The sequence below is a fragment of the Streptomyces sp. NPDC050997 genome (genome assembly GCF_040660135.1).
Lineage (GTDB): Bacteria > Actinomycetota > Actinomycetes > Streptomycetales > Streptomycetaceae > Streptomyces.
Genome location: NZ_JBFAGK010000009.1, coordinates 111,987 through 225,988, shown reverse-complemented (window position 1 = coordinate 225,988; position 114,002 = coordinate 111,987). Strand labels below are relative to the sequence as shown.

103 protein-coding genes and 2 pseudogenes (2 of these 105 cut by a window edge) are annotated in these 114,002 nt (G+C 71.6%); 53 read left to right on the top strand and 52 right to left on the bottom strand.

All coding sequences use genetic code 11. The annotated features are described in order from the left end of the window. The 9 genes in view from AB0H86_RS22295 to AB0H86_RS22255 are tightly spaced (at most 23 nt apart) and all read right to left on the bottom strand, a layout consistent with a single transcriptional unit that may run on beyond the window. On the bottom strand, positions 1–467 hold the beginning of the coding sequence (locus AB0H86_RS22295) for an FAD-linked oxidase C-terminal domain-containing protein (RefSeq protein WP_362441240.1). 910 nt of this gene lie to the left of the window's left edge; only the first 467 of its 1,377 coding nucleotides appear in the window; its start codon is at positions 465–467; the stop codon falls past the left edge of the window. Beyond that, a complete protein-coding gene (locus tag AB0H86_RS22290) occupies positions 464–1,570 on the bottom strand; it encodes an acyl-CoA dehydrogenase family protein (RefSeq protein ID WP_362441237.1) in 1,107 nt (368 codons plus the stop codon). The genes AB0H86_RS22295 and AB0H86_RS22290 overlap by 4 nt, the downstream gene beginning before the upstream one ends. Beyond that, on the bottom strand, positions 1,567–2,565 hold the full coding sequence (locus tag AB0H86_RS22285) for an ABC transporter substrate-binding protein (protein ID WP_362441234.1): 999 nt from the start codon (positions 2,563–2,565) through the stop codon (positions 1,567–1,569). The genes AB0H86_RS22290 and AB0H86_RS22285 overlap by 4 nt, the downstream gene beginning before the upstream one ends. Positions 2,566–2,575: 10 nt before the next feature. After that, positions 2,576–3,673, bottom strand: a complete 1,098-nt coding sequence (locus AB0H86_RS22280) for an LLM class flavin-dependent oxidoreductase (RefSeq protein ID WP_362441231.1) — start codon at positions 3,671–3,673, stop codon at positions 2,576–2,578. 23 nt (positions 3,674–3,696) lie between these two features. Next, entirely contained in the window at positions 3,697–4,665 is a 969-nt protein-coding gene (locus AB0H86_RS22275) for an ABC transporter substrate-binding protein (RefSeq protein ID WP_362441228.1), read from the bottom strand. Beyond that, the gene (locus AB0H86_RS22270; RefSeq protein WP_362441225.1) at positions 4,662–5,378 is read right to left on the bottom strand and encodes an ABC transporter ATP-binding protein; all 717 of its coding nucleotides are present in this window, start codon (positions 5,376–5,378) and stop codon (positions 4,662–4,664) included. Before AB0H86_RS22270 ends, AB0H86_RS22275 begins: the two co-directional genes overlap by 4 nt. A 20-nt stretch (positions 5,379–5,398) precedes the next feature. After that, on the bottom strand, positions 5,399–6,280 hold the full coding sequence (locus tag AB0H86_RS22265) for an ABC transporter permease (RefSeq protein WP_362441222.1): 882 nt from the start codon (positions 6,278–6,280) through the stop codon (positions 5,399–5,401). After that, a complete protein-coding gene (locus AB0H86_RS22260) occupies positions 6,277–7,116 on the bottom strand; it encodes a sulfurtransferase (protein ID WP_362441219.1) in 840 nt (279 codons plus the stop codon). Before AB0H86_RS22260 ends, AB0H86_RS22265 begins: the two co-directional genes overlap by 4 nt. Further along, entirely contained in the window at positions 7,113–7,817 is a 705-nt protein-coding gene (locus AB0H86_RS22255) for a lysophospholipase (protein WP_362441216.1), read from the bottom strand. The genes AB0H86_RS22260 and AB0H86_RS22255 overlap by 4 nt, the downstream gene beginning before the upstream one ends. A 325-nt stretch (positions 7,818–8,142) precedes the next feature. Between AB0H86_RS22255 and AB0H86_RS22250 the strand changes: the two genes are divergently transcribed. Then, positions 8,143–8,991, top strand: a complete 849-nt coding sequence (locus AB0H86_RS22250) for a LysR family transcriptional regulator (protein WP_362441213.1) — start codon at positions 8,143–8,145, stop codon at positions 8,989–8,991. A gap of 269 nt (positions 8,992–9,260) precedes the next feature. On the opposite strand, the gene AB0H86_RS22245 is transcribed toward AB0H86_RS22250, so the two are convergent. The 3 genes from AB0H86_RS22245 to AB0H86_RS22235 all read right to left on the bottom strand — a co-directional run bounded on the left by AB0H86_RS22245 (position 9,261) and on the right by AB0H86_RS22235 (position 11,349). Next, positions 9,261–9,647, bottom strand: a complete 387-nt coding sequence (locus AB0H86_RS22245; protein WP_362441210.1) for a MarR family transcriptional regulator — start codon at positions 9,645–9,647, stop codon at positions 9,261–9,263. Positions 9,648–9,717: 70 nt separating this feature from the next. Further along, positions 9,718–10,068: a glyoxalase gene (locus AB0H86_RS22240; protein WP_362441207.1), complete on the bottom strand. Its 351-nt coding sequence runs from the start codon at positions 10,066–10,068 to the stop codon at positions 9,718–9,720. A 249-nt stretch (positions 10,069–10,317) separates the two neighbouring features. Next, positions 10,318–11,349: a LacI family DNA-binding transcriptional regulator gene (locus AB0H86_RS22235; protein ID WP_362441204.1), complete on the bottom strand. Its 1,032-nt coding sequence runs from the start codon at positions 11,347–11,349 to the stop codon at positions 10,318–10,320. 199 nt (positions 11,350–11,548) lie between these two features. Between AB0H86_RS22235 and AB0H86_RS22230 the strand changes: the two genes are divergently transcribed. The 12 genes from AB0H86_RS22230 (at position 11,549) to AB0H86_RS22175 (ending at position 23,290) form a co-directional block, all read left to right on the top strand. Further along, a complete protein-coding gene (locus AB0H86_RS22230; protein WP_362441201.1) occupies positions 11,549–13,570 on the top strand; it encodes a beta-galactosidase in 2,022 nt (673 codons plus the stop codon). A 221-nt stretch (positions 13,571–13,791) separates the two neighbouring features. After that, positions 13,792–14,079 (top strand): helix-turn-helix domain-containing protein, encoded by a 288-nt coding sequence (locus tag AB0H86_RS22225; RefSeq protein ID WP_362441198.1) that lies wholly within the window; start codon positions 13,792–13,794, stop codon positions 14,077–14,079. Positions 14,080–14,140: 61 nt separating this feature from the next. Next, the gene (locus AB0H86_RS22220) at positions 14,141–15,103 is read left to right on the top strand and encodes an SMP-30/gluconolactonase/LRE family protein (protein ID WP_362441196.1); all 963 of its coding nucleotides are present in this window, start codon (positions 14,141–14,143) and stop codon (positions 15,101–15,103) included. Between the two features lie 165 nt (positions 15,104–15,268). Further along, positions 15,269–15,730 carry a fluoride efflux transporter CrcB gene (gene crcB / locus AB0H86_RS22215; RefSeq protein WP_362441193.1) on the top strand — a complete coding sequence of 154 codons (462 nt, stop codon included), beginning with the start codon at positions 15,269–15,271 and terminating at the stop codon, positions 15,728–15,730. Further along, entirely contained in the window at positions 15,727–16,107 is a 381-nt protein-coding gene (locus tag AB0H86_RS22210; protein WP_362441190.1) for a DUF190 domain-containing protein, read from the top strand. The genes crcB (AB0H86_RS22215) and AB0H86_RS22210 overlap by 4 nt, the downstream gene beginning before the upstream one ends. After that, positions 16,104–16,478: a fluoride efflux transporter CrcB gene (gene crcB, locus AB0H86_RS22205; RefSeq protein ID WP_362441187.1), complete on the top strand. Its 375-nt coding sequence runs from the start codon at positions 16,104–16,106 to the stop codon at positions 16,476–16,478. The genes AB0H86_RS22210 and crcB (AB0H86_RS22205) overlap by 4 nt, the downstream gene beginning before the upstream one ends. A 93-nt stretch (positions 16,479–16,571) precedes the next feature. Then, complete coding sequence (locus tag AB0H86_RS22200; RefSeq protein WP_362441184.1) at positions 16,572–17,408, top strand: undecaprenyl-diphosphate phosphatase; 837 nt, start codon at positions 16,572–16,574, stop codon at positions 17,406–17,408. A gap of 165 nt (positions 17,409–17,573) precedes the next feature. Further along, positions 17,574–18,251 (top strand): FadR/GntR family transcriptional regulator, encoded by a 678-nt coding sequence (locus tag AB0H86_RS22195; RefSeq protein WP_362441592.1) that lies wholly within the window; start codon positions 17,574–17,576, stop codon positions 18,249–18,251. Further along, positions 18,248–19,690, top strand: a complete 1,443-nt coding sequence (locus AB0H86_RS22190) for an amino acid permease (protein WP_362441181.1) — start codon at positions 18,248–18,250, stop codon at positions 19,688–19,690. The genes AB0H86_RS22195 and AB0H86_RS22190 overlap by 4 nt, the downstream gene beginning before the upstream one ends. Positions 19,691–19,722: 32 nt before the next feature. Further along, complete coding sequence (locus AB0H86_RS22185) at positions 19,723–20,739, top strand: asparaginase (RefSeq protein ID WP_362441178.1); 1,017 nt, start codon at positions 19,723–19,725, stop codon at positions 20,737–20,739. 157 nt (positions 20,740–20,896) lie between these two features. Beyond that, a complete protein-coding gene (aspA, locus tag AB0H86_RS22180) occupies positions 20,897–22,309 on the top strand; it encodes an aspartate ammonia-lyase (RefSeq protein WP_362441176.1) in 1,413 nt (470 codons plus the stop codon). 48 nt (positions 22,310–22,357) lie between these two features. After that, entirely contained in the window at positions 22,358–23,290 is a 933-nt protein-coding gene (locus tag AB0H86_RS22175; RefSeq protein ID WP_362441173.1) for a glutaminase, read from the top strand. A 48-nt stretch (positions 23,291–23,338) separates the two neighbouring features. Here AB0H86_RS22175 and AB0H86_RS22170 read toward each other — a convergent pair whose 3' ends face one another. Then, on the bottom strand, positions 23,339–24,103 hold the full coding sequence (locus AB0H86_RS22170; RefSeq protein WP_362441171.1) for an alpha/beta fold hydrolase: 765 nt from the start codon (positions 24,101–24,103) through the stop codon (positions 23,339–23,341). Positions 24,104–24,297: 194 nt separating this feature from the next. On the opposite strand from AB0H86_RS22170, the gene mptB reads away from it, so the two are divergent. Beyond that, positions 24,298–25,692, top strand: coding sequence for a polyprenol phosphomannose-dependent alpha 1,6 mannosyltransferase MptB (gene mptB / locus AB0H86_RS22165; protein WP_362441168.1), 1,395 nt, complete (start codon positions 24,298–24,300; stop codon positions 25,690–25,692). Then, complete coding sequence (locus AB0H86_RS22160; RefSeq protein WP_362441165.1) at positions 25,689–27,065, top strand: glycosyltransferase 87 family protein; 1,377 nt, start codon at positions 25,689–25,691, stop codon at positions 27,063–27,065. The genes mptB and AB0H86_RS22160 overlap by 4 nt, the downstream gene beginning before the upstream one ends. 11 nt (positions 27,066–27,076) lie before the next feature. On the opposite strand, the pseudogene AB0H86_RS22155 reads toward AB0H86_RS22160, so the two are convergent. The 4 genes and pseudogenes from AB0H86_RS22155 to AB0H86_RS22140 form a co-directional block, all read right to left on the bottom strand. Continuing rightward, positions 27,077–27,961: pseudogene (locus AB0H86_RS22155) on the bottom strand (serine hydrolase); the annotation flags it as partial. A gap of 91 nt (positions 27,962–28,052) precedes the next feature. Beyond that, positions 28,053–29,192: a transcription termination factor Rho gene (gene rho / locus AB0H86_RS22150; protein WP_362441162.1), complete on the bottom strand. Its 1,140-nt coding sequence runs from the start codon at positions 29,190–29,192 to the stop codon at positions 28,053–28,055. Positions 29,193–29,463: 271 nt separating this feature from the next. Further along, the gene (locus AB0H86_RS22145) at positions 29,464–30,291 is read right to left on the bottom strand and encodes a class I SAM-dependent methyltransferase (protein WP_362441159.1); all 828 of its coding nucleotides are present in this window, start codon (positions 30,289–30,291) and stop codon (positions 29,464–29,466) included. 114 nt (positions 30,292–30,405) lie between these two features. Next, positions 30,406–30,804, bottom strand: a complete 399-nt coding sequence (locus AB0H86_RS22140; protein WP_362441156.1) for a nuclear transport factor 2 family protein — start codon at positions 30,802–30,804, stop codon at positions 30,406–30,408. Positions 30,805–30,874: 70 nt separating this feature from the next. Between AB0H86_RS22140 and AB0H86_RS22135 the strand changes: the two genes are divergently transcribed. Together AB0H86_RS22135 and AB0H86_RS22130 are read left to right on the top strand one after the other, a co-directional pair. Next, a complete protein-coding gene (locus AB0H86_RS22135) occupies positions 30,875–31,438 on the top strand; it encodes a PadR family transcriptional regulator (RefSeq protein ID WP_362441153.1) in 564 nt (187 codons plus the stop codon). 5 nt (positions 31,439–31,443) lie between these two features. Further along, positions 31,444–32,169 carry a class I SAM-dependent methyltransferase gene (locus AB0H86_RS22130; RefSeq protein ID WP_362441150.1) on the top strand — a complete coding sequence of 242 codons (726 nt, stop codon included), beginning with the start codon at positions 31,444–31,446 and terminating at the stop codon, positions 32,167–32,169. Positions 32,170–32,253: 84 nt separating this feature from the next. Here AB0H86_RS22130 and AB0H86_RS22125 read toward each other — a convergent pair whose 3' ends face one another. Beyond that, the gene (locus AB0H86_RS22125) at positions 32,254–33,420 is read right to left on the bottom strand and encodes a serine hydrolase domain-containing protein (protein WP_362441147.1); all 1,167 of its coding nucleotides are present in this window, start codon (positions 33,418–33,420) and stop codon (positions 32,254–32,256) included. A gap of 89 nt (positions 33,421–33,509) precedes the next feature. After that, entirely contained in the window at positions 33,510–34,478 is a 969-nt protein-coding gene (locus AB0H86_RS22120; protein WP_362441144.1) for an acetylxylan esterase, read from the bottom strand. 105 nt (positions 34,479–34,583) lie between these two features. Here AB0H86_RS22120 and AB0H86_RS22115 point away from each other — a divergent pair, with 105 nt between their 5' ends. Further along, on the top strand, positions 34,584–35,963 hold the full coding sequence (locus AB0H86_RS22115) for an 8-oxoguanine deaminase (RefSeq protein ID WP_362441141.1): 1,380 nt from the start codon (positions 34,584–34,586) through the stop codon (positions 35,961–35,963). 38 nt (positions 35,964–36,001) lie between these two features. On the opposite strand, the gene AB0H86_RS22110 is transcribed toward AB0H86_RS22115, so the two are convergent. From AB0H86_RS22110 to AB0H86_RS22100, 3 genes are all read right to left on the bottom strand, one after another. Beyond that, a complete protein-coding gene (locus tag AB0H86_RS22110; RefSeq protein WP_362441138.1) occupies positions 36,002–36,583 on the bottom strand; it encodes a hypothetical protein in 582 nt (193 codons plus the stop codon). Positions 36,584–36,790: 207 nt separating this feature from the next. Then, positions 36,791–37,570, bottom strand: a complete 780-nt coding sequence (locus AB0H86_RS22105; RefSeq protein WP_362441135.1) for a ferredoxin reductase — start codon at positions 37,568–37,570, stop codon at positions 36,791–36,793. Beyond that, the gene (locus AB0H86_RS22100; protein ID WP_362441132.1) at positions 37,563–38,168 is read right to left on the bottom strand and encodes a sulfite oxidase-like oxidoreductase; all 606 of its coding nucleotides are present in this window, start codon (positions 38,166–38,168) and stop codon (positions 37,563–37,565) included. The genes AB0H86_RS22105 and AB0H86_RS22100 overlap by 8 nt, the downstream gene beginning before the upstream one ends. 252 nt (positions 38,169–38,420) lie before the next feature. Between AB0H86_RS22100 and AB0H86_RS22095 the strand changes: the two genes are divergently transcribed. Together AB0H86_RS22095 and AB0H86_RS22090 are read left to right on the top strand one after the other, a co-directional pair. Then, the gene (locus AB0H86_RS22095) at positions 38,421–39,347 is read left to right on the top strand and encodes an NADP-dependent oxidoreductase (RefSeq protein ID WP_362441129.1); all 927 of its coding nucleotides are present in this window, start codon (positions 38,421–38,423) and stop codon (positions 39,345–39,347) included. After that, a complete protein-coding gene (locus AB0H86_RS22090) occupies positions 39,344–40,072 on the top strand; it encodes a GNAT family N-acetyltransferase (RefSeq protein ID WP_362441126.1) in 729 nt (242 codons plus the stop codon). The genes AB0H86_RS22095 and AB0H86_RS22090 overlap by 4 nt, the downstream gene beginning before the upstream one ends. A gap of 33 nt (positions 40,073–40,105) precedes the next feature. Here AB0H86_RS22090 and AB0H86_RS22085 read toward each other — a convergent pair whose 3' ends face one another. Then, positions 40,106–40,579, bottom strand: coding sequence for a MarR family winged helix-turn-helix transcriptional regulator (locus AB0H86_RS22085; protein WP_362441124.1), 474 nt, complete (start codon positions 40,577–40,579; stop codon positions 40,106–40,108). Between the two features lie 210 nt (positions 40,580–40,789). On the opposite strand from AB0H86_RS22085, the gene AB0H86_RS22080 reads away from it, so the two are divergent. After that, complete coding sequence (locus AB0H86_RS22080; protein WP_362441122.1) at positions 40,790–41,599, top strand: putative protein N(5)-glutamine methyltransferase; 810 nt, start codon at positions 40,790–40,792, stop codon at positions 41,597–41,599. A 7-nt stretch (positions 41,600–41,606) separates the two neighbouring features. Continuing rightward, entirely contained in the window at positions 41,607–41,825 is a 219-nt protein-coding gene (locus tag AB0H86_RS22075; protein ID WP_362441120.1) for a hypothetical protein, read from the top strand. A 209-nt stretch (positions 41,826–42,034) separates the two neighbouring features. On the opposite strand, the gene AB0H86_RS22070 is transcribed toward AB0H86_RS22075, so the two are convergent. Both AB0H86_RS22070 and AB0H86_RS22065 read right to left on the bottom strand, forming a co-directional pair. Next, positions 42,035–42,775, bottom strand: coding sequence for a hypothetical protein (locus AB0H86_RS22070; RefSeq protein WP_362441589.1), 741 nt, complete (start codon positions 42,773–42,775; stop codon positions 42,035–42,037). A gap of 81 nt (positions 42,776–42,856) precedes the next feature. Beyond that, a complete protein-coding gene (locus AB0H86_RS22065) occupies positions 42,857–44,908 on the bottom strand; it encodes a SpoIIE family protein phosphatase (protein WP_362441586.1) in 2,052 nt (683 codons plus the stop codon). Positions 44,909–45,275: 367 nt separating this feature from the next. Between AB0H86_RS22065 and AB0H86_RS22060 the strand changes: the two genes are divergently transcribed. Next, a complete protein-coding gene (locus tag AB0H86_RS22060) occupies positions 45,276–46,151 on the top strand; it encodes a hypothetical protein (protein ID WP_362441117.1) in 876 nt (291 codons plus the stop codon). A 161-nt stretch (positions 46,152–46,312) separates the two neighbouring features. On the opposite strand, the gene AB0H86_RS22055 is transcribed toward AB0H86_RS22060, so the two are convergent. Continuing rightward, positions 46,313–46,537 carry a hypothetical protein gene (locus AB0H86_RS22055; RefSeq protein WP_362441115.1) on the bottom strand — a complete coding sequence of 75 codons (225 nt, stop codon included), beginning with the start codon at positions 46,535–46,537 and terminating at the stop codon, positions 46,313–46,315. 252 nt (positions 46,538–46,789) lie between these two features. Between AB0H86_RS22055 and AB0H86_RS22050 the strand changes: the two genes are divergently transcribed. The 3 genes from AB0H86_RS22050 (at position 46,790) to AB0H86_RS22040 (ending at position 49,905) form a co-directional block, all read left to right on the top strand. Next, positions 46,790–47,158: a hypothetical protein gene (locus AB0H86_RS22050; protein ID WP_362441112.1), complete on the top strand. Its 369-nt coding sequence runs from the start codon at positions 46,790–46,792 to the stop codon at positions 47,156–47,158. Between the two features lie 136 nt (positions 47,159–47,294). Beyond that, positions 47,295–49,310, top strand: coding sequence for an NADPH-dependent 2,4-dienoyl-CoA reductase (locus tag AB0H86_RS22045; RefSeq protein ID WP_362441109.1), 2,016 nt, complete (start codon positions 47,295–47,297; stop codon positions 49,308–49,310). A 31-nt stretch (positions 49,311–49,341) separates the two neighbouring features. Beyond that, entirely contained in the window at positions 49,342–49,905 is a 564-nt protein-coding gene (locus AB0H86_RS22040) for a PadR family transcriptional regulator (protein ID WP_362441106.1), read from the top strand. On the opposite strand, the gene AB0H86_RS22035 is transcribed toward AB0H86_RS22040, so the two are convergent. The 3 genes from AB0H86_RS22035 to AB0H86_RS22025 all read right to left on the bottom strand — a co-directional run bounded on the left by AB0H86_RS22035 (position 49,893) and on the right by AB0H86_RS22025 (position 52,776). Beyond that, a complete protein-coding gene (locus AB0H86_RS22035; RefSeq protein WP_362441103.1) occupies positions 49,893–50,432 on the bottom strand; it encodes a hypothetical protein in 540 nt (179 codons plus the stop codon). The two genes, AB0H86_RS22040 and AB0H86_RS22035, sit on opposite strands and share 13 nt — an antisense overlap. A 96-nt stretch (positions 50,433–50,528) precedes the next feature. Next, complete coding sequence (locus tag AB0H86_RS22030; RefSeq protein ID WP_362441100.1) at positions 50,529–51,527, bottom strand: fibronectin type III domain-containing protein; 999 nt, start codon at positions 51,525–51,527, stop codon at positions 50,529–50,531. Positions 51,528–52,014: 487 nt separating this feature from the next. After that, positions 52,015–52,776 carry a glucose 1-dehydrogenase gene (locus AB0H86_RS22025; RefSeq protein WP_362441097.1) on the bottom strand — a complete coding sequence of 254 codons (762 nt, stop codon included), beginning with the start codon at positions 52,774–52,776 and terminating at the stop codon, positions 52,015–52,017. Between the two features lie 145 nt (positions 52,777–52,921). Here AB0H86_RS22025 and AB0H86_RS22020 point away from each other — a divergent pair, with 145 nt between their 5' ends. Continuing rightward, a complete protein-coding gene (locus AB0H86_RS22020) occupies positions 52,922–53,650 on the top strand; it encodes a TetR/AcrR family transcriptional regulator (RefSeq protein ID WP_362441094.1) in 729 nt (242 codons plus the stop codon). Between the two features lie 15 nt (positions 53,651–53,665). Here the strand turns inward: AB0H86_RS22020 and AB0H86_RS22015 are convergent, their stop codons facing one another. From AB0H86_RS22015 to dhaK, 3 genes are read right to left on the bottom strand one after another with little or no spacing between them, the layout of a single operon-like run. Beyond that, a complete protein-coding gene (locus AB0H86_RS22015) occupies positions 53,666–54,076 on the bottom strand; it encodes a PTS fructose transporter subunit IIA (RefSeq protein ID WP_362441092.1) in 411 nt (136 codons plus the stop codon). Beyond that, the gene (dhaL, locus tag AB0H86_RS22010; protein WP_362441089.1) at positions 54,069–54,677 is read right to left on the bottom strand and encodes a dihydroxyacetone kinase subunit DhaL; all 609 of its coding nucleotides are present in this window, start codon (positions 54,675–54,677) and stop codon (positions 54,069–54,071) included. Before dhaL ends, AB0H86_RS22015 begins: the two co-directional genes overlap by 8 nt. A gap of 48 nt (positions 54,678–54,725) precedes the next feature. Beyond that, entirely contained in the window at positions 54,726–55,718 is a 993-nt protein-coding gene (gene dhaK, locus AB0H86_RS22005) for a dihydroxyacetone kinase subunit DhaK (protein ID WP_362441086.1), read from the bottom strand. 346 nt (positions 55,719–56,064) lie between these two features. Here dhaK and AB0H86_RS22000 point away from each other — a divergent pair, with 346 nt between their 5' ends. Both AB0H86_RS22000 and AB0H86_RS21995 read left to right on the top strand, forming a co-directional pair. Continuing rightward, positions 56,065–57,273, top strand: coding sequence for a serine hydrolase domain-containing protein (locus AB0H86_RS22000; RefSeq protein WP_362441083.1), 1,209 nt, complete (start codon positions 56,065–56,067; stop codon positions 57,271–57,273). A 125-nt stretch (positions 57,274–57,398) separates the two neighbouring features. Then, positions 57,399–58,934, top strand: coding sequence for an alpha/beta fold hydrolase (locus AB0H86_RS21995; RefSeq protein WP_362441583.1), 1,536 nt, complete (start codon positions 57,399–57,401; stop codon positions 58,932–58,934). A gap of 112 nt (positions 58,935–59,046) precedes the next feature. Here the strand turns inward: AB0H86_RS21995 and AB0H86_RS21990 are convergent, their stop codons facing one another. Further along, positions 59,047–60,246 carry a pyridoxal phosphate-dependent aminotransferase gene (locus AB0H86_RS21990; RefSeq protein WP_362441080.1) on the bottom strand — a complete coding sequence of 400 codons (1,200 nt, stop codon included), beginning with the start codon at positions 60,244–60,246 and terminating at the stop codon, positions 59,047–59,049. 11 nt (positions 60,247–60,257) lie between these two features. Further along, entirely contained in the window at positions 60,258–60,425 is a 168-nt protein-coding gene (locus tag AB0H86_RS21985) for a hypothetical protein (RefSeq protein WP_362441078.1), read from the bottom strand. Positions 60,426–60,696: 271 nt separating this feature from the next. Between AB0H86_RS21985 and AB0H86_RS21980 the strand changes: the two genes are divergently transcribed. The 3 genes and pseudogenes from AB0H86_RS21980 (at position 60,697) to AB0H86_RS21970 (ending at position 65,054) form a co-directional block, all read left to right on the top strand. After that, entirely contained in the window at positions 60,697–62,253 is a 1,557-nt protein-coding gene (locus AB0H86_RS21980; protein WP_362441076.1) for a PH domain-containing protein, read from the top strand. Between the two features lie 137 nt (positions 62,254–62,390). Continuing rightward, a pseudogene (locus AB0H86_RS21975) lies at positions 62,391–62,498 on the top strand (VOC family protein); the annotation flags it as partial. 159 nt (positions 62,499–62,657) lie between these two features. Then, a complete protein-coding gene (locus AB0H86_RS21970) occupies positions 62,658–65,054 on the top strand; it encodes an excinuclease ABC subunit UvrA (protein ID WP_362441074.1) in 2,397 nt (798 codons plus the stop codon). Positions 65,055–65,593: 539 nt separating this feature from the next. Here AB0H86_RS21970 and AB0H86_RS21965 read toward each other — a convergent pair. Beyond that, positions 65,594–65,950: a DUF6479 family protein gene (locus AB0H86_RS21965; protein ID WP_362441072.1), complete on the bottom strand. Its 357-nt coding sequence runs from the start codon at positions 65,948–65,950 to the stop codon at positions 65,594–65,596. Positions 65,951–66,081: 131 nt separating this feature from the next. On the opposite strand from AB0H86_RS21965, the gene AB0H86_RS21960 reads away from it, so the two are divergent. Then, entirely contained in the window at positions 66,082–66,456 is a 375-nt protein-coding gene (locus tag AB0H86_RS21960) for a ferredoxin (RefSeq protein WP_362441070.1), read from the top strand. 121 nt (positions 66,457–66,577) lie between these two features. Further along, positions 66,578–67,756 (top strand): acyl-CoA dehydrogenase family protein, encoded by a 1,179-nt coding sequence (locus AB0H86_RS21955; protein ID WP_362441068.1) that lies wholly within the window; start codon positions 66,578–66,580, stop codon positions 67,754–67,756. Positions 67,757–67,806: 50 nt separating this feature from the next. On the opposite strand, the gene AB0H86_RS21950 is transcribed toward AB0H86_RS21955, so the two are convergent. Then, positions 67,807–68,772: a D-2-hydroxyacid dehydrogenase family protein gene (locus tag AB0H86_RS21950; protein WP_362441065.1), complete on the bottom strand. Its 966-nt coding sequence runs from the start codon at positions 68,770–68,772 to the stop codon at positions 67,807–67,809. A 323-nt stretch (positions 68,773–69,095) separates the two neighbouring features. After that, a protein-coding gene (locus AB0H86_RS21945; protein ID WP_362441580.1) for an IS5 family transposase occupies positions 69,096–69,928 on the bottom strand; the annotation gives its coding sequence in 2 pieces (ribosomal slippage) (positions 69,096–69,518 and positions 69,521–69,928; 831 coding nt in all). A gap of 150 nt (positions 69,929–70,078) precedes the next feature. Between AB0H86_RS21945 and AB0H86_RS21940 the strand changes: the two genes are divergently transcribed. The 6 genes from AB0H86_RS21940 to sigJ all read left to right on the top strand — a co-directional run bounded on the left by AB0H86_RS21940 (position 70,079) and on the right by sigJ (position 79,600). Further along, complete coding sequence (locus AB0H86_RS21940) at positions 70,079–70,927, top strand: oxygenase MpaB family protein (protein ID WP_362441062.1); 849 nt, start codon at positions 70,079–70,081, stop codon at positions 70,925–70,927. Positions 70,928–70,989: 62 nt separating this feature from the next. Continuing rightward, positions 70,990–73,230 (top strand): tetratricopeptide repeat protein, encoded by a 2,241-nt coding sequence (locus AB0H86_RS21935; RefSeq protein WP_362441059.1) that lies wholly within the window; start codon positions 70,990–70,992, stop codon positions 73,228–73,230. A 54-nt stretch (positions 73,231–73,284) separates the two neighbouring features. Further along, complete coding sequence (locus AB0H86_RS21930; RefSeq protein ID WP_362441056.1) at positions 73,285–74,853, top strand: NAD(P)/FAD-dependent oxidoreductase; 1,569 nt, start codon at positions 73,285–73,287, stop codon at positions 74,851–74,853. A 205-nt stretch (positions 74,854–75,058) separates the two neighbouring features. Continuing rightward, positions 75,059–76,186, top strand: coding sequence for a nitronate monooxygenase (locus tag AB0H86_RS21925; RefSeq protein ID WP_362441053.1), 1,128 nt, complete (start codon positions 75,059–75,061; stop codon positions 76,184–76,186). Next, positions 76,183–77,757, top strand: a complete 1,575-nt coding sequence (locus AB0H86_RS21920) for an acyl-CoA synthetase (RefSeq protein ID WP_362441050.1) — start codon at positions 76,183–76,185, stop codon at positions 77,755–77,757. The genes AB0H86_RS21925 and AB0H86_RS21920 overlap by 4 nt, the downstream gene beginning before the upstream one ends. Positions 77,758–78,733: 976 nt before the next feature. Then, positions 78,734–79,600 carry an RNA polymerase sigma factor SigJ gene (sigJ, locus tag AB0H86_RS21915; RefSeq protein ID WP_362441047.1) on the top strand — a complete coding sequence of 289 codons (867 nt, stop codon included), beginning with the start codon at positions 78,734–78,736 and terminating at the stop codon, positions 79,598–79,600. Positions 79,601–79,667: 67 nt separating this feature from the next. Here the strand turns inward: sigJ and AB0H86_RS21910 are convergent, their stop codons facing one another. Beyond that, a complete protein-coding gene (locus AB0H86_RS21910) occupies positions 79,668–82,079 on the bottom strand; it encodes a penicillin acylase family protein (protein ID WP_362441044.1) in 2,412 nt (803 codons plus the stop codon). Between the two features lie 120 nt (positions 82,080–82,199). Between AB0H86_RS21910 and AB0H86_RS21905 the strand changes: the two genes are divergently transcribed. Next, positions 82,200–83,699 (top strand): acyl-CoA synthetase, encoded by a 1,500-nt coding sequence (locus AB0H86_RS21905; protein ID WP_362441041.1) that lies wholly within the window; start codon positions 82,200–82,202, stop codon positions 83,697–83,699. 16 nt (positions 83,700–83,715) lie between these two features. Here AB0H86_RS21905 and paaK read toward each other — a convergent pair whose 3' ends face one another. Then, positions 83,716–85,023: a phenylacetate--CoA ligase PaaK gene (gene paaK / locus AB0H86_RS21900; protein WP_362441038.1), complete on the bottom strand. Its 1,308-nt coding sequence runs from the start codon at positions 85,021–85,023 to the stop codon at positions 83,716–83,718. A 211-nt stretch (positions 85,024–85,234) separates the two neighbouring features. Between paaK and AB0H86_RS21895 the strand changes: the two genes are divergently transcribed. After that, on the top strand, positions 85,235–85,960 hold the full coding sequence (locus tag AB0H86_RS21895; protein ID WP_362441035.1) for an alpha/beta hydrolase: 726 nt from the start codon (positions 85,235–85,237) through the stop codon (positions 85,958–85,960). A gap of 4 nt (positions 85,961–85,964) precedes the next feature. Here AB0H86_RS21895 and AB0H86_RS21890 read toward each other — a convergent pair whose 3' ends face one another. Together AB0H86_RS21890 and AB0H86_RS21885 are read right to left on the bottom strand one after the other, a co-directional pair. Beyond that, positions 85,965–87,977 carry a sulfatase gene (locus AB0H86_RS21890; RefSeq protein WP_362441032.1) on the bottom strand — a complete coding sequence of 671 codons (2,013 nt, stop codon included), beginning with the start codon at positions 87,975–87,977 and terminating at the stop codon, positions 85,965–85,967. Positions 87,978–88,092: 115 nt separating this feature from the next. After that, on the bottom strand, positions 88,093–89,712 hold the full coding sequence (locus AB0H86_RS21885; protein ID WP_362441030.1) for an acyl-CoA synthetase: 1,620 nt from the start codon (positions 89,710–89,712) through the stop codon (positions 88,093–88,095). A 176-nt stretch (positions 89,713–89,888) separates the two neighbouring features. On the opposite strand from AB0H86_RS21885, the gene AB0H86_RS21880 reads away from it, so the two are divergent. The 7 genes from AB0H86_RS21880 (at position 89,889) to AB0H86_RS21850 (ending at position 95,531) form a co-directional block, all read left to right on the top strand. Then, positions 89,889–90,689: a crotonase/enoyl-CoA hydratase family protein gene (locus AB0H86_RS21880; RefSeq protein WP_362441027.1), complete on the top strand. Its 801-nt coding sequence runs from the start codon at positions 89,889–89,891 to the stop codon at positions 90,687–90,689. A gap of 48 nt (positions 90,690–90,737) precedes the next feature. After that, positions 90,738–91,700: an OB-fold domain-containing protein gene (locus AB0H86_RS21875; RefSeq protein ID WP_362441024.1), complete on the top strand. Its 963-nt coding sequence runs from the start codon at positions 90,738–90,740 to the stop codon at positions 91,698–91,700. Beyond that, complete coding sequence (locus tag AB0H86_RS21870) at positions 91,697–92,746, top strand: thiolase domain-containing protein (protein WP_362441021.1); 1,050 nt, start codon at positions 91,697–91,699, stop codon at positions 92,744–92,746. The genes AB0H86_RS21875 and AB0H86_RS21870 overlap by 4 nt, the downstream gene beginning before the upstream one ends. Then, entirely contained in the window at positions 92,743–93,909 is a 1,167-nt protein-coding gene (locus AB0H86_RS21865) for a thiolase domain-containing protein (RefSeq protein ID WP_362441018.1), read from the top strand. Before AB0H86_RS21870 ends, AB0H86_RS21865 begins: the two co-directional genes overlap by 4 nt. 83 nt (positions 93,910–93,992) lie before the next feature. Further along, positions 93,993–94,235 (top strand): DUF397 domain-containing protein, encoded by a 243-nt coding sequence (locus AB0H86_RS21860; RefSeq protein ID WP_362441015.1) that lies wholly within the window; start codon positions 93,993–93,995, stop codon positions 94,233–94,235. Between the two features lie 151 nt (positions 94,236–94,386). After that, complete coding sequence (locus AB0H86_RS21855) at positions 94,387–94,986, top strand: ABATE domain-containing protein (protein WP_362441012.1); 600 nt, start codon at positions 94,387–94,389, stop codon at positions 94,984–94,986. Positions 94,987–95,033: 47 nt separating this feature from the next. Continuing rightward, on the top strand, positions 95,034–95,531 hold the full coding sequence (locus AB0H86_RS21850; protein WP_362441009.1) for a hypothetical protein: 498 nt from the start codon (positions 95,034–95,036) through the stop codon (positions 95,529–95,531). 5 nt (positions 95,532–95,536) lie between these two features. Here the strand turns inward: AB0H86_RS21850 and AB0H86_RS21845 are convergent, their stop codons facing one another. Continuing rightward, positions 95,537–97,504 (bottom strand): N-acetylmuramoyl-L-alanine amidase, encoded by a 1,968-nt coding sequence (locus AB0H86_RS21845; protein ID WP_362441006.1) that lies wholly within the window; start codon positions 97,502–97,504, stop codon positions 95,537–95,539. A gap of 298 nt (positions 97,505–97,802) precedes the next feature. Beyond that, entirely contained in the window at positions 97,803–98,942 is a 1,140-nt protein-coding gene (locus AB0H86_RS21840) for an aminoglycoside phosphotransferase family protein (RefSeq protein ID WP_362441003.1), read from the bottom strand. A 245-nt stretch (positions 98,943–99,187) separates the two neighbouring features. Here AB0H86_RS21840 and AB0H86_RS21835 point away from each other — a divergent pair, with 245 nt between their 5' ends. Continuing rightward, on the top strand, positions 99,188–100,678 hold the full coding sequence (locus tag AB0H86_RS21835) for a hypothetical protein (RefSeq protein WP_362441000.1): 1,491 nt from the start codon (positions 99,188–99,190) through the stop codon (positions 100,676–100,678). A 104-nt stretch (positions 100,679–100,782) separates the two neighbouring features. Here AB0H86_RS21835 and AB0H86_RS21830 read toward each other — a convergent pair whose 3' ends face one another. The 4 genes from AB0H86_RS21830 to AB0H86_RS21815 form a co-directional block, all read right to left on the bottom strand. Then, positions 100,783–102,258: a SpoIIE family protein phosphatase gene (locus tag AB0H86_RS21830; RefSeq protein ID WP_362440997.1), complete on the bottom strand. Its 1,476-nt coding sequence runs from the start codon at positions 102,256–102,258 to the stop codon at positions 100,783–100,785. 429 nt (positions 102,259–102,687) lie between these two features. After that, positions 102,688–104,232, bottom strand: a complete 1,545-nt coding sequence (gene rox / locus AB0H86_RS21825) for a rifampin monooxygenase (protein WP_362440993.1) — start codon at positions 104,230–104,232, stop codon at positions 102,688–102,690. Positions 104,233–104,464: 232 nt separating this feature from the next. Further along, positions 104,465–105,562 (bottom strand): chemotaxis protein, encoded by a 1,098-nt coding sequence (locus AB0H86_RS21820; protein ID WP_362440989.1) that lies wholly within the window; start codon positions 105,560–105,562, stop codon positions 104,465–104,467. A 141-nt stretch (positions 105,563–105,703) separates the two neighbouring features. Then, positions 105,704–107,305: an alpha/beta hydrolase gene (locus AB0H86_RS21815; RefSeq protein WP_362440986.1), complete on the bottom strand. Its 1,602-nt coding sequence runs from the start codon at positions 107,303–107,305 to the stop codon at positions 105,704–105,706. Between the two features lie 296 nt (positions 107,306–107,601). Between AB0H86_RS21815 and AB0H86_RS21810 the strand changes: the two genes are divergently transcribed. Continuing rightward, positions 107,602–108,423, top strand: coding sequence for a chaplin (locus AB0H86_RS21810; protein WP_362440983.1), 822 nt, complete (start codon positions 107,602–107,604; stop codon positions 108,421–108,423). A 167-nt stretch (positions 108,424–108,590) separates the two neighbouring features. Continuing rightward, the gene (locus tag AB0H86_RS21805; RefSeq protein ID WP_362440980.1) at positions 108,591–109,367 is read left to right on the top strand and encodes a GNAT family N-acetyltransferase; all 777 of its coding nucleotides are present in this window, start codon (positions 108,591–108,593) and stop codon (positions 109,365–109,367) included. 94 nt (positions 109,368–109,461) lie between these two features. Here the strand turns inward: AB0H86_RS21805 and AB0H86_RS21800 are convergent, their stop codons facing one another. After that, positions 109,462–109,725: a GlsB/YeaQ/YmgE family stress response membrane protein gene (locus AB0H86_RS21800; RefSeq protein WP_362440977.1), complete on the bottom strand. Its 264-nt coding sequence runs from the start codon at positions 109,723–109,725 to the stop codon at positions 109,462–109,464. 130 nt (positions 109,726–109,855) lie between these two features. On the opposite strand from AB0H86_RS21800, the gene AB0H86_RS21795 reads away from it, so the two are divergent. Beyond that, positions 109,856–110,593, top strand: a complete 738-nt coding sequence (locus tag AB0H86_RS21795; RefSeq protein WP_362440974.1) for a phosphotransferase — start codon at positions 109,856–109,858, stop codon at positions 110,591–110,593. A 124-nt stretch (positions 110,594–110,717) separates the two neighbouring features. On the opposite strand, the gene AB0H86_RS21790 is transcribed toward AB0H86_RS21795, so the two are convergent. The 4 genes from AB0H86_RS21790 to AB0H86_RS21775 form a co-directional block, all read right to left on the bottom strand. After that, positions 110,718–111,158, bottom strand: coding sequence for an SPW repeat protein (locus AB0H86_RS21790; RefSeq protein ID WP_362440971.1), 441 nt, complete (start codon positions 111,156–111,158; stop codon positions 110,718–110,720). A 135-nt stretch (positions 111,159–111,293) separates the two neighbouring features. Further along, the gene (locus AB0H86_RS21785) at positions 111,294–112,094 is read right to left on the bottom strand and encodes an anti-sigma factor (RefSeq protein WP_362440968.1); all 801 of its coding nucleotides are present in this window, start codon (positions 112,092–112,094) and stop codon (positions 111,294–111,296) included. Between the two features lie 187 nt (positions 112,095–112,281). Beyond that, complete coding sequence (locus AB0H86_RS21780; protein WP_362440965.1) at positions 112,282–113,655, bottom strand: deoxyribodipyrimidine photo-lyase; 1,374 nt, start codon at positions 113,653–113,655, stop codon at positions 112,282–112,284. 72 nt (positions 113,656–113,727) lie between these two features. After that, positions 113,728–114,002: the end of an SDR family oxidoreductase gene (locus AB0H86_RS21775; RefSeq protein ID WP_362440962.1), read on the bottom strand. It continues 1,291 nt past the right edge of the window; 275 of the gene's 1,566 nt are visible here — the last part of the coding sequence; the start codon falls outside the window, past its right edge — the gene reads right to left on this strand; the stop codon is at positions 113,728–113,730.

Here is a 114,002-nt window from a genome sequence, read left to right as displayed (position 1 = left end):
TTCGTCGCGATGTTCCCGCCGATGGTGGACAGGGCGGCGCTCGCCGGGTCCGGCGCGTACCGCAGCCCCTGCACGCCCGCCGCCCGGTCCAGCTCGGCGGTGATCACCCCGGGTTCGACGACGGCGAGCTGGTCGTCGGCCGACAGTTCGAGGATGCGGTTCATCCCGGACAGGTCCAGGACCAGGCAGCCGTCGTGTGCGGTGGCCCCGCCCGACAGACCGGTGCCCGCACCGCGCGGCACCACCGGCACGCGCAGCGCGTTCGCGTGCCGCAGGGTGACCGTCACGTCCTCGGTCCGCCGGGCGCGCACCAGGGCCAGCGGTTCCCCGGCCGGCCGGGTGCCGGACCGGTCGGTGGCGTGGGCGGCGAGCACGGCCGGGTCGGTGGTCAGCCGGTCGGGCGGCAGATCCCGGGCGAGCAGCCCGAGGAGCCGGGCGGACGTGGTCGTTTCGGGTGCCGCGGTCACGGGTTCAGCGCCTTCGTTCCGATGGCGAGCAGGGAGACGTCCTCCTGGGGCGCGTGCACGGGCGCACACTGGATGTCCCGGAAGTGCCGCTCCAACGGTTTGCCCCGGGCCAGCCCCGGATTGCCCAGCAGCCGCACGGCCAGCTCCACGGCCCGCACACCGTGCCGGTCGGCCAGCACCCGTGCGCCCAGGGCCTGTTCGGGGGTGTACGACGAATCCCCGCCATCCAGCTTCGCGGCACCGTCGAACACCAGCTGCTCGGCGGCACCGAGCAGCACCTCGATCTCCCCGGCCGTGCGGCGGAAGCGCTCCGTACGGGCCACCGGGTGCCCCAGGTTGGCGGGCACCCGTGTGTGGGCGAAGGTGTGGAAGTACGTCTGCGCGGCGCGGGCGACGCCCAAGTAGAGCGCGGCGAGCGGGAGATGGAGGGCGGCGCCGGCCCGGTTGTCCTGCTCGGCTGCGGGCCCGTGCGGACCGATGCCGATGACGTGCCCGTACGGCACCCGCACGTCCCGGAACGTCACGTCATGGCTGCCGCTGGCCCGCAGCCCCAACTGGTCCCAGCGATCCGTGACCTCGATGCCGGGGGAGTCACCGGCCACCAGGAAGGTGCCCACGCGTGGTTCGGGTTCGTCGGTGCTCGCCCACACCAGGAACCAGTCCAGCCCCTCGGCGCCCGTCACGAAACGCTTGGTGCCGCTGACGGCCCAGCCGTCGGCCGTGCGCACTGCCCGGGTGGCGGGCAGTCCACCCCGCGCGGGCGAGCCCAGTTCGGGCTCCACCCGCGCGTGGTTGATCAGTACCGGGCGTTCGAAGGACTCCTTCGCCAGACGTGCGTACAGCTCCTCCGGCCAGTGCGGATCTGCCGCCTGCCGGGCATGGGTGTTCAGTGTCATGGCCGCGATCAGGGCGACGGACGGATCGGCCTGCCCCAGGGTGTGCAGGATGCGGGCGATCTCCCGTACACCCGCACCGCGGCCTCCGTACCGTTCGCCGATCGTCGCCGTGAGCAGGCCCGCCTCGTGCGCGATCCGGAGGGATTCGGCGGGGAAGGCGGCCGACCGGTCGTAATCGGCGGCCAGTTCGGCGATGCGCTCGGTCACAGGGCCTTCTTCAGGTCGGCGTTCAGTGCGGTGGTCCAGAACGACTTCACGTCCAAGTGCTCCTTCAGCGCCCCGAGTTCGGTGAAGGCGTCGGCGACCTTCTGCTGCGAGGCGATCGTGTCGTCGCCGACGGTCCTGGCCCGGGTCGGGCGCTGCGCCTGGGCGTCGACGAGGTCCTTCCTGGCCTGGGCCAGTGGCTGGTGGGTGGCGTCGGCGGTGACCTGGGCGAAGCCGTCCTCGTGGCCGTCGCGGACGTAGGCGTAGGCCTTGGTGATCCGGGCGATCAGATCGGCCGCGGCGGCCTTCTGCGCCGGGCTCTTCAGCACGCTGTCCCGCGCCGACCAGAGGAAGTTGCCGGACAGGATGTCCTTGCCCGAGCCGATCGTCGTGGCGCCCTGCTGGTGGGCGGTGATGACCGACGTGCCGTACGAGGCGAACGCGTCGATGCTGCCGCCGTTCAGGGCCGCCAGGCCGTCGTTGGGCAGCAGCGGCTTGGCATCGATGTCGGACCACTTCAGTCCGGCCCGCTTCAGCAGCTCGTTCAGGAAGTAGTGGGCGGTGGTGTTCTGGACGTAGCCGACCTTCCTGCCCTTGAGGCCGGCGATGTCGGTCACCGCGGAGCCCTCGGGGACGACGACCTCCTGGTTGAGGGTCGCCCCGCGCTGCACGGCGACGACCTCGAAGTTGGGTTCGCCGTCGGCGGCGGCGAAGATCGGCGGGATCTCGCTGGAGGTCGCGAGGTCGAGGGCTCCGGCACGGATCGCCTGGAGTTGCTGGTCACCGCCCTGGAACTGGTTCCACTTCACGGTGTACGGGGTGTCGTCGAGGCCGGCGTACTTCAGGAGGGCCTCCTCGGTCTTCCAGCCGGTGGCGCCGACGCGGAGGGTGACGGAGGAGGGGGATTCGGCCTGTGCCTCGTTCCCGCACGCCGCCGCGAACGGCAGGAGCAGGGCCAGGGCGGCGGCGGACGTGCGCAGGGTGCGTCGGAACAACACGGGAGCTCCATCAGGCGGCTTGGGTGGTGGCGCGGTGGGCGAGTTCCTGGCGCACCAGCGGCAGAACGTGACGGGCGTAGTCGATCGCGTCGTTGAGCGGGTCGTAGCCGCGGATCGACAGCAGGTCGCAGCCGATGTCGACGTAGTCGAGCAGTGCCTTCGCCACCGTCTCGGGGGAGCCGACCAGGGCGGTGGACGCACCGGCGGCGTTGGTGGCGACCGCCGGGGCGGTCCACAGGCAGCGGTCGTGCACCTCGCCGCGGTCGGCGATGTCGAGCAGCCGCTGCGAACCCACGTTGGCCGGACGACCGGTGGTGCGGTAATGCCGCAGCGACTGCGTGGTACCGGCCTGGTCCTTGAGCACGCCCAGGGTGCGGTGCGCCTTCTCCCAGGCCAGTTCGTCGGTGGGCGCGATGATCGGGCGGAACGACACCCAGATACGGGGGTGGGGGCGCCCGGCGGCGTCCGCGACCGCGTTCACCGCGGCGATCTGCTCGGCCGTCTCCTTGAGCGGCTCGCCCCACAGCCCGAAGATGTCGCCCTGCTGCCCGCCGACCCGGTACGCGTCCTCGGACGAGCCGCCCACCGAGATCGGCACCAGCCCGTTCACCGGTTTCACGTCCGAGTGGTAGCCCTCGAACCGGAAGTGCTTGCCCTCGTGCGAGACCGGTCCGTCGGCCTGCCACACGTTCCGCAGGATCCGGATGTATTCGTCCGAACGCTCGTACCGTTCCGTCTTGTTGAGGTAGTCGCCCTCCCGGCGCTGTTCCTCGTCGCTGCCGCCGGAGATGATGTGCACGGTCAGGCGGCCGTCGCTGATCCGATCCAGGGTGGCGAGGGCGCGGGCCGCGTGGGTGGGGAAGATGACGCCGGGCCGGTGGGCCAGGATCGGGCGGATCCGCTCGGTGTGGGTGGCGACGAACTGGGCGACCTGGAAGGCGTCCGGGGACGCCGAGTGGTAGGCGACCAGGGTGTGGTCGAAGCCGCCGTCGTCCAGCGCGCGGGCGTACCTGCGCAGATGGTCGCGGTCGAACCCGGTACGGCTCGATGCGGCCGGCCCGGAGGCCCCCGCGTCCGTGTGGACGGCGCTGATGAATTCGACAGGCATGAGCAACTCCTTGCTGAGATCGGCTACTTGACGAGGGATGTGTCGGCCGACCCCGCCACGTCGACGTTGGGCTCCAGCACCCCGATCCCGTTCATGAGGTCGGCGACGCCCTGAACCGTCCCGTTGACGTCCGACGAGACCGGCAGGACCTTGCTGTACGCCGCCGATGCCAGCGTCTTGGCCACGGAGGGGTCGGCGCCGTTGCGCTGCTCGATGGCCTTCGCGTAGGCGTCCCGGTGGGTGCTCGTCCATTCCAGGGCCGTGCCGAGACGCTTGAGGAAGTCGGAGAGCGCGGCCTTCTTCCCCGAGTCGGCCAGGGCCTCGTCGGAGGCGCCGAAGAAGCCGTAGCCGCTGACCCGGCCGTCGGCACCGTCGACGAGCAGCTTGCCGCCCTGTTTCAGGCCGACGGCCTGGTAGACGCCGAAGGTCGCCCAGGCCTTGATCTTCCCGGAGGCGAACGCGGCCTGCGCGTCGGTGGGCAGCAGGTACTGCACCTTGACGTCCTTGTAACTGAGACCGTTCTGCTTCAGCACCTTGGCCAGCAGGTACTCGGAGATGCTGCCCTTCGCGGAGGACACCACGACCTTCTGGCCCTTGAGGTCCTTGACGCTGTCGATGCCGGAGCCCTTGGGGACGACGATCCCGACATGCCGGCCGTCGCTCTTCAGCGCGGCCACGTTCTTGAACTTCACGCCGCCGCTGAGTGCCTGGAGCGCCGGCAGGTCCGCGGAGTAGGAGGTGTCGGCGGCGCCCGCCTGGACGGCCTGGTAGAGCGGGGCGGCACCCTCGAACTCGGCCCACTTCACCTTGTAGTCGGCGCCCTTGAGCGCGCCTGACGCGGCGATGATCGTCTGCAGGGTCTTGGCCTGGTCCCCGATGGTCAGTGTGACCTGGCCCTTTCCGCCGGCATCCGCCGAGGAGTCGGCGCCGCAGGCGCTCAGCGTGAGCAGGGCGGCGAGGCTCATCGAGGTTGCGGCGAGTCGGCGTATCACGACGGGGTTCCTTCCAAGGTGCGGGTCACGCCGAGCCAGTTCAGGAGGCGGGCGCGCAGGGTGACGAACTCGGGTGCGGTGAGGTCGCGGGGGCGGGGCAGATCGACGGTGAGTTCGTGGGCGATGCGGCCCTCGTCCATCACCAGGACACGGTCGGCGAGCAGCAGGGCCTCCTCCACGTCATGGGTGACCAGGAGGATCGCGCAGCCGTGCCGCTGCCACAGTTCCGCGACCAGCTGCTGCACCCTGCCCCGGGTGAGCGCGTCCAGGGCGCCGAACGGCTCGTCCAGGAGCAGCAGTTCGGGCTCCCGGACCAGGGCCCGGGCCAGGGACACACGCTGGGCCTGACCGCCGGAGAGGGTCTTGGGCCAGACACCCGCGCGGTCCGCGATACCGACCTCGTCCAGCGCCTTCGCGGCGAGCTCCCGGTCGGAGCGACCCGGCAGTCCGAGGACGACGTTGCGCCACACCTTCAGCCAGGGGAGCAGCCGCGGCGACTGGAAGGCGGCACTGCGGCGGGACGGCACCGTCACCTCGCCGCCGATCTCCTCGTCGAGGCCGGCGAGGATCCGCAGCAGCGTCGACTTGCCGCAGCCGCTGTGTCCGAGCAGGGCCACGAACTCGCCCTCGGGGATGTCGAGATCGAGGTCGTGCAGGACGGTGTTGCCGTCGAAGGCCCGCGAAAGCCCCCGTATTTCCACACTGTTGGTCATAAAACTGTTGGTCATGAAGCTCACGCCCCGCCCTCGAAGTTGGCCCGCCAGCTCAGCAGCCGGCGCGAAAGGATCCGTACGGCGAGGTCGCAGGTGAGTCCGAGCAGCGCGTACACGACGAGGCACAGCACGATGACGTCCGTACGGAAGTACTGCTGGGCGTTGCTCATCAGATAGCCGAGCCCCGCGTCCGCGTTGATCTGCTCGGCGAAGACCAGCGCCAGCCAGGCGGTGGACAGCGCGTACCGGAGTCCCACGAGCGCCCCGGGCAGCGCGCTCGGCAGGATCACGTACGTGATCAGCCCGAGCCTGCCCAGGCCCATCATCCGGGCCGCCTCGACGAGTTGGGCGTCGGTGGAGCGGATGCCGCCGTAGATGTTGAAGTACAGCGGGTACGTCACGCCGAGGGCGACCAGGGCGATCTTCGGGGTCTCCTCGATACCGAACCAGACGATGAACAGCGGGATCAGACCCACCCAGGGGATCGCCCGGAACATGCCCATCGAGGAGTCGACGACATCCTCGCCGAGCCGGAACAGCCCGGCCAGCAGCGACAGACCCAGTGCGACGCTCGCGCCGATCACGAAGCCGATGGCCGCCCGGCGGCCCGACGCGGCGATGGCGTCGGGGAGTTCACCGCTCCTGGTGAGCTCGACGGCCTGTTGAACCACGTCCACCGGGGAGGCCAGCACGGTTTCCGGAAGCACGCCGGTGGCCGAGGTCAGCAACCACAGCAGGACCAGGCCGACCGGGCCCACGGACCGTCGCACCGAACGGGGGATCGTGCGGCGGCGACCGGTCCTGACCGTGCCGCGGAGGGTGACACGACCGGGCCGTACGGCGTCCTCCGGGGGCGCCGCCTGTCGCGGCACCACAGCCGGGTCGAGGGGTTTCGTCGTCATGGCCGGTCTCCCTTCGCGGCCCGGCGGTCCGGATCGGCCGACCAGGCGGACCAGGAGCCGGCAAAGAGCACCGCGTCGAACCCGGCGATCTCCAGCGCGGCGATCTGATGGGCGGCGGTGACGCCGGAGCCGCAGTACACACCGACGCGCCGCGCCTCGCCGACCCCCTTCTCCTCGAACCGTTCGCGCAGTTCCTCCACCGGCAGGAAGGTGCCGTCCGCCGCGAGGTTCTCGCCGGTGGGGGCGGACACAGCGCCCGGGACGTGCCCCGCCCGCGGGTCCACCGGCTCCACCTCGCCGCGGTAGCGCTCGCCGGCCCGCGCGTCCAACAGCAGCCCGGACGAGGCGAGTTCGGCGGCGCCGTCGGCATCGGTCACCGGCAGTCCGCCCGCGCGCAGCACCACGTCGCCGGGCGGCGGATCGGCCGGGATCCCGGACTCCAGCGGCAGCCCGGCCGACCGCCAGGAGCCGAGCGCCCCGTCCAGGAGCGTGACCTGGGCGTGGCCCGCGTACCGCAGCAGCCACCAGGCGCGGGCGGCGGCGGTGTTGCCCAGGTCGTCGTGGACGACGACACGTTGGCCCGTCCGGATGCCCCACCTGCGCGCCGCGTTCTGGAGTTCCGCGAGGTCGGGCAGTGGATGACGGCCGCCCTCCGGGCTCGGCGGCGCGGCCAGTTCGGTGTCCAGGTCGACGTAGACCGCGCCCGGGATGTGCCCCTCGGCGTAGTGGTCGCGGCCGTGCGGATCGCCCAGCGCCCAGCGGACGTCGAGGACGACCGGGGGAGCGTCGGAGGCGAGCAGCTCGCGGAGTTCGGCGACGGTCGTGGTCACGGTCATGCCGGGCCCTCCGCGATCGTGGGCAGAGCGGGGGACAGGCGCAGCCGCTCCAGGAAGAGCACGAGGGTGGCGGCGGCCGTGCGGTGCAGCGCGTCGTTGAGGACGTCGTGCCGGCCGCCGTGGAAGGTCACCGTCCGCACGCCCGGGTGTCCGGCGTACGCGTCCGCTGCCTGGGCGAGCGGGCTCACCGTGTCGTCCCTGCCGTGCAGCGCGAGTACGGGAACCCGCACGAGGTCGAGACGCAGGTCGGGCAGGTCGGGGTGCTCGGCCAGGGCACCGCGCCGGAACCCGGGGTCGTCCGCGAGACGGGACTGGTGGGTGGGGCAGGCGGTGCGGGCCTCGACCTCGGCCTCCCAACTCCCGGAGGTCCAGGGGGTGGTGGGCAGGCCGGCCAGGACCAGCGCGTCGACGCCGGGGAGTTGCTCGGCGGCCAGGTGGGCGGCGTACCGGGCGCCCGTGTCCGAACCGACCAGCACCTTGGGGCCGGGCAGCGACTCGTCGGCGAGCAGCTTGGCGGCCTCGTCGAGCACGGACGGATCGGCGGACGGGTCACCGAGGGCACGCACACGGTAGGCGTCGAAGGCGAGACGGCGGCCGAACCGCTCGTACACACCGCCGTGTTCGCCTCGGCCGGCCAGGACGATCAGGGTGCCGCGCGCGGCGAGGCCTTCGGGTTCGTCCCAGGAGAAGGATGAGGGCATGAGGGGGCAGCTCCCGTTTCAGGGCAGGGGGCATCCGTACGGAAAGAAGGGCATCCGAGCGTGACTGTCACGTGTCAGCGAGGGGAGGACCCGGGCGACTCGGAATGCGGGGAAGAGCCGGTGTGCGGCGGAGTGTCAGCGACAGAGCGCGCTGCACGCCACGCCGAAGTCAATGACTCGGCGCTGCGTCAGAAGGGCAGCAGAAGCGGTCGCGTGCAACATGCGCCCATCATGACCGGCCGCGACGGACCACGTCCAACGACGATTCCGCATCGAAACCGATCAGGGATCGTGATCGGTCTGTCGGGCGGGCTACTGTCACGGCATGCCCCCACCCGTCCTCGACATCGTGGCCCTGCGCAGCCTGACCGCGGTCGCCGACTGCGGCGGCTTCCACCGCGCGGCCCGGACACTGTCCCTGAGCCAGTCGGCGGTCAGCCAGCACGTCCGCAAACTGGAGAAGGCCCTGGGGCGGCCCGTCGTCGAACGCGAGGGGCGCGGCACCCGCTTCACCCCGGAGGGGCGCCTGCTGCTCGAACAGGCCCGCCGGATCCTCGCCGTACACGACGAGGCCGTACGCACCCTGCTCGACCCGGACGGCGACATCGTCACCATCGGGTCCACCGAGCACGCCGCCGACCAGTTCCTGCCCCGGCTCACCGCCGCGGTCCAGGAGGTGCGCCCCGGCTGTCGGGTCCGCTTCCGCATCGACCGCTCCGCCCGGCTCGTCGAGGCCGTGGAGCGCGGCAGTGTCGATGTCGCGGTATACGTCACGGAGGCCGCCGCGACCGAGGGCACCCCCGTCGGCGGCCTCCCGCTCACCTGGCACGCGGTCCCGGGCTGGGAGCCGCCGCCCGCACCGGCGTCGGTTCCGCTGGTCGCGATCGAGGACCCCTGCGCGATCCGCCGCCGGGCCATCGCGACCCTGGCCGCACAGGGCGTGCCCGCCACGGTCGTCGGCGACGCCGGGTATCTCGCGGGCGTCCTCGATATCGCCCGCACCGGTCAGGGTGTCGCCCTGTTGGCGGCGCTCGGACCGGCGCCGGACGGTCTGACCCCGTACGGCGGGCTGCCGCCGGTCAGTCCCATCCCGATGAGCGCGCTGGCCCGGCCGGGCGTGGACCCGGCGACGGGCGCGGCGGCGTTCGAGGCGGTACGGGAACTGCTGCGCTGAGGCGAGCCGCGGCGGCCGGCCATCACAGGGGCGGACCCGGACCCCGCGTCCGCGCCCTGACCCGCCGGACCGGCCCGGGCGTCCTGAGCCGGACGTTCCCAGGCGGTTCCGATCGGGCTGTGAACGGTCAACGTGCCTGGCCGGTGTCCAAACCCGGTCGGCGAGGGTGCGCGGAGTCTCCCGACGGATGACTGGCGCGGGGGACTGGTGCCATGGCATGGCATGCCAGGCCAGGCGTCGCGACGCCGCGGAGATCCATCAGAAGGGCCCTAGCCCAACATCCGGGCCAGCACGTCCCGTTGCAGCGGTCGCACCCGTGCGTGCAGGTCTCGGCCCTCGCGGGTCAGGGCCACCCACACGCCCCGCCGGTCCTCCGCGCAGACGGAGCGTTCCACCAGGCCGTCCTTCTCCAGACGGCCGATCAGCCGGGACAGCGCGCTCTGGCTGAGATGTACCCGTCCGACGAGGTTCTGGACACGGCACTGGTCGCCCTCCTGGGGCGACTCGGTGGCCAGGATGTCGAGCACCTCGAAGTCGCTCGCGCCCAGCCCGTGCGGGTGCAGCACGCGGTCGATCTCGCACATCGTGTGGGCGTGCACGGACAGGATGTCCCGCCACCGCTCTTCGAGGCCGGCTCCGGCCATTTTCGCCGCCATACCCGCACGGTAGCACCAAACCGGCCATTTGTTGAGCGTGCAATTAGTGCACGCGCAAGGAGTGGAAGTATCAGGCGGGCGGGTCCTGCGTCAGCCCGATGATGTTCCCGTCCGCGTCCTTCACCGAGGCGATCAGCTTGCCGCCGCCGACGTCCTGGGCGTCCTGGAGCAGCTCCGCCCCGGCGGCCAGCAGCGCCGCGAGGCTCTCCCGGAGGTCGGTCACGTGCCAGTAGGGGACCGGACCGGTCATGCCCCGCGCGTGCCCGTTGGGGTCGAGGCCGACATCCTGCCCGGCGTCCCGGAACCCGACGTAGTACGACTCGTCGGCGTACGGTTCCACCCCCAGCAGCGCCGCGAACAGGGGCTTCGTCCGGGCGAGGTCCTTGACGGGGTAGATGATCGTCTTGAGGCCTGCGGTCATGGCGTGCTCCTCCGTACCGAGTGGACCCGACGGATGGTGTCGGTGGTCCCCACGCTAGGCCGGGGAGCGGGTGGCCGCTTCTTCGATCCTGACCGGTTGCCGTACGCCTGCCTGGCGACCGCCCGGCCGGATCGCCGGGCGGCTCGAACGTGGGGGCGGGGCCCGCTGCTTCCGGCCCCGTCGAGGTTCCCGACCGCGGGCGTGGGGCCGGTGTGCGTGACCGCGGTCGCCCGCCGGTCTCGGGTGCCGCTACGTCGACTCCCGCTTCACCAGCTCCGTCGGCAGAATCACCGCCGCCGGATCCTCGCCCCCTATCTGGGCCAGCAGCACCCGGACCATCTCCGTGCTGATGCGGTCCCAGGGCTGGCGGATGGTGGTCAGCTCGGGGCGGGCGGCGAGCGCGGCCGGTGAGTCGTCGAAGCCGCCCACCGCCACGTCCTGCGGCACCCGCCGACCCGACCGCTCCAGTGCCGTCAGCACACCCTGGGCCATCAGGTCGGAGGCGACGAAGACGGCGTCCAGGTCCGGGACCCGGGCCAACAGCAGCTCGGCACCCGCCTCGCCGCTGGCCCGGCTGTAGTCGCCGGAGACGATCAGCCGCTCGTCGATCTCGACGCCCGCCTCGCCGAGCACCTCCTTGTAGCCCGCGAGGCGTTCGACTCCGCCAGGGGTGTCCAGGGGGCCGGTGACCACGCCGACCCGGCGGCGGCCCAGTGAGAGCAGGTGGCGCACCATCTCCCGGGCGCCGTCCCGGTCGTCCGCCGCCACATAGCTCACCCGGGAACGGAGGCCGATCGGCTTGCCGCACGCGACCAGCGGGACACCCGCCTCACGCAGTTCCTCGGCGATCGGGTCCCCGGAATGGCTGGAGACCAGCAGCACCCCGTCGACGTGCCCGGCCGTGATGTACCGCGAGATGCGCCGCCGCTCGTCCTCGGTCCCGGCCAGCATCAGCAGCAGGGGGATGTCGTGCGCGGCCAGCGCCTGGGTGCAGCCGCGCAACAGGACGTTGAAGTTGGGGTCCTCGAAGAAGCGCTCCTGCGGCTCCGTCAACAGGAAGCCGATCGAGTCGGAACGCCCGGTGATCAGCGAACGGGCGTGCCGGTTGACCACGTAACCCGTCTTGCGGATCGCGGCGTTGACCGCCTCCTGGGCGGCGGGGCTGACATAGTGCCCGCCGTTGAGTACGCGTGAGACGGTGCCGCGGGAGACTCCGGCCTCCCGTGCCACGTCGTGGATCGTCGGCGGTTTGCGCCGGCCCCCCGCATTCTTCATGGTCACGACTTTACGGCTCTGCGGCGCGGATGGAGGTCCGCCCTTTCCCCGCGATGACGCGGCCCCGGCTCGGTACTCTGTGATCGTTCACAGCGCGCCTCGCATGCCGGCCCTTGGCAAAGCTCACCCCGGTACGGTTATCTTGGGCCGAGTGCCGCGGAGGTCGTGTGTGCACGTTCCCATCCCTCTGATTCGGGAGTGACCCATGCCGGAGACCGCCCCCAGGGGCCTCACCAGGCTCGCCTTCGGCGGGGACTACAACCCGGAGCAGTGGCCCGAGAGCGTCTGGCAGGAGGACGTCCGGCTGATGCGGGAGGCCGGTGTCTCCATGGTCAGCGTCGGGATCTTCTCCTGGGCCCTCCTGGAGCCCTCGCCCGGCAGCCACGACTTCGGCTGGCTGGACCGTCTCCTCGACCTGCTGCACTCGCACGGCATCCGCGTCGACCTCGGCACCCCCACGGTCGTACCCCCGGCCTGGTTCTACCGCGCGCATCCCGAGGCGCTGCCCGTGACGGCCGACGGCGTGCGCCACGCGTTCGGCTCGCGGGGCGCCATCTGCCACAGCAACACCGACTACCGCACGGCCGCCGCGAACATCACCACCCGGCTCGCCGAGCGCTACGCGAGCCACCCGGCCCTGGCGCTGTGGCACGTGCACAACGAGTACGGCGTTCCCGTCTCGGCCTGCTACTGCGACTCCTGCGCCGCCCACTTCCGCCGCTGGCTGGAGACGACGTACGGCACGGTCGACGCGGTCAACGAGGCCTGGGGCACCGCGTTCTGGGGCCAGCGCTACGCCGACCTCGAACAGATCGACCCGCCACGCACCGCGCCCACCGTCGGCAACCCGGGCCAGGCGCTGGACTACAAGCGGTTCGCCGACGCCACCATGCGCGAGAACTTCGTTGCGGAACGGGACATCCTGCACCGCCTCTCGCCCGGCATCCCGGTCACCACCAACTTCATGACCGCGCTCAGCCAGTGCGACTCCGTCGACTACTGGGCCTGGGGCCGCGAGGTCGACCTGGTCACCAACGACCACTACCTGATCACCGACGGCCGCCGCACCCACGTCAACCTCGCTATGGCCGCTGACCTCACCCGCTCGGTCGCGGGCGGCGCCCCCTGGCTGCTCCTCGAACACTCCACGTCCGGCGTCAACTGGCAGCCACGCAACCCGGCCAAGGCACCCGGCCAGATGGCCCGCAACTCCCTGGGGCACGTGGCCCGCGGCTCCGAGGGCGCGATGTTCTTCCAGTGGCGGCAGTCTCGGCGCGGCGCCGAGAAGTTCCACTCGGCGATGATCCCGCACGGCGGCACCGAGACCCGGGTGTGGCGCGAGGTGGTCGAACTCGGCGCGCACCTGGACTCGTTGAACACGATCCGCGGCACCCGGACCCAGGCCGACGTGGCCGTCCTGTGGGACTGGCACTCGTGGTGGGCGCAGAACCTCCAGTGGCACCCCAGCGCGGACCACGACCCCCGCGAACGCGCCGACGCCTTCTACGAGGCCCTCTACGACCGTCACCTCACAGTCGACTTCGCCCACCCGGAAGCCGACTTGTCGGCCTATCCCCTTGTCGTCGTACCCGCGCTCTACCTCATGACCGAGGCCGCCGGGAACAACGTCAGGCAGTACGTCGAGAACGGCGGCAGCCTCGTCGTCTCGTACTTCTCCGGCATCGTCGACGAGCACGACGCCGTCCACGAAGGCGCCTACCCCGGCCCGCTGCGGGACGTGCTCGGACTGACGGTCGAGGAGTTCTCGCCCCTGCTCCAGGGGGAGTCGGTGCGCATCGCCGGCCCCGACGGCTCCGAGCTCACCGGTGACGTGTGGACCGAGTTCGTGGTGCCGCGCGACGCCGAGACCGTGTGGACGTACGCCGACGGCCCGGCCGCCGGCCGTCCCGCCGTCACCCGGCACCGCCTCGGCGAGGGCACCGCCTGGTACGTATCCACCCGCCTCGACGCCCTGGGCCTGGACGCGCTGCTCGGCTGGGCCGTCGAGGACGCGGGCATCGCCACCCGCGCCGACCTGCCCCGGGACGTGGAAGTGGTGCGTCGCATCGGCGAGTCGGGCACCTACCTGTTCGCGATCAACCACACCGCCTCCGACGTCAAGGTGCCGCTGGACACGGACGGCACCGAACTGCTCACCGGGGAACGGGCGTCGGGCCGCCTGCCCCTCCCGGCGGGCGCCGTGCGGGTCGTACGACTCGACGGCTGAACCGGGGCTCCCCGTCGCCCGCGCGAGCACACGAGCCGCGGGCGACGGGGGTTTTCGCGTCCGAGCGGACAACGCTTTCCCAACAGGCCTGCGTCGTAAGGGAATTGTCAGACAGGCCTTATCCGGTACCGGACAAGCTTGCCCAGTCGCCGGACAGGGTGGCGTGCGCTGCGGGACAGTGGGAAGACGCGGTACGAGGGTGCTCGGACGGAGGGAACAGGATGCTGAGGACTCCCACCGGCGAGAGGCGCCTGCACATCCTCGAATGGCTGAAGGACCCCGCCGCGCACTTCCCGCCGCAGCGGCACGGCGACCTCGTCGAGGACGGTGTCACCGCGGACGCCGTCGCCCGCAAACTCGGCGTGAGCCGCTCGGTCGCCGAGACGCACCTCGGCCTCCTCGTGGACATCGGTCTGCTGCGCACCCGAAGAGTCCGGCGGCGCACCCACTACCGGCGCGACGAGATGCGGATCGCCGAAGTGGCGCGCATGTTCGAGAAGGGCTGGTAGACACCGGCCCGGCACGGGTACCCGCTCGCCCAGCCGTCTCCGACAGCAAGGGGAAGCGCAGATGGTCCGGCCCACAGCTCTCGTCCCCCGCCGCTACGTCGCGGTCGGCGGCCGTGGCCCCGAGGACGTGGTGGCCGACGCCCGCGGACGTGTCCTCACCGGAGTGGAGGACGGGCGCATCCTGCGTCTGGACAGGCTCACCGGACCCGCCGCACCCCGCGTCGAGGTGCTCGCCGAGACCGGCGGCAGGCCGCTCGGCCTCGAACTCCACCCGGACGGCACCCTGCTGGTGTGCGACGCCGGACGCGGTCTGCTGCGCGTCGACCTCGCCGACGGAGGCGTACGGGTCCTCGCCGACTCGGTGGCGGGGGAGCCGCTGCGGTTCTGCAGCAACGCGGTCGCCCTGTCCGACGGAAGTGTCTACTTCACCGTCTCCAGCCGCCGCTACCCCCTGGAGCAGTGGATCGGCGACATCGTCGAGCACACCGGCACCGGCCGCCTGCTGCGCCTCGCCCCCGGCAGTGACACGCCCGAAGTCCTCCTGGAGGGACTGCAGTTCGCCAACGGACTGGCCCCGAGCGGCGACGAGTCCTTCCTCGTCGTCGCCGAGACGGGCGCCCGCCGACTGACCCGCTACTGGCTCACCGGGCCGCGCGCGGGACACGGCGAGCCCTTCATGGACAACCTTCCGGGGATGCCCGACAACATCTGGCGGGCCGGGCCCAAGGGCCCTATCTGGGTATCGCTCGCCGGCTCCCGCGTCCCCCCGCTGGAGCGCCTGCACCGCGGCAGCCCACCCGTCCGCCGCGCCGCCGCCCGCCTTGCCGTCCGCGCCCCCTTCCGCCCCACCGGCACGATCGGCGTCCTGGCGGTCGACGACGACGGCCGGGTCGTCCACCACCTCGGCCGACGTCACTCCCGCTTCCGCATGGTCACCAGCGTCTGCGAGAGCGGGGACCACCTGGTCCTGGGCAGCCTGTGGGAGCACGGCGTCGCGGTCTGCGAGGCACCGGCCACGAAATGACCCCGGCCGGGCCCGGGGTTACCCTGTTGACCGGCCGCGATCACCCGCGCGGCGCGGCGGTGGGGCCCGCCGTACCCGAACCGCGGCAGGCCGCCGCCAACGGTCCCTACTTGCGAAGGCGCGCGCCCGGCTGCCCGGGCCCCGGCGAGTAGGAGACGCACGACCATGACAGCCCCGGAGACCGAGAACCATCCCGCCCCCGCGCGCACCCCACGGCGGGCCGACCGGCGCGGCCAGGCCCCCGTCGTCGCGGTGGTCGCGCTGGGCGGCGCCCTCGGTGCCACCGCCCGGTACGCGCTCACCCTGGCGTGGCCCGCCGAGCCCGGCCGATTCCCCTGGGCGACCTTCTGGACCAACGTCGTCGGCTGTGCCGTGATCGGCGTGTTCATGGTGGTCATCACCGACGTGTGGGCCGCCCACCGCCTGATCCGTCCCTTCTTCGGCACCGGTGTCCTCGGCGGCTTCACCACCTTCTCGACGTACGCCGTCGACATCCGGAACCTGGTCGACTCCGGCCACCCCCGCACCGGGCTGGCCTACCTCGCCGCGACCCTGCTCGCGGCGCTCACCGCGGTGTGGCTCGCGGTCGCGGCCACCCGCCGCGCCCTGAAGTGGAGGCAGCCATGACGAGGCTGACCGGCCGCGCCCTGCGCGTGACCGTCTTCGTCGGCGAGCACGACACCTGGCACCACAAGCCCCTGTACAGCGAGATCGTGCACCGGGCCCGCGCGGCCGGCCTCGCGGGCGCCAGTGTCTTCCGGGGCGTCGAGGGCTTCGGCGCCTCCTCCCTGATCCACACCTCGCGCCTGCTCTCCCTGAGCGAGGACCTGCCGGTGGCCGTGGTGATCGTCGATGACGAGGAGCGGGTCCGGGCCTTCCTGCCGCAGCTCGACGAACTCGTCACCGAGGGACTGGTGACTCTCGACGACTGCGAGGTCATCAGGTACTCCGGCCGGAAGAGCGAGCAGGACAAACCGGGCGCGAAAGGTAAGAAGTCGTTGTGAACTGGCTGCTGGTCGTCGTGGGCGCCATGGTCGGTGCCCCGCTCCGCTACCTCACCGACCGGGCCGTGCAGTCCCGGCACGACTCGGTCTTCCCCTGGGGCACCCTCGCGGTCAACGTCACCGGCTGTCTGATCCTCGGCCTGCTGACCGGCGCGGCGGCCGCCGGAGCCGCCGGTTCCCCCCTTCAGCTGCTCCTGGGCACCGGCCTGTGCGGGGCGCTGACGACGTACTCGACCTTCTCGTACGAGACCCTCCGGCTGACCGAGACGGGAGCCGGGCTCTACGCCGCCGTCAACGTGGTCGCGAGCGTGGTCGCGGGTCTGGGTGCGGCCTTCGCGGGAGTGGGCCTGGCGCAGGCGGTGTGGGAGTAGGGGTTCGACGGCGCGGACACGGGCTCGGCTCTCGCCCTCGTGTAGTAAGACTGTCCCCGCCGCACTGGCTCTCCCCGACAAGAACTGGATCCCATGAGCGTCATCAGCGTCGGTCAGGCTGTCGTCCTCGGAGCCGTCGAGGGGGTGACCGAGTTCCTGCCCGTCTCCTCCACCGGCCATCTGAAGATCGTCGAGGGGCTGATGAACATCCCCGTGGACGATGACGCCGTCGTCGGGTTCTCGGCCGTCATCCAGGTCGGAGCGATCGCCGCCGTGATCGTGTACTTCTTCAAGGACATCGTGCGGATCGTCTCCGCCTGGGGCCGGGGCCTGGCCGACCGGGAGGAGCGCTACCACCACGACTACAAGTTCGCCTGGTGGGTCATCTACGCCACGATCCCGATCGTCGTCGTCGGTCTGGCGGCCAAGTCGCTGATCGAGGGGCCGCTCGCCTCGCTGTGGGTGGTGGCCGGCTCGCTGATCGTCGGCAGCGGCGTGATGTGGGCGGCGGACCAGATGGGCCGGCACAAGCGCGGGGAGGACGACACCTCGTTCAAGGACGCGATGCTGGTCGGCGGCTCCCAGATCCTCGCCCTGCTCTTCCCCGGTTTCTCCCGCTCCGGCGCCACCATGTCCACCGCGCTGATCCTCGACCTGGACCGGGTGGCCGCCACCCGGCTCTCGTTCTTCCTCGGCATCCCCGCCCTGACCGGTGCCGGTCTGTACGAACTCAAGGACGCGCTGGGGACCGGGGTGGGCGCCGCGCCGCTCGCGGTCGGGACCATCGTCTCCTTCGTCGTCGCCTACGGCTCGATCGCCTGGCTGCTGAAGTTCGTGGCCAAGCACTCCTTCAACGCCTTCGTGATCTACCGGATCATCGTCGGCGTGCTGCTCTTCGGACTGCTGGCCACGGGCGGGCTGAGCAGCTGACCGTCGTCGTACGCGATGGGGCGTGAGAGCGCATTCAGGCTTCGCGCCCCATGAAATTCCCCTTTCGGATGCCTTGACAGGGGCCTCCCGCCACCCGGAGTATTCACTCCCGTGAACCTGTCAGACAGCCAGACAGCCAGTCAGGGCCCGCGCCGCGTCAGTGCCATGGAAGCGGTGCTCGGGCACCTGCGCGCCGCCATCGAGCGCGGTGACTACGCGATCGGCGACAAGCTCCCCTCCGAGGCGGAGCTGTGCCGCACCCTCGAGGTCTCCCGGCCCGTGCTGCGCGAGGCTCTGAGGGCCCTGCAGACCATGGGGCTGACCGTGTCCAAGACCGGCAAGGGCACCTTCGTCCTCGCCAACGCCGTCGAGGACCCCACCTTCGGCGACTACGCGGCCAGCGACCTGCTGGAGGTGCGCCGCCATGTGGAGATCCCGGTCGCCGGGTACGCGGCGCGCCGGCGCAGCCCGGAGAACCTCGACCACCTGGCCCACCTCCTGGACCGGATGGAGCGGGAGACCGACACCACCGCGTGGGTCGCGATGGACACGCTGTTCCACCTCGGCGTGGCCGAGGCGGCCCAGAACCCGGTCTTCCGCCGGGTCATCGAGGAGATCCGCGACGCCCTGGCCCGCCAGTCGGCGTTCCTCAACGAACTGGGCGGCCGTCGCGAGCAGTCCAACCGCGAGCACCGGGCGATCGTCGAGGCGCTGATGGACGGTTCCGAGACCGACGCGGTGGAGGCCATGGCCCATCATCTCGACCGCGTCGAAACCACCCTCACCGACATCGTGCGCCCCCAGCGCGCGGACACTCCCCTGGAAGGCGGACCCGAGGCGTGAGCGAGCAGCACCTCCAAGAGGCGACCCGTGAACAGACCGCGCACGTCGACGCCGGAGACGCCGGCTACAGCAAGTCCCTGAAGTCCCGGCACGTCAACATGATCGCCATCGGCGGCGCCATCGGCACCGGCCTCTTCCTCGGCGCCGGCGGCCGCCTCGCCGACGCCGGCCCCTCCCTGTTCATCGCCTACGCGGTCTGCGGGATCTTCGCCTTCCTGGTCGTCCGCGCCCTCGGCGAACTCGTCCTGTACCGGCCCTCGTCCGGCGCCTTCGTGTCGTACGCCCGCGAGTTCCTCGGCGAGAAGGGCGCCTACACCGCGGGCTGGATGTACTTCCTGAACTGGGCGACCACCGGCATCGCCGACATCACCGCGGTGGCCACCTACACCCACTACTGGGGCATGTTCTCCGACATCCCGCAGTGGGTGATCGCGCTGATCGCGCTCGCCGTGGTCCTCACCGTGAACCTGATCTCGGTGAAGATCTTCGGCGAGCTGGAGTTCTGGTTCGCCATCGTGAAGGTCAGCGCACTCGTGATCTTCATGTGTATCGGCATCTTCCTGCTGGTCACGCAGCACCCGGTGGACGGCGCCACCCCCGGCCCGTCCCTGATCACCGACAACGGCGGTCTCTTCCCCAGCGGCCTGCTGCCGATGCTGCTGATCATCCAGGGCGTCGTCTTCGCCTACGCCTCCGTCGAACTGGTCGGCGTCACCGCCGGTGAGACCGAGAACCCCGAGAAGATCATGCCGAAGGCGATCAACTCGATCATGTGGCGCGTGGGCATCTTCTACGTCGGCTCGGTCGTCCTGCTGTCGATGCTGCTGCCGTGGAACAAGTACACGTCGGGCGAGAGCCCCTTCGTGACCGTGCTGTCCAACATCGGCATCCCGGCGGCCGGCGGAGTGATGAACCTGGTCGTGCTCACCGCGGCCATGTCCTCGCTCAACTCGGGCCTGTACTCCACCGGTCGCATCCTGCGCTCCATGGCGATGTCGGGCTCAGCCCCCAAGTTCACGGGCGTGATGAGCCGCAGCCAGGTCCCGTACGGCGGCATCCTGCTCACCAGCGGCATCTGTGTCCTCGGCGTCGGCCTCAACTTCGTCGTCCCCGCCGACGCCTTCGAGATCGTGCTGAACTTCGCGGCGATCGGCATCCTCTCCACCTGGGGCATGATCATGGTCTGCCACCTGGTGTTCTGGCAGAAGACCCAGAAGGGCGAGCTCTCCCGCCCCGGCTACCGACTGCCGGGTTCCCCCTGGACCGAACTCGTGACGCTGGCGTTCCTCGCCTCCGTCCTGGTCCTCATGTACGCCGACGGCGGCGCGGGACGCACCACCGTGCTGTGCCTGCCGCTGATCGTCGGGGCCCTGGTCCTCGGATGGTTCGCCGTCCGGCGCCGGGTCGCCGCCACGTCCACTACCGGAACCGGCGCGTGACCCACGCGCCGCTCCCTGAGAAGCAGGCAGTGATGTACAGCAGTTTCGTCGCGGACGCACCCCTGATCCGCGAGCCCCTCCACGCTCCCGTCGCCCACCTGATACGCGGCGGGGTCGTCGAGGGCATCCACTACGGCTCCGTCGTCGTTCTCGGCGCCGACGGCGGGGTCCGGTTCCAACTCGGCGACATAGAGGCCGCCTTCTACCCGCGCTCGGCCCTCAAACCGGCCCAGGCCGTCGCCATGGTCCGGGCCGGGCTCCCGCTCGACGGCGAACTGCTCTCGCTCGCCGCCGCCAGTCACTCCGGCGAGGAACGCCACCTGGCCGGCAGTCGGCACATCCTGGAGCTCGCCGGGCTCACCGAAGCCGATCTGCGCAATGTGCGGGACCTGCCCTTCGACCCGGTCGTCCGCGACGACTGGATCCGGGCGGGCCGACCGCCCTCCCGGCTCGCCCAGAACTGCTCCGGCAAACACGCGGCCATGCTGTACGTCTGCAAGCTCAACGGCTGGTCCCTGGACGACTACCTCGACCCCGGGCACCCGCTCCAGCAGGCCATCGCCGAGATCGTCGAGGACCTCACCGGACAGCGCGTCGCCCAGGTGACCGTCGACGGCTGCGGCGCGCCCCTGTTCTCCGTCTCCCTGCACGGCCTGGCCCGGGCCGCCGCTCGTATCACCACCGCCGCCCCCGGCACCCCGGAGGCGCGGGTGGCCGACGCGATGCGTGAGCACGCCGAGATGGCGTCCGGCTCCGGCCGGGACGTCGCCGCGCTGATGCGGGCCGTACCGGGGCTTCTCGCCAAGGACGGCTTCGAAGGCGTCCATGTCGCCGCGCTCCCGGACGGCCGTGCCGTCGCCGTGAAGATAGCCGACGGGGCGAACCGGGCGCGTGTCCCAGTCGCCGCGGCCGCCCTGGCCCGGGCCGGCGTCGATCCCGCGACGCTCACCGAATTCGTGGGGGAGCCGCTGCTCGGGGGCGGAGAACCAGTCGGCTGTGTGCGGCCGGTGCGCGCGCTCGACCCGGTCACGCTCCCCCTGTGCGTCTGACGACAGACCGGCTGAGCGTCGTAGGGGGTTCTGTGTTCGACCGGCCGCGGCCCGGATGTGGCTGGTCGCGCAGTTCCCCGCGCCCCTTTGGGGGTTGGCCTGAGCGCCTGTCAGTACGGCGCCCCTCACCCTCTCAGAAAAGAGGACCCGCACCCTCATGACCACTGAAGCCACCCGTAGCGAACACGACCTGCTCGGCGACCGTCACGTCCCCGCCGAGGCGTACTGGGGCATCCACACCCTGCGCGCCACCGAGAACTTCCCCATCACCGGCACCCCGATCTCCGCCTACCCGCACCTGATCGACGCCCTCGCCGCCGTCAAGGAGGCCGCCGCCCTCGTCAACGAGGAGCTGGGGCTCCTGGACGCCAGGAAGGCCGCCGCGATCGTGGAGGCATGCCGTGAGATCCGCGACGGGAAGCTGCACGACCAGTTCGTCGTCGACGTCATCCAGGGCGGCGCCGGCACCTCGACCAACATGAACGCCAACGAGGTCGTCGCCAACCGGGCGTTGGAGCTGCTCGGGTACGCCAAGGGGGAGTACCGGCACCTGCGTCCCAACGAGGACGTCAACCTCGGCCAGTCGACCAATGACGTCTACCCGACGGCCGTCAAGATCGCGACGGTCTTCGCGGTACGAGGACTGCTCGAGGCGATGTCCGTACTGCAGGACGCGTTCGCCCGTAAGGCCGTCGAGTTCCATGACGTGCTCAAGATGGGCCGTACCCAGTTGCAGGACGCGGTACCGATGACGCTCGGTCAGGAGTTCTCCGCGTACGCCGTCATGATCGACGAGGACCGCAGCCGTCTCGCCGAGGCCGTCGCGTTGATCCATGAGATCAACCTGGGCGCCACGGCGATCGGGACGGGGCTCAACGCCCCCGCCGGGTACGCCGAGTCGGCCCGCCGACACCTCTCCGAGATCACCGGACTCCAGCTGGTCACCGCGGCCAACCTGGTCGAAGCCACCCAGGACTGCGGCGCGTTCGTCCAGATGTCCGGCGTGCTCAAGCGGATCGCCGTCAAGCTCTCCAAGAGCTGCAACGACCTGCGCCTGCTGTCGTCAGGACCCCGCGCGGGGCTCGGCGAGATCAACCTGCCGCCCGTGCAGGCCGGTTCGTCCATCATGCCCGGCAAGGTCAACCCGGTGATCCCCGAGGTCGTCAACCAGGTCGCCTTCGAGGTGATCGGCAACGACGTCACCATCACGATGGCCGCCGAGGCCGGACAACTCCAGCTCAACGCCTTCGAGCCGATCATCCTGCACTCCCTGTCGGAGTCCATCACCCACCTGAGCGCCGCCTGCCTCACCCTCGCCGAACGCTGCGTGGACGGCATCACCGCCAACACCGAGGCACTGCGCGCGAGCGTGGAGAACTCCATCGGCCTGGTGACCGCCCTCAACCCGCACATCGGGTACACCGCCGCCACCGACATCGCCAAGGAGGCCCTGCTCACCGGCCGCGGGGTCGCCGAACTCGTACTGGAGAAGGGGCTGTTGCCGGCCGCGACCCTCGCCGACCTGCTGCGCCCGGAGATCCTGGCAGGGAGCGGCGCCCCGCAGGCCTGAGCCCCGGGACGAGCAGGGGACGAGCACCAGGACCGGCCCGGAGGCACAATGGCGATCATGACTTCGTCCATGACCTTCCGGCCGGTCCTGGAGCGCATCGCCTCCGAGATCGCACGGGCCCCCGGCCTCGGCCGTCCCGCCGACTACATCCCGGCACTCGCGGCCCGCGATCCGCGCAGCTTCGGCATGGCCGTGGCGGAGCTGGACGGCACGGTGTACGGGGTGGGGGACTGGCGGGAACCGTTCTCCACGCAGTCCCTCACCAAGGTCTTCACCCTCGCGCTCGACCTGGCCCGCGAGGGCGACGAACTCTGGGAGCACGTGGGCCGGGAGCCCTCCGGCAATCCCTTCAACTCCCTGGTCCAGCTGGAGTACGAGAACGGCATCCCGCGCAACCCGTTCATCAACGCGGGCGCCCTCGTCGTCACCGACCGTCTCCACACCCGTACCGCGGACGCGGCCGGCGAACTGCTGGCCTTCCTGCGCTCCGAGTCCGGCAATCCGGCCCTGGACTTCGACCAGGAGGTCGCCGCCTCCGAGTCCGCGCACGGCGACCGCAACGCGGCCCTGGCCCACTTCATGGCGGCGTACGGCAACATCGACAATCCGATCCCGGTCCTGCTCGACCGGTACTTCCGGCAGTGCTCGACCACCGCGTCCTGCGCCGACCTCGCTCTGGCCACCACGTTCCTGGCCCGGCACGGCGTCCGCGCCGACGGCACCCGGCTGCTCACCCAGAGCCAGGCCAAGCAGGTCAACGCGGTGATGCTGACCTGCGGAACGTACGACGCGGCGGGCGACTTCGCCTACCGCGTCGGCCTGCCCTGCAAGAGCGGCGTGGGCGGCGGCATCATCGCGGTCGTCCCGGGCCGCTGCACGCTCTGCGTGTGGAGCCCGGGACTGGACGAGCGGGGCAACTCGGTCGCCGGGGTCGCCGCCCTGGACCGCTTCACGACGCTGACGGGAGTGTCGGTGTTCTGAACCCGCGTTCCGAACCGGCGGTTCCGATCCCGTGCCCTGAGCGGGCGCTCAGTCCAGGAACTCGTCCAGCAGCGGCAGCAGCAGGGCGGTGCGCCGCATCAGGTTCATATGGGTCGTCGCGGGCAGCACCGCCAGCCGCGCGTCGGGAATCAGCCGCCGCATCTCGGCGGCGTGCTCCACCCGTACGAAGTCGGTGTCGCCGATCACCAGCAGCGTGGGCGAGGACAGCGCGCGCAGGTCGTCGGCGGTCCAGGGCAGCGGGGCGTGGGCGGCGCCCGTGCACTTGGCGAGGAGGACCTGGAAGCGCTCGGGATGCGGGGCGGTCGCCGCGTAGGCGTCGGCCATCTCCTGGAAGTCGTCCTGGCTCGGCAGCCGCGGGGAGGTGTGGTCGAGGGTGCGGACCTCCTCGTGGTAGCCGTCCTGGGAGTACTGGGTGGCGGCGAGCACAAGCCGTCCGACGCGTTCCGGATGCCGCGCGGCGACCTCCAGCGCGGTCAGGCCACCCAGACTGAACCCGAGGAAATCAGCCCGCGGGATACCGAGTTCGTCCAGCAGCGCCACCACGTCCGAGGCCAGGAGCGGCACCGAGATCTCGCGGTCGATGTCGGCGGTGTGCCCGTGGCCCTGCAACTCGGGAGCCACGACGGGCCGAGAACCGGCCAGGGCGGGCAGAACCGCCGCGAACGTGAGACCCACGGTGAGGCCACCGCCGTGCAGCAGCACCAGGGGACGCTTCGTCCCGTCCTCGACGCCGTGCCGTTCGTAGTACATCTCCAGGCCGTTGACCTTGGCGTATCCGGTGCTCTTCGGCACGGCAACCACATCCGTTCTGTCGCGGTCCGCGTCGCGTCGGTCGGAGTCCGCGCAGCGGTCGGACATCAGTGGGACCGGCCCGGCACGCGAAACTCATCGGCGCCTCACGTGCCCGTCACACGCAGGCCCCCGCCCGGAGATCGGCAGGTCGCTTTCCGGCCACCCGACGTTGACACGCTTCCCCAGTGTTGGCCATGGCTTTTCCCGTCGATCTCCGCCGCTGCCAGGTACTCGGCCTGGTCGGAACCGCCTTCCTCGCGGCGGGAGGTGAGAGCGCGGGAGCGCTGCCCGTGCGGGAGCTGCTCGCCCCGTCCTCCGCGCACGCCGCGCTGGGCCTGGTCGGCGCGTATTTCGGCGTCGTCCTGCTGATCGCGGCCTGGGTGCTGCTCGGGCGGTTGATCCGGGGACCCGAGCCGCCCGGCCCGCGCGCCCTGATGACGGTCCTGGTGATCTGGGCGGCGCCGCTGCTGCTCGCGCCACCGCTGTTCAGCCGGGACGTGTACAGCTACCTCGCGCAGGGCGCCATGGTCGACGCGCACATGGACGTCTACGCGCACGGGCCCGCCCGGCTCGGCGGTCCGCTCGCCGCCGAGGTCTCCCCGCTGTGGCGGCACACCGGAGCCCCGTACGGCCCGGTCTTCCTCGGTGTGGCCTCCGCGCTGTCCGGGCTGACCCGGGGCGAGCTCCCCGCCGGTCTCTTCGGGATGCGGCTCGTCGCCCTGCTCGGCGTCGGGCTGATGGCGGCCGCGCTGCCCCGGCTCGCCCGGCACAGCGGCGCCGACCCGGCCGCCGCGCTCTGGCTCGGCGCACTCAACCCGCTGGTCCTGCTGCATCTTGTGGCCGGCGCCCACAACGACGCCATCATGCTCGGCCTGCTCGGCCTCGGCCTGGTCGCGGCACTGGGCCGCTGGCCGGTCCTGGGCGCCGTACTCGTCACCCTCGCCGCGCTGGTCAAGGCACCCGCCGTGCTCGGGCTCGTCGCGGTCGTCGCCCTCCAGGTACGCGCGGGCGGCGGGCGGACGAGGGCCGTCGCCACGACCGCGGCCGCGGCGACGGCCACCACGGTCGCCGCGACCACCGTCGCCGGCACGGGATACGGCTGGGTACGCGCCCTCGACACCCCCGTCTCCTCGCAGAACTGGGCCCTGACCAGCCTGCTCGGTCGCGCCACGGGGGCGCTGCTGGAACGGCTCGGCAGCGACCTGGCACCCCTGGCCGTCCCGGCCTGGCACGTCTTCGGCGTGGTGGCCGCCGTGGTCTCGGTCCTCGCCATATGGCTGCGGCTGCGTCCTCGGCCGGTGTACGCGCTGGGCCTGAGCCTGGCGGCCGTGGCCGCCTTCGGGCCGGCGATCCGCCCCTGGTACGCCCTGTGGGGGCTGTTTCTCATCGCCGCCGCCGCACCCAGTTCCTCGGTACGACACCGGGTGGCCGCCGTGACGGGCGTGCTCGCGCTCGCCGCCCTGCCCAGCGGCGGCCCGGCCGACACCGGACAACTGATCCTCGCGGTCTGTGGCGGACTGCTCGCCGTGGTCGTCCTGTGGCAGGCCCGTCAGGCGGAACTGGCGCCGGCGCCGGGGCGTACGGCATGACACCGTCCCGCACCGACCGCACACGGCTGCTGCTCCTGTTCGCCCTCGCCGCCACCGTGACCGTGTTCACCGCGACCGTGCCGCTGCTGCGCGACTGGTTCGACCTGCGCGTCTACCACGGGGCCGTCGACCACTGGATCCACCACGGCGGCCGGATCTACGACTACCGGGTGCCCGGGACGCCGTACGGCTTCACCTATCCGCCGTTCGCGGCCGTGGCCATGCTGCCGATGGCACTGCTCGGCCTGCACACGGCGATCGCCGTGGCCCTGCTGCTCAACCTGGCGGCCCTGGCCGTGGTGCTGCGCATCCTCACCGGACCGGCCTGGCGGCGCTACGGCTGGTACGGCTGCGCCCTGGGCGCCTGTCTGCTCGCGCTCTTCGAACCGCTGCGCGACACCATCAGCTTCGGCCAGGTCAACCTCCTGCTGCTGGCCCTCGTGCTGACCGACGCCCGGCTGCTGGCGACCGGCCGGGAACGGTGGGCCGGGGTCGGGATCGGCCTCGCCGCCGCGATCAAGCTCACGCCCGCGCTCTTCATCGGTTTGCTGCTGCTCGCCGGCCGGCGACGGGAAGCGGTCCGTGCCACGGCCGTCGCCGCCGGAGCGACCGCGTTCGCCGCCTGCGTGGCCCCGGACGCCTCCCGCTACTACTGGACCGTGGCGATGTGGGACACGACCCGGGTGGGCCGCCTGGACTACGTCTCCAACCAGTCCCTGCAAGGGATCCTGGCCCGGCTCGGCGAGCCGGACCGTGCGGTGTGGGCGGCGGCGGTGCTGCTGGTCCTGTGCGTGTGGGCGAGCCGGAGCCGGCGGGCGGTAGCGGCGGGGGAGTGGCCGACCGCGTTCGCGCTCACCGGCCTCACCGCGTGCCTGGTCAGCCCGATCACCTGGGTGCACCACCTGGTCTGGCTGCTGCCGTCCTTCGTGGTCCTGGTCCGCGCCGGGCATCCACGGGTCGCGGGCGCCCTGTACGCGGTGCTGTGCACCAGCGTGGTCTGGCTGTGGTTCGACGACGCGTCCGGCGTCGACGGATTCCTCGGCAGCAACACCTACACATGGATCACGCTCGGACTGCTGCTGTGGCTCCCGGTCGGTCAGCTCCGCTCCGCACGGCCGGCCCTGAGCCGCAGCGCCAGCGCGACGGCAGCGGCACCGAGCACGGCGGCACCCGCGATCGCACCCGTGTCCGGCCATCCGGGCCTGTCGTCCCCGGCCGGCGGCACAGCGGCGGGCAGCGAGGCCGGTCCGGGGCGAGGCCGCACCCGGAGCGCGTCCAGCGATCCCACCGGCTCGACCTGTCCGGCGGCGGCGAATCCCCAGTCGAGCAGCGCCCGCGCCTCCTCGTACACGGCGAAGCCCCCGCCCGCCTGAGGGTTCAGTACCGTCACGACCAGCGTGCGGCCGCCGCGGCGGGCGGCGGCGACGAGCGTGTTGCCGGCGTTGCTGGTGTAGCCGTTCTTGACGCCGATCAGCCCCTCATAGGGCTGTACCCCGTTGGAGCCGCTCAGCAGCCGGTTGGTGTTGCGGATCGGGTACGACCATCCGCCGGCGCCCGGGAAACGGGCCACGACCGTGCCGCAGTACCGCGCGAACTCCGGGTTGCGCAGCCCGGCCCGGCCGAAGACGGCGAGGTCGTACGCCGAGGACACCTGGCCCGGCGTGTCGTACCCGTCGGGCGACACCACACGCGTGTCACGGGCCCCGAGGGCGCGGGCCCTGGCCTGCATCCGCACGGCCGCGGAACGCCAGCCGCCGGTCAGCTCGGCCAGCACGTGCACGGCGTCGTTGCCCGAGTTGAGGAAGACCCCGCGCCACAGGTCGGAGACCTGGTAGGTGCGCCCCTCGGCGACCCCGACCAGGCTGCTGCCGGCTCCGATCCCGGCCAGCTCCTCCGCGCGGACCGTGTGCCGGAGTCCTGGCGGGAGGGACGGCAGCACGGTGAGGGCGAACAGGGTCTTCAGGGTGCTGGCGGGCGGCAGTCTGCGGTGCGCGTTGTGGGCGGCGAGCACCTCGCCGGTACGGGCATCGGCCACCAGCCACGCCAGCGCGGAGACGTTCGGCACCTCCGGGGCCCCGGCGTGCGTTTGGGCGTGGATGCCGGAGCGGTACAGCAGGGCGGGCTGCGGGCCGGTGGCGTGCGAGCCGCCCGGTGCGCCGGGATTCGCCCCGCCGCGGGCCGCCACGGCGGCGGGTGCGAGCGCGAGCAGGCCCGCCAAGCAGATCGCGCAGGTGGACACGGCAGTCCGGGAAGTAAATACGATCGTCATACCGCAAACGTAGGAACGGGTCCGCCGAACCAGGCGCTGCCCGGGCCGAGCGGGGCCTGCGAGCACCCGGATGCCGCATGCCGAGTCGACGTCAGGCAGGCAGTGTCGGCTGGATCCTGCGCAGGAACGTCGCGTTGTCCGGGGTCTCGCGCATCCGCTCCAGCAGGGTCTCCAGGTTGGTCTGGCCGTCCCGGGTCTGCAGGGCGCGGCGCAGGCCCTGCGCGGTCACCAACTCGGCCGGGGACAGCAGGAGTTCCTCGCGGCGGGTGCCGGACGGGTTGATGTCGAGGGCCGGGAAGACGCGGCGGGAGGCGAGCTCACGGCTGAGGCGCAGCTCCATGTTGCCGGTGCTCTTGAGCTCCTCGAAGTAGAAGTCGTCGGCGCGGGAGCCGGTCTCCACCAGGGCGGTGGCGAGGATGGTGAGCGAGCCGCCCTCCTCAGCCAGCCGGGCGGCGCCGAAGAACCGCTTGGGGCCGATGAGCGCGGTCGCGTCGACGCCGCCGCTGAGGGTGCGGCCACCGGCGGCGGCCGCGTTGTTGTGGGCCCGGCACAGCCGGGTGAGGGAGTCGAGGAGGATGACGACGTCCTCGCCCGCCTCGACGAGCCGCTTGGCCCGCTCGATCACGAGCTCGGCGAGGGCGATGTGCTGCTTGGGTGCCTTGTCGAAGGTCGAGGCGTACACCTCGCCGCGCACGGAGCGCCGCATGTCGGTGACTTCCTCGGGGCGTTCGTCGAGCAGCACCACCATCAGCCGGGCCTCGGGGTGGTTACCGGCGACGGCGGCCGCGATCTGCTGGAGCAGGACCGTCTTGCCGGTCTTGGGCGGGGCCACGATGAGCCCGCGCTGGCCCTTGCCGACGGGGGCGAGGAGATCGGAGACGCGGCCGGTCAGCCCGGCCGCCGGGTGTTCGAGGCGAAGCCGCTCGCGGGGGTGCAGCGGGGTCAGGTCATGGAAGTGGCGGCGGCCCCGCTGCTCGTCGGGCATACCCCCGTTGATCCGGGCGACCTCGGTCAGGACGCGCTGGGCGCCGCGTACGCCGTCGACGAGGTCGCCCTTGCGCAGGCCGTACCGGCGGATCAGCTGGGGAGGGACCTGGAGGTCGGAAGGCGAGGGCAGCAGGTCCGGGGACCGCAGGTGCCCCTTCCCGTTCGCGTCGATGTCGAGGACGCCGGTGGCGACCCGGGCCGGGAGCTGCTGCTGTACAGGAGGGTGTTCGAGTGTGGTGGTCATGAGGGGTGGTCCTTTCACGGACGGAAATGCGTGAGGCATGCGAAGGAAGGGGTGAAACCGCGAGGAAGGCGGAGTGAGAACACGCCTCGGCGGTGGGAACAACACCTCGGGTACGACTGGGAAGCCGTTGATGAGGTGGTGCGGGAAAAGTCGATGCGCCGACCGGTGAAACGGAGGCTGTTCGACTGTCTGAAGAGAACTTGCACCGGCGCCCGGATACCGGGCGTACACAAGTGCTACCCGCAATGTAGCACGCTCTGTGAGTTGGCGCTCAGCGGGCGGCCAGCAGGCCGTACAGCAGGGGAACGCGCGGTGCGGGAAGCCGCCACCAGCCGGACGGCGTGCGGACCATCTGCGGCCAGCGCTGCCAGGGAAGTTCGTCGCTCTCCCGCAGCCGGCGGACGGTCAGTCCCGCTGTGGTCAACGCGTCGACGACCTCTCCTATTCCGTGCGTCCACTCGTAGCTGTCGGTGGCGTGCGCGACGGCCGGGCCGTCGGTGTAGGTGTGAGTGGCGTCCCGGTGCACGGGCCCGTCGCCGCCCAGGTAGTCGTGGCGCAGCAGCAGTTCGGGTCCCTCGCCTGGGGCGGGCTTCGGGCCCAGCGAGTTGAGCAGCGGATGAAACTCGACGATGTACAACAGGCCGCCGGGGCGCAGCAGTTGGGCGACCACCTCGGCCCAGCGCGGTAGGTCGGGCAGGTAGCACAGGGCGCCCTTGCCGGTGTAGACGACGTCGAACCGCCGTCCGTCCAGGGCCTCTACGGCGTCGTACACGTTGGCCCGCACGTAGTCGACGTCGGCGCCCGCCTTCGCCGCGATGCCGGCTGCCGCGGCCATGGACGCCGCGGAGAAGTCGAGACCGACGGCCCGGGCCCCGCGTCGGGCGAAGGCGATCGTCTCGGTGCCGAGGTGGCACTGCAGATGGAGCACGTCCCGGCCGGTGAGGTCGCCGAGGTCGTCCCACTCGAAGGCGGCGAACCAGCGCTCGGGGTCGAGGTCCTCGTCGAGGCCGTAGAACCTGCTGGCGAGATGGACGGGGGTGCGGGCGTCCCAGTTCGCCTGGTTGGCCCGCATCAGCCGCGCGTGCTCGTCTGTGCTCATGCGGACATCCAACCGTGGACAGCCCCGTCGGCAGAGTAGGCGAACCGGACGACATCGCGCGCGTGGCGGCCTTCCCCTGCTTCGAGGAGGCCGCTTCGTCAGATGGCTGGACGCTCAGCCGAGCCGCGCCTGCGCCTCCTTGGTGATCTCTTCGAACTGTGCGCCCATGGCCGCGGACAGGGCCTGGGCGCCCGACAGCGGTCGGACCATGACCGTGAACTCGTCGATCAGACCGTCCTCGTCGAGGTGGATGAAGTCGCAGCCGTCGATCTCGCGCTCGTCTACCTTCGCCGTGAAGACCAACGCGTGGTCGCGGCCGTCCGCGCCGCTCAGCTCCCGCACATAGCGGAAGTCCTCGAAGACCCGTGAGACGCCGCGCAGGATCGCCGCGGTGATGGCTTTGCCGGCATACGGCTTGAAGGCGACGGGACTGGTGAAGACCACGTTCTCGGCCAACAGCGCCTCGGCGGCATCCAGGTCGCGTGCCTCGATCGCCTTGCGGAATGCGTGCACCGGGATCCTCCATAGTCAAATAGTTGAGTAGGTGCGGAGTAGATTAGTCACGTCCTGCTAGCGTGTCCATATGTCTTTGAAGTACGCCGTCCTCGCCGCCCTGCTGGAGGGTGAGGCCTCGGGCTACGAGCTGTCGAAGGTGTTCGACGTGTCGCTCGCGAACTTCTGGCCGGCCATGCCCCAGCAGCTCTACCGGGAACTGGAGCGCCTCGCGCGGGACGGGCTGGTCGAGGCCCGGGTGGTGCAGCAGGAACGGCGGCCCAACAAGCGGATGTTCACGCTGACCGCGGCCGGCCGGCGGGAGTTGGCCGACTTCGCCGTGGAGCCGGTCCGGCGGCCAACGGTCCTCCGCGACGAACTGATGGTCAAGATCCAGTCCATGGACGGCACCGACCCGCGGGCGACCCGTGCCCTGGTCGAGGAACGCATGGCATGGGCCCGGGGAAAACTCGGCCGCTACGAGCGGGTGCGCGAAAGGCTCCTCGCCGGGCGTACGGAGGAGGAATACCTGAGGGACGCCGAGCGCGTCGGCCCCTATCTCACGCTCATGGCGGGCATCAACTTCGAGGCGGAGAACGTGCGCTGGTGCGAGCGCGTTCTCTCGATCCTCGGACAGCGCGCTCCCCTAAGCTGAAGCGGATGTTCAGCCCCGAAGGCCCCCGACTCCGCGAACTCGCCGTGCAGGCCCTGTCGTCCGTCGAACGCGGCTACGACCTGCTCGCCCCGAAGTTCGACCACACCCCCTTCCGCACCCCCGACTCGGTGCTCGACGCCGTCGCCTCGGCGCTGCGCCGCACCGGCCCCTTCGACACCGGGCTCGACCTGTGCTGCGGGACCGGCGCCGGGGTCGGCGTGCTGGCGCGGGTGTGCCGACACGGGGTGACCGGGGTCGACTTCAGCGCCGGCATGCTCGCGGTGGCCCGGGAACGGGTACGGCCCTCCGGCCCGCGTGTCTCCTGGGTGCGCGCGGACGCCCGCGCGCTGCCGTTCGGGCCCGCCTTCGACCTCGTCGTGAGCTTCGGGGCGTTCGGACACTTCCTGCCGCGCGAACTGCCGGGCCTGTTCGCGCAGGTCCACTCGGTGCTGCGGCCGGGCGGGGCCTTCGCCTTCCCCGTCGTCGCCCCGCCGCGCCCCGCCTCCCGCGCCTACTGGATGCTGCTCGCCTTCGACATGGCGATGCGGGTGCGCAACGCGGTGTGGCGGCCGCCGTTCGTCATGTACTACCGCGCCTTCCGGATGGGCGACGTACGACGGGAGTTGGAGCGTGCGGGATTCCGGGTCGAGCTCCAGCCGCTGCCCGAGTTCGGGCGGCGACGGGACGGCAGCCCACGGGTCCGGATGGTCGTCGCCCGTCGGCTGCCGTAGCCGATCAGACGGACGGACGCGTCCGGGCCGACCGCGGATTGCGGGCCGCGGCCAACCGCCGGTGCCCGTGACGGGCCCGTGTGGTCACAGCGCGCCGTACAGGGCGTCCACGAGGGCCATCTTCCGCGGGTCGTCGGCGATATGGGGTCCCATACGGTTCATCACGTACCCCAGCGACACTCCGGCGTCCGGATCGGCCAGACCGCACGAGCCGCCGAAGCCGTCGTGGCCGAAGGCGCGCGGATTGGGCCCGTACGAACCGTTCGGCCCACTCAGCCACAGACCCAGCCCGACCTCGGTCTCGCTCTCGAAACCTGCGCCCAGCACCAGATCGCGGCAGCTGCCCTGGCCCTCGCGCACCCGCTCCGCGGCCTCGGGGGACAGGACGCGGCGACCGTCGTACCCGCCCTTGCCCGCGAAGATCCCGTAGAGCGCGGCGACGGCCCGCGCGGTGCCGTGGCCGTTCAGGGCGGGGAGCTCTGCGGCCCGCCACTCGGGTGAGTTGGCCGCGACCGCGTCGAGCCCGGGGTTGGTCAGGGCCGCGAGCGCGGCGGGCGCCAACTGGCTGAAGATCGCCGCCTGTTCGCTGCTCGCCGTGACGGGCGGCTGCACCAGCTCGGCCGCCCGCCCGGCCTCCCGCTCCGGCAGCCCGATGGTGAAGTCGATCCCGAGCGGCCCGGTCACCTCCCGCCGCAGGAACGCGCCGGGCAGCAGTCCCGAGACCCGCCGCACCACCTCCCCGACCAGGAAGCCGTAGGTCGTCGCGTGGTACCCCGACCGTGTCCCCGGCTCCCACCAGGGCTCCATCGCGGCCAGGCGCTTCGTGGTCAACTCCCAGTCGTACAGCTGGGCGAGCGAGTGCGGCTCACGCAGGCCGGACAGCCCGGCCCGGTGCGACAGCAGATGACGTACGAGGACCTTCTCCTTGCCGGCCGCGGCGAACTCGGGCCAGTACGTGGCCACCGGCGCGTCGAGGTCGAGCAGACCCCGGTCGGCGAGGACATGGGCGCACAGAGCCACCGGCCCCTTCGTCGTCGACCACACGTTGACCAGCGTGTCCCGCTCCCAGGGGCGGGTGCCCGCCGCGTCGGCGCGACCTCCCCACAGGTCCACCACGGTCTCGCCGTCGACGATCACGGTGACCGCGGCACCCAGCTCCTCGCGGTCCCGGAAGTTCTCCTCGAACGCCGTTCGCACCGCGGCGAAGCGTTCGTCGCAGTGGCCGTGCACCTCGGAATCGTGCTGGGACATGGACCCTCCGTCGTCCGCCGGAACCCCGGTCCGCTGTGGCGCGGACCGGGGTTCCGAACGTACCGACTGGTCGGACTGGAGGGAAGGTCTCAGGCGAAGGACCGCAGCCAGCGCACCTTGGCCGCGTCCTGGTAGGGGCCGCCGCCCTCGTGGTCGTTGAACTCGTACACCTCGATCGCCTTCTCGTCGTGCGCCCAGGCGTTGAAGGCGGCGAAGACGGTGGAGGGCGGGCAGGTCTGGTCCTCCAGGGCCGCAGAGAACAGCGCCGGGGCGTTGCCACGCGCCGCGAAGTGCACACCGTCGAAGTAGGAGAGGGTGCGCAGGGCCTCCTCGGTGTGGCCGCGGTGCGTCTTGAGGTACAGGCCGATCTCACGGTAGGGGTGACGGTCCGTCAGGGTCGCCGCGCGCGGGTAGTCGCACAGGAACGGCACGTCCGGCGCGACCGCCGCCAGGTCCGGAACCAGGCCGCCCACCGCGATCGAGATGCCGCCGCCCTGGCTGGACCCGAGGGCGACCGTGCGCGCGGGGTCGGCCAGCGGATGCGAACGGGCCGCCTCCACCGCCCGCACGCCGTCCGTGAACACCCGGCGGTAGTAGTAGTTGTCGGGGGCGTCGATGCCCCGGGTCATGAAACCGGGGTAGGCGGGCGCCCCGCCCACCGGGTCCGGGGTGCCGCCACCGCCGCCCCAGGCGCTGCCCTGTCCCCGGGTGTCCATCACGAAGTGCGCCCGGCCCGTCGACGCCCACAGCAGATGCTCGTGCGGCAGCCCGCGCCCGCCGCCGTACCCGATGAACTCCACGACCACCGGAATGGGCGCGGAGACCTCGGCGGGGATCGTGAACCAGCCCTTCACCGGGTGGCCGCCGAACCCGGCGAACGTCACGTCGTACACCTTCACCGTGGACAGGCCCGTGTCGACGTACTCGAAGCGGGCGTCCAGGTCGTGCGAACGGGCCTCGTCGAGCGTCTTGGACCAGAACGTGTCGAAGTCCGCGGGCGCGGTCGACGCACTGCGGTACTCCCGGAGTTCGTCGAGGGGAAGGTCGAACAGGGCCATGGGGGACCGCCTTGTGTGAAGAGTGAGCGCGGATGATCACACCGTACGTGCGTGGTAGGACGTATCGCCAGATCTTTACCCCGGTATCCGCCCTACGATGACGCCATGACTTCTGCCGCCACAGTGCCCGCCGACGCAGTGGAACTGCTGGTCAGGGATGCGGAGCTGCTCGTCGTCGACAGTGAGCGGGAGATCCCGGGCGGCTGGGTGGCCGTCGTGGGTGGTCGGGTCACCTCAGTCGGATCTCCCGGGAGCGAGCCCACAGCCCGCAGGACCGTCTCGGCGGCGGGACGGCTCGTCACGCCCGGTCTGATCAACACGCACCACCACATCTACCAGAATCTCACCCGCTCCTACGCGCCCGCCGTGAACGGCTCGCTGTTCGACTGGCTCACCACCCTGTACCCGTTGTGGGCCGCCCTGGACGAGGAGGCCGCCCATGTCTCGGCGTACGTCGGTATGGCCGAGCTGCTGATGGGCGGCTGCACCACCTCGTCGGACCACCTCTATGTCCACCCCCGCCCGCGCCTCGTGGACGCCGAGATCCGGGCCGCCCGCGAGATCGGCTTCCGCTTCCACGCCACCCGCGGCTCGATGACCCGATCCGTGCGGGACGGGGGACTGCCGCCGAGGAGCGTCACCCAGACCGACGAGGAGGTCCTCGCCGACAGCGAGCGGGTCATCCGCGCCCACCACGACCCCGAACCCGGTGCGCTGATCCGGGTCGCGCTCGCGCCCTGCTCGCCCTTCTCGGTGACCAAGGGCCTGATGACGGCGACCGCGGAGCTCGCCGAGCGGTACGACGTACGGCTGCACACCCATCTCGCCGAGGACCGCGACGAGGACACGTACTGCCAGGAGACCTACGGCTGCCGACCCGTCGAGTACTTCGAGGACACCGGGTGGATGAGCGACCGCACCTGGGTCGCCCACTGCATCTACCCCGATGACGACGAGCTGCGCCGCCTCGCCGCCGCGGGCGTCGGCGTGGCGCACTGTCCCAGCTCCAACATGCTCATCGGCGGGGGAACGGCGCGGGTCCGTGACATGCGTGAGCTCGGGCTGCCGGTCGGCATCGGCTGCGACGGGTCCGCCTCCACGGACCACGCCTCGCTCTGGATGGAGACACGCAACGCGCTGCTGCTCGGCCGCTTTCGAGGTGGTCCCGGCGCGATGACGGCACGGGACGCCCTCGACATCGCGACCCGCGGCTCGGCCCGCTGCCTGGGCCGCGCCGACGACCTGGGCCACCTGCGGCCCGGAGCGTGCGCCGACCTGGTCGTCTGGGACCTGCACGAGGTCGCACTCGCCGGCGCGCTGAGCGACCCGGTGGAGGCGTGGCTGAGGTGCGGGCCCGCGCGAGCCTGGACGACGGTGGTGGCGGGCCGGATTCTGGTCGACCGGGGAGAGCCGGTGCTGCCCGGGCTGGCGGACGCGTTGCGGACACACAGGGTGATCGCGAGGCGGATGCAGCAGGGCGCGTGACCGACACGGAGCACGGGGGCGTGTGGCCGCGTGGTGGGTCAGGCCTTGCGGCGGGTCCACTGCGGCTCGGTCAGGGCCCAATCCCGGTCCCACTCGGCCATCCTGCGCCGGGCGGCCACACCGCGGACGACCGAGCGGCCGAAGAGTACGACGGCGATGGCGCCGCCCGTGGCGCACCCGCCGATGGCCAGGGTGTGCTGCCAGACGGCGGTCTCGCCCGATGGCGGGGGGACACTCCGGCCCTGGGAGTCGAACCACACACCGACCGTCTCTCCGCGGTGCGTGCCCGCCGGGACCCGCGCGGTCGCCGTCCGGGCCTTGTTCCCGGGCTCGGTCCAGCGCACGGTCACCCGGTACGTGTGTTCCCGGCCGTCCACCGAGGGCAGGGAGTCAGGTGGCTTGCCGATGACCTCCGCGCGTACGTGATGACGTTCGGCACGCTGCGCGACGGCGACCGCGCGGGCCTCGTCGTGGGCCCACCAGCCCGCGACCGCTCCGACCAGGGGCGCACCCACGAACAGCAGCACCGCGACGGCCAGTACCGTCCAGGCCTCAACCGTGTCCGACCGGCGCCGCAACGGATTGCGTCGCCAGCGCCAGCCGCGCGCCCGGGTTCGCATGTCGACCTCCGCACCGCGCACACCTGCGAGTGCCCACACGGATCTACTACCCCTCCATCGGCAAGGTTCACCAGCGGCCCACCCATGGGCCGCCGGTGAGGAGTGCCCAGCGAGGCCACGGCGAAACGCCGGGGCGGGGCGGAGGGGCGTCCACACCCGGGCCCGGCACATGGCGCGTCCACACATGGGGCGCCCCACCCGCGTCCGTCAGCCGAAGCGTTCGATCCGGATGCGGTCCACGGGCTGACCGGCTGCGACAAGGAGCCGTGAGGCGTGTTCGGCGAAGGCGTTGGATCCGCACACATAGGCCTCCCACCCACCGGGAGGCTGCTCGGCCAGGAGCGGCGCCACATGTGCGGCCGACATACGTCCCACCGCCGCACCCGACGGCGCGCTCCGCGTGAACACCGGCGTCGTCTCCGCTCCCAGCTCCCGCGCGTAGATGAGCTCCTCGGGGCTGCGGGCCGACACCAGCATCCGCAACGGCACGGACAGATCGTGCGAGCGGTGATGCCGCACCATCGACATCAGCGGTACGACCCCGGAGCCGGCGCCGATCAGCAGCGCGGGCCGATCTCCCGGCCAGGCGAAGAAGCCGCTCAGCGGGCCGCGCAGCTCGACCTCGTCCCCGGGCTTGGCCACCGAGTGGAACCAGCCGGAGACCTCGCCGCCCTCGACATGGTCGAGGGTCAGCTCGATGTGCCCCGAGTCCCCGGGCGCGGACGCGATCGAGTAGTGGCGCTGGGCCGCATAGCCGTCCTCCGCGGTGAGCCGCAGCATCAGGTGCTGGCCGGGCAGATGCCCCGCCCAGGCGGGTACGGCGAAGCGGAACGTGGAGGCGTGCGGGGTCTCGCGGCGGATTTCGGTGAGCGTGGCGGTCTGCCACACCGCGGCGGTCTGGTTGCCCACGGCGATCCGCTCGGGCACGGCGAAGCGGCTCGGCGGCACGAAGGCGGGGGAAGCGGGGGGAGGGGTCGTCTCAGTCACCGGAGTACCGCTGCTCCTCCCACGGGTTGCCGCGCGCGTGGTAGCCGTTCTGTTCCCAGAAGCCCGGCTCGTCGTGGTCGAGGAGACGCAGGCCCGCGATCCATTTGGCGCTCTTCCAGAAGTACAGGTGGGGCACCAGCAGCCGGGCCGGCCCGCCGTGCTCGGAGGGCAGCGGCTTCCCGTCGTACTCCCAGGCGATCCAGGCCCGCCCACCGGTGAGGTCGGCGAGAGGAAGGTTCGTGGTGTAGCCGGTGTGGGAGTAGGCAACGGCATGTGTGGCGGACCCATAGGGCCCCACCACATCCAGGAACGCGTCCAACGACACGCCCCCGAACCGGACGCCGAACTTCGACCAGCTCGTCACGCAGTGGATATCGCCCTCGTAGGCGGACGTCGGCAGTGCGTGTGCCTCGTCCCAGTCCCAGGTGCGCGGTCGCTCCACCAGCCCGTCGACGCTGAAGCTCCAGTCGGCGGGCGCCAGCTCGGGCGTGACCTCGGCGGACAGGACGGGCCAGTCGTCGCCGGCGTCGTACTGACCGGGCGGCAGTCCCGGATTGTCGACGCGGGCGCGTCCGGTGAAGCCTCGGGTGACGTTCATACGGTTCCAGCGTGCCGGGAGTGATTGCTGACGCGTTCAACCGTACGTGCCGGTCGGACCTGCCCGGACCTCGGCCCGCCCCGGGATCGTGACGGCCGTGTGAACTCTCCGGCGCTGCGGGAATAGCGGGGTACGGATCTTCCTTGCCGACTGATGTCGCGCCGGTCGGCCCGTACAGGCGTCCAAGCGTCCAAGCGTCCGGTGGCCGGTACGACCCGATCGCCCCGGCGACAGCGAAGGAGAGTGGGAGCAGTGCCCAAGGCGTACGTCTTCACGCGGTACGGCGGCCCGGAGGCCGAGGCCCTCGCCGAGGTGGACCGGCCCGTCCCCGGTCCCGGCCAGATCCTGGTCGCCGTGCGTGCCGCGGGCGTGAACCCGGTCGACTGGAAGCAGCGCACCGGCTACCGCCGCCCCGGTGAGAGCGGCGCGCGGGTGTTCCCGGTCGTGTTCGGCAACGAGGTCGCCGGGGTCGTCGAGGCGACCGGCGACGGCGTCGCCGGGTTCGAGGTGGGCGACGAGGTCTTCGGCAACACCGTGGCCGGGGGGTACGCCGAGTACGCCCTGCTGCCCGCCGAGGTGGCCGCCCACAAGCCCGCCGAGCTGTCCTTCGTCCGCGCCGCGACCCTTCCCGTCGCCGCCGCGACGGCCTACGACGGCGTCCACCAACTCGACCTGCCCGCCGGGGCGACCCTGCTGGTCACCGGCGCCGGTGGCGGTGTGGGCGCGGCGGTCGTGCAGATCGCGCGGGCCGGCGGACTGACCGTCGTCGGCGTCGCGAGCGAGGCCAAGAAGGACTTCATCGAGGCACTCGGAGCCGTGCACGTGCCGTCCGGTCCGGGCTGGGCCGAGCGGGTGCGGGCGGCGGCGCCGGACGGTGTCGACGCGGTGTACGACCTGGTGGGCGGCGAGGTGCTGGCCGACGCGGCCCGGCTGCTCACCGACCCGGCCCGGCTGATCACCGCCGGAGCCTCGCCCGAGGAGGTGGAGCGGCTCGGCGGCGTCCGTGTGGCCCGGGCACGTACCGCGGCCGTCCTGGAGGCGGTGGCCCGGCTCGTGGTGAACGGCGAGCTCGACCCGCACATCACCAGGACGTTCCCCCTCGACCGGGCCGGCGAGGCCCTGCGCACGGTCGAGGACGGCCACGCCCGCGGCAAGGTCGTGATCGAGGTCGCCCGATGACCAAGGACGACACCCCGCACGTCCTCGACAACCCCGCCCGCGCCGCGCTGACCGGCCCGCACGCCCACTTCGCCGAGCGGCGGGGCCGTGTGCTGCGCTATCCCGTCGATGTCACGCCGTGGCTGGCCCTGCCCGACGAGCCGGACACCGACGACTGGGCGGACGCCGCGATGCTCGCGGGGCCCGGCAACGAGGTCCCGCTGCTCGGGTTCCAGGGACAGATCCCCGACGGCTGGGAGGTCACGTTCCGGGTCGAGGGCGTGCAGTTCGTGGACGACGGAGTGGCCGCGGCGCCGGACCCGGAGGCGGTCCGGCTCGGACCGGCCGACGTGCCCGAGATACTCGACCTGGTCGCCCGCACGCGGCCCGGCCCCTTCCTGCCGCGCACCATCGAACTAGGCACCTACCTGGGCATACGGCGAAACGGCGCCCTCATCGCCATGGCTGGGGAACGCCTGCACCTTCCCGGCTGGACGGAGATCAGCGCGGTCTGCACCGACCCCGCGGCCCGTGGCGAGGGGCTCGCGACCCGGCTGATCAGCGCCGTCGCCCACGGCATCCGGGAGCGCGGCGAGACCCCGTTCCTGCACACCGGCGCCGGCAACACCCACGCCATCCGGCTCTACGAGTCCCTGGGCTTCCGGCTGCGCCGCACGACGGCGTTCGGGGCGGCCAGGGCGCCGGAGCGGCTGCCGGAGGGACGTACGGCCGTGCCGGTGCCGTAGAGCGGCGGGCCGTGTCCTGAGGGCCGGGGGCGTTCAGTCGCCCTCGGCCCCGGTGCCCGACCACGCGTTGTAGCGGACGAGGCAGGCGGCGAACCGTTCCAGATCCTCCCGCGTCCAGTCCGCGAGCCGCTCCCGGACGGCGTCCCGCCGGCTCACGGTGACCTGGGCGAGGACACTTCGGCCCGTCTCCGTCAGATGCAGGACCTGCACGCGGTGGTCCTCCGGGTCCCGGCGCCGCTCGACGAGCCCGGCGCGCTCCAGGGCGGTCACCTGGCGGCTGACGGTGGACTTGTCCAGGGCGTAGTGGGCAGCCAGGTCGGTGGCACGGCAGCCGCCGCGCTCCTCCAGGTGCCCGAGCAGGGTGTACGACACCAGCGACAGCTGGGGATGCATGCGCCCGGCGGATGCCCGGGCCCGGCGGGCGAACGCGGTCATCTCGCGGTGGATGGTCTCCACCGCCGCTTCGGCTCCGTTCACGGCACCTCCCTCTACCCGTACTGGTTGCATAATACAACTCGAACGGGTATCAGCCGTGCGGGGCCGGCCGTTGGGGTAATGTGACCGTCCGGTCGGGGGTGGTCCCGGCCGGACGTGTCGAGGAGGTGAGACCCATTACCGCTGTGTCAGCTCGGGTGCTCTCCCCTGGAACCGGCGCGGATCACCGTCTGTAGGTGACCGCGGGAGCACCTCACGGCTCCCGAAAGGCTTTCGGCTTCCATGCCTTCTCTTTCCCCGTTCACCCCGCCCTCCTCCTCGCCGTCGTCCCGCGCCTCCGTCGTCGTCGCACTGCGTGCCGCCGGTTGTGTCTTCGCCGAGGACGAGGCGGAGTTGATCCTGGCCGCCGCCCGCACCCCGGACGAGCTGGCCGACCTGGTGGGCCGCCGGGCCGCCGGCCTGCCCCTCGAACTCGTCCTGGGATGGGCCGAGTTCCGCGGACTGCGCGTCGCGGTGGAACCCGGCGTCTTCGTGCCCCGTCGCCGTACCGAGTTCCTCGTCGAGCGGGCTCTCGCCCAAGTCCCGGACGCGTCCGTCGTCGTGGACCTGTGCTGTGGTTCGGGCGCGGTCGGCGCCGCGCTGGCCGCCGCGCTCGGCCCCGTCGAACTGCACGCGGCCGACATCGATCCGGCGGCGGTGCGGTGTGCCCGTCGCAATGTCCGCGAAGCCGGCGGCCACGTCCACGCCGGCGACCTGTTCGAGGCGCTGCCCGGCAATCTGCGCGGCCGGGTCGACATCCTCGCGGCCAACGTGCCGTACGTCCCCACCGACGAGGTGGGACTGCTGCCCGCCGAGGCGCGCGAACACGAGCCGCTGGTCGCCCTCGACGGCGGCACGGACGGCCTCGACGTCCTGCGCCGGGTCGCGACGCGGGCATCCCGATGGCTCGCGCCGGGTGGCTGCCTCCTGATCGAGACGAGCGAACGCCAGGCCCCGGCGGCCGTCGAGGCGTTCATACGCGGCGGCCTCACGACCCGGCTGGCTGAGTCGGAGGAGTGGTTCGCCCACGTCGTGATCGGAACCAGGTCCTGAAAGTGCCGTGGACGGCGGTCGGGCCCGCGCGGGTCAGGCCGCCGTCCACCGGTTCCGGGCCGGGCTCACGCCCGTCATGGGCGTGGAGCTCGGCCTGATCACCTGCGCGGGCGTGTTCGACCCGGTGCTCGCCACGTACCGTCTCGAACACACCGCGACGGACCACGTCGCTCGCGTCCTGTCCGCCTGGCCGCTCACCGGGAAGCTCACCACCCGGGTCCCCTGACCGCGAGGTGGGGGCCGCGGGTCGGCCTTATCGGCGCCCGGATTCGGCGCCCGGAACCGGCACCCGGACCGCGATCGCCGGTCTGCTGCTGCTCGCGACCCCGCTGCCGCTCCCACGGCAGGACCGGGCCCGGGGGAGGACGAGCGGGACCCGGCCGGCAGCCCCGTGTGACGGCGGCGGGCGTCGGGTTCGCGCAACGGCGGCGGGCGTCAGGCTCCCGCACCGCTCCCCGAGGGGTCGGCTGAGCGCCCCTCCCGGAAGTCGTGGCCGGGCAGCCTGTCGATCCAGCCGCCGGGTCCCTTGTCCTCCCAGTCGCCGGACAGGACGTGCCGCGCGGTCCTGGTGCCGTCGTCGGAGCGGGTGCCGACCAGATAGGCCTTGTCGCCCTTGGTGAGGGCGTCGGAGCCGGAGGCGCGCTCGGGGAAGACCTTCACGTCGGCGCCCACGGTCCACGTCCACGCGGCCCCGTCCTCGCTCTTGACCGTGACCTGGTCGCCGTCCACCTTCTCGACGGTGCCGCGCTGCCAGATCCGGACCACCCACTCGCCCGAGTCGCGGTCCTTCACCGTCGCCTCGCCGTGCACCGCGTCCCCGCCGAGTCCGAACCGCGGGCCGTTGCCGTGCCGGTCGCCGGGTCCCTCAGGGGAGGGCGACGCGGACGGGGACGCGGACGCGGCGGCAGCAGGAAGAGCTCCGCTGCCCGAGTCGCCCGAAGTGGCGGCGTACGCGACCGTCCCGCCCAGAGCCAGCACGGCGACCGCGGTCGCCGCCGCGACCCGGGTGGACCGTCGCTGCCACACTCCGCGCGGACCCGTGTCCCGCGTGCCGTCCCGTACGCGCCCTGGTTCCGCTCCGCCTGGGCCCGCGAGAATCTCCGGGTCCGGGCCGGCCCCTGAGGGCCGGTCGGGCCGTTCGCCGCCCACGGTGTGTTCCTGGTCCGGATCGTCCATCACGGTTCACTCCCCTCGGCCACGGCGACGCCGACCGCGCCACCACACCTCGCTGTGATTGTCCGATGCGGCCGGTAAGAATCAGGTAACCCGTTCCTGTGAAACCGGGACGTCCGCCCCGTCCGCGGCAGCGACCGCCGGCTCGTCCTCCGTCTGCACCCGCGCGATGAGCAGGGCCACGTCGTCGGAGTTGTCCGGCTGGTGCAGGGTGCGCAGCAGCAGGTCGCAGACCTCCTCCAAGGGGCGGTCAGGGCCGTCCAGGAGGGCCAGGAGGGCGTTCAGGCGCTCGTCGAGGGGGTGCTGCCGGGTCTCGACGAGACCGTCGGTGTAGAACACCAGCCGGTCGCCGGGCCCGAGGTCGACGGTGGTCGTGGAGAAGGCGACCCCGCCCACGCCGAGCGGCGCGCCGGTGGGCAGGTCGAGCAGCTCCGGGGGACGGCCCGCACGCAGCCGGACCGGCGGCAGATGCCCGGCGTTGGCGATCCGGCACTGCCGCAGCCGCGGATCGTGGACGGCGTACACACAGGTCGCGATGGAGTCCTCAAGGCTCTCGGTGATCCGGTCCAGGTGTTCCAGGAGCCGGGTCGGATCGAGGTCGAGGGAGGCGAGGGTGTTCGTCGCGGTGCGCAGCCGGCCCATGGTCGCGGCGGCGTTGATGCCGCTGCCCATCACGTCGCCCACGACGAGCGCGGTCTTGCCGCCGTCCAGCGGGATCACGTCGAACCAGTCCCCGCCGACCTCGGCGGTCGCGCCCGCGGGCTGATAGCGGGAGGCGACCTCCAGACCGCCGGTCACCGGCGGATGGCTGGGCAGCAGGCTGCGCTGCAGGGTGAGGGCGGTGTCGCGGGCGTTCTGGTACCAGCGCGCGTTGTCGATCTGCACGGCCGCGCGGGACGCCAGCTCCCGGGCCAGCACCAGATCGTCCTCGCCGAACGGCAGGGGATTGCGGGTGCGCTTGAGGTCGAGGGCGCCGAGCACCTCGCCGCGCGCGATCAACGGCACGACGAGATACGAGTGGACGCCCGCCCGGGCCAGCAGCTCGGCCGCCTCAGGGGAGCGTGCGATACGCGGCAGGACCTCGGCCCCGACCCGGGGCACCAGGATCGGCCCGCCCGTGCGTACGCACTCGGTGACCAGACGGTCGAAGGCGTATCGGGCGACCTGACCCGGCGGATCGGCGGCGGCGAGGGCGTCCGGGGCGCGGTCCGCCTCGACGGCCAGGGCACGGATCGTGGCCGGTTCGGCGGGGCCGAGAGTGCTGGGTCTGCCCTGGACGACCGCCTCCAGCAGGTCCACGGCCGCGATGTCGGCGAGTTCCGGCACGGCCACGTCGGCCAGCTCCCGCGCGGTGAGCTCCAGGTCCAGAGTGGTGCCGATCCGGGCGGAGGCGTCGGCGACGAGGGCCAGGCGCCGCCGGGCGGCCTCCGTCTCGACGGCCGCCCGGTGCTGTTCGGTGATGTCCACGACCGAGACGGCCACCCCCAGCACATTGGCCAGCGAGTCCTCCAGCCGGTACAGGGAGATCGTCCAGGCGTGCTCCTCGTCCGGGTCGGCCGGCGTGAGGCCGGCGACCTGCTGGTCGACGGAGGGCCGGCCGGTCTCCAGCACCCGCATGGCCGCCGACTCGACGGCGTCGAGGCCGACCTGCGGCAGGACCTCGCGCATCGTGCGCCCGATCTGCTCCCCGGCCGGAACCCCGCTGATCCGCTGCAGCGCCGGGTTGACGGAGACGTACCGCAGATCGGTGTCCAGGACGGCCAGCCCGATCGGGGACTGCGCGACCATCCGTGTCGACAGCGCCACGTCCTGTTCCAACCGCCGCACGGTCGACTGGTCGGCGGCGAGCCCCAGGGCGTAGACGTCTCCGCGGTCGTCCAGCAGCCGCATGTTGCGGAACTCCACGAGCCGCGTGCTGCCGTCCTTGCGCCGGATGGGGAAGGCCCCGGCCCAGCCCTGGCCGGTGTCCATCACGTCGGAGAACAGCTTGACGACCAGGTCGACGTGCTGCTCGTGCACCATGATCCGGGCCGCGTACTGGCCCAGTGCCTCCGGAGCCGGGTAGCCGAACAACTCCTCGGCCTGCGGGCTCCACAGCACGATCCGTCCCTCGGTGTCCAACACCACCGAGGCCATGCCGAGCACGTCGAGCAGCCCGCTCGGCCGCACCGGGGGACGCACCCGGGGCCGCACCGGCCCCTTGCCCTCCGGCTCGGGATTCCCGGCCGCACCCGCTGCTCCCATGCCACGCACCGCCTTCGCCCGTCCTCGTGGCACGCCGTTCCCCCGTGCCGCCTCCCATGTTCTATCGCGTTCGACCGACACCGCGTCGCCTTGGCCGACTTCTTCCACCATCCCTCAACACGGCGACGCCCGTCCGGTGACGTGACCGCGGAGGTGTCCGGGCGACGACCACTGTTCTTCCATTGGTCTGTACATGACCACCTCGGCGGGCCAGACTGTCCGCCGAACCCGCCTCACCCCCCACCGAGGAGTCGTCTCCATGCCCCTGCGCGCCCGGCGCCGTCGTCGCACGGTTCTCGCCACGCTCGTCTCCCTCACCGTCGCCACCCTGCTGTCCTCCGCCCCGCCGGCCTCCGCCGCCGACACCTGGACCGAGGTGGGCTCCGACCGCGCCGATCCGCTGAGCGAGAGCCAGGGCCTCGCCTCGGTCGAGGTTCCGGCCGGCGCCGCCAACCGGTACACGGCGATCGCCACCATCCCCATCGCCCTGAGCAGCCGGGGCTGGAACCATGTGGGGGACCCCGACGCCTCGTACGACGGCCACTACATCGAGCCCTACCAGCGGGACTCCGGCACCACGAAGATGTACCGGGTCCAGTCGCCCGACGGAACCTGGTCCGAGTACGTGCACACGCTCAGCTCCGGGGAGGCGCTGAACAACTCCTGGGCCGCTGTGTCGCCCGGCGGCCAGTGGATGCTGTCGGGGGAGTACGGCACCATGAGCCGCCTGCTCGTCTTCCCGACGCCGGGCGTCAACCCGAGCACCTCGCCGTCGGCGAACCTCCCGCAGGCCTCCACCGTCCGTCTCGACCATGCCGTACGGGACGTACAGGGCTGCGACTTCCTCAGCGCCACCCAGTTGTTGTGCTCCTCCGACGACCCGGAGGGCACCCTGTTCGGCATGACCAAGCCGCTGCTGCAGATCGACCTCTCCGCCGAGCCGAACGGCACGGCCGATGTCACCGGCCACGTCACCGCGCTGCGGCAACTCCCGCTGCGCAGCTCCTGCTCCGGCACGTTCGAGGCGGAGGGGATCGACTACGACCGCCGCACCGGCACCCTGCGCGTGATCGTCGTATCGCCGGGATTCTGCGTGCTGACGGACAGCAAGACGTACCGCTTCACCCGGAGTTGAGCCCCACCGGGCACGGGGGGCACTGTCCCGCCCCGCGCGGGCGGGTCTCCTGAGGCCGGGAGGTCCTGACCACCGGCGGCGACGGCCCCACGGCCTGCCCGTGGCGGGGCGGGGCGGGCGAAGAACCGGAGCTCCGCGTCGGCCCGAGGGCGGACGCGGAGCTACTCGGTGTCCGTGCCGTTCCAGTCGTAGGGACCGCCGCCGCGCCACTCGATCAGCGTGGGGTCGTCGACGGCCGTGTCCTGCGCGGGCAGGCCTGCCTGGTGCAGGAACTCCAGCACGTCGAAGAGGCTGTACGCGATGCCTGCGCGCTCGCCGCGAACGGTCACCTGCCGCCCGCCGTCCGGCGAAGGCGCGAGCACGATCACGGGCGGGTCCTCGTCCATAGCACCACCATGCGCCGAGGCGGGCCGTCACGCAGCTTTGCGGACGCCGAACCGGTACAGCCGGGGGAGAAGTCCGGGTACGGGGCCGGTGGTGCGGCACCGGATCGGCTCCGTCGGCAGTGCTCCCCTTGGTGCTCCGCCGTTGGTGCGGGTAGTGCTCCGTCACGGCTGGTGGTTGTCTGGGGGGTGGGCGGTCGTGTGGAGCGCGTCCGTGTGCCGCGCCGCCCCGCCGCCGTGAGAGGAGCGATCACGATGGACGGTCACCGACCGCATCCGGAATCGGTCTCGGTGGAGATCAGCGGGTGCAGCAAGCACGACGCCCGGATCGTGTTCGACGCCCTGTGCGGATGCTTCGCGTCCGACCGGTGCGCCGAGGACGTACCCGAGGACCACTCGGAGACCCGCCCGACGGTGTGGCTGGGCACCTTCGACGTCACCGAGGCGCACGAGGGCGCCGCCCCCGTCCGGCTCTCCTCCTCCGTCGTCGCCGACCTCCAGGGCGGGTACTGGGCGGTCGACCGCTTCCGCACCACCCTGGGCTCCCTGTTCTCCGTGCACGACCTGGCCACGGCGTCCGGAGACCAGGAGAAGGAACTGCACGTACGGCTCGAGAGCAGGTAGTCCGCGCCGAGCGGCAGGTCCGGCCAGGTGTCGCGACGTGGCTCGTATCACCCCTTCCCGGTTGTGCAACTAGTTGCACAAAGAGGGCGCGGTCCTCTACAACAAGAGGGCACATCGCCGCGCACGGAGGGGCCCGATGACCCGTTACCCGCACCTGCTGACCCCGCTCGACCTGGGCTTCACCACGCTGCCCAACCGCGTCCTCATGGGCTCGATGCACGTCGGCCTGGAGGAGGCCGAGCGCGGCTTCGAGCGCATGGCGGCGTTCTACGCGGCCCGGGCACGCGGGGGAGTGGGCCTGATCGTCACCGGCGGCATCGCGCCCAACGACGAGGGGCGGCCGTACGAAGGCGGCGCCAAGCTCACCACCGACGCGGAGGCCGAGCAGCACGCCGTGATCACGGACGCCGTACACCGTGAGGGCGGCCGGATCGCGATGCAGATCCTGCACTTCGGCCGGTACGCCTACCATCAGGACCTCGTCGCCCCGAGCCCGCTCCAGGCCCCGATCAGCCCCTTCCCGCCCCGCGAGCTCACCGACGCCGACGTCGAGCGGACCATCGACGACTACGCCCGCGCCGCCCGTCTCGCCCGGCAGGCCGGCTACGACGGCGTCGAGATCATGGGGTCCGAGGGCTACCTGATCAACGAGTTCATCGCCGCGCAGACCAACCAGCGCACCGACCGATGGGGCGGCTCCTACGAGAACCGCATGCGCTTCCCCGTCGAGATCGTCCGCCGGGTGCGCGAGGCGGTCGGCGAGGACTTCATCATCGTCTACCGGCTGTCGATGCTCGACCTCGTTCCCGGCGGATCGTCCTTCGACGAGGTCATCACCCTCGCCAAGGCCGTCGAGTCGGCCGGCGCGACCATCATCAACACCGGCATCGGCTGGCACGAGGCCCGCATCCCCACCATCGCGACCTCGGTGCCGCGCGGCGCGTACGCCTGGGTGACCAAGAAGGTCATGGGCGCCGTCTCGATCCCGCTCGTCACGACCAACCGCATCAACACCCCCGAGGTCGCCGAGGAGTTGCTGGCCGACGGCTGCGCGGACATGGTGTCCATGGCCCGCCCGATGCTCGCCGACCCCGACTTCGTCGCCAAGGCCGCGGCCGGCCGGCCCGAGGCCATCAACACCTGCATCGGCTGCAACCAGGCCTGCCTCGACCACACCTTCAACCTCCAGATCACCTCCTGCCTGGTCAACCCGCGCGCCTGCCACGAGACCGAGCTCGTCCTGTCACCGACCAGGCTGCGCAAGCGCATTGCCGTGGTCGGGGCAGGTCCCGCCGGACTCGCCTGCGCGGTCAGCGCCGCGGAGCGCGGCCACGAGGTCACCCTCTACGACGCCGCGGGGGAGATCGGCGGTCAGCTCAACGTGGCCCGCAGGGTCCCCGGCAAGCAGGAGTTCGACGAGACGATCCGCTACTTCCGCACCCAGCTCGAAGAACACGGCGTGGACGTGCGGTTGAACACCCGCGTCACCGCCGACCAGGTCGCCGAGTACGACGAGGTCGTCGTCGCCACCGGCGTCACCCCGCGCACCCCCGACATCCCCGGTGTCGACCACCCCAGCGTCGTCAGCTACCTCGACGTGCTGCGCGACCGCGTGCCCGTCGGCGCCCGCGTCGCGGTCCTCGGCGCGGGCGGCATCGGCTTCGACGTCGCCGAGTACCTGACCGACGGCGGCGACAAGGCGAGCGAGAACCCGCGGACGTACTTCCGCCAGTGGGGCGTGGACATGGACTACCGGGCACCCGGCGGACTCACCGCCCCCGAGCGGCCCGCCGCGCCCCGCACCGTGCACCTGCTCCAGCGCAAGTCCGCCAAGGTCGGCGCGGGCCTCGGCAAGACCACCGGATGGATCCACCGCACGGAGCTCAAGCACCGCGGCGTGACCATGGTCCCGGGGGTGCGCTACGACCGTATCGACGACGCCGGACTGCATGTCACCGTCGGCGACGCGAGCACGGTCCTGGAGGTCGACACCGTCGTCCTGTGCACGGGACAGGAGCCGCGCCGCGACCTGTACGACGCGTTGGTCGCCGCGGGCCGGGACGTCCACCTCATCGGCGGCGCCGACGTGGCCGCCGAACTGGACGCCAAGCGGGCGATCAAGCAGGGCACCGAGGTGGCGGCGACGCTGTAGGGCCGCGGCACACCGTCCCTAGGATGACACCATGTCACTCCCGCACGCGATCCTCGTGGCTCTGCTCGAGAAGCCGTCGTCCGGCCTCGAACTGACCCGCCGGTTCGACAGGTCGATCGGCTACTTCTGGTCGGCGACGCATCAGCAGATCTATCGCGAGCTGGGAAAACTGGAGGCCGAGGGCCACATCCGCACCCTCCCCACCGAGCAGCCGGCGCGCGGGCAGAAGAAGAGCTACGAGGTCCTGCCCGCGGGCCGCGCGGAACTGGCCCGCTGGAGCGCCGCCGCGCAGGATCCGAAGCCGCTGCGGGACGTGCTGCTGCTGCGGCTGCGGGCGGCGGCCGTGGTGGGCACCGCCGGCATCGAGGCCGACCTCCACCGCCATCTCGACCTGCACCGGCGGCAGTTGGCCGAGTACGAGGAGATCGAGCAGCGCGACTTCCCGCCCGGCAAGGACACCCCGCAGGACCGGTTGAGGCACCTCGTGCTGCGGGCGGGCATCGACCTCGAGACCTTCTGGACGCAGTGGCTCACCCACGCCCTGGAGGAGCTCGCCGAATTGCCCGCCGACCTGCCCGCCGATCAGAGCCGGTAGGGCTTGGAACGGCGGCGCAGGAACCAGGCCGTGGCCAGGGCGCCCGTCGCCACCAGGGCCCCGCCGGCCGCCAGCGTGAGCGTGCCGTAGTCCTTCGTGGCGCCGCCCAGCCCGCCCATGACGCCGCGCGAGGGCGAGGCCGTGGCGGAGACCGTGGGCGTGCGCGCCGCGGAGACGATGACGGCCTGGCTGCCCGCCCGGGCCCCGTCCCTGTTGCAGATCACGATCACCGTGTACGTCCCCGGACTCACGTTGGACCACAGAGCCGACTGGATGGCGTTGGTGCCGGACAGGTCGGCCTGGCGGCCCTGCGCGAAGTTCGCCTGGCCGCTGGTGAGCAGGGACGCCCTGCCGAAGCCGTTGTTGTTGCTGGTGCACGCGCTGGTCGTGACCGAGACCGTGGCTCCGTTCGTGCTCACGGAGATCCCCGAGGTGGCCGCGGCCGGCCCCGCGGTCAGGGCGAGCGGAAGCACCACGGTGGCCGCGCCGGTCAGGCAGGAGCGGAGGAGTTGCTGACTGGTGTGCATGGGTCAGAGCCAATGCGTTCACGGCCGCCCTCGCACGTGGACCGCCGCCGCACAGGTGACGTGGTCCCACGGCCGGCGGCGCCTGCCCCCGGTCCGCTACGCCCCGGTCGTCACCGTCCGCTCCGCCGAGAAGCCGCCCCAGGTGCCGTCCGGCAGCTTCGCCCGGATCCGCACCCGGTGGCTGACCCCGGCCTTGGGCCCCAGGTAGAAGCTGTACTCGGCGGCCCGGTCACGCGGCGCCGGCCCGCCGTAGACGAGCGAGGTGGCCGGCCGGCCGTCCAGTTGGATCTGGTACTCCGTGACCACCCCGTCCGTGCGGGGCGGCACCCAGGACAGGTCGAGGTGGTACGCCCCGTCGGCTCGGTGGGTTGTCGCACGGAAGCCGGTGGGGGAGGTGTCCCGTCCGTCGTCGGTGCCCGGCGTGGTCAGTCCGACGGAGCCACTCGCGGCCGAGACGTTGTCTCCCGCGTCACGGGCCCGGACGGTGAAGTCGTAGCGCGTGCCCGGCCGCAGCCCCGTCACCACGGCGGCGGTCTGGTTCCCACCCACACTGTGGATCTTCGTGGCGCCCTGATGGATGTCGTACGACACCACGCCCCGGTCGTCCGAGGCGGCGGACCAGGACAGCTGGACCGCCCGGCTGCCGACCGCGCGACCCCGCAGGCCCCCAGGGCGGCTCGGGGCCACGCGGTCCGCCGCCACGGCCGCCGGGGTCGTCGCCCGGACCTCCCGGCTGAGCGGCCCGGCACGTCCCTGCTTGTCACGCGCCCGCACAGTGAAGACGTACACCGTGGACGGCTTGAGCCTGGTGACATCCACCATGTGCCGCGCACCGGGCACCTCCTCGACCTTTGTGGTGCCGCGATACACCTCGTAGCCGCCGACGCCGCCGCTCACGGACACCGCGTTCCACATGACGTGCACGCTGGTCGCACTGCCCGCGGTGGCGGTGACACCCAGGGGTACCCCCGGCGCTCCGCCGGCCGCACCGTCGCCCGAGGCGGCCCCACCGCAGGAGACGAGCACCGTGAGCGCCCCACAGAACGCGAGGCACCGGCTCAGGGAGACGAAAGGAGGAGCGGGAACGCGTGGCACGGCTCTGCCTCCCGGGGACGGGTACGCGGGCGGTAACGAGGGCGGTACGCGGACAGTACGCGGAAATGGTCCGGACCAATATGGCCCCGCCGGAGTGGGCGTATCAAGGGGGCGGTCCTTGGCGGACGCTCGGAGGCGTTACGCATGCTGAAGCTCTTAGCGGCCGAACTCGCCCTGAATGCCAGGTAGTTCATGCCGACGGCGCGGAACCGCTGCCGTCGCTGTTCCCGCGCCGACGCGGGCGACCGGGGAGCCGGAATCTGTCACTGACTCAGGTCCCCGGCCTCCGCCGGGAGTTCGGGGATGTGCTCCTCGCGACGAGGCCGCCGTTCGGGCACCGTCGAGCGGTTGTCGGGCCGGCGGTAGCGCTGCCGGGGCGTCTGCCCGTCGCCGCCTGTCCGCCTGTCGGCCGTCGCCGGGCCGACGGTCCGCAGTCGTCGGACCGCGGAGCGGCAGGCGGCGTCGGACTGGCGACGATTCGATGCCGTCAGACCGCCGACCAGCCGTCATCGACCGGCAGGACCGCGCCGTTGATGTTGCCGGCCGCGTCCGAGGCGAGGAACACGATGGCGGCGGCCTGCTCCTCGGGCTGGGCCACCCGGCCGATGTTGACGAAGTGCGGTTGGATGGTCGTGGGCCCGTGCGCGCCCCCTTCCGTGTCCACGGCGATGGCGGTCGCCGTGCCGCCCGGGGCGATGGCGTTCGCCCGGATGCCCTGTTTGCGGTACATCACCGCGAGGTTCTTCGTCAGCCCCACGATGCCGTGCTTCGAGGCCGTGTACGCGGCGCCCGCCGCACTGCCACGCAGGCCCGCCTCGGAGGCGGTGTTCACGATGGCGCCCTTGCCGGCCGCCAGCATGTGCGGCAGCACCGCCCGCGTGAGTAGGAAGGGCGCGGTGAGGTTGACCCGGATGACCCGCTCCCACTCCGCGTCGCTCACGTCCGCCAGCGCCGACATGCGGTCCATGATCCCGGCGTTGTTCACCAGGACGTCCACGCCGCCGAAGCGCTCCAGCGCGGTCTCGGTCACCCGCTCGACGACGGCCTGCTCGCTGAGGTCGCCGGTCACGGCCACGGCGGTGCCGCCCGCCTGCTCGATGTCCCTGACCGCCGCCTTGGCGCCCTCTTCGTTGAGATCGGCCACCAGGACCCGGTCGCCCTGCGCGGCGAAGGCCAGGGCGGTGGCGCGCCCGATGCCCGAACCCGCCCCGGTGACGATGACACTGCGCCCGTCCGTTCCGCCGTTCATGAGGTCCTCCCCTTCGTATGTCCTCTTCACATGTCCTCGGACACCGTGCCCGGGGCGTTCCCACCCTAAGACTTAATGTCCTGGAGTGACATAAACTCGTGGGGGACAATTCCGGAGGCGTGATCACCACCAGCCGGAGGAACCGATGACCGCACCTCGCGGACGCACGGGACGACCACCCCTCACCGAGGAACGCAAGGCCGAGATCAGGCTGCGGATCGCCCGGGCCGCGGTGGACCTGTTCGTCGCTCAGGGCGTCGTGGCGACCACCGGTGAACAGATCGGACAGGCGGTCGGCGTCACCGCGCGGACCGTGTGGCGGTATTTCCCGAGCAAGGAGAGCTGCGTACGACCGCTGCTCTCGGCCGGCATCGACCTGATCGCCGACCGTCTGCGCGACTGGCCCCCCGGGCAGCCCTTGGAGCAGCTCTTCGAGGACGAGTTGGCCGGCGCCCATGACTTCACCGGCGGCCCCGACCGCGCCACCGTCGGAGCCCTGGTCCGGCTCACCCGTACCGAGCGGGGACTGCGCGCCGTATGGCTCCAGACGTACGACGAGGCCGAGCCGGCGTTCGCCCGAGCCCTGGCCGAGCGAGCCGGGCTGCCCGCCGACGATCTGCGGCCGACGATCCGTGCGGCGATGTTCAACGCGGCCCTGCGCGCGGCCGTCGAGCACTACGCGTGGCGTACCGACATGGCGACGGCCGACATGGCGACGGCCGACACCGGGTCGGCTGACGCTACGACAGCGGCCGCTACGACGACCGACGCCGCGACGACCGACGCCGCGACGACCGACGCCGCGGCGGCGGAGGCCGAGCTGGTGGCGACCCTGCGCTCGGCGCTCGCCGTCGCGGCGGAAGGGCTCACCTAGGGGTGAAGGGCGGGCTCAGACCTTCCGGTAGGTGTACGCCTCGGCGGCCGCCGCCTCCACCGCCGCGAGGTCGGCTCCGGTGGCCGCCGTGACGACCGCGGCCACCGCTCCCTCGACGAACGGGGCGTCCACCAGCCGTGTACCGTCCGGGAGTTCATCACCTTCCGCGAGCAGGGCCTTCACCGTGAGCACCGCGCTGCCGAGGTCGGTGAGGACGGCGACTCCGGCGCCCCGGTCGACGGAGGCGGCCGCCGCGGCGATCAGCTCCGCGCTGGTCCCGAGGTCGCCGCCCTCGGTGCCGCCCGCCGGAGCGACGGGTACGTCCGTGCCGCCGCCCGCGAGGCTCGTCGCCAACCGGGCCACCGACGCGGCGACTTCCGCGCTGTGCGACACCAGCACGATCCCGACCGTTTTCGCGTCACTCACCGGTTGCCTCCGCCACCTCGACGAGTCCCGCGATCAGCAGTGACGCCGAGGTGGCGCCGGGGTCCTGATGCCCGATGCTGCGTTCCCCGAGATAGCTCGCCCTGCCCTTGCGGGCCTGCAACGGGGTGGTTGCCTCGGCGCCCGCCTCGGCGGCCGCCCGGGCCGCGGCGAAACCGTCGGCGAGCGCGTCGACGGCCGGCACCAGCGCGTCGATCATGGTCTTGTCGCCGGGTGCGGCTCCACCGAGAGTCATGACCGCGTCCACCCCGGTGCGCAACGCCTGGGCGAACTGCTCCTCGCTGACCTCGGCGGCGTCCCCGAGGGCCTTGCCGGTGCGCCGCAGCAGCGTCCCGTACAGCGGTCCGGACGCCCCGCCGACGGTCGAGATGAGCTGACGTCCGGCGAGCGTGAGCACCCCACCGGGCGTGTCGGGTGTCTCTTTCTCCAGGGTCGCGTTCACCGCGGTGAACCCGCGCCGCAGATTGCTGCCGTGGTCGGCGTCCCCGATGGGAGAGTCGAGGGCGGTGAGCCGTTCCGCCTCACGTTCGACGGACGCGGCGGTCGCCGTCATCCAACGGCGGAAGAAGTCGGCGTCGAGCACTGGATCTCCTTGCGTGGTCGGTACGTTGCGAACTCTTGCCCTGCCCGGTCAGATGCCCCAGCGCAGTCCCGGGGTCTTCACGGGCGCGTCCCAGAGCCTGAGCAGTTCCTCGTCGATCTCGCACACGGTGACCGAGGCGCCGGACATGTCGAGCGAGGTGACGTAGTTGCCGACGAGGGTGCGGGCGACGGCTACCCCGCGCTCCGTGAGGACCCGCTGCACCTCGGCGTTGAAGCCGTACAGCTCAAGCAGCGGCGTCGCCCCCAGGCCGTTGACGAGGACGAGAACGGGATTGCGCGGGCTGATGTCGTCCAGGATCGCGCCGACCGCGAAGTCGGCGATCTCCCGAGAGGTCATCATGGACCGCCGCTCCCGGCCCGGCTCGCCGTGGATGCCGATGCCCAGCTCCAGTTCACCGGCCGGCAGGTCGAAGGTGGGGCTGCCCTTGGCGGGCGTGGTGCAGGCGCTGAGCGCGACACCGAAGCTGCGGGAGTTCTCGTTCACCTGCCGGGCCACCGCCTCCACCCGCTCCAGCGGCTGTCCCTCGTCCGCGGCCGCACCGGCGATCTTCTCCACGAACAGTGTGGCGCCCGTGCCGCGCCGCCCGGCCGTGTACAGACTGTCGGTCACCGCCACGTCGTCGTTGACCAGCACCTTGGCGACCTGGATGCCCTCGTCCTCGGCGAGTTCGGCCGCCATGTCGAAGTTGAGCACGTCACCCGTGTAGTTCTTCACGATGAACAGCACCCCGGCCCCGCTGTCCACGGCGGCCGCCGCCCGCACCATCTGGTCCGGCACCGGTGACGTGAACACCTCGCCCGGGCAGGCCGCCGAGAGCATCCCGGGCCCCACGAACCCGCCGTGCAGCGGCTCGTGCCCCGACCCGCCACCGGAGACCAGCCCGACCTTCCCCGCCACGGGAGCGTCCCGCCGTACGATCACCCGGTTCTCGATGTCGACGGTCAACTCGGGATGGGCCGCCGCCATACCACGCAGCGCGTCGGCGACCACGGTCTCGGGAACGTTGATGAGCATCTTCATGGGTACCTCCTGGCGAGGCTGGCAGATCAGCCCCTGAGCTGTGTTTCTACAGGTCAGTATGAGTCTTGCAGGTTGTTGATCTCGATGGTCCGTGAGGAGTCGACCGGCGTGCGGATCGGTGGTTGTGGACGCTTGTGCTCGGAAGTGAAGTATCGATGCCGACCGGCCATGGGTCACGTGCGCGGGCGCTGACGGGCGTGTACGGGGGGCCGGGCTCGGGCCATAGCAAGGGAAGAGTCGGCCGTCCAGGGGGTTGTTCCCCGCCTTCCGCTAGGGCTGCCCGCAGCTCCGAAGCACATGCCTGCCGGAGTGATCGGGCGGCGGCGCGTGCCTAGCGTGGTGACGCATGCCGACCTTCTTACTGACGTCCGAGCCCGGCAGGCGCACCCGCCTCGTGGCTCTGGTGACGGCCATCGTGCTGGCCACCGGTCCGGTGGCGGTCGCGCAGGCGCCGGTCTCACGCTCGTCCGCCGACTGTGCCGCGCACGACGAGGTCCGCCGGGCGTTGCGCGTCCTCACCGACCGCGACGGGATCACCGGTGCCGCGGCCCTGGTGGCCGACCCCACCGTGGACGCACCCTGCGGGCGCTGGGCCGCGAGCGACGGGACGGCCGACCTGCGCACCGGACGCCGTATGAACGCTGCCGACCGGCTGCGCGTCGGGAGCGTGACCAAGACGTTCACCGCGACACTCGTCCTGCAGCTCGTCGCCGAGCACCGCGTCTCGCTCGAGGACCCCGTCGACCGCTATCTGCCGGATCTGATCCACGGGCACGGCTACGACGGCCGCCGGATCACCGTACGGCAACTCCTGCAGCACACCAGCCAATTGCCCGACTACCTCGACGGCCCTGAATGGGAGCACCCCGAGCGGCTGCGGCATCGCCACTTCGAGCCGCGCGACCTCGTCACGCGCGCCCTCGAACTGCCCCGCCCGCACGGCACGTGGCACTACGCCACCACCAACTACCTACTCCTCGGCATGATCGTCCGCGAGGTCACCGGCCGTACCCCCGAGGCGGAGATCACCCGCCGCATCATCACCCCCCTCGGGTTGCGCGACACCTACTGGCCCGGCGACGACAGCCGCGTCCAAGGACCGCACTCCCACAGCTACTTCACCGCCGACGACGGTCGGCCTGTCGACGGCACCGCCTGGAACATGACCTTCGGCGGGGTCGGCGGCGCGCTGGTCTCCACGCCGGCCGACCTGACGCGTTTCGCCACCGCTCTGTTCGACGGCCGCCTGCTGCCCGCCGCCCAACTGGCGCAGATGCGGCGGACGGTGGCTGCCGATCCCGACAGGCTGTGGCCCGGCGCCCGCTACGGGCTGGGCCTGATCTCCTCGCCGTTGTCCTGCGGAGGGACGTGGTGGGGGCACGGCGGGACGGTGCCCGGCGGCCATCGGGCGCTGATCGCCGTCGGCCCCGGCGGCCGAAGCGTCGCCGTCGCCCTGAACGAGGTGCCCGCCTCGCTCCAGGCCGAGCTCGACTTCCTGGACCTCGTCGACAAGTCCCTCTGCGAGAACGGCTCTTCAGAAAGGACTCCCACGTGACCGGCTCAACTTCCCCTGCCGAACCGCCCCTTGCCGAACCGCCCCTTGCCGACACGTCCGCCGCGGCCGCGGCGACCGCCGGCCCATGTCCACACGGTTCAGCCGCCGGCGGCCCGCACCGGCTACTGTCGCGCACCGCGGCGGGGGCCGCCCTGTGCCTCGTAGGCGCGCTCACTCTCGCCACGTCACCCGCCGCGGCCGAACCCGCCCGCGCGATCGCGGACCCCCTCGCCGGCTACCACCACCAGCACCTCACCTGGAAGACCTGCCAGCTGGGACCCGACGACGAAACCGGCAAGGAACTCCAGCAGGCGGGCGCCCAATGCGCCGACGTCACCGTCCCGTTGAACTACGACGACCCGGACGGTCGTACGATCACCGTCGCGATCTCGCGGATCCGGGCCACCGACACGGACCGTCGCGTCGGCGCGCTGCTGCTCAACGGCGGTGGCCCCGGCGGGCAGACGATCGGCGACCCGCCATGGATCCGCACGTCGATGAAGCAGGTCGGTGAGCGCTACGACGTCGTGGGCGTGGACCCCCGTTTCGTCGGCCGCAGTACGCCGCTGGACTGCAAATGGCCCACCGGTTCCTTCGTACGCGGCGCGGGGACCGGCCGCGCCGGGTTCGATCGCGCGGCGGCGTTCGCCGAGGAACTCGCCCGCCGCTGCCGTACCTACGAGGGTGACGTACTGCCGTACGTCACCACCCGGAACACCGCGCGCGACATGGACGTCGTCCGTGCCGCGCTCGGCGAGCGCCGAATCTCCTACCTCGGCTACTCGTACGGCAGTTACCTCGGCCAGGTGTACGCCACGATGTTCCCCGGCCGCACCGACCGGGTCGTGCTCGACGGCGTCGTCGCTCCCGACCGCTACAGCCCCCGGCTGCTGCGCGGCACGGAACGGGCCAACCGGCACGCCCTCAAGGGCTGGGCCGCCTGGACCGCCGCCCGCCACACCACCTACCGCCTGGGCCGTACCCCGAACGCGGTCCTGGCCGCGGTGGACCGCATCCAGACGGCGGCCGGACGCGCACCCCTGCCGATCGGCGACCACCGGGTGGACGAGCAGGTGCTGCCCGTCGTCGTCTTCAACGGCCTCTCGCAGGACAACGACACCGCCTACGGCGTATTCGCGCAGGCCGTGCGGGACCTGCGGCGCGCCGCCGACGGGCACACGGTCACCCCGTCACCATGGCTGGCCGACACGCTCGGTTTCCTCCTGGACGGATCCGACTCCTCCTATGGCAGCGTCCAGTCGGCGATCCTGTGCGGCGACGTCGCCGCGTCGCACGACCCCGAGACGTACTGGCGCGACATCCAACAGGCCCGCACGCGGGACGCGTTGTTCGGTCCCGTCACGAACAACATCGGACCCTGCGCGTTCTGGGACCCGCCGCGCGAGAGCCCGACCACGATCCGCGACGACCTGCCGGCCCTGCTCGTCAACGCGACCGGCGACCCGCGCAGCACCTACGAAAGCGCGCGGACCGTGCGCCGCATGTGGCCCTCCTCCCGGCTGATCACCCTCCGCGGCGCGGACCAGCACGCCGTGTACGGAGTCTTCGGCAGCGCCTGTGTCGACACGACCGTCAACACCTACCTCGCCACCGGCCGACTGCCGTCCACGGACCTCCCCTGCGACCGGCCCTCCGGCTGAGAGCCCGGCGACAGCTCCAGGTCTAAACCCGCGAGGAGATACTGCTCGCGCTCGGCACCTCACCCGCGGTCATGGCCCATCGAGCTGTGATCGCGGATGAGGGGGGGGAGGTTCAGCCGAGCGTGGCCACGAACTTCCCCAGCCGGGCGATCCCCTCGCGGAGCGCGTCCGCCGACGCCGCGTAGGAGAGACGGACGTGCGTCTCGGCGGTGTGCACGCCGAAGTCCCTGCCCGGGGTGAGGGCGACGTGCGCCTCCTGGAGCGCTCGTTCGCAGAACTCCCAGGAGGTGAGTCCGGTGCGGGCGACGTCGAAGTAGACGTAGAAGGCGCCGTCGGGCTGGACCGGGACCGGCAGTCCGATCCGTGCCAGGCCGTCGAGGACGAGCGCGCGTCGCTCGGCGAACTCGACGCGGCGGGCCTCGCAGACCGCGAGCGACTCGGGGGTGAAGCAGGCCAGCGCGGCGTGCTGGGCCGGGGCCGACGCGCAGAGGAAGTAGTTCTGGGCCAGGCGTTCCATCGCCGGCACGAGCGCCTCGGGGACGACGCACCAGCCGAGCCGCCAGCCGGTCATGCCGAAGTACTTCGAGAAGCTGTTGATGACGATGGCGTCGGGGTCCGACGACAGCGCGCTGCGCGGCGGTCCGCCCCGGGTGCCGTGGTCGCTCAGGTCGAGGTAGATCTCGTCGACGATGCGCCACGCATGGCGCTCGCGGGCGAACGCGCAGATCGCCGCCAGTTCGTCGGCAGGGACGGAGGTACCCGTCGGGTTCGACGGGGTGGCGATCATGACGCCGCGGGTCCGGTCCGTCCAACTCGACCGTACCGACGCGGCGTCCAGCTGGAAGCGGGTGGCGGCGGTGGTGGGAACGAGCGTGACGTCGGCGCCGAAGCTCTCGACGATCTGCCGGTTGCAGGGGTACGACGGGTCCGCGATGAGTACCTCGTCGCCGGTGTCGACGAGCGCCGCGGTGGCCAGTACCAGGGCGGCCGAGGCGCCGGCGGTCACGATCACCCGGGCGGGATCGACGTCGACGCCGTGCTGATCCTGGTAGAACCGTGCGATGGCCTGCCGCAGGGCGGGCATCCCGAGGGCCGCGGTGTAGGTCAGCGGCCGTCCGTCCATGGCCTCGCGCATCGCGTCCAGTACGGCAGGGGGCGCGCCGAAGTCCGGTTCGCCGAGGCTGAGTTTGACGACGTGGTGCCCCTGGGCCTCCAGTATCGCGGCCTGCTTGCCGAACTCCATGGCGTAGAACGGGGCGACAGCCTGGGCACGTTGCGAGATCCGTATGCCGCTGATATCGCTGTTGCTCATGCCCGTGTGGCTCATGCCACGACCTCCGACTTGTCGATGGGCCCGCGCCTGCCGAAGGCAGCGGAGGCCGCGGAGGCAGCGGAGGCCGGGATGGCCGAGAAGGCAGGGGAGGCCCAGGCGCGGCCGATCGCTCCCGCACCGATGACCGCCACGGGGCGGGTGCTCACGAGTTGGTTCATGTCGTCTTCCTGGTCGCCGGTGAGTTGGTCGCGGTACGGGAAACGCGCCGGTCGCGCCCTGGGCGGGGCTCGGATCCGGGCGGATTCACCGCTCGGATCCTCGCACGCGGACCAGCGTCCGTTCACCCGTCGCGACGAGCGCTCCGCCGCCAAGGGCCGGCCCTGGCGTTCCGCGGGCCGCGCCGCGGACGGCCCCGGCAGCGTCGCCGGTCCGGAAGCTGCCGGATTCCGCACATGCCCCCGCGGACCTGCCGGTGACAGGATCCCGGACATGAACGAGGTCGGGGGAGTGACGTGCCGTGCCCACCAGAAGCGCACCCTGTGGTTCTTCGTCGGGGTCGGGGCGGCGGGGGCGGTCCTGGTCGCCGCGCGCTTCTCGTACCGGGGCGGACTCCTGGACGTGTGGATGGGCGTCGGTACGCTGCTCGCCCTGGTGGGCATCGTGTCGCTGCGCGCGGTCACCGCGCGTGTGGACGCCGACGCGTACGGCCTGCACCGGCGGACGCTGCTGCGCCGCCGCAGCGTGCCCTGGTCCGACATCGCCGACCTGCGCGTGCGCCTGAAGTACGCGAACACCCCCCGCGTCCAGGAGACCCGACGCGTCAGCCTGGTGCTGCGCGACGGACATCAAGAGCTCCTGCCCCTGCCCCACAGTTGGTCCCCCGACGACCCGGACTTCGACACGAAACTGGCCGCGCTCCGCACACTCCACCGCCGTTACGGGGCCCCGGAGTCGAACCATGTCCCCGTCATCTCCTACCGCACCGCCGGCCGTGGCTGGGCCGGCTCGCTGAGCCTGTGCGTGCTGCTGCTGGCGACCGCCGCCATGGCCGCCTGGTTCGTGCCGAAGGCCGCGTCGGAGGAGCGGGAGTGGAGGTCGGCCGCCCCGTGCACCGCCGAGACGCCCGCCGCGGAGCGCGGGGAGTGCCTGAGCACCCAGCCGGCCGTGATCGCTCGCACCGAGGCCAACCGGCCCAAGCAGAGCAGCTGGCTGTACTTCTCCGAGAGCCGGCCGCTGGAGCGACTCGGTGTCTCGCGAGAGGCCGCTCTGGAGTTCCGGGCCGGCGACAAGGTCGAACTGACCCTCTGGCACGGCCAGGTCAGGGAGGTCGCCGGAACACACCATGTGTGGCGCGAGCACATCACCGGCGCCGGGGGCCTGGCGGTCGTAGCGGCCGGGTTCGCCCTCGCCGCGGGCTACCCCGCAGCCCAGGTGCTGGTGCGCCTGCGCGGGCGTCGGCTGCCCGACGACGACGTTCTGCCTTCGGCGCTTCCGTTCGCGGGCGCGCTCGTCGGCACGGCGCTGTGGCTGCTGCCGCTGTGCTACCTCCGTCCCACGACCCTGTTCACCTCTCCCACGGCGATCTCCTGGACGGCCGCGGGGGCACTCGTCACCTCGGCCTTCTTCGGGTGGGCCTGGCGCGCCACCCGAGTCCGTACGCCCGTGGAGTCCGGTACAGCCGAGGAGCCGTCGACGCAGGCGAATGGGGATGGGGATGAGGTGTTCCTGGCCGCCCTCTTCCTGGAACACACCGACTACAACCCCTATGGCTTCGGCACCCACATCGTCCTCGGAGGTGGTGGTCCCCCCGCGGTGACACCGCACCCCGGTCCGGACCGGTTCGCGGCGAAACCGATCCCGGTGGAACGGCTCACCGTCCAGACCGTGCGGCGCCCACGCGGCAGCGACGGCGACACCGTTCCCCGAAGCTGGCACATCGCCGAACTCGACGACGCGGGCACCCCGGTCCGCCTCTCGGCCGCCCCGGCCGACCTGACCCGCATCCTGCACGAACTGGGCCTGGCCGTGCCTTCTCCAGCCGTGTGACGACGCCCCATGGACGGAAGCGGTCGTCTCATTCCCGCGGAAGCAGGGACGGGCGGGCGCGGCGGTCGTCGCACAGGCGAGCAGACCGATCAGGAATCGAGAAGCGGCGTCCCCCGGCCACGGCTAGCGTGACGGCCATGGATCTCACCGTTCACGCGAGCTTCCTCCCGCAGGACGCCCCGGACGCCGCCCCGGCCTTCTACCGCGGCCCCCTCGCCTTCGAGGCCCGTGACGACGTCGGCAGGCCGACACCGTGGATCAGGTGACCGAGGGACCGTTGCCGCGACCGCGCAGGACGAAGTAGAACCAGACGTACTGCCCGAAACCGGTCGGATCGGGCCAGGCGACGCCGACGGAGACCGCGCAGCGGCCCCGGCCGAGAGATCCCGAGAGATGGAGACACGATGAGCATGGCCACCAGGACGGACTCGCAGTCGCCCGCGCCGCACGTCGCCGACAGCCACGACCTGATCCGCGTGCACGGCGCGCGCGAGAACAACCTCAAGGACGTCAGCATCGAGATCCCGAAGCGCCGGCTGACGGTGTTCACCGGCATCTCCGGCTCCGGCAAGAGCTCGCTGGTGTTCGACACGATCGCCGCCGAGTCGCAACGGCTGATCAACGAGACCTACAGCGCCTTCGTGCAGGGCTTCATGCCGACGCTGGCGCGGCCCGAGGTCGACGTCCTCGACGGGCTGACCACCGTGATCAGCGTCGACCAGCAGCGGATGGGCGCCGACCCCCGCTCCACGGTCGGCACCGCCACCGACGCCAACGCGATGCTGCGCATCCTCTTCAGCCGGCTTGGCGAGCCGCACATCGGCCCGCCCAGCGCGTACTCCTTCAACACCGCCTCGATCCGGGCGAGCGGTGGGATCACCGTCGAACGCGGTGACGCCAAGACCAGGACCGTGAAGGCGACCTACCACCGCACCGGCGGCATGTGTACGCGCTGCGAAGGCCGGGGCACGGTCTCCGACATCGACCTCACCCAGCTCTACGACGACTCCAAGTCGCTCGAAGAGGGCGCGTTCACCATCCCCGGCTGGAAGTCGGACAGCCAATGGACGGTGCAGGTCTACGCCCAGTCCGGCTTCGTCGACCCGAAGAAACCGATCCGCAGATACACCAAGAAGGAGTTGCGGGACTTCCTCTACGGGGAGCCGGTCAAGGTCAAGGTCAACGGCGTCAACCTCACCTACGAAGGGCTGATCCCCAAGATCCAGAAGTCGTTCCTGTCCAAGGACAAGGAGGCGTTGCAGCCGCACATTCGGGCGTTCGTGGAGCGGGCGGTCACCTTCACCACCTGCCCCGAGTGCGAGGGCACCCGGCTCAGCGAGGGGGCCCGGGCTTCGAAGATCGGGAAGATCTCCATCGCCGACGCGTGCGCGATGGAGATCAGGGACCTGGCGGAATGGGTCCGCGGCCTCGACGAGCCGTCGGTGGCGCCGCTGCTCGCCGCGCTGCGGGGCACCCTCGACTCGTTCGTGGAGATCGGCCTCGGCTACCTCTCGCTCGACCGGCCGTCGGGCACGCTGTCGGGCGGCGAGGCGCAGCGCGTCAAGATGATCCGCCACCTCGGCTCCTCGCTCACCGACATCACCTACGTCTTCGACGAGCCCACCATCGGCCTGCACCCGCATGACATCCAGCGGATGAACGACCTGCTGCTGCGGCTGCGGGACAAGGGCAACACCGTGCTCGTCGTGGAGCACAAGCCGGAGACGATCGTGATCGCCGACCACGTCGTCGACCTCGGCCCCGGCGCCGGCACGGCGGGCGGCACCGTCTGCTTCGAGGGCACCGTCGAGGGGCTGCGGGTCGGCGGCACCATCACCGGCCGCCACTTCGACGACCGGGCCGCCCTCAAGGACACGGTGCGCGAACCCGCCGGCAAGCTGGAGATCCGCGGCGCGACGACGCACAACCTGCGAGGCGTCGACGTCGACATCCCGCTCGGCGTGCTCTGCGTCGTCACCGGTGTCGCCGGCTCCGGCAAGAGCTCGCTCGTGCATGGGTCGATTCCCACGGGCGAGGGCGTGGTGTCGATCGACCAGACCTCGATCCGCGGCTCGCGACGCAGCAACCCGGCGACGTACACCGGACTGCTCGAACCGATCCGCAAGGCGTTCGCGAAAGCCAACGGTGTGAAGCCGGCGCTGTTCAGTGCCAACTCCGAGGGCGCCTGCCCCACCTGTAACGGCGCCGGCGTCATCTACACCGACCTGGCGATGATGGCCGGCGTCGCCACCCCCTGCGAGGAGTGCGAGGGCAAGCGGTTCCAGGCATCGGTGCTGGAGTACCACCTCGGCGGCCGCGACATCAGCGAGGTCCTCGCGATGCCGGTGAGCGAGGCCGAGGAGTTCTTCGGCGCGGGCGAGGCGCACACCCCCGCCGCGCACCGCGTCCTCGGACGGCTCGCCGATGTCGGGCTCGGCTACCTCAGCCTCGGCCAGCCGCTCACCACGCTGTCCGGCGGCGAACGGCAGCGGCTCAAGCTGGCCACCCACATGGCCGAGAAGGGCGGAGTTCTGGTCCTCGACGAGCCGACCACCGGCCTCCACCTCGCCGACGTCGAGCAACTGCTCGGCCTGCTCGACCGGCTCGTCGACTCCGGCAAGTCCGTCATCGTCGTCGAGCACCACCAGGCGGTCATGGCACACGCCGACTGGATCATCGACCTGGGCCCCGGCGCCGGCCACGACGGCGGCACCATCGTCTACGAGGGCACACCCGCAGACCTCGTCGCCGCCCGCTCCACTCTCACCGGCGAACACCTCGCTGCGTACGTCGGCACCTGACCGAGGCCGTCGCGCAGATACCCGCGGTCTCTGGACACTCGTACGTCCTCGTGACCCGCGGCCGTGCCGACAGGTCGGGCCGGAACCGGAGGTCGGCACCGATACGCACAGCCTTCGGCTGGATGTGCGCCGCCGACCTGGCACGACGAGGCGGTCCTCGTCACCCTGGTCGGCGGCGCGGGCGTCTACGCCGTCACTCCGCGGGACCGGTACGTGTGCCGCGCAGCCGCTGGGTCACCGACGACGGCATCGTGGAGTGCCGGGGGCGCCGGCCCACCCCGGCGACTGACCCCGCCCCTCCCTCGGCGACGGGCGCGATCAAGGGCCCGGGCGTCGGCCCGGGCCCTTCTGTTCCTCAGCGGCGTGGATCCTCAGCGGCGGGGCTCCTCAGGGCGCGAGCGCACGGAGCGGTTCAGCGCCCAGATGCCTGCGGGCCGGGGCATGGGCCGGAGTGCCGGTTCACCGACACCGGTTCCGCGACGGCTCACGGCTCACGGCTTCCGCGACCGCGACCGTGCCCTCGTCAACGCCTGACCACGTCAGCGTCCGCCCGCCCCACCACTGCCGAAGGAACCACTGCTGCCCTCGTCCCAGCGCGGCCGTTCCCCGGGCGCGCCCCTACGGGTGCCGGCATTGGGCATCTGGTGCGGGGTCAGCCGATGATCGCTCCGCGGCACCTCGTCCGGCTCTCGGTTCTCCATGACCTCGCGGACCGGACCACCCTCCGGGGGTCGCGGCTGCTCCGCGGGCGTCGGCCGCGGCGGCTCACGCCTCTTGACCCGTGCGCCCAGCAGGAAGGCACCGATCAGCACCGCCACGACCACCAGGCCCGCCACGATCAGGCCGCCGGCCAGAGCGCCCCGGCCTGCGGCGATGTCCATCCAAGAGGTATTCATGGCCCGCGGGTACCCCTGGTACCGGCGGCGAACCCGCAGGCCCTGGCCGTCACCCGGGGAGCGGACCCCGAAACCGGTGGACCCTTGGAAACACCGGGTTTGGCGCGATCGGCGACGGCTACTCGCCCGGTGTGACGACGACAGCATCCCAGCAGGAGCTCTTCCGGTTCCTGGAGGACAGGTTCGCCTGCGCCCAGGCGTGTACCGAGTGCGCACGGGCGTGTGCCCTGCGCGCGAGCCTCGTGGATCCGGACGGAACCGAGGAACAGGAGCTCGTACGACGCAAGGGCATCATGTGCGCGGAGGTCTGCGACGCGACCTGCCGTCTGCTGTCCGAGCAGAACCGGCTCGACGAGGAAAGCATCCGCCAGCAGCTGGAATGGTGCCGGTCGGTGTGCCTGGAGTGCGCGCACGTCTTCGACCGGTACCCGGGAGCCGAGGACAGCGCGAAGTCGTGCCGGGAGTGCGCCCAGGCGTGTTCGGACTTCATGGCCACGCTCGTCTGAGAGGCCGCACCGCGCCCGGCGGATGGGTTTCGCCTGCCCCGCCTCGCATGCCCATTCCCAATTTCTGGAACACGTTCTACGGTGTGCGCCATCAGGACCGGCCTGGGAGCCTGGAGGCGCCGTGCACCTCGATCACACGCCCGAGCAGCAGCGGCTGCGCATCGAACTCCGCGCCTACTTCGCCGAGTTGGTGCCGGACAACGCGCACGCCCGGTTCACCGACCGCGCCACGCAGAAGCGCTTCTACCGGGACACGATCCGCCGGCTCGGCACGGACGGCTGGCTCGGCGTGGGCTGGCCCGAGGAGTACGGCGGCCGGGGCCTGACGGCGATGGAGCAGTTCATCTTCTTCGACGAGGCCGCCCAGGCCGGCGTCCCGCTGCCGCTGATGGCGCTGAACACCGTCGGCCCGACGATCATGCGGTACGGCAGCGACGAGCAGAAGTCGTCCTTCCTGCCGAGGATCCTCTCCGGGGAGATCGACTTCGCGATCGGCTACAGCGAGCCCGACGCCGGTACCGATCTGGCATCCCTGAAGACGCGAGCCGTGCGGGACGGCGACGACTACGTCGTCAACGGCCAGAAGATCTGGACCACCAACGGCGACACCGCCGACTGGGTCTGGCTCGCGGTCCGCACCGACCCGGCCGCGCCGCCGCACAAGGGCATCACCATGCTCCTGATGCCGACCACCGACCCCGGTTACTCCTGCACCGTCATCAACACCCTGGCCTCGCACGACACCACGGCCAGCTACTACGAGAACGTCCGCGTGCCCGTCGCCCACCGGGTCGGCGAGGAGAACCAGGGCTGGCGGCTGATCACCAACCAGCTCAACCACGAGCGCGTCACCCTCGCCGCCCACGGCACCATGGCGATCCGCGCCCTGCACGACGTCCAGCGCTGGGCCATGGAGACCAAGCTCGCCGACGGCCGCCGCGTCGTCGACCTGCCCTGGGTACGGCGCCTGCTCGCCCGCACCCACACCCGGCTGGACGCCCTCAAGCTCCTCAACTGGCGCATGGTGAACGCCGTCCAGTACGGCACCCTCACCCCGCAGGACGCCTCCGCGGTCAAGGTGTACGGCTCCGAGGCGCGCCGGGACGCCTACGCCTGGCTGATGGAGATCGTCGGCGCCGCGGGCGCGCTGAAGGAGGGCTCCGCTGGCGCGGTGCTGCACGGCGAGCTGGAACGCGGCTACCGCTCCGCGGTGATCTTCACCTTCGGCGGCGGCAACAACGAGATCCAGCGGGAGATCATCTCGTGGATCGGCCTGGGGATGCCCAGGGTCCGACGCTGACGCTGACGCTGGGGCCGACGCAGCCGCGGTGCTCGCGGTTGAAGGGGGCCTCAGTCGACCTGCAGCAGGCGGATCGGTTCCCCGGCGACGAAGGCGGCGATGTCCTCCACCGCTCCGCCGTAGTAGGTGCGGTAGTTCGCCTCGGTGACATAGCCGAGGTGCGGAGTGGCCAGGACGTTCGGCAGGGAGCGCAGCGGGTCGTCGGCCGGCAGCGGCTCGGTGTCGAAGACGTCGAGCCCGGCCCCGGCGATCCGGTTCTCGCGCAGGGCGTTCAACAACGCGGCCCGATCGACGATTCCGGCGCGTGAGGTGTTGACCAGATAGGCGCTCGGCTTCATGGCGCGTAGCTCCGTCTCGCCGAGCAGACCGCGAGTGCGCTCGGACAGCACGAGATGGATCGACACGAAGTCACTGCGCCGCAGCAAGTCCTCCTTGCTGTCGGCCAGTTGGGCGCCCTCGGCCGCCGCCCGTTCCGCGGTGAGGTGCGGGCTCCAGGCGAGGACCTCCATGCCGAAGGCGCTGCCGACGCGGGCCATGCGGCTGCCGGTCTTGCCCAGTCCGATCAGGCCCAGCGTCCGGCCGTGCAGGTCCTGGCCCACCGTGGACTGCCACGGCCCGCCCTCCCGCAGGGACCGGCTCTCGACCGTCAACTGCCGGGCCAGACCCAGGATCAGTGTCCAGGTCAGCTCCACCGGCGGGGTGCTGGCGCTGGCCGTGCCGCAGACGGTCACCCCGGCGGCAGCCGCTGCCGTGAGATCGATGGAGGCGTTGCGCATGCCCGAGGTCACGATCAGCCGCAGGCGCGGCAGGCGACGCAACAGGTCGGCGTCGAAGGGCGTCCGCTCCCGCATGACCACGACGATGTCGAAGCCCGAGAGGGCGTCGGCCAGTTGCTCCCGGTCGGTGAGGTGCTCGCGCAGGACGTGCACGTCCACCGTGCCGTCGAGGGCCGTCCAGTCCGCGTGCGTGAGGGCGGCGCCCTGGTAGTCGTCGAGGACGGCGCAGCGCAGGGTCATGACGGCTCTCTTTCTTCGCCGGTCACCTCGCGGATGACCTGTTCGGCGACGCGGAAGGACCCAGGGCGGCGGGGACGCCGGCGTAGATCGTAGTCTTGAGGAACGCTTCCTGGAGGGTCGGGGAGTCGGTGGTCAAGCCGTGCTGAGTGCTTCCGTGGATCAGCTTCACGTCATACAGCCTCCCCGTAATCCATCATTCGGTGCAATGGATGGTCGCGGGTCCAAGCGATCTGCGTGAGCTGTAGAAGGCTGGATGATGCGGTGGCCGCCGCTCGGGCAGCCTGATCACCAGCTCGTCCGCGGCCTAGGTTCTGTCTCTTTGGTCAGCGTCGGGTCCAGATGAGGATGCCGGCGAGGTGGAGTGCGGCCTCGTAGGCGATGGCGAGTTTGTCGTTTCGTGTGGCCAGGCCGCACCACTGCTTGAGGCGGTTGATGCACCGTTCGACGGTGTTGCGCTGCTTGTAGGCGTCGGCGTCGAAGCCGGGCGGGCGTCCGCCTCGGCGGCCGCGCCGTAGGCGGTGGCCGATCTGGTCGGAGGGTTGCGGGATGACCGCGCGGATGCCCCGGCGCCGGAGGTGGCTGCGAATGGCGCGGGAGGAGTACGCCCGGTCGGCCAGGACAACCAGGGGCCGGGTGCGTGGCCTGCCCGCGCCGCTTCGGGGCACGCGGATGCGGGACATCACCGTCTCGAAGACGGGCGCGTCACCGGCCTGGCCTGCGGTAACGGTGAAGGCCAGGGGGCGTGCGCACCGCCGTCGGCGGCCAGATGGACCTTGGTGCTCAGCCCACCGCGGGAGCGTCTGAGCGCGTGGTCGGCGGGCTCGCCGGAGCGGACCGCCCCTTTTTTACGTGCTCCGGCGGAATGCTGGTGGGCCCGGACGACGGTGGAGTCCACCGACACGGTCCAGTCGATGTCGTCGTCAGCGTCCGCCGCTGCCAGGACGGCGGCGAGGATCATCTCCCAGGTGCCGTCCACCGCCCATCTGATCAGCCGCTTGTGGGCGGTCTGGAACGATCCGAGTTCATCGGGGAGGTCCCGCCAGGGTGAGTTGGTGCGGTACTTCCAGGCAATTGCTTCGAGGGTGCGGCGGTGGTCGGCCCACCGCCGTCCGCGGACCGGATCGGCCGGCATGAGCGGCTCGATCCGGTCCCACATCGCATCAGTGATCACTAACCGGACAGACACATCCGATCAACTGACGAGCCCACCAAAGAGACACGCTCTAGCCGCCCGACGAATCCGCCCGACGAAGCCGCCCGACCGGCGGTGTCGACCAGGCCCCCGGCCCGTGGCAGGGTGGTGCGCATGAGCGAGGCCGACCCGGGGCTGTTCGGGCCCTCCTCCGTCACCTGGCAGGTGCACGGCGACCCGATGATGTGGGTCGCGGGTGTACGCGCCCTCTATCTCCAGGCGCTGCACCCGCGCGCGGTACGTGGTGTCATGCAGAACTCCGACTTCCGCAACGAAGCGTGGGGCCGGCTGCTGCGCATTGCCGACTTCATCGGCACCACGACCTACGGCACCACCGAGGCCGCGGAAGGGGCGGGCACCCGGGTCCGCAAGATCCATAGCATGCTCGGAGCCACCGACCCCGACACCGGCGAGCGCTACGGCGTCGACGAACCCGAACTGCTGCTGTGGGTGCACTGCGCCGAGATCGACTCCTATCTGCACATCGCCCGCCGCTCCGGCTTCCCGCTCACCGACGAACAGGCCGACCGCTACATCGGCGAACACCGGATCAGCGCCCGTCTGGTGGGCCTCGACCCCGACGCCGTACCGGGGGACCAGGCGGAGATGACGGCCTATTTCGAGAAGGTGCGGCCGGAACTCGCCGCCGGAGAAGAGGCACGCGTGGTGGACGACTTCCTGCTCCGCCCTCCGACGCACCCCCTCCTCGTCCCGGCGCGCGAGGTGCTGTGGCGGCGCGTGGCACATCTGGCGTACGCCGCCCTGCCGCCGTACGCCCACGAGTTGTACGGCAGGCCGGCCCCGGAACCGGCGACCGTCACCCGCCGACTGCGTGCCACGGGCACCCTGCTGCGTTGCGTTCCCGCACGTCTGCGCTGGCAACTCCCGCCCAAACACATCCTGCGTGCCATGGCCCGCCTCGGAGAGGGCGCTCGCCCTGCACCGTACAAACTCGGACGATAGCTCGCCATACTGGACCAGCCAGGGGTGGGTGGGGCCGGAGTCGACGGGGGCGGTCGCAGGAGATGGGGGACAGCAAGCTGATCCAGGGCCGGTACCGGCTGCTCGACCTGATCGGGCGGGGCGGTATGGGCGAGGTGTGGCGGGCACGTGACGAGTCGCTGGGCCGGCAGGTCGCCGTGAAGTGCCTCAAGCCGCTGGGCGGGCACCACGACCAGGCCTTCACCCGGGTCCTCAGGGAGCGGTTCCGGCGCGAGGCCCGGGTGGCGGCCGCCCTCCAGCACCGCGGCGTGACCGTCGTGCACGACTTCGGCGAGTGGGACGGCGTCCTGTACCTCGTCATGGAACTCCTGGAGGGCCGCAACCTCAGCCAGCTCCTGGAGGACAACAAACAGCACCCGCTGCCCGTCCCCGATGTCGTCGAGATCGCCGACCAGGTCGCCGCAGCCCTCGCCTACACGCATCAACAGGGCATCGTGCACCGCGATCTGAAGCCCGCGAACATCGTGCGGCTGACCGACGGCACCGTGAAGATCTGCGACTTCGGCATCGCCCGCCTCGGCCACGACATCGGCTTCACCTCCCGCCTCACCGGCACCGGCATCGCCATGGGCACCCCGCACTACATGTCGCCGGAGCAGATCAGCGGCGTCGAGGTCGACCAGCGCAGCGACCTGTACTCACTGGGCTGCGTGCTGTACGAGATCGCCACCGGAGCCCCGCCGTTCGACCTCGACGACCCCTGGGCGATCCTCATCGGCCACCGCGACACACCGCCCCAGCCGCCGCGCAGCCACCGCTCCGACCTGCCCGCCTACCTGGAGAAGGTCATCCTCGACCTGCTCGCCAAGCGCCCCGAGCAACGCCCGAACGACGCCCGCGAGCTGGGCCGCCGGATCAGCAGCGGCCGCGCCACACCGACGTACGTACCGACCGTCGTGACCCCGCAGCCGGACCTGCGCCCGCCCGAGCCGGCCACCTCCCGCGCAGCCCGCTTGCCGTCCTGGACCCGGGGCATGACCACCGGCCACAAGGCCACCGGCTCCGGACTGCGCACCGCGGCCCCCGACGCGAGCGCCGGCCTCACCGGCGAATGGATCCCGCGCCCGCCCGGCGGCCGCCCCGAGGAACCGGTCGACGACACACCGCCCGCCCCCTCCCCGGAGGCGGTCACCGCGCTCGCCGGACGACACAACGCCGGGCTCAGCCTGGGACGGCTCGGCCGCTGGGCCGAGGCCGGTGAGGTGCACCGCGCGGTCGCCGCCGAACGCGAGCACCTCCTCGGCCCCGACCACGCCGACACCCTCGCCAGCCGCTATGAGGTCGCCTTCACCTACAGTCGCACCGGCCGCGCCGCCGACGCCCTGCGCGAGTACAAGCACGTCGCCCGCTCCCGGAGCATCGCGCTCGGCCCGGACCACCCCGACACCCTCTCCGCCCGCCAGGAAATGGCCTACGTCCTCGGCCAGTTGGGCCGTCACTTCGACGCCCACCAGGTCTACAACTCGGTGCTCGCCGCCCGTGAGAGCACCATGGGCGCCGACCACCCGGACACCCTGCGCTGCCGCCACAACCTCGCCTTCAACCTCAGCAGGCTCGGCCGCCTGGAGGACTCGTACACCATGGCCTGCGACGTGGCCGCCGCGCGCGCCCGCGTGCTCGGCCCGCACCACCCCGACACCCTGGTCACCCGCTATGAGGTCGCCTACGCGCTCGGCCAGTTGGGCCGCTGGCCGGAGGCCCTGCAGACCTATCGCGAGGTCGCCGGGGCCCGCGCCCAGGCCCTGGGCCCCGACCACGCCGACACCCTCGCCGCCCGCTACGAGGTCGGCATCAGCCTCGGCCGCCTCGGCCGCAGCACTCAGGCGCTCCAGCTCTACCGCGACCTGATCGACGACCGCACCCGGATCCAGGGCCCCGCCCACCCCGAGACCCTGCGCGCCCGCCACGGCCTGGGCGTCAACCTCGGCCGCCTCGGCCGCTGGGAGGAGGCCCTCGCCGAGTCCCGCGACGTGTGCGCGATCCGCGAGCGGGTCCTCGGCGCCGACCACCCGGACACCCTGGTCAGCCGTCGCGAGGTCGCCGTCGGCCTCGGCTGGCTGGGCCGCTGGCCGGACGCGCTGACCGAGTACCGCCGGGTGGCCGCCGCCCGCGAGCGGGTCCTCGGCGCCGACCACCCCGACACCCTCGCCAGCCGGAACGACGAGGCCCACTGCCTGGAGCAGCTCGGGCGGGGCGCGGAAGCCGTGGAGCTGTACCGCCAAGTGGCCGTGCTGCGGCAGCAGCGCACAACCGACGGCCACTGACCCGGGCGCGGCCCATCTCTGGCCGATGTGGATCACCCCGTGTTACGAAGAAGCATGCCTGCACACGAGGGACACCGGACGTACGACGCCGTAGTGATCGGCGGCGGCCACAACGGCCTCGTCGCCGCCGCCTATCTGGCCCGGGCGGGACGCTCCGTGCTGGTGCTGGAGCGGCTGGAGCGCACCGGCGGCGCCGCCGTCTCCACCCGCCCGTTCACCGGCGTGGACGCGCGACTGTCACGCTACTCGTACCTGGTCAGCCTGCTGCCGAAGAAGATCGTGCGGGACCTCGGGCTCGACTTCCGCGTCCGCACCCGCACCGTGTCGTCGTACACCCCCGTCGAGCGGGACGGCCGACCGACCGGACTGCTGGTCGGCGGCGGCGAACGACGCACCCGGGAGGCGTTCGCCCGGCTCACCGGCGGGGAGCACGAGTACCAGGCCTGGCAGCGGTTCTACGACATGACCGGCCGCGTCGCCCAGCGGGTCTTCCCGACGCTCACCGAGCCGCTGCCCACCCGCGACGAACTGCGCCGCCGCATCGACGACGAGGACGCCTGGCGGACCCTCTTCGAGGAACCGATCGGCGCGGCGATCGAGGACCGCTTCGCCGACGACCTGGTGCGGGGTGTGGTCCTCACCGACGCCCTCATCGGTACCTTCGCCGACGCCCACGACCCCTCCCTGCGACAGAACCGCTGCTTCCTCTACCACGTCATCGGCGGCGGCACCGGCGCCTGGGACGTACCCGTCGGCGGCATGGGCGCCCTCACCGACGCGCTGGCCCAGGCGGCACGAGCGGCGGGCGCCGTCCTGGCCACCGGACACGAGGCCGTCCGTATCGACACGGACGGACGCACCGCCGAGGTGACCTACCGGACCGCCGACGGGGAGAGCACGGTCGCCGCCCGCCACGTCCTGGTCAACGCCTCCCCGCAGGAACTGGCCACCCTCACCGGCGACCGGGCCCCCGCCCCCGCCGAGGGCGCCCAGCTCAAGGTGAACATGCTCCTCGAACGGCTGCCGAGGCTCCGCGACGACAGTGTCGATCCCCGCGAGGCGTTCTCCGGCACCTTCCACATCGCCGAGGGCTACGAGCAACTGGCCGCCGCCCACACCCAGGCCGCGGCCGGTGAACTGCCCGCCGCCCCGCCCTCCGAGATCTACTGCCACTCGCTCACCGACCCGACGATCCTCGGCCCGGACCTCGTCGAACAGGGCTACCAGACCCTGACCTTGTTCGGGCTGCACACCCCGGCCCGGCTCTTCGACCGGGACAACGACGCCGTACGCGACGAACTCCTGAAGTCGACCCTCGCCCAACTGGACGCCCACCTCGCCGAGCCGCTCGCCGACTGTCTGGCCACCGACGCCGACGGACGGCCCTGCATCGAGGCGAAGACCCCGCTCGACCTGGAGCGGGACCTCCGCCTCCCCGGGGGCAACATCTTCCACCGCGACCTCACCTGGCCGTACGCCCAGGAGGGCACCGGCCGCTGGGGCGTGGAGACCCGGCACCCGAACGTGCTGCTGTGCGGGGCGGGCGCGGTACGCGGGGGCGGCGTGAGCGGGGTCCCGGGGCACAACGCGGCGATGGCGGTGCTGGACGGCGACGACGGCTGACGGCCGTCGCGGCGGACGGACCCGGCCGGTGCCCGTCGCCCGAGTTGACGGCGGGTCGGTCCGCGCCCGGTCGCCGCTCTGCCCGCTTCCGTCGCGTCATCCCTGGGTGGGCGGTGTGTCAACGGGACGTGCGAGGTGCCGAGAAAACTGACGGAGCATCAGAAAACCTCTTCCGTCGTCCGGAGGACTGCGGCATCCTGCGCCCATGCAGACGGAGCTGAGCAAGACACTGGGAGTCGAGCACGCCGTCTTCGGCTTCACGCCGTTCCCCGCCGTCGCCGCGGCCATCAGCCGGGCCGGCGGCTTCGGAGTGCTCGGCGCGGTCCGCTACACCGCCCCCGACGACCTCAAACGCGACCTCGACTGGATCGAGGCGCACATCGACGGCAAGCCGTACGGCCTCGACGTCGTCATGCCCGCCAAGAAGGTCGAAGCCCCCGGAAATCACACACTGACCGAGGCCGACGTCGAGGCGATGATCCCGGAGGCGCACCGGCAGTTCGTCCAGGACACCCTCGCCAAGCACGGCGTACCCGAACTCGCCGCGGGCGAGGTCTCCGGCTGGCGCATCACCGGCTGGATGGAGCAGGTCGCCCGCACCCAACTCGACGTCGCCTTCGACTATCCGATACGGCTGCTCGCCAACGCCCTCGGCTCACCGCCCGCCGACGTGGTGGCCCGCGCCCACGACCAGGACGTGCTCGTCGCCGCGCTCGCGGGCAGTGCCCGGCACGCCCGCAAGCACCAGGAGGCGGGCATCGACATCGTGGTCGCCCAGGGGTACGAGGCCGGCGGCCACACCGGCGAGATCGCCTCCATGGTGCTCACCCCCGAGGTCGTCGAGGCCGTCGACCCGCTGCCGGTGCTGGCCGCCGGGGGAATCGGCAGCGGCCAGCAGGTGGCGGCCGCGCTGGCACTCGGCGCCCAGGGGGTGTGGCTGGGCTCCATATGGCTGACCACCACAGAAGCAGACATGCACTCGCCCGCCCTGACCCGGAAGCTACTCGCCGCCGGTTCCGGCGACACCGTCCGCTCCCGCGCCCTCACCGGCAAGCCCGCACGCCAGCTGCGCACCGAGTGGACCGACGCCTGGGACGACCCCGACGGGCCCGGCACCCTCCCCATGCCCCTGCAGGGACTCCTCGTCGCCGAGGCCGTCTCACGCATCCAGAAGTACGAGGTCGCACCGCTGCTGGGCACGCCCGTCGGCCAGATCGTCGGCCGGATGACCAGCGAACGCGGCGTCCAGGCCGTCTTCGACGACCTCACCCGAGGCTTCGAACGGGCCGTCGACCGCATCAACCGCATCGCCGGAAGGAGCGGCCAGTCGTGAGCACCTCCCCCGCCGCCACCGCGAACACACCCCCCACCGGCTTCTGGGCCCAGGCCACCGCGGACCCGGACCGCACGGTCCTCATCACCCCCGACGGCGAACCGTGGACCGCCGGACGCCTGCACGCCGCCACCAACCGGCTCGTGCACGGCCTGCGCGCGGCCGGACTGGAACGCGGCGACGCCTTCGCGGTGGTCCTGCCCAACGGGCCGGAGTTCTTCACCGCCTACCTGGCCGCCAGCCAGGCCGGCTTCTACCTCGTCCCCGTCAACCACCACCTCGTCGGTCCCGAGATCGCCTGGATCGTCGCCGACTCCGGCGCCAAGGTCCTCCTCGCCCACGAACGCTTCGCCGGCCCCGCCCGCCACGCCGCCGACGAGGCCGGCCTCCCGGCCACCCACCGGTACGCGGTCGGCACGGTCGAGGGCTTCCGGCCGTACGCCGAACTCCTCGACGGGCAACCGGAGTCGGCGCCCGCGGACCGCACCCTCGGCTGGGTCATGAACTACACCTCGGGCACCACCGGCCGTCCGCGCGGCATCCGGCGCCCGCTGCCCGGCAAGCCGCCCGAGGAGGCGTACCTCGGCGGCTTCCTCGGCATCTTCGGCATCCGTCCGTTCGGCGACAACGTGCACCTCGTCTGCTCGCCGCTCTACCACACCGCCGTACTCCAGTTCGCGGGCGCGTCCCTGCACATCGGCCACCGTCTGGTCCTGATGGACAAGTGGACACCCGAGGAGATGCTCCGCCTGATCGACACCCACCGGTGCACGCACACCCATATGGTCCCGACCCAGTTCCACCGTCTGCTGGCCCTGCCGGGCGACATCAGGTCCCGCTACGACGTCTCCGCCATGCGGCACGCCATCCACGGCGCCGCGCCCTGCCCCGACCACGTCAAACGGGCCATGATCGACTGGTGGGGCGACTGCGTGGAGGAGTACTACGCGGCCAGCGAGGGCGGGGGAGCCTTCGCGACCGCCGAGGACTGGCTGAAGAAGCCCGGCACGGTCGGCAAGGCCTGGCCCATCAGCGAGCTCGCGATCTTCGACGACGACGGCAACCGGCTGCCGCCCGGCGAACTCGGCACCGTCTACCTGAAGATGAACACCGGCGGCTTCTCGTACCACAAGGACGAGGCCAAGACGCGGAAGAACCGCATCGGCGACTTCTTCACCGTGGGCGACCTCGGCTGTCTCGACGAGGACGGCTACCTCTTCCTCCGCGATCGCAAGATCGACATGATCATCTCGGGCGGCGTGAACATCTACCCCGCCGAGATCGAGTCCGCCCTGCTCGCCCACCCCGCGGTCGCCGACGCCGCCGCCTTCGGCATCCCGCACGACGACTGGGGCGAGGAGGTCAAGGCGGTCGTCGAGGCGGCGCCCGGCCACGAGCCCGGCCCCGCCCTCGCCGCCGCACTGCTGGACCACTGCGCCGAGCGACTCGCCGGGTACAAGCGGCCCAAGAGCGTCGACTTCATCGCCGAGATGCCCCGCGACCCCAACGGCAAGCTGTACAAGCGACGGCTGCGGGACCCGTACTGGGAGGGCCGTACGCGACCCGTGTGACCAGTGCCGTCCGGGCGAGCCGTCAGAGCGGTGCGACCGGGGTCGTCGGCCGGGTGCGCGGGGCCTTTGGCGGGCCTTCGCGGCGTCGCGACGGCCTGCGCGCCGGGACCAGGTCGGCCGGCGCGTCGGGACCGGTTCGGGTGGCGCCCCGGGACCGGTTCGGGTGGCGCGCCGGGACCGGTTCGGGTGGCGCGCCGGGACCGGTTCGGGTGGCGCGCGACGCCGTCGACCGTGCCGCCCCCGCGCCGGGCGGTCCGCGAGGCCGCCCGGAACGCGGGCGTCACCGTACGGGGTGACGCGGATCGCCGGCCCCGAGGCCGGCCACGGGACGACACCGTCGACGAGACCCCGTACCGCTGCGGAGAGGCTGCCCGAACTCGCCCGCATGCTCCAGGCGCCCCGGCCGAAGAAGGCGGCGCCCGCAGAGCTCGCCCGGCCCGCGGTCGGCGGTCGGGGCGGCGCCTTCGCGGCCGAATCGCGCGGCGCGGGCGACGTGTGCGCCGCTCTCATTCTGAACGGGCGCCGCGACCACGCCGGGTGCCGCCCGGCCCGCGGTCGGCGGTCGGCGGTCGGGGCGGCGCCTTCGCGATCGAATCGCGCGGCGCGGGCGACGTGTGCGCCGCTCTCATTCTGAACGGGCGCCGCGACCACGCCGGGTGCCGCCCGGCCCCCGGTCGGCGGTCGGGGCGGCGCCTTCGCGACCGGACCGCGCGGCGCGGGCGACGTGTGCGCCGCTCTCACTCTGAACCGGCGCCGCCACCACGCCGGGTGCCGCCCGGCCCCCGGTCGGCGGTCGGGGCGGCGCCTTCGCGACCGGACCGCGCGGCGCGGGCGACGCGTGCGCCGCGGGCGCCGCGACCACGCCGGGTGGCGCGACGGGTTCGTGGCGGAGTTGACTGGTGCGGCCACGGCGCACTGGACGCGGCCACCGCACACGCCCGCACCGCGCATCGAACGACTGGGAAGGACACGGGCATTGGAAACCCCGGAACCGGCGACCGAGCAGTTCGAGACCTACCGTCCCCTGCTGCTCGGGCTCGCCTACCGGCTGCTCGGCAGCATGTGGGACGCCGAGGACCTCGTCCAGGACGCCTACCTGCGGTGGACCGGCACCGATCGCACCGGGATCCGCGAACCACGGGCCTTCCTCATCACCACCCTCTCGCGACTCGCCCTGGACCGGCTCGGGTCGGCACGGGTGACCCGGGAGGCGTACACCGGGCCCTGGCTGCCCGAACCCGTGGCCACCGACGCGCTCGGTCCGCTGGACACCCCGGAGCTGCGGAACACCGTCGCCTATGCCACCGTCCACCTGATGGAGCGTCTGTCACCCCCCGAGCGGGCGGTGTTCGTCCTGCGCGCGGCCTTCGAACTGTCGTATGGCGAGATCGCGCGCGTCATCGACACCACCGAGACCAACTGCCGCCAGATGCACCTGCGGAGCGCCCGCCGACTCGCCGCCGGACGCGACCGGTTCGCGCTCGCCGAGGACGAGCACGCCAAGCTGCTGACACGGTTCCTGGAGGCCGCGCAGAGCGGGGACCTGGCCACCCTCACCGACCTCCTGACCGATGACGTGGCCGCCTGGAACGACGGTGGCGGCAAGGTCAGAGCGGCCCTGCGGCCCATCGAGGGCCGGGACCAGGTCGTCCTGTTCGTCGCGGGCCTGCTCGTCCGTCAACCGTTCGGGACGCCCCGCCACGTGGACGTCAACGGCCGGCCCGCGATGGCGTTGACGGTCGACGGCAACGACCAGCTCGTCACGATCGACGTGCGCGACGGGCTGATCGACGGCATCTACGCGGTACTCAACCCCGACAAGCTCGGCCATGTTCCGGCCTAGCGAAGAGTGTGGTCCCGCCACATGTGACGGGACCACAGCACAGCACGGGAGTACGCGGACGACCGCGTCAGCGCTCGCGTACGCGGACGATCTTCAGTCCCGGTGAGGACAGGATGTCCTTCTCACAGAACCGGGACGTCACCCACTTCTCCCCGGAGAACAACCGCGTCTGGTCAGCGAAGTGCGGCGATTTCGGGTTCGAGGACTGGGAGTACGTCAGCAGCGTACGGGCCACCGGGCAGCGACCGCCGTCCCAGCCCACGGCCTGGATGTAGCTCGACCCGGTCGTCACCTCCGTATAGCCGCCGACCGCCGGGTTCCACACGGGCTCCACCTTGTTCCACACGCCCAGCGACTCGGTGCCGCCCGGAACGGGGATGCGCCGGCCGTTCCGCACGACGAACTGGTGCTCCCCGAGCCGGGAGTCGAGCGCGATGCCCGCCGCCCGCAGCTCGGTCACCGTGTCCGCGAGTGCCGTGGCGAAGCCCGGTGCCGCCGTGTCGAGCGTGTTCGGGGTGTGCACCGGATCGGCCGCCGAGAACGGGACCTTCCACAACCGGGCCGCCGGCACGGTCGCCGTCAGCTTGCGCCAGAACCGGTCGAAGAGCAGCGCGCCCCGGCTGTCGGTGTCCATGGAGCGGTCCCACCTCGCGAGCACCCCGCACGCCTCGCGCACGTCGACGGACGTGCCGTCGCCGCCGGTCGCCGTGCCGCCGGGCAGCGCGGCGCACGCCTTCGCCGCGTCCGTCGCGGCCAGGTCGCCCGCGGGCACCCGGTCGGCGAACTGCTGGGCCTGGAGGTCCCGTACGGTCAGGGCGCCCTTCTCGGCCAGAGCCGCCACGTCCTCGACCGCGCCCCGGGTGCGCAGCGAACGCGGCGTGCCGATCGTGCCGAAGACCCGCTCGTACCCGGTCAGCGGCTGGTCCGCGTTGGCCAGCCACGCGCTGTCGTTGGAGTTCTCCGCGTACGGGGCGTCCTTCAGGACCGGCATCTTCGCCGGCCCGAAGACGCCCAGTTGAACGGCGTCGGGGTCGCTGCCCAGCGCGCAGTCGCCGCGCGATCCGTCGAGGACCGCGACCCCCGACGCGGGATAGGTGACCTTGCCCAGGGGAGTGGAGCAGCGCTGCGCCAGCTCGTCGGTGATCCGGGGGAGCACCTGCGACTGCGTGAACAGTGTGTGGCCGGACGAGTCGGCGGCGATCGTGTTGACCCAGGGCAACCCCTGGGTGTCCCGGAGCGAGCCCAGCACGTCGGCCGTGCTGCGGGCCCTGCCGAAGCCGAGCGAGGTGTCGGATCCACGCAGGTTGGCGGCGTTGGGGTCGCCCAGCGCGTACGCCGTCGTGGACGTCCACGGCAGCGGCAGCGAGGAACCGAGCGAGGTGACCACGGGGCCGTACCGCGTCCACCACTGGGTCCGGGTCACCGGGGCGCCGTCCTTGACCTCGACGGTGACGGTGCGCTTCGTCATCCTCTCCGGCTTGCCGTCCACGAGGTACGCGGTGGGGTCGGCCGGATCGAGGGCGAGCTGATGGAGGTTGAGGGGGACACCGGTCGCGACGGTGTGGCTCCAGGCCACATGTGCGTTGTGACCTATGGACACCGCGGGCGAGCCGAGCAGCGAGCCGCCGGCCACGTTCAGCTCGCCGGGGATGGTCTGCTGCGACTGCCAGAAGCGGCGCCCGCCCTGCCAGGGATAGTGCGGATTGCCCAGCAGCAGTCCGCGTCCGTTCGCCGTCGTGGCGCCACTGAAGGCGACCGCGTTGGACCCCATGTCGGCGGAGTCCGCGGCGAGGAGTTCACGCGCGGCCCGGGCGGTGTCGCGGGCGTCGGGCGCGGCCGTCGGCGCCGTCGCCGAGGTGGGCGGCTGCGCCGCGGTGATCCCGTCCACCGCCCGGCCCTGCCCGCCGAGCACCGCGATCGCGAAGGAGTGCGCGGCGACGTCCAGGGACGTCACCGGACGCACCCAGGCGGCGTCCCGGCACGCCGGGTCCGTGATCCGGTTCTGCTCCAGCCAGGCGTTGTAGCCCGCCGCGAAGCCCCGCATCAGGTCCTTCACCTGACGGCTCGGGCCGCGCGGCGCCGGTTCGGCGAGCAGCTTCCGCACCGTGCCGGACTCCCGCACCCCGCGGAAGTACTGGTCGCTGGAGAGGTTCCTCGCGGCCGAGGACAGCGACATGTCGGGCGCCGCGTCGGGCCCGAAGTAACGCGAGCGTTCGCCGCGCACGGTCACGAAGCCGTCGGCGAGCGTGCACACCTGGTCGGCGGCCTGCGCCCATCCGGTGCCGAAACCGAGGTTCGCGTAGTCCTTCGCGACGATGTGCGGAATGCCGTATTCGGTGAAGCGGATCACGGCGGACAGACCGCCGTGGGACGGATGTTCCTGTCGTTCCCGGCTCTGTGCCGTGGCTGCCGGCAGTGCGGTGGTGGCGGTGAGCAGGGCGACGGCTGTGACGGCGAGCCGTCTCAGGCGGGTGCGCATCGTGCCTCCCAACGTCGTTGAGGGAAGGGGCGGTTGAGCGTATCAACGGGTATGTGGCCCCGCGGCATGGTGCTCGGCGGTGCTTGACCTCCTTCGGCGACGGACCGAGGATCATGTGTCATGACGCCTGGACGTGGCAGTACCGTTGACGGGGTGCTGCGCCGCAGTGCCCGACGCACTCCGGCACGCGTGGCGGTGGAGTACGCCGACCGTGCCTGGACGTACGACGAACTGGACCAGGCCGTCTCGCGCGCGGCCGGACTGCTCCTCGGCGAGGGACTCGTCCCCGGTGACCGGGTCGGCGCGTACGGCCACAACTCGGACGCGTATCTGATCGGTTTCCTCGCCTGTGCCCGCGCGGGCCTGGTGCACGTGCCGGTCAACCAGAACCTGACGGGCGACGACCTCGCGTACATCGTGAGCCAGTCGGGCAGCACACTGGTGCTGGCCGATCCCGGCCTCGCCGGTCAACTACCCGACGGCGTACGGACGTTGCCGCTGCGCGACACCGAGGACTCGCTGCTGGCGCGGCTGGCCTCGACACCCGCGTACGACGGCCCGGAGCCGCGCGGCGAGGACCTGGTGCAGTTGCTGTACACCTCCGGCACCACGGCCCTGCCGAAGGGCGCGATGATGACCCACCGCGCCCTGGTGCACGAGTACCTGAGCGCGATCACCGCCCTCGATCTCAGCGCGGGCGACCGCCCGGTGCACTCGCTGCCGCTGTACCACTCGGCCCAGATGCATGTGTTCCTGCTGCCGTACCTCGCGGTCGGCGCCACGAACACCATCCTCGACGCGCCGGACGGCGACCGCCTGTTCGACCTGATCGAGGCCGGCCGCGCGGACAGCCTGTTCGCCCCGCCCACGGTCTGGATCGCCCTGTCGGGACGCCCCGACTTCGCCACCCGCGACCTCGGCGGACTGCGCAAGGCGTACTACGGCGCGTCGATCATGCCGGTGCCCGTCCTCGAACGGCTGCGGGAACGGCTCCCGAAGCTGGCCCTCTACAACTGCTTCGGCCAGAGCGAGATCGGCCCCCTGGCGACCGTCCTCGCACCCGACGAGCACAAGGGCCGGATGGACTCCTGCGGCCGGCCCGTCCTCTTCGTGGACGCCCGCGTGGTCGACGAGGACGGCAAGGACGTGCCCGACGGCACCCCCGGCGAAGTCATCTACCGGTCCCCGCAGTTGTGCGAGGGATACTGGGACAAGCCCGAGGAGACCGCCGAGGCCTTCCGCGACGGCTGGTTCCACTCCGGCGACCTCGCGGTGCGCGACGCACACGGCTACTTCACCATCGTCGACCGGATGAAGGACGTCATCAACTCCGGTGGTGTCCTGGTCGCTTCACGCCAGGTCGAGGACGTGCTCTACACGCACGACGCCGTCGCCGAGGTCGCGGTGATCGGCCTGCCGGACGACCGGTGGATCGAGGCCGTCACCGCGGTGGTCGTCCCGCGCGGCGAGGTCACGCAGGAGGACCTCCTCGCCCACGCCCGCGAGAAGCTCGCCCACTTCAAGGCACCGAAGCGGGTGGTGTTCGTGGACGAACTGCCCCGCAACGCGAGCGGGAAGATCCTCAAGCGGGAGCTCAGGGACAGGTTTTCCGGCAGCTAGTGCCACGGCACTGGGTTCATGCCCGGGACCGGCCAGGACGCAGGTCCACGATCCGGCGGATCTTGCCCACGGACCGCTCCAGCGACTCCGGATCGACGATCTCGACGGAGACCGACACGCCGATACCGTCCTTCACAGCCGCCGTGATGGCCCGCGCGGCCGTGTCCCGGTCCTCGGGCGTGGCGTCGGGGCGGGCCTCCGCCCGGACGGTGAGGGCGTCCAGGCGGCCCTCGCGGGTGAGCCGGAGCTGGAAGTGCGGTGCGACACCCGGCGTGCGCAGCACGATCTCCTCGACCTGGGTGGGGAAGAGATTCACCCCGCGCAGGATCACCATGTCGTCGCTGCGGCCGGTCACCTTCTCCATACGCCTGAAGACACGGGCCGTGCCCGGCAGCAGGCGGGTCAGGTCCCGGGTCCGGTAACGGACGACCGGCATGGCCTCCTTGGTGAGCGAGGTGAAGACCAGCTCGCCCCGCTCGCCGTCGGGCAGCACCTCGCCGGTGATCGGATCGACGACCTCGGGGAAGAAGTGGTCCTCCCAGATGTGCAGCCCGTCCTTGGTCTCCACGCACTCCTGCGCGACCCCGGGGCCGATCACCTCCGACAGCCCGTATATGTCGACGGCGTCGATCGCGAACCGCTCCTCGATCTCCCGCCGCATCTGCTCGGTCCAGGGTTCGGCACCGAAGACACCCACCCGTAGCGAGGTGCCGCGCGGGTCGACGCCCTGACGCTCGAACTCGTCGAGGATCGTCAGCATGTACGACGGCGTCACCATGATGATCTCGGGCCGGAGGTCCTGGATCAGCTGGACCTGGCGGGCCGTCATGCCGCCGGACGCGGGGATGACCGTACAGCCGAGACGTTCCGCGCCGTAGTGCGCGCCGAGTCCGCCGGTGAACAGCCCATAGCCGTATGCCACATGCACCGTGTCACCGGGCCGCCCGCCCGCCGCGCGGATGGAGCGCGCCACCATGTCGGACCACAGGGAGAGGTCGCCGTCCGTGTAGCCGACGACCGTGGGGCGTCCGGTGGTGCCGCTCGACGCGTGCAGGCGCCGGATGCGGTCCTGGGGCACGGCGAACATCCCGTACGGATAGTTCTCCCGCAGGTCCGCCTTGGTGGTGAAGGGGAAACGGGCCAGGTCGGCCAGGGAGCGGCAGTCGTCCGGATGGAGTCCGGCCTTGTCGAAGGACTCCCGGTAGAAGGGCACATGGTCGTAGGCGTGCCGCAGCGAGGCCCGCAACCGCTCCAGCTGCACTGTTCGCAGCGCCTGCGCGTCGAGCCGTTCCCCCACGTCCAGCAGGTCCGTCGCGTCCGCCATACCTACCTCTCCCTCCGCACCACACAATCCGGACGACCGATCATTCGGTCGAGGTGTTCGGGATCAGTAATCCAGGCGATCCCCGACGAGGCAAGGGGACAGCCCGCACTTTCCTGAGGCGACCCCGCCGCGGCGGGCGTGCCCGGGTCACCGGCTCTGCCCTCGGCAGAGCGGCCGGTGGCCCGCCGGCCCCGTGGATACGGTCACCGGCATGGACACCGCACCACGCACCGTCAAGGCGAACGGCATCACCCTCGCGTACCGCGCCTGGGGTCCACAGGACGCGCCACCCCTGCTTCTGCTGCACTGCCGGGGCGCCGACGGCACGGACTGGGCGCCGATCGCCGAGCGGCTGGCCGCGGGAGTGCCGCCCCGCCGTGTGTACGCCCCCGACCTGCGCGGCCACGGCCGCAGCGACTGGCCCGGCACCGAACCGGGCGCGGGCCCCGAGGCGTATGCGTACGAGGCGATGAGTGCCGACGTCCTGGCCTTCCTCGGCGCCCTCGGCATCGACCGCGCCGACGTGATCGGCCACTCACTGGGAGGCGCCGTCGGCTACCTGCTCGCCCAACGCGCACCCGAGGTCGTACGACGTCTCGTCCTGGAGGACGTACCCGCGCCGATACCGCTCGATCCGCCCCGGCCGCCCGCCACTCGCCCCGACGGCGGCCTGCCCTTCGACTGGGAGATGATGCGGGCCACCGACGAACAGCGCAACGCCCCCGATCCCGTGTGGTGGGACCACATGGAGCGGATCACCATGCCCACACTGCTGATCGGGGGCGGGGCCACCAGCCTCATCCCGCAGGATCAGGTCGCCGTTCTCGCTGAACTGATCCCCGACACCCGACTGGTGACCGTCGACGCCGGACATCTGGTGCACCAGACCCGGCCGGAGGAGTTCCTGGCCGTCCTGGAGGAGTTCCTGACGGCGTGAGCGGTCATTGCTTGTATGCCGTCATGAAGCGGTCGCGGAACTTGTCCATGCCCCATGCCGGCGCGTTCTCGGCAGGCTTGAGCCCGTCGGTCCAGCCCCAGTCGGAGATCCTGTCCAGCACCTTCTTGTCGTGGGCGACGATCGTGATCGGCACGTCCTTGCTGGTGTCGCCGGCGGTGACCGTGGGGACCGGCTGGTGGTCGCCGAGGAAGACGAGGACCGTGTTCTCGTCGCCGTAGCGCTGGACCCACTCGATCAGACTGTCCAGGGAGTACTGGACGGCCTTCCGGTACTCGGTGCGGACGCGCTCCGGGTCCTGCCAGACCTCCTTGGGGTCCGTGCCCTCCTTCTTGATCTGCTCGAAGACGGAGCCGTCGCCGAGCTTGTCCCAGTCGGTCATGCGGGCGATGGGGGACCAGGGGTTGTGGCTGGAGGCCAGGATGATCTCCGCCATGATCGGATCGCGGTTCTTCTTGCCGTGCTCCAGGCGTTCGAAGGCCTCCAGGCTGAACTGGTCCGGCACGGGCGTCCAGCTGAAGTACGGGCCCTGATAGCCGAGGTGTGTGGAGTCGTAGATGTTGTCGAGGCCGAAGTACTTGCCCTCGGGCCAGGCCTTGCGCACACCAGGGACGATGCCGACCGTGCGCCAGGCGCCGGTCTTCTGGAAGTAGCTGGTGAGGGTCGCGCGGTCGCCGGTGGTCAGGGCCCGGTACCGCTGCTGGTTCTTGACCCACAGGCCGGACAGGAACGTCGAGTGGGCGAGCCAGCTGCCGGCGCCAGCCACCGGCGACCTGAGCCAGGCGCTGCGCGACTCGAAGCCGGCCGCCTTGAGCCGGCTCGTGCCATCCGTCAGGGTCGCGTCCAACTTCGGCGCCATCGCCGGGTCGTCGAGGGCGACACGGCCGTAGCTCTCTATGAAGGTGAACAAGACGTCCTTGCCGCGCAGCCCGGTCAGCAACTGGTCCGGCGGGGTGGCGGCGAAGGCGTCGACGGCGGCCTGCTTCTCGAAGACCTTGGCGTCGCCGAGGCCGTTGCGCACGCTCTCCACACGGTTGGCCAGGAACTCGGTGTTGCCCTTGGTCGCGATCGTGACTCCGCCGACCTGCGCGCCCAGGGTGAAGCAGGTGACCCACGCGGTGCCGAGGACGAGGGTGGTGTGGACGGCCGTCCGATGGTGCCGGGCCATGACGTTCGTCAGCCGCACCACCGCGAGGGTGCTCAGTGCGAGGACGGCGATCAGCAGGACGATCACCCCGGCTATCGCGAGCACCTCGCCCGAGCGGCCGAACGACTCCCTGACGAAGTCCGCGGCGTCGTCCAGCAGGATCCAGTCGAAGACGAGGTCGAACGGCCTGGCCAGGAACTGGTTGAAGCCCATGTCCAGGAACTTCAGGACGGTGAACAGCCCGAGGAAGACGCCTGAGACCACGGCTGTGATCCGCCGCGGCTTCCCAGGGAGCGCGAGCAGCACGCACGCCAGGACGATCCCCTCGACCGGCACGCGGAAGAAGGAGAGCAGCGAAAGCCGGTCGAGCCGGTTGGGCATGAGCAGCGCCGCGAGCACCACCGCACCGGCCAGCACGCTCGTTCCTACGGCCACACCGCGTGCGGCGCCGGGATAGCGGCGGCGCCATCCGAACCAGCCGGGTTTCGGGGAGCCAGGGGACTCGCCGGGGGCGGACCGGTCTTCGGCCGCCGCTTCCGCCGACTCGTCGGCGGTCTCGTCCGACTCCTCCGGCGCGGCTGTCTTCTGCTCGTTCGCCGGCGCGGCTTCCTTCTCCTCGTCGGCCGGTGCGGCTGCCTTCTCCTCTTCGGCCGGTGCTCCGGCCGTCTTGTCCTCGGCCGGTGCGGCTTCTTGCGTCTCTACGGCCGCCCCCCGAGCCGTGTCGGCGTCCTCACCCGCCTTCTCACCGGCCCCGTCCGCTCTCGTCCCGTCAGTCGCGGCGGTGTTGCCGCCGTCCGGGACCGCCTCACCCTCGGCGTCGGGCAGTTGACGATGGCGAGTGAAGAGCGACACTCGGCGGTCCTTCCGTGCAGTCGTGCAATGGCATGGCAAACAGGGCCCGAGGGCCGAGCCTGCCACCACCAGTACGTCCACACGTAGTCTTCGGTTCAACCGACGGACCCGGAATTCATCCGTCCGCTGCCGCGGCCACCTCCCGGGCCCACCGGTAGTCCGCCTTGCCGCTGGGCGACCGCCGGAGCGTCTCCGTGATCACCAGCCGACGCGGGATCTTGTAGCCGGCCAGCCGGGAACGGCAGTGGGACTGGATCTCCTCCAGGGACAGCCGCGCGGCGCCGCCGCGCAACTGCACCACGGCCGCGACCTGGTGTCCCCACATCGCGTCCGGCACCCCGGCCACCAGCGCGTCGTACACGTCCGGATGGGACTTGAGCGCCTGCTCGACCTCCTCCGGATACACCTTCTCCCCGCCCGTGTTGATGCACTGCGAGCCCCGCCCGAGAACGGTGACCACACCCTCCGCGTCGACGGTGGCCATGTCGCCGAGCAGCACCCACCGCTCGCCGTCCTTCTCGAAGAAGGTCTCGGCGGTCTTGCGCGCATCGTTGTAGTAGCCGAGCGGCACATGACCGCACTGTGCGATCCGCCCGACCTCGCCCACGGCGACCGGCTCGCGCGTCGCCGGATCCACCACCTGAGTACGGGAGTTGACGCGGACCCGGAAGCCCCGCTCGGGGCCGGAGTCCTCCGTGGCCGTGCCGTTGAAGCCCGACTCCGAGGAGCCGAAGTTGTTGAGCAGCATCACGTTCGGGACGAGCGCCTGGAACTGCCGTCGCACCGTGTCCGACATGATCGCCCCCGATGACGACACGTTGAACATCGACGACATGTCGGCGCCCCTCAGCGGACCTTCGAGCGCGTCGATCAGCGGACGCAGCATCGCGTCACCGACCAGCGACATGCTGGTCACCTTCTCCTTCTCGATCGTCCGCAGCACCTCCTCCGGCACGAACTTGCGGTGCAGCACCACTCGTTGGCCGAAGTTGAAGCCGATGAACGCGGTCAGCGTGGAGGTGCCGTGCATCAGGGGGGGAGCGGGCAGGAAGGTGATCCCCGACCCGCCGGCCGCGACCCGCTCGGCCAGCTCCTCGGGCTTCTTCACCGGCTCACCGGTCGGCGCGCCACCGCCGAGCCCCGAGAAGAAGAGATCCTCCTGACGCCACATCACGCCCTTGGGCATCCCGGTCGTGCCGCCCGTGTAGATGATGAACTGGTCGTCCCCCGAGCGGGACGCGAACCCGCGCTGCGGTGACGCTCCCGCCTCGGCGTCCGCGAACGCGACGGCCGCGACCTCGGCCGCTGCCGGTGCCGGCGCGCCGACACGCACCAGGTGCCGCAGCGCGTCCGTGTGCGGCAGCGCAGCCGCCACCAAGTCCGTGAACTCCGCGTCGAAGACCAGGCCCGCCAGGTCGGCGTCCCGATAGAGATAGACCAACTCCTCTTCCACATAGCGGTAGTTGACGTTGACCGGCACGATCCGCGCCTTCAGGCAGCCGAGCACGGTCTGCAGGTACTCGACGCCGTTGTACAGGTGCAGCCCGACGTGCTCGCCGGGACGCACTCCACCGTCGAGGAGATGGTGGCCGACACGGTTGGCGGCCGCGTCCAGCTCCGCGTACGTCAGACGGCGCTCCGCGCCCGTGCCGGGGTGGTCGACGTACACGAGCGCCTCGCGGTCCGGGACCACGTCGACGACCGACTCGAACAGGTCGGCAATGTTGTACTCCACCGCTCCTCCTGACCCCGGGCGTGCCTGGCATCGGTCGGTTCGCCGTCATCAGAGCAAAGGGCGCCACAACTGTGAAGGGCTCGCGTCGAAGAAATCTGACTGAGTGTCAGAAAACCCTTGAAGTGCCCCGGCGCCTACTGCAACCTGTTCTCGTTCTGTCAGAGGGGAGATGGCCCATGGCTGGGACGGAACACCTCACCGTGCGGCGCGAAGGCGCCACACTGGTACTCACGCTCAACAGGCCCGACGCCAAGAACGCGCTCTCGCTGTCGATGCTGGTCGGTCTGTACGACGGCTGGATCGAGGCCGACGCCGACGACGAGATCCGCTCGATCGTGCTCACCGGCGCCGGCGGAGCGTTCTGCGCGGGCATGGACCTCAAGGCCCTCGCCGGAAAGGGCATGGCAGGTGAGCACCTCCGGGACCGCCTGAAGGCCGACCCGGACCTGCACTGGAAGGCGATGCTGCGCCACCACCGCCCCCGCAAGCCGGTGATCGCCGCCGTCGAGGGGCACTGCGTCGCCGGCGGCACGGAGATCCTCCAGGGCACCGACATCCGGGTCGCGGGCGACTCCGCGACCTTCGGCCTGTTCGAGGTCAGGCGCGGCCTCTTCCCGATCGGCGGCTCCACGGTCCGGCTGCAGCGCCAGATCCCACGCACCCACGCCCTGGAGATGCTGCTCACCGGCCGCCCCTACAGCGCCCGCGAGGCCGCCGGCATCGGCCTGATCGGCCATGTCGTCCCCGACGGCGGCGCGCTCGCCAAGGCGTTGGAGATCGCCGAACAGATCAACGCCTGCGGCCCGTTGGCGGTCGAGGCCGTCAAGGCCTCGGTGTACGAGACCGCGGAACTGACCGAGGCCGACGGACTCGCCGCCGAACTCAAGCGCGGCTGGCCCGTCTTCGACACCGCCGACGCCAAGGAGGGCGCCCGCGCCTTCGCGGAGAAGCGACTCCCCGAGTACAAGCGCGCCTGACCCCCCGCCTGGACCGCGCCCGCCCTCCCTCGGAAGGAGACATCCGGGATGCCCGAAGTCCTCCAAGCCCCGCTCGTCGTCGAGTTCCCCTTCACCCGCTCCCTCGGCCCCGTCCAGAGCGCGTTCCTGACCGGCCTGCGTGAACGCGTCGTCCTCGGCGTACGCACCGGCGACGGCCGCGTCCTCGTCCCGCCCGTCGAGTACGACCCCGTCACCGCCGAGGAGATCGACCTCGGCGGCTGTGTCGAAGTAGCCTCCACCGGCACGGTCACCACCTGGGCCTGGAATCACGCGCCCCGCCGCGGCCAGCCACTGGCCACCCCGTTCGCCTGGGTCCTGGTCCGGCTCGACGGCGCGGACACCACCCTCCTGCACGCGCTCGACGCCCCCGGCCCGGACGCCGTGCACACCGGCATGCGGGTCCGGGTCCGCTGGGCCGACGAGCGCTCCGGCGCCATCACGGACATCGCCTGCTTCGAGCCGTACGACGGTGCCGACGACAAGGCCGCCCAGCGCGAACCCGCGGCGCACAGCGGCGAGTTCGAGAACCCGGTCACCGGCATCGTCGCCGCCGCCCGCCTCGACTACACCTACTCGCCCGGCCGCGCCCAGTCCGCCTACATCCACGCACTGGGCGACCGGCGCATGGTCGGCGAGCGCTGCCCGTCCTGCGAGAAGGTGTACGTGCCCCCGAGGGGTGCCTGCCCCACATGTGGTGTCGCCACATCGGAACAGGTCGAGGTGGGTCCGCGCGGCACGGTGACCACGTACTGCATCGTCAACATCAAGGCGAAGAACCTCGACATCGAGGTGCCATACGTCTACGCCCACATCGCCCTCGACGGCGCCGACCTCGCCCTGCACGGCCGGATCGGCGGCATTCCCTACGACCAGGTGCGTATGGGCCTGCGCGTCGAAGCCGTGTGGACGGACGACTCCCGCTACCCCGACCACTACCGACCGACCGGCGAACCCGACGCGGACTACGACACCTACAGGGAGCTGTTGTGACGCGAGAGATTGCGGTCGTCGCCTTCGCGCAGACCGACCACCGGCGTACCTCGCACGACGTCTCCGAGGTCGAGATGCTGATGCCGGTGCTGCACGACGTCCTCGCGCAGACCGGCCTGAAGACCGCGGACATCGGTTTCACCTGCTCCGGCTCCAGCGACTACCTCGCCGGGCGGGCCTTCTCCTTCACCCTCGCCCTCGACGGCGTCGGCGCCTGGCCGCCGATCTCCGAGTCGCATGTCGAGATGGACGGGGCGTGGGCCCTGTACGAGGCGTGGACCAAGCTGCTCACCGGCGACGCCGACACCGCGCTCGTGTACTCCTACGGCAAGTCGTCGCCCGGCTCCGTGCGTGACGTGCTGACCCGGCAACTCGACCCGTACTACGTGGCCCCTCTGTGGCCCGACTCCGTCGCGCTCGCCGCCCTCCAGGCGCAGGCGCTCATCGACGCGGGCGACACGGACGAGCCCGAGCTGGCGGCCGTCGCCGCCCGAAGCCGAGAGCACGCGTCGGCCAACTCCCACGCGCAGCTGAGAGGTGCGGTGCCGCAGGGGGAGTACGTCGTACGTCCCCTGCGCACCGGTGACTGCCCGCCCATCGGCGACGGTGCCGCCGCCGTGATCCTCGCGGCCGGGGACCGCGCCCGGGAAGTGTGCGCACGGCCCGCCTGGATCCGCGGCATCGACCACCGCATCGAGGCGCACGGCCTGGGCGTGCGGGACCTGACCGACTCGCCCTCCACCCGCCTGGCCGCCGAGAAGGCCGGCGCCTTCGACAGGCCCGTCGACACGGCCGAGCTGCACGCGCCCTTCACCTCGCAGGAGGTCGTCCTGCGCAAGGCACTCCGGCTGCACGACGACGTGCGCGTGAACCCGTCCGGAGGCGCGCTCGCCGCCCATCCCGTCATGGCGGCCGGACTCGTCCGGATCGGCGAGGCCGCCGCCCGCGTCCACCGCGGCGAGTCCGACCGCGCCCTCGGCCACGCCACCTCCGGCCCGTGTCTGCAACAGAACCTGGTCGCCGTACTCGAAGGGGATCCGCGATGAGCAAGGAGCCCGTGGCCGTCGTAGGCATCGGCCAGACCAAGCATGTCGCGGCGCGCCGGGACGTGTCGATCGCCGGGCTGGTCCGGGAGGCCGCCCGGCGCGCCCTCGACGACGCCGAGCTGACATGGGCGGACGTCGACGCCGTCGTCATCGGCAAGGCGCCCGACTTCTTCGAGGGCGTCATGATGCCCGAGCTCTACCTCGCCGACGCCCTGGGCGCCGTGGGCAAGCCGATGCTGCGGGTGCACACCGCCGGGTCCGTCGGCGGGTCCACCGCGCTGGTCGCCGCGAGCCTGGTCGCGGCCCGCGTCCACGGCACCGTGCTCACCCTCGCCTTCGAGAAGCAGTCCGAGTCGAACGCCATGTGGGGCCTGTCCCTGCCGATCCCCTTCCAGCAGCCCCTGCTCGCCGGAGCCGGCGGCTTCTTCGCGCCACATGTGCGCGCGTACATGCGGCGCAGCGGCGCGCCCGAGACAGTCGGTTCCCTCGTCGCCTACAAGAACCGGCGCAACGCGCTGAAGAACCCCTACGCACACCTCCACGAGCACGACATCACCCTGGAGAAGGTCCAGGCCTCGCCCATGCTCTGGGACCCCATCCGCTACTCGGAGACCTGCCCCTCCTCCGACGGCGCCTGCGCGATGATCCTCACCGACCGCGCCGGAGCCGCCCGCGCGCCTCGGCCCCCGGCCTGGATGCACGGCGGCGCGATGCGCAGCGAACCCACCCTCTTCGCCGGCAAGGACGCCGTGTCGCCGCAGGCCGGCAAGGACTGCGCGGCCGACGTCTACCGGCAGGCCGGGATCGCCGACCCGCGCCGGGAGATCGACGCCGTCGAGATGTACGTACCGTTCTCCTGGTACGAGCCCATGTGGCTGGAGAACCTCGGCTTCGCCGACGAGGGCGAGGGCTGGAAACTCACCGAGTCCGGGGTGACCGAGCTCGACGGTGACCTGCCCGTCGACATGTCGGGCGGTGTCCTGTCGACCAACCCCATCGGCGCCTCCGGCATGATCCGCTTCGCCGAGGCGGCACTCCAGGTGCGCGGCCAGGCCGGGGAACACCAGGTGGAAGGGGCGCGCAGAGTGCTCGGGCACGCCTACGGCGGCGGATCCCAGTTCTTCTCGATGTGGCTTGTGGGGTCGCGGCCACCCGACTCCTGAAAGGTCCCCCTCACGTGGCCTGTTGGCGTCAGGAACCGATCGCTAGGCTGGCCGCGGACGACGCAATCGGGAGGAGCACGGACGTGGCCGAGACCACCATCCAGCAGCAGCCGCTCATGGGCTGGGAGAAGCCCGAGCTTGACCTCAGCAAAGCCGAATGGCACTCCAGCAGCCGTGGCCTGGGGGATGTCCAGATCGCCTTTGTCGAGGGATTCATCGCGATGCGCAACAGCGGCCGCGCGGAGAGCCCTTCCCTGATCTTCACACCCGCGGAGTGGGGCGCGTTCATGTCGGGAGCGCGGGAAGGAGAGTTCGACCTCACCTGATCGCCGACCGACCCACCCTGGTCGTCGTGGGCAGCCACCGGCGGCGCCTGCCGGCACCCGTCGCCCGGGTGCCGTCGGCGCCCCGGAGAACTGAGCCGCCCCGCACCGGCCACATGTCGTAATGGTTGAAGCGGCCCCTACCATTAACTCCATGGAGGATTCGCTCAGCAGGGACGCCCGGCTCGTCCTGGACCTCGCCCTCACCCTCCGGCGCGACGGACACGGCGGGATCGCCGACGACCTGACCGACCCCGCCGGCCTCACCGCCTGGGTCCGGGCCCACCCCGAGGCCCTGCCGGGCGGCGTCGACTTCACCGCGGACGAGGCCGCCCTCACCGCCGTACGCGATCTGCGCGCCGCCGTCCGTGCCCTCTTCGCCCGGGCCGTGCGTCCCGGCGAACCGAGCCCCGCCGACGCGGACCGCCTCCTGCCCGTGCCCGAGGCACTGCACCGCCTCAACACGGCCGCCGCCGGCACCCCCACCGTGCCGGTGCTGCACTGGGCCGACGACGCCGAACCCGACGTACGGCACCGCGCCGTACAGGGCGGCGGCGACCTCGCCGCGGCGCTCGCGCACACCGCGATCGCCTTCCTCGCCGGACCGGACCGCCGACGCCTGCGCGCCTGCCGCGCGCCGCGCTGTGCGCGGTACTTCCTCGAACGGCACCCGCGCCAGGAGTGGTGCGAGCCGTCCTGCGGAAACCGGGCCCGGGTGGCCCGCCGTCACGAACGTCATCGCACGAGCGTCTAGGTCCGCCCACGCGCCACGGACCGGGCTCGGCCACGTACCATGGCCCCATGTCGTTCCTCCGCCGCCGCAGCGCCACTCCCGCCGGGCCCGACTTCGACGTCCTGGCCATGGACCCGAGCGACTGGCCCGGCAATCTGAACGCCGGCCTGCTGCCCGCCCCCGACGGCAGCTGCCAGGGCCTGTACCTGCGGTACGACCTGTTCGGCGGCCGCGGCCCCGCGATGATCATCGGCAATCTGCCGGAGGGCTCCCCGGCCCGCGACATCGCCGACGACGAGATCCCCTTCGAGGTGGCAGAGCTGCTGCTGGCCCTGGAGAACGACGAGGAGGTGAGTGTCGTCAGCACCGAGGACATGCCGGTGATGCAGGGCGACAACCTCCTGATCGTGCGTCGACTGAAGCTCTCCGAGAGCCGGATCTCCTGCGTGCAGTTCGACCGCAGCGACAACGTCCTGGTGACCATCGCCGCCTGGGACCGCCCCATCACCGACGACCTGTACGCCCTGCTGAAGCCGCTCCCGGCGGAGCTTTTCCAGCAGGGCTGAGGCGGCTACCCGGCCGACGGCACCACCCGTACGTCGGCGGCCCGCACGAACGCCACCCGGTGACCGAACTGGATCTCGTAGTACACGTCCTCGCCGATCACGACCCTGTGCGAGTCGGGGCTGAAGGTGACCGCGTAGTAGTACTCGCCCGGCAGCCTGTCCCCGACCACGTACCTCTGCCCCGCCGGCAGCTGGTACGGCAGCGGCGACACCGCCTGGGCGGGCACTCCCGTCGGATAGGCCGCCGCCTCCGGGTAGGCCCGACCGTAGACCGGGACGCTCTGCAGACCGGCCCTCGGTGTCACCACACGCCCCCTCGCGTTCACCGCGGTCGGGTTCTTCCCCGGGTTCCTGAACCAGGCCTTCTGGCCCAGATACCAGATCGCCGTCCAGTCGCCGTAGCGGTCGGCGACCGCGTACTGCTGGCCGGTGGAGACACGTGAGGACACGTCGTTCACCCCGGGAGTGGGGGCCGTGCCCAGACCGACGTCCTTGATCAGGGCGGAGTTCTCGTCGTGGTCGGAGTACAGCCGGACCTCGCTGGAGCCGTGGGCCGCGCAGGGCTTGCCCTGGGTGACGCAGCCCGTGTACTCAGGCTGGTTGTCGGCGTAGTCGGGGCGGATGGTAACCAGCCCGCCGTGCTTGCCCGCGCTGGGCGCGAAGGGACGCCCGAGCAGCTCGAAGTAGTGGCGCCAGTCCCAGTACGGGCCCGGATCGGTGTGCATGCCGGCGACGGTCGACGTGGTCGGGCCGGGCACGTTGTCGTGGCCCAGGATGTGCTGCCGGTCCAGGGGGATGTCGTACTTCCTGGCCAGGTACGTCACCAGTCGCGCCGACGAGCGGTACATCGCCTCCGTGTACCAGGCGTCCGGGTTCGCCAGGAAGCCCTCGTGCTCCAGACCGATCGACTTGGCGTTGACGTACCAGTTGCCCGCGTGCCAGGCCACATCCTTCGCCTTCACATGCTGGGCGATGTGACCGTCCGTCGACCGCAGCGAGTAGTTCCACGACACATAGGTCGGGTCTTGCACCAGGTCGAGAACGGTGTCCCAGGTGCCCTCGGTGTCGTGGATGACGATGTAGTCGATGCTCTGGGACGCCGGCCGGTCACCCAGGTCGTGGTTGCCGTAGTCGCCTTCGCCGAACTCCTCGTAGGGGGCGGGGATCCACTCGCAGGACACCGTCCTCGGGCACTCCGTCTCGCGCCGGTCGAGTGTCCGCAGCCCCGTCCGCGCGAGCTGCGCGGTGTCGGGGACCAGGTCGGGCTGGGCGGCCAGGGCGATCCGCCGACCGGTGTCCGTGGTGCGCTCCTCGCCGGTGCGCAGGACGTCGTACACGTCGTCGGCGTACGCGGCGGCCGTCGCGCTGTCGTCCGCGCCGGAGAACCGGGCCACGGCTCCGTACCAGTCGGCCGGATCCTCGCTCAACGGTTCGCCCAGGTCCTTCTGGGCCGCGGCGAGGAGCGCGGCACCACCGGCCACGTTCGAGGCGGGATCGGTCCGCAGCCGCTCGGCACTGAGACCCGTCAGCTCCGCCGCCCTCGACAGTGTCCTGAGCCGGGCCGGGAGCGCGGAACTCTCGGGGATCCTGGTCTCGGGGTGCAGCGGCGCGCGGGCGCCGTCGCCCCGTGCGTCCTCCGTGCCCTCGCTGTGGTGGGCCGGCGCGCCGGCGAGCGCGGCGCGGGCGTCGGTGAGGTGCATCGGGCCGTAGCCGCCGGTGACACTCGGCGCCCCGCCGTGGGTGTCCCAGCGGGACTGGAGGTAGGAGACGCCCAGGAGAACGCTCTGCGGTACCAGGTATTCGGAGGCCGCGGAGACGAAGGCCGACCGGAGACCGTCCGTGGTGCTCTGCGCCTCGGAGGGAGCCGCGCCGAGCAACGGCAGGAGCAGCGCGGCGGAGCCCAGCGAGCCGGCGGTTCTTCGGGCGGTTCTGTGCCCGGCGGTCCTACGGGGGACGGTGACGGATCCTCGCAAAGCAGCCTCCTGGGACGGACGGGCGATGAACCGTGCGGGGCCGGGCGTGCGTCAGTGGTACCGGCTTCCCGACGATCCGTCAATCATGCCCAGGGGCAGGTGATATGCCATGTCACCTTGGGTCCACGGGAGTTTCGTGGCGGAGGCCCGCGGGCCTGCCGGGCGTCAGTGGTGTCCACCAATGGTCCGCAGCGTCGCCCGTCCGCAACGTCGCGCGTCTGCGACACTGCCCGTCCCGGACATACGAGGATCCGCGGTACGCCCGCTGCTTCGGGCGTACCGCGGATCCTTGTCCCCGTCAGCGAGTGCCGACCGCCGCGCGCACGGCCCGGCGGGCCAGCTGGCAGTCGTCGTGCAGCCGCCTCAGCAGCAGCCGCTGTTCCTCGCCGGACGGCGCGGCACCCGGTTGGGCGACTCCCGGTGCCGTCGGGGTCGTGTCGTGCATCGAACGCTGCACGGCCGTCTCGTAGGTACGGATCTCACGGGTCAGTACCAGCATCAGGTTCACCAGGAACGCGTCCCGTGAGGCGGGCCCCGCCGACTGGGCGATCTGGCTGATCTGCCGCCGGGCCACCGGGGCGTCCCCGAGAACCGACCACAGCGTCGCCAGGTCGTACCCCGGCAGATACCAGCCCGCGTGCTCCCAGTCCACCAGCACTGGACCGGCCGGGGACAGGAGGATGTTGGACAGGAGTGCGTCGCCGTGACAGAACTGGCCCATGCCCCCGCGGCCCGCGGTCGCCGCGATGCCGTGCAGCAGTTTCTGCAGGTCACCGAGATCCCGGTCGGTGAGCAGCCCCAGCTCGTGGTACCGGTTGATCCGGGTCGCGTAGTCGAGCGGAGCGTCGAAGGTGCCCGTCGGCGGCCGCCAGGAGTTCAGTCGGCAGACCGCGCCGAGCGCCGCCCTGATGTCCGCGCGGGGCGGGGCCTCGGCGGGGTGCCGGTGCAGGGCCGCCACCCGTCCGGGCAGCCGCTCGATGACGAGGGTGCAGTTGTCCGGGTCCGCCGCGATCAGTCTCGGCACCCGCACCGGGGGGCGGTGCCGGACGAACGAGCGGTATGCGGCTATCTCGTGGCGGATCCGCTCGGCCCACACGGGGGAGTGGTCCAGTAAACACTTGGCGACGGCGGTGTTGCGCCCTGTCGTGCCGACCAGGAGCACGGAGCGTCCGCTGCGGCGCAGCACCTGCACCGGGGCGAACTCCGGGCAGATCCGGTGCACCGACGCGAGCGCCGTGCGCAGCTGGGCGCCCTGGGGGCCGGACAAGTCGAGTCTCCCGCTGAGCGGTTGGGTGCCGAGCCCCGGAACACGCCGTGCCCTGCCCGCACCGAGCACGGGGGCCGTGGGACGCGCGGGGTCGAGGTAGGGGCCGCCGCCCGCCGGGCGGGGGTGCAGCGACCGGGGTGGGGCGGACACGGAGGACGATGCTGCGTACATGGGCTGAACAGATCCCTTCGTGTGCCTGCTACAACAGTGCGCTGCCCGGCCCGGTCCCCCGGGTGCACCCTGGGGAGTGCGTCCGTTGTTCCAAGAAGGTGACCGGGTCGGGGTGGCGCATTCCTACCTGACACCCGATGCCCACTGGCACACCATCTGGCGCACCCTGGCGAACCGTGGCGAATAGTCGCCCGGCAACTCTCACCGGGCTACTGTCAACTCAGCCGAGTACCTGGGGGCTTGACGTGAGCGGACAATCCAACACCCGCCTGTCGGACCTGTTCGGCCTGGCCGGCTGGTCCAAAGGCGAACTCGCGAGACTGGTCAACAAGCAGGCGGCGGCCATGGGCCACCCTCAGCTGTCGACCGACACCTCACGGGTGCGGCGATGGATCGACACGGGAGAGATCCCGCGCGATCCGGTGCCGCGGGTGCTGGCGGTCCTGTTCACCGAGCGTCTCGGCCGTGTCGTGACCATCGAGGACCTCGGTCTGGTCCGGCACGGGCGTGCGGGGAGACGGCAGGGTGGCGGGAGTGCGGAACATCCCGACGGAGTGCCGTGGGCGCCCGAGCGGACTGCTGCGGTCCTCACCGAATTCACGGGAATGGACCTCATGCTCAACCGACGCGGTTTGGTGGGCGCGGGCGCCGCGCTCGCCGCGGGATCCGCACTCAGCAGCGCCATGTACGACTGGCTGCACACCGATCCGACCCTGAGGGCCGACGCCCCCCGGTTCGACGACCCCCTGCACGCCGATCCGGCTGGGTTCGACCGCTACGAGGCCGCCCCCATCGGATCACAGGAGATCGAGGAACTGGAGAGCTCGGTCGAGGTGTTCCGGGCCTGGGACGCGGCCCGCGGCGGCGGGTTGCAACGCAAGGCAGTCGTGGGCCAGCTCAACGAGGTGGGCGGAATGCTCGCCTACCGACATCCCGACCATCTCCAGCGGCGCCTGTGGGGCGTCGCCGCCAATCTCGCCGTCCTCGCGGGCTGGATGTCGCACGACGTCGGCCTGGAGCCCACGGCCCAGAAGTACTTCGTCATCGCCGCCCATGCCGCGAGAGAGGGCGGCGACCGGCCCCGCGCCGGTGAGGCGCTCTCCCGAGCGGCTCGCCAGATGGTGCACCTGGGCCGGCCCGACGACGCGCTCGACCTGATGAAGCTCGCCCAGTCCGGCTCCGGCGACGAGGTGTTGCCGCGGACCAAGGCGATGCTCTACACCATCGAGGCCTGGGCGCAGGCGTCGATGGGCAAGGGCCAGGCGATGCGTCGCACCCTCGGACAGGCGGAGGACCTCTTCGTCTCCGACCGGGGTGACGAACCGCCGAGCTGGATGCAGACCTTCAAGGAGGAGGATCTGTACGGCATGCAGGCCCTGGCCTACCGCACGCTGGCCGAGCACGAGCCGGGCGCGGCCGTGCACGCCCAGCACTACGCGGAGAAGGCGCTGGCCCTCAGGGTCGACGGACGCCAACGGTCGAAGATCTTCGACTTCCTGTCCATGGCGTCCGCCTGCTTCATCGGCGACGATCCCGAACAGGCGGACCGGTACGCACGGCTCGCCCTGGTGTCGATGGGCTCCAACTCCTCCCACCGCACCTGGGACCGACTGCGCCAGATGTACCGGCTCACCGCCGAGTACTCCGGCTATCCGAAGATCAACGAACTGCGGGAGGAGATCAGGCTGGCCCTGCCCAGGCCGAAGGGCAGGGGCGGCAACAGCGCACCGGCGTAAGGGCGGTGGCGTTCCGAGCCCCTCCGGCGACCTCACGTGGTGAGGCGGTGGGTACGACACCACCTGCCGAGGGGGTGGTTACGACAGCACCTGCCGAGGGGTGGTTACGACATCACCTTGGCGACGAGCACGCAGGCGTCGTCCGCGCGTTCGTCCTCGCCGAACTCCTCCACGACCATCCGCACGCAGTCCTGTGCGGTGCGCGCCTCGCCGAAGCGCGGGGCCAGGTCGAGGAGGCGGTTCGCGGCCGTCGCGCCTCTCCCGCTCTCGGCTTCGCCCGGGTGGGGGGACTCCCATCGCCCGGGCACCAGCCCGTCGGTGTGCAGCAGGAGCAGGTCGCCCGGTCGTAGGGCTTCCTCGGCCTGCTCGTAGACGGCACCGGAGGTCGCACCGAGCAGCACGCCTGCCGGTGCGCGCAGCCTGCGCCCCCGCCCGTCGCGGAACAGCAGCGGGGCGGGGTGTCCGGCCTGCGCCCACACCAGGGTGCGGGTCTGGGGCCGGTAGCGGCAGCAGACCGCGCTGCCGAGGGCCGGCTGCACGGTGGCGTCGAGCAACTGGTTGAGCCAGGCCATCAGTTGGCCTGGCTGGGTGCCGGCCACGGCCATTCCGCGGACGGCACCCAGCAGGGTCGCCATGCCGGAGGTCACGGCGACCCCGTGGCCGGTGAGGTCACCGACGCTGAGCAGGGTCTCGCCGTCGGCGAGTTCCAGCGCGTCGTACCAGTCACCGCCGATCAGGGCACTCGTCGACGACGGCAGATAGTGCGCCGCGAGGTCGAGTGTCTCCGGTCCCTGGTGCGGGAGCCGCAGGGAGCCGCGCCACGGCGGCAGCACAGCTTCCTGCAGCTCGACCGCGAGCCGGTGCTCGGTCTGCGCGTGGTGCCGGTGGCGTTGCAGCGAGTCACGTGTCTTGCTCACCGCCCGCTGGCTACGGCGCAGTTCACTGACGTCCCGCAGCACCGCCCACATCGACGCGGTACTGCCGTCAGGGTCGAGCACGGGCTCGCCCATCATGTGCACGGTCCGTATGTCGCCGCCCGGGCGCACGACCCGGAACTCCCCGTCGATGGGCTTGGCGTCGACGAGGCAGTTGGTGACCATCGTCGTCAGCTTCGGCCGGTCCGCGTCCCACACCAGGGACGGCAGCTCGTCGAGGGTCAGTGGGGGAGCGGCGGGGTCACGGCCCAGGATCTGGTAGAGCTCGCCGGACCAACTGGCCTCGTCCGTAAGGAGGTTCCACTCCGCGCTGCCCACCCGGCTGAGCAGCGAGTCGCGCCGGGGAGTGGGCGGCACGGCTCGGGCGCCGGGCTCCGGCTCTGACGGCGCGGGTGCGGCGGCTACGGGCGGCGGACCGTCCCGTAGCTGCGCCAAGTGCTCGTCCAGGTCGTTGAGTTGGTGCAGTGCCAGGTCGTACAGCGCGCGCTGCCACCGGTCCTGCGGGTCCGAGCCGTCCGGCGGCGTGTCCCGTCGTACGGCGTCCACGTCGCCCTTGAGCCGCCGCGTCTGCGAGATGAGCGCGTCGACCGAGCCGCGTCCTGGCGGCTGGGCTGCTGGGCGGTCCGCAGAGAGATGGGACGGCATGACGCACTCCGATGCGGGACGGTACGACCAAGGCGGGCGGAAGGACCGGTTACGACTGTTGCACAGCCCGCGACGCGCTGTAAGGGATTTGGCAACACACGATACGGTGGTGCTTCTGGCATATGCCACAGTCTTCACGGAGTGGTCGGCTCCTGCGCCTGACGGAGGGCGCTGAGCGGGTCAAGTCGTAGGTTTCGTACGGGACTTGACGGATCACCGTGATGGTTGCCACGGCGTTCATTTATGTGTTCGACGACCTTGTGTTCTAAGGAGTGTGGCACGGGGTCCCGGATCCGGACCGCCCTCGTTCGATGTGACTCAGGTCACATCGTCATCCTGGAGCAGCCCGCCCGCGCCGACTGATCACGGCGGACGGGCGGGCGCTGTACAACCTGCGCGAATGACGCGGATTCGGTTGCTCAGGCGAAATCAGTTGGCGGGCTTGCCGAACCAGCGGGAGAGGTGGTCGTCCAGGTCCTGCTGATCGTCGCCGATCCAGGCGACGTGGCCGTCGGGGCGTAGCAGGACGCACGGAGCATCCAGTACCGCAGTGGGATCCGCGAGGTGGTCGACCCGGTCCGACCAGTCGCCGACGGTCAGGCGTCCGGTGCGGTCCAGCAGCAGGCCGCGTCCGCGATGCAGCAGACCGTAGAGGCGGCCGTGTTTCACGTCGATGTCGGGCAGGCGGCGGCCGAGCAGGTCGGGGCCTGCGCCGAAGTCGTAGCGGATGCCGATCGCGGTGATCTTCTCGATCAGATAGCGGTTCACCTCGTCGAAGTCCATCAGTTCGGTGAGCAGCCTGCGCACGGCCTGCGGGCCCGGTTCGGTGGAGTGCAGTTCCATCTGGGCGCGGGTGTTGTCCAGCACGTCCTCGGCGACCGGATGGCGTTCGGCCTGGTAGGTGTCCAGCAGTGTTCTTGGCGCCCAGCCGCGGATTTGTGCGGCCAGTTTCCAGCCGAGGTTGAATGCGTCCTGAACCCCCAGGTTGAGGCCCTGTCCGCCGGTGGGCGGATGGATGTGTGCCGCATCGCCGGCCAGCAGCACCCGCCCGACCCGATAGCGTTCGGCGAGCCGGGTGGCATCCCCGAAGCGGGACAACCAGCGCGGGGAGTGCACGCCGAAATCGGTTCCGGCGATGGTACGCAGCTGTTGTTTGAAGTCCTCGAGGGTGGGTGGTTCCGTGCGATCGCTGACTCCCGCGGCGGGGACGACGACGCTGTAGGCACCTTCGCCGAAGGGCCTGAGCCAGAATCGCTTATTGGTCTCGCTGATTTCGGTCACCTTGGCGGCGATCTCCTCCCGCGGCACACCCACTTCCATCTCGCCCATCAGCGTCTCGGTCCGCGAGGGCTCACCGGGGAATCCGACGCCGAGCAGTTTGCGTACCGTACTGCGCCCGCCGTCACAGCCGACGAGATAGCGCGAACGCAGCTGTTCGCCGTCGGCCAGCTCGACGGTCACGCCCTCGTCGTCCTGCTCGAAATCGGCCACCGCACGACCGCGCAGGACCTGCGCACCCAGTCGCGTCGCATGTTCTTCGAGCAGCTGAACGATGACCGGCTGCGGGATGCCCAGCAGATAGGCGTGCGCGGAATCCAGGCCCTGGGGCGCGGGTTTGTTGATGGCGGCGAAGAATCCGCCGGCCGGACGCTGCCTTCCGTGTTCGAGAATGCGATCCAGCAGTCCGCGCATTGCCATCAGCTCGATACTGCGAATATGCAGACCGACTATGCGGACGAACGAAACGGGCTCGGTTTCCTTCTCCAGAACGAGTACCCGCACATCATGCAGCCGTAGTTCGGCGGCCAGCATCGCGCCGGTCGGCCCGCACCCGGCAATGATCACGTCGAACATGAGGGGCGCGCGATCGGCGCCGGAGGCCGACGACCGGAGTCCGGGGACGTCGCCCACGGTGACGTCGCGCTCGGCCGTGTCGTTCGACGACGGCTCGGCGGTGAACTGTGGAGAATGCATAGGTGTTGCCTTTCGGGAGTGCCTTGTTGGCGAGGCACTCCCGGCGACACCTACGTCAATCGCCCGACCGTGACGGGAAGGGGGAGCACCCACATCGATACAGCGTTCATGGGTCTCACCTCCTCGGGCGGTGTCACGTTCCACCGCAAGCTACAAGCCCGCGCATCACTGCGTCCAACCCTTTTCCCAGCCACGTGATCACGACTCCGACGGTGTCTGACCATGGGCGAGATCAGTACCGCAGGACAGCCGCCATCCCGTCGGCGTCGCCCAGGGCGCCGTCCGGTACGAACCGCACGTCGGCGCCGGTCTCCAGGCACTGTTCGACGATCTCGTCCACGACGTCCTCGCGGGCGTCGATGTCGCCGCTCACGGCTGGGACCAGATGGTCGCCGCTGTCGTCACGCACCGTCACCCGGAAATTCTCCTCGACGGCCAGCAAGCGCACGCGGCCCTCCCGGGCGCTCTGCCACAGCTCGTCGACGCCGGCCGCGAACGCCCGGTGCCCCCGTGCCGATTCGAGGGCGCGTACCACTGTGTCGGTGATCTTGTGGGCCTCGGCGGTGACCGACGGCCGGACCGCCTGCCACACGGCCTCGGGGGTGCCGTGGGCGAGCCCGCCGTGCGGCAGATGGACGGCCTCCTTGATGACGCTGCCGACCTGGTCCAGGACGGAGAGCGCGGCGGGCTCACCGGTCACGTACAGCGGCCGTTCGTCGTCGCGCAGCACCGCGCTCATCGCCGTGTCGACCGCGCGCAGGAAATGGCGGGTGTCCTCGTCCTGGAAGGTGCTGGGCAGGTCGCCGATCCGTTCCTGGCGTTCGGCGTCGAAGTTGTCGCGGCTCCTGGCCAGGGGGAAGTCACCGGCGAGGGCCTCGGAGACACGGTCCGTGCCGCCGTTCCACAGGGTGGCGCGGTCGGCGGAGACCGAGAGCACCCAGAAAGGGCGCTCGGCGGCCTGCGCGGAGACCAGGTTGCGGGTCAGGAACGTGTCGGAGAGAACCACACGTTCAGGCACGGGCCTGGCCAGCGACCACACCTGGTGCTCCCCCGGAGCGGCGTAGATCACCAGGCCGTCCTCGGCGTGCGCCAGATCCACCTCGGCGAGGGCCTGGTCGAGCTGCCGGGCGACATCCATACGCCGCTCCCGGGGAACCGCCGGATCGGCCTCCACTTGCCGCTTGGCCTCGGCCACAACGTTGCGCAGCCGGACCCGGTCCTGGGCGTTGTCGGGTTCGCGGCGATGCGTGGGCGTCAGCACGGACACCGCGGGATAGGGGCGCGGGCGGCGCAGTCCGGTGAGGGTCGCGGTGCTGAGTGCGTGCTCCATATCAGCACCATAGGACCGATTACAAGATCAGGCATTTGGGGCAATCAGGCCGGAAGTCCCGGAGAGATGATCCACGCCCGGACCTGGCCCACACCCTCGCCCGGAGTCGTATGTGGCCGACGGCTACCGCACCGCCGTACGTCAGTCGCGGACGTCCTCGGGGCCGCAGGAGCTGCCGTCCGGCGGGAGCAAGCCGTACAGCAGGAACGCGACGACCTTTCGGTGCACACACTTGGAGGACGCGTAACCCGTGTGTCCCTCGCCCTTGTTGTCGAGCACCACGGCCGAGTCGCCGAGCCGCTGAGCCGTCTCCACGGTCCAGCGGTACGGCGTCGCCGGGTCGCCGCGGGTACCCACGAGGAGCATCTTGGCGGTGGGTACGTCGCGGACCTCCTCGCGGATGTAGTCGGTGCCCTTGGGACGGCCGTAGCACATGAGGTACTCGGTGAGCCGGTAGCGGCCGAAGACCGCGGAGGCCTGCTCGTACTCGGCGCGCAACCGGCCGAGGTCCCGGGTGATCCGGTCGGCGTCGGGGCGGTCCGGATCGTCCGCGCAGTTGATCGCCATCAGCGCCGCGGGAAGATTGTCGGCGGGCACGTCGTCCTCGTCGACGAGACCACCGCCCGCCCCCGCGCGGACCCGCACGCCGGACGCCCGGAACCCGGACCCGGACCCGCCGCCGGAGAACCCGAGGAGCGCCCGGGCGTCCCCGTCCTCGACCAGGGAGGCGAGCGCCCGCTCCAACGAGGGCCACAACTCCTCGCTGTAGAGCCCCTGGCTGATCGCGCCGACGAGATCCTGCCCGGTGAAATCCTCGCCGAAGTCCGTCGGCACCGGGTTCTCGTCGAGCGACGCGACAAGCCGTACGACCTCCTCCCGGGCCGAGCGGGCATCGGTGCCCAGGGGACAGGCGATGTCCCCCACGCACCAGTTGACGAAGTCCTCCAGCGCTCGCTGCTGTCCCGCGGCACCCGCGAGGCCCTGCTCGGACAGCGGCTCGGTGAGCGTGTCCACACCGTCGAGCACCAACCGGCCGACCCTCTCGGGGAACTGGGCCGCGTACACCGCGCCGAGCCGCGTTCCGTAGGAGAAGCCCAGATAGTTGAGCTTCTTGTCACCGAGGGCCTGGCGTATCACGTCCAAGTCGCGGGAGACGTTGACCGTGCCGATGTACGGGAGGACCTGCCCGGAGTGCTTCGCGCACTCGACGGCCGCCTCGCGTGCACGTTCGAGCACGGCCTTCGGATCGTCGGTGACATCGGTGTCCTCGTTCGTCACCAGGGCGGAGTCCGCGGTGGCGTCGCCGCAGCTGACCGGTGAGGACCTGCCGACGCCGCGAGGGTCGAAGGACACCACGTCGTAGCCCTTCGTCAGGTCCATGAGGTCGTCGCCCCCGGCGGCGAGTTCGGCGACTCCCGCGCCACCGGGCCCGCCGAAGTTCAGCAGCACCGAACCACGTGAGGGGCCGGTCGCCCGATAGCGGGCGAGCGCGAGATCGAGGGTGGCGCCCCGCGGCTTGGTGTAGTCGAGGGGGACGGTGACCTTCCCGCACTGGAGATCCTCGGGTATCTCCACGCCCTCGCACTTCGCCCACGCCACCTTCTGGCGGTAGAACCGCGACAGATCGGGTGCGGAGGTGTCCGACGACCCCGTCGGAAGCCCCGCGCCGAGCAGGGCCAGCCCGGCCGCCGAGGTGATCGCGCAGCGCCGGACCGTGGACCGCGTCGACAGCTTGGCCAGCATCGATGCCTCCAGGGGCGCCCGTCGCGGACCGGGGAGCGGCGCCCTCGATCACGATAGGCGGACCCCGCAGGGCGCGCCTCCGGGCGAGCGGGATCGCGGCGCCGGGCCTACCCTGCGCCATTTCTGCGCGCATACGACGGCTTTGCCGCCCGTTCGATAACCATGACGCTCGATGGGGTGAAAGGCAGATAAGCCATAACTCGGCTGCTTCACCCGCCGTTTTATCCGGTGCGGGTGAGTGCCCGCGACCATGTCTGGAAGGCAGGGACCCTATGAAACGGGTTACCCGAAACGGGATGATCGCCGTCGCCGCCGCCTCGGGGGCGATGGCAGTGGCCGCGCCGGTGCCCGCCGCGTTCGCGGCCCCTGGCGCCTCCGCGGACGGCGCCGCGGTGGGCTCGCCCGGGCTGATCTCCGGCAACACCGTCCAGGTCCCGGTGCACGCCCCGGTGAACCTGTGCGGGAACACGGTGAACGTGGTGGGGCTGCTCAACCCCGCAGCCGGCAACAGGTGCGGGAACGGGAGCGGCGGCGGGTCGGCGTATGGGCCCGGCGGCAGGGACGCGCGGGGTTGGGCCGGAGCGCACGGCGGCGCGGAGTCACGGGGCTGGGCGGGTACGCACGGCGGTGCGGGCGCGCACGGCGGTGCAGGCACGCACAGTGGTGCGGGGAGGCATGGCGGTGCGTACACGCATGGCGGTGCGGGGAGGCATGGAGGCGGGGCGAGTGCGAGCGGCGGCGGAATCGATTCGTCGGGCGTGCTCTCCGGAAGCGGCGTCCAGCTCCCGGTCGAGCTGCCCGTGAACCTCATCGGCAACAGCGTGAACGTGATCGGCGTCGGCAACGCGGCCGTGGGCAACGAGTCCGTGAACACCCAGGAAGACAGCCCGACGGTGCCCGACCGCCCCGTCCGCCCCGACCTCCCGGTGCGGCCGGCGCACAGGCCGCCCCCGCCGAAGGCGAACCCCGGCCGGCGGTCGGCCCCGCCGCAGCACGTCACGGGCGCCCTCGCCCACACGGGAGCCGACCGGACCGCGCCCGCCGTCCTCGGCAGTGCCGCGCTCATCCTGGGCGGAGCGATCGTGTACCGGCGCTATCGGCCGCAGGCGGCACGCTGACCACCTGCCTCACTCACTCCACGGAAGCATCGGCGGGCCCGCCGCGCCGGGAACACGACCAGTGGATCCGGCAGCGGGCCGCGGCTCTGCGCCTCGCCCGCGGCCGCGGTCCGTGCGCGGCCGTAAACGGCGTTGCCGTGAACGCGTCCTGATGGTGGAGTGACCGCATGGATCACACCGCGGTACTCGCCCTGTACGACCGGGACATGCGCGAGGGCGCACAGCCCGACGGTCCCGGTACCCGGATCGAGCGGGTGGGGCGGGTGGTCCGCCAGGTGGCCTCCGCCCAGGGCTGGAACGGTGTCGTCTGGTCCGACCTCGACGAGGCGTCCGCCGACGCGGCGATCGCCGAGCAGATCGCCCACTACTCCGGTATCGGGAACGAGTTCGAGTGGAAGCTCTATGGCCACGACCTGCCGGTGGACCTCGGTAAGCGTCTCAGGGCCGCCGGGTTCACGCCCGAGCCCGAGGAGACACTGATGATCGCGGAGGTCGCCGATCTGACCCTGGACGTCGACCCGCCCGAGGGCGTCCGGTTGCTGCCGGTCACCGAGCGGGCCGGCGTCGATCTCGTCGCGGACGTGCACGAGAAGGCGTTCGGCACCGACAGCTCCCGGCTGAGACACCAGTTGCTCGCCCGGCTGACGGACGATCCGGACACGGTCGTCGCCGTCGTCGCGCTGGCCGGTGACACACCGGTGAGCGCCGCCCGTATGGAACTCGTCCCCGGCACCCGCTTCGCGGGCCTGTGGGGTGGCGGCACCGTCGAGGCCTGGCGTGGCCGGGGCATCTACCGCGCGCTCGTCGCCCACCGGGCCCGCGCCGCAGTGTCCCGCGGCTACCGCTACCTCCAGGTCGACGCCTCCGGCCAGAGCCGCCCCATCCTCGAACGCCTCGGCTTCCAGCCGCTCACCACGACGACGCCGTACACGTACGTGCCGTAGTCCACGCCACGTACGCGTACGTGCGGAATCCACGCCGTTCATGGCCTGTCCGGCGTACGTCAGGCCGTCTCCGCCGTTCCCGCGCCGGACGGCGTCAGCGGCGAGCCCGCGACCGGTCCAGTGCGGCCACGCCCAGGGCGGCGAGGCCGATCTGAATGAGCCACTCGACCCAGTCCACGCCGTTCGTGTCGGACACGTCGAACGCGCCGGCGAGCGCCGAGCCGATCAGCGCGGCGGCGATGCCGACGAGAATCGTCCAGAGGATTCCGATGCGTTGGCGCCCCGGGACCACGAGCCGACCCAGGACACCGATGACGATGCCGATGACGATGGCACTGATGATGCCGTCGATCTCCATCTCCGCCCCCTCCTTGTCAAGGCCCCCGCATCCATGAGGATGCCCGCTGGAGCCGGGGACAGTCCGGCCCCGCGAGGCGCTCGTCACCCATAGCCTTCGAGGCGCGACGACGAGGAGAGGCGGGGATCACGTGGAGGAGTCGGTACTCGGCGGCGGTGCGGTGAATGAGGTGGTGCGGGTCGGCGGGACCGTGCGGCGCACACCGTCCCCACGGCGGGACTACGTGAGGGACCTGCTCACGCTGTTCGAGCGGCGGGGATGGACGGGCGCCCCGCGCCACCTCGGCACCGACGAGCGGGGACGGGAGGTGTTCGCCCACATCGAGGGACGGGCGGCCCTGATGCCGCCGGAGCGCAACGCCGCCCGCGCCGACGCCTGCCTGGTACGGGTGGCCCGGCTCGTTCGCGCGTTCCACGACCTCACACACGACACCCCGCTCGCCGGCGACCGGGACGTCGTGTGTCACAACGACCTCGCCCCGAAGAACACCGTGTACGCCGTGGAAGGCGACGCGTGGCGCCCGCTGGCCTTCATCGACTGGGACCTCGCCGCACCGGGGGAGCGCATTCACGATGTCGCCCATGTGTGCTGGCAGTACCTGGATCTGGGCCCGGGGGCGGGCGCCCCGGCGGAGGCGGCCCGCCGGATGCGGTTGATCTGCGACGCCTACGGCCTCGACCGGAGAGACGACCTCGTCGACACGATCCTGTGGTGGCAGGACCGGTGTTGGCGGGGCATCGAGGCCGGAGCGGACCGCGGCGAGCCGGCCATGGTCCGGTTGCGAACGGCCGGGGCCGTCGACGAGGTGCGCGGCGCCTGGAGGTGGGTCGCCGGGCACCGGCAGGAGTTGGAGGACTCGCCGCGCTGACGCCTCCGCGGCGGGCGGGCCGGGGTATGGGGCGACCGGCGTCCGCGCAAGCGAACGGGTCGGCCCGCGGTGCGCGGGCCGACCCTCGTGTGTTTCTTCCCTGGCTTTCGTCTCCTGTGGGTCCCTACGGCTTCGGGGTGCTCCTCGTCGCGGTGACGGTGCACATCAGCCCCAGGATCACTGCGAGGGCGCCGATGATGACGTTGTTCCAGACGACCCCGGCGTCCGGGCTGTCGCCGACGATCCACGGCGAGACGATCATCCACACGCCCAGGGCGCACATGGCCCAGCTCAGGCCGTACATGCGCTCCGGAGTCTGGGTGAAGCCGAGGGCCAGCAGACCGATCGCTATGCCGACGATCAGGTTGTGGGTCACGAGGTCGGGCTGGCTCGTCGTGTAGTGGAGTATCCACGGGGACACCGCGCAGTACAGACCAAGCAGGAACACCGGCCCGTCCACGAAGGCCACATCGCGACCGCCGAGCATGCGGGCGTAGCGCTCCCGCATTTCCGAAGCATCAGGGTGGGCGGTGATGTCACCCCTGGTATGCGAGACGTTGGCCATGACTCGTCTCCTTTGACTTGCTGGCCTGACCGCGTCTGGTGCGGTATGCGGTAAGCGCCGCGTAGGTTCATTCTGCGCTTATTTGGTCCTTATGTGTAGAGGTCGGGGCCGGGTACGCCCTCTCTCGCGTCGGTGTCAGGCCGGGAGCCGCAGCACGGCGACCGGGTCCGAGGAGGGCTCGTCCGAACCGCCTGTCGGCTCGACCGTGATGCCGATGCCGGAGGCCCCGTCGACGGCGCCCGTCAGCTTCACGGACTGACTCGACCGGTGCGGGTCCAGCAGAGCCGCGGGACGCATCCGCCCGTCGTCGTCGAACCACAGCTGGTAGACCTCGCCCGAGGGCGGCTCGGCCATCCCGGACGCCACGAACACGGCCACGTCCAGGCGGGCCGAGACCACGACGGTGCCCCGCGCGCCGCCCGCCAGGGGCGATGTACGGGCCTTCGCGTCGGGAGCCGCGAGCACGGCGGCCAGCGCCTCGGTGCTCTGCTCGGCCCGCCGCGCCCGATCCCGGGCGTCCTCGGCACGGTCGTACTGCCACCCGACGGTCCCGCCGAGAACGGCCGCCACGGCCAGACAAGCGGCCGTCGCCCAGTGCGACAAGCGGCGTCCCCGCCGGACTGCCCGGACTGCCCGGACTGCCCGGACTGCCCGGACTGCCCGGACCGCCCGGCCTGACGGGAGGGCGGCGGCCGCGTGTCCGGCCGGCTCCTGCTGCACCGCGGTGATCCGGCGCAGCACCTCCTCCCGGACGACGGGCCGGGGCGGCACGGACACGGCGAGGCCGAGCCGGGCCGAGGCAGCGGCGAAGCCGGCGACCTCCAGGCCACAGGCTTCGCAGTCCGCGAGGTGCAGTTCGAACACCTCGCGCTCGTGGGCGTCGAGGGCGTGCAGGGCGTACGCACCCGTCAGGATGTGCGGGTCCGCGGTGATCACGTCACCGCCAGACAGTCGCGCGGCCGGGTCTTGCCCGTGCCGAGGGGACGGGTGAGCGCGGTTGTCTGCCGAAGTGCACAACTTCTTTCACAGGGGTCCTTACGGGGGGCGGCATTACCGGAGGTAATACGGTGCCGAACGCCGGGTGGATTGGTCGGACGCCGAAGAACGCGTCCGGCTGAGGTCCTCAGTCCCGACCACGGGCCCGCTTGAAGCGGGCCAGCCCGTCAGCCAGGTCGATGATCGGGTCCGGGTAGTCCAGCGCCGCCCGGTCCGGGCCTGCGAGTTTCCAGGGCTCGTGCACCGACGAGTCCTGCACGCCCGCGAGTTCGGTCACCCAGCGCCGTACGTACGCACCGTCGGGGTCATGGCGCTTGGCCTGGGTGACGGGGTTGAGGACCCGGTTGGGGCGGGTGTCGGTGCCGGTTCCGGCCACCCACTGCCAGTTGAGCTGGTTGTTGGCGATGTCGCCGTCGACCAGCAGATCGAGGAAGTGCCGGGCGCCGACGCGCCAGTCGACGTAGAGCGTCTTGGTGAGGAAGGAGGCGGTCAGCAGCCGGGCGCGGTTGTGCATCCAGCCCTCATGGCGCAGTTGGCGCATCCCCGCGTCGATCACCGGATAGCCGGTGCGGCCCTCCTTCCAGGCCGCCACGTCCTCCTGCGCCGAGCGGCCGGACCGCCAACGGTCGTGCTTCGTGCGGTAGTCGGCGGTGGCGGCGTCCGGCCGCGCGGCGAGGACCTGACGGTGGAAGTCGCGCCAGGCCACCTGCCGTACGAAGGCCTCGGCGCCCGGGCCCTCGACGCGGCGCACCCGATGAACCAGCTCGACGGGGGAGAGGGTGCCGAAGTGCAGATGCGGCGACAGCCGAGAGGTGGCGTCACCGGCGAGGTCGTCGTGCTGGTCCCCGTACTCGGTGAGACCACGGCGCAGCCATGCCGACAGGTGGTTCCTGCCCTCCCGCTCGCCGCCCCGGGCCAGCCCCTCCGACACCCCCGACACGTCGCTTCGCGCGGGCGGCGACTCGGAGCCGATGCCGCCGGGAACGTGTACGGAGCCGGGTGCGGCGAGGGTGTCACGCAGATGCTGACCGGACCACTGCCGGAAGTAGGGCGTGAAGACGGCGAAGTGGTCGGAGGACGCCGGTGTGACCGCCCCCGGTGCGACGGCCGTGGTCACCGTGTCGTGGACGTGCAGTCGGCGCCCCGCGGCCTCCAGGGCGAGACGCAGCCGCTCCTCGCGCCGACGCGCGTACCCGCTGACGTCGGCCGCCATGTGGACCTCGTCGGCGTCCGCCTCGGCGGCCACCCCGCACACCTGCTCGACGACGTCCCCGGAACGGACCACGAGCCGGCCGCCCCGCTCGCGCAGACCGGCGTCGAGGTCCCGCAGACAGTCGGCCAGGAACGCCAGCCGGTTGGCGGCGGCGAACCCGGCCCGGTCCACGGCCCGGTCACGCACGAACAGGGGCACCACCTGGCGGCCCCCGACGCCGGCCGCCCGCAGCGGCGGATGGTCGTACAGCCGCAGATCGGAGGTGAACAGGACGACCGAGACGTTCATGACGCGTGCTCCGGGGATGAGGCCGAGGACGAGGACGAGGATTGAGGACCAGGACCTCCGCGGATGTGGTGATCAGCCGCCGGATGCACGTTCACCCGTCGGGGTGAGCGGTGCCCGGGCCGCCGCCTTCGCGATGTTGCGGGCCATGCCGCCGAACACCACCGCGTGGAAGGGCGAGACGCCCCACCAGTAGAGGTGGCCCAGCAGGCCGTGCGGATGGAACAGGGCGCGCTGGCGGTAGCGCGTGGGGCCCTCGCCGCCGGTGGTGTCATCCGTCTCGACGGACATCTCCAGCCAGGCCAGACCCGGCAGCCGCATCTCCGCCCGCAGCCGCAGCAGCCGGCCGC

Bases quoted from the DNA above. Each gene is read 5' to 3' on its own strand.
- AB0H86_RS22280 (WP_362441231.1), bottom strand. From the start codon at position 3,673: ATGCCTGTCGAATTCATCAGCGCCGTCCACACGGACGCGGGGGCCTCC.
- AB0H86_RS22270 (WP_362441225.1), bottom strand. From the start codon at position 5,378: ATGACCAACAGTGTGGAAATACGGGGGCTTTCGCGGGCCTTCGACGGC.
- AB0H86_RS22265 (WP_362441222.1), bottom strand. From the start codon at position 6,280: ATGACGACGAAACCCCTCGACCCGGCTGTGGTGCCGCGACAGGCGGCG.
- AB0H86_RS22260 (WP_362441219.1), bottom strand. From the start codon at position 7,116: ATGACCGTGACCACGACCGTCGCCGAACTCCGCGAGCTGCTCGCCTCC.
- AB0H86_RS22255 (WP_362441216.1), bottom strand. From the start codon at position 7,817: ATGCCCTCATCCTTCTCCTGGGACGAACCCGAAGGCCTCGCCGCGCGC.
- AB0H86_RS22250 (WP_362441213.1), top strand. From the start codon at position 8,143: ATGCCCCCACCCGTCCTCGACATCGTGGCCCTGCGCAGCCTGACCGCG.
- AB0H86_RS22245 (WP_362441210.1), bottom strand. From the start codon at position 9,647: ATGGCGGCGAAAATGGCCGGAGCCGGCCTCGAAGAGCGGTGGCGGGAC.
- AB0H86_RS22240 (WP_362441207.1), bottom strand. From the start codon at position 10,068: ATGACCGCAGGCCTCAAGACGATCATCTACCCCGTCAAGGACCTCGCC.
- AB0H86_RS22230 (WP_362441201.1), top strand. From the start codon at position 11,549: ATGCCGGAGACCGCCCCCAGGGGCCTCACCAGGCTCGCCTTCGGCGGG.
- AB0H86_RS22225 (WP_362441198.1), top strand. From the start codon at position 13,792: ATGCTGAGGACTCCCACCGGCGAGAGGCGCCTGCACATCCTCGAATGG.
- AB0H86_RS22220 (WP_362441196.1), top strand. From the start codon at position 14,141: ATGGTCCGGCCCACAGCTCTCGTCCCCCGCCGCTACGTCGCGGTCGGC.
- crcB (WP_362441193.1), top strand. From the start codon at position 15,269: ATGACAGCCCCGGAGACCGAGAACCATCCCGCCCCCGCGCGCACCCCA.
- AB0H86_RS22210 (WP_362441190.1), top strand. From the start codon at position 15,727: ATGACGAGGCTGACCGGCCGCGCCCTGCGCGTGACCGTCTTCGTCGGC.
- AB0H86_RS22200 (WP_362441184.1), top strand. From the start codon at position 16,572: ATGAGCGTCATCAGCGTCGGTCAGGCTGTCGTCCTCGGAGCCGTCGAG.
- AB0H86_RS22195 (WP_362441592.1), top strand. From the start codon at position 17,574: ATGGAAGCGGTGCTCGGGCACCTGCGCGCCGCCATCGAGCGCGGTGAC.
- AB0H86_RS22185 (WP_362441178.1), top strand. From the start codon at position 19,723: ATGTACAGCAGTTTCGTCGCGGACGCACCCCTGATCCGCGAGCCCCTC.
- aspA (WP_362441176.1), top strand. From the start codon at position 20,897: ATGACCACTGAAGCCACCCGTAGCGAACACGACCTGCTCGGCGACCGT.
- AB0H86_RS22175 (WP_362441173.1), top strand. From the start codon at position 22,358: ATGGCGATCATGACTTCGTCCATGACCTTCCGGCCGGTCCTGGAGCGC.
- mptB (WP_362441168.1), top strand. From the start codon at position 24,298: ATGGCTTTTCCCGTCGATCTCCGCCGCTGCCAGGTACTCGGCCTGGTC.
- AB0H86_RS22160 (WP_362441165.1), top strand. From the start codon at position 25,689: ATGACACCGTCCCGCACCGACCGCACACGGCTGCTGCTCCTGTTCGCC.
- rho (WP_362441162.1), bottom strand. From the start codon at position 29,192: ATGACCACCACACTCGAACACCCTCCTGTACAGCAGCAGCTCCCGGCC.
- AB0H86_RS22145 (WP_362441159.1), bottom strand. From the start codon at position 30,291: ATGAGCACAGACGAGCACGCGCGGCTGATGCGGGCCAACCAGGCGAAC.
- AB0H86_RS22135 (WP_362441153.1), top strand. From the start codon at position 30,875: ATGTCTTTGAAGTACGCCGTCCTCGCCGCCCTGCTGGAGGGTGAGGCC.
- AB0H86_RS22130 (WP_362441150.1), top strand. From the start codon at position 31,444: ATGTTCAGCCCCGAAGGCCCCCGACTCCGCGAACTCGCCGTGCAGGCC.
- AB0H86_RS22125 (WP_362441147.1), bottom strand. From the start codon at position 33,420: ATGTCCCAGCACGATTCCGAGGTGCACGGCCACTGCGACGAACGCTTC.
- AB0H86_RS22120 (WP_362441144.1), bottom strand. From the start codon at position 34,478: ATGGCCCTGTTCGACCTTCCCCTCGACGAACTCCGGGAGTACCGCAGT.
- AB0H86_RS22115 (WP_362441141.1), top strand. From the start codon at position 34,584: ATGACTTCTGCCGCCACAGTGCCCGCCGACGCAGTGGAACTGCTGGTC.
- AB0H86_RS22110 (WP_362441138.1), bottom strand. From the start codon at position 36,583: ATGCGAACCCGGGCGCGCGGCTGGCGCTGGCGACGCAATCCGTTGCGG.
- AB0H86_RS22100 (WP_362441132.1), bottom strand. From the start codon at position 38,168: ATGAACGTCACCCGAGGCTTCACCGGACGCGCCCGCGTCGACAATCCG.
- AB0H86_RS22090 (WP_362441126.1), top strand. From the start codon at position 39,344: ATGACCAAGGACGACACCCCGCACGTCCTCGACAACCCCGCCCGCGCC.
- AB0H86_RS22085 (WP_362441124.1), bottom strand. From the start codon at position 40,579: ATGCAACCAGTACGGGTAGAGGGAGGTGCCGTGAACGGAGCCGAAGCG.
- AB0H86_RS22080 (WP_362441122.1), top strand. From the start codon at position 40,790: ATGCCTTCTCTTTCCCCGTTCACCCCGCCCTCCTCCTCGCCGTCGTCC.
- AB0H86_RS22070 (WP_362441589.1), bottom strand. From the start codon at position 42,775: ATGGACGATCCGGACCAGGAACACACCGTGGGCGGCGAACGGCCCGAC.
- AB0H86_RS22065 (WP_362441586.1), bottom strand. From the start codon at position 44,908: ATGGCCTCGGTGGTGTTGGACACCGAGGGACGGATCGTGCTGTGGAGC.
- AB0H86_RS22060 (WP_362441117.1), top strand. From the start codon at position 45,276: ATGCCCCTGCGCGCCCGGCGCCGTCGTCGCACGGTTCTCGCCACGCTC.
- AB0H86_RS22055 (WP_362441115.1), bottom strand. From the start codon at position 46,537: ATGGACGAGGACCCGCCCGTGATCGTGCTCGCGCCTTCGCCGGACGGC.
- AB0H86_RS22050 (WP_362441112.1), top strand. From the start codon at position 46,790: ATGGACGGTCACCGACCGCATCCGGAATCGGTCTCGGTGGAGATCAGC.
- AB0H86_RS22045 (WP_362441109.1), top strand. From the start codon at position 47,295: ATGACCCGTTACCCGCACCTGCTGACCCCGCTCGACCTGGGCTTCACC.
- AB0H86_RS22040 (WP_362441106.1), top strand. From the start codon at position 49,342: ATGTCACTCCCGCACGCGATCCTCGTGGCTCTGCTCGAGAAGCCGTCG.
- AB0H86_RS22035 (WP_362441103.1), bottom strand. From the start codon at position 50,432: ATGCACACCAGTCAGCAACTCCTCCGCTCCTGCCTGACCGGCGCGGCC.
- AB0H86_RS22025 (WP_362441097.1), bottom strand. From the start codon at position 52,776: ATGAACGGCGGAACGGACGGGCGCAGTGTCATCGTCACCGGGGCGGGT.
- AB0H86_RS22020 (WP_362441094.1), top strand. From the start codon at position 52,922: ATGACCGCACCTCGCGGACGCACGGGACGACCACCCCTCACCGAGGAA.
- dhaK (WP_362441086.1), bottom strand. From the start codon at position 55,718: ATGAAGATGCTCATCAACGTTCCCGAGACCGTGGTCGCCGACGCGCTG.
- AB0H86_RS22000 (WP_362441083.1), top strand. From the start codon at position 56,065: ATGCCGACCTTCTTACTGACGTCCGAGCCCGGCAGGCGCACCCGCCTC.
- AB0H86_RS21990 (WP_362441080.1), bottom strand. From the start codon at position 60,246: ATGAGCAACAGCGATATCAGCGGCATACGGATCTCGCAACGTGCCCAG.
- AB0H86_RS21985 (WP_362441078.1), bottom strand. From the start codon at position 60,425: ATGAACCAACTCGTGAGCACCCGCCCCGTGGCGGTCATCGGTGCGGGA.
- AB0H86_RS21980 (WP_362441076.1), top strand. From the start codon at position 60,697: ATGAACGAGGTCGGGGGAGTGACGTGCCGTGCCCACCAGAAGCGCACC.
- AB0H86_RS21970 (WP_362441074.1), top strand. From the start codon at position 62,658: ATGAGCATGGCCACCAGGACGGACTCGCAGTCGCCCGCGCCGCACGTC.
- AB0H86_RS21965 (WP_362441072.1), bottom strand. From the start codon at position 65,950: ATGAATACCTCTTGGATGGACATCGCCGCAGGCCGGGGCGCTCTGGCC.
- AB0H86_RS21950 (WP_362441065.1), bottom strand. From the start codon at position 68,772: ATGACCCTGCGCTGCGCCGTCCTCGACGACTACCAGGGCGCCGCCCTC.
- AB0H86_RS21940 (WP_362441062.1), top strand. From the start codon at position 70,079: ATGAGCGAGGCCGACCCGGGGCTGTTCGGGCCCTCCTCCGTCACCTGG.
- AB0H86_RS21935 (WP_362441059.1), top strand. From the start codon at position 70,990: ATGGGGGACAGCAAGCTGATCCAGGGCCGGTACCGGCTGCTCGACCTG.
- AB0H86_RS21930 (WP_362441056.1), top strand. From the start codon at position 73,285: ATGCCTGCACACGAGGGACACCGGACGTACGACGCCGTAGTGATCGGC.
- AB0H86_RS21925 (WP_362441053.1), top strand. From the start codon at position 75,059: ATGCAGACGGAGCTGAGCAAGACACTGGGAGTCGAGCACGCCGTCTTC.
- AB0H86_RS21910 (WP_362441044.1), bottom strand. From the start codon at position 82,079: ATGCGCACCCGCCTGAGACGGCTCGCCGTCACAGCCGTCGCCCTGCTC.
- AB0H86_RS21905 (WP_362441041.1), top strand. From the start codon at position 82,200: ATGACGCCTGGACGTGGCAGTACCGTTGACGGGGTGCTGCGCCGCAGT.
- paaK (WP_362441038.1), bottom strand. From the start codon at position 85,023: ATGGCGGACGCGACGGACCTGCTGGACGTGGGGGAACGGCTCGACGCG.
- AB0H86_RS21895 (WP_362441035.1), top strand. From the start codon at position 85,235: ATGGACACCGCACCACGCACCGTCAAGGCGAACGGCATCACCCTCGCG.
- AB0H86_RS21880 (WP_362441027.1), top strand. From the start codon at position 89,889: ATGGCTGGGACGGAACACCTCACCGTGCGGCGCGAAGGCGCCACACTG.
- AB0H86_RS21875 (WP_362441024.1), top strand. From the start codon at position 90,738: ATGCCCGAAGTCCTCCAAGCCCCGCTCGTCGTCGAGTTCCCCTTCACC.
- AB0H86_RS21865 (WP_362441018.1), top strand. From the start codon at position 92,743: ATGAGCAAGGAGCCCGTGGCCGTCGTAGGCATCGGCCAGACCAAGCAT.
- AB0H86_RS21855 (WP_362441012.1), top strand. From the start codon at position 94,387: ATGGAGGATTCGCTCAGCAGGGACGCCCGGCTCGTCCTGGACCTCGCC.
- AB0H86_RS21850 (WP_362441009.1), top strand. From the start codon at position 95,034: ATGTCGTTCCTCCGCCGCCGCAGCGCCACTCCCGCCGGGCCCGACTTC.
- AB0H86_RS21840 (WP_362441003.1), bottom strand. From the start codon at position 98,942: ATGTACGCAGCATCGTCCTCCGTGTCCGCCCCACCCCGGTCGCTGCAC.
- AB0H86_RS21830 (WP_362440997.1), bottom strand. From the start codon at position 102,258: ATGCCGTCCCATCTCTCTGCGGACCGCCCAGCAGCCCAGCCGCCAGGA.
- rox (WP_362440993.1), bottom strand. From the start codon at position 104,232: ATGCATTCTCCACAGTTCACCGCCGAGCCGTCGTCGAACGACACGGCC.
- AB0H86_RS21820 (WP_362440989.1), bottom strand. From the start codon at position 105,562: ATGGAGCACGCACTCAGCACCGCGACCCTCACCGGACTGCGCCGCCCG.
- AB0H86_RS21815 (WP_362440986.1), bottom strand. From the start codon at position 107,305: ATGCTGGCCAAGCTGTCGACGCGGTCCACGGTCCGGCGCTGCGCGATC.
- AB0H86_RS21810 (WP_362440983.1), top strand. From the start codon at position 107,602: ATGATCGCCGTCGCCGCCGCCTCGGGGGCGATGGCAGTGGCCGCGCCG.
- AB0H86_RS21805 (WP_362440980.1), top strand. From the start codon at position 108,591: ATGGATCACACCGCGGTACTCGCCCTGTACGACCGGGACATGCGCGAG.
- AB0H86_RS21800 (WP_362440977.1), bottom strand. From the start codon at position 109,725: ATGGAGATCGACGGCATCATCAGTGCCATCGTCATCGGCATCGTCATC.
- AB0H86_RS21790 (WP_362440971.1), bottom strand. From the start codon at position 111,158: ATGGCCAACGTCTCGCATACCAGGGGTGACATCACCGCCCACCCTGAT.
- AB0H86_RS21780 (WP_362440965.1), bottom strand. From the start codon at position 113,655: ATGAACGTCTCGGTCGTCCTGTTCACCTCCGATCTGCGGCTGTACGAC.